The 110,982-nt window shown below is 70.3% G+C and carries 107 protein-coding genes and 3 tRNA genes (2 of these 110 running past the window's edge); 53 read left to right on the top strand and 57 right to left on the bottom strand.

Translation table 11 applies throughout. From position 1 onward, the window contains the following. The 4 genes from ACZ5L9_RS06165 to ACZ5L9_RS06180 all read right to left on the bottom strand — a co-directional run. Positions 1 to 2,823, bottom strand: partial view of a UvrD-helicase domain-containing protein gene (locus tag ACZ5L9_RS06165; RefSeq protein WP_464536814.1) — the 5' portion only. It extends 486 nt beyond the left edge of the window; 2,823 of the gene's 3,309 nt are visible here — the first part of the coding sequence; its start codon is at positions 2,821 to 2,823; its stop codon lies off the left edge, out of view. A 2-nt stretch (positions 2,824 to 2,825) separates the two neighbouring features. Further along, positions 2,826 to 6,158 (bottom strand): exodeoxyribonuclease V subunit gamma, encoded by a 3,333-nt coding sequence (gene recC, locus ACZ5L9_RS06170; protein ID WP_464535086.1) that lies wholly within the window; start codon positions 6,156 to 6,158, stop codon positions 2,826 to 2,828. Positions 6,159 to 6,229: 71 nt separating this feature from the next. After that, complete coding sequence (locus ACZ5L9_RS06175; RefSeq protein ID WP_464535089.1) at positions 6,230 to 6,715, bottom strand: PGPGW domain-containing protein; 486 nt, start codon at positions 6,713 to 6,715, stop codon at positions 6,230 to 6,232. Position 6,716: 1 nt separating this feature from the next. Next, on the bottom strand, positions 6,717 to 7,193 hold the full coding sequence (locus ACZ5L9_RS06180; protein ID WP_464535091.1) for a winged helix-turn-helix transcriptional regulator: 477 nt from the start codon (positions 7,191 to 7,193) through the stop codon (positions 6,717 to 6,719). Positions 7,194 to 7,245: 52 nt separating this feature from the next. On the opposite strand from ACZ5L9_RS06180, the gene ACZ5L9_RS06185 reads away from it, so the two are divergent. Continuing rightward, a complete protein-coding gene (locus ACZ5L9_RS06185) occupies positions 7,246 to 8,658 on the top strand; it encodes an MFS transporter (protein WP_464535094.1) in 1,413 nt (470 codons plus the stop codon). Beyond that, positions 8,655 to 9,707 (top strand): aldo/keto reductase, encoded by a 1,053-nt coding sequence (locus ACZ5L9_RS06190; RefSeq protein WP_464535096.1) that lies wholly within the window; start codon positions 8,655 to 8,657, stop codon positions 9,705 to 9,707. The genes ACZ5L9_RS06185 and ACZ5L9_RS06190 overlap by 4 nt, the downstream gene beginning before the upstream one ends. Before the next feature lie 56 nt (positions 9,708 to 9,763). On the opposite strand, the gene ACZ5L9_RS06195 is transcribed toward ACZ5L9_RS06190, so the two are convergent. Further along, positions 9,764 to 10,195 (bottom strand): DUF805 domain-containing protein, encoded by a 432-nt coding sequence (locus ACZ5L9_RS06195; RefSeq protein ID WP_464535098.1) that lies wholly within the window; start codon positions 10,193 to 10,195, stop codon positions 9,764 to 9,766. A 151-nt stretch (positions 10,196 to 10,346) separates the two neighbouring features. On the opposite strand from ACZ5L9_RS06195, the gene ACZ5L9_RS06200 reads away from it, so the two are divergent. Further along, a complete protein-coding gene (locus tag ACZ5L9_RS06200) occupies positions 10,347 to 11,012 on the top strand; it encodes a response regulator transcription factor (protein WP_464535101.1) in 666 nt (221 codons plus the stop codon). Positions 11,013 to 11,038: 26 nt separating this feature from the next. Continuing rightward, complete coding sequence (locus ACZ5L9_RS06205) at positions 11,039 to 12,370, top strand: sensor histidine kinase (protein WP_464535105.1); 1,332 nt, start codon at positions 11,039 to 11,041, stop codon at positions 12,368 to 12,370. A 13-nt stretch (positions 12,371 to 12,383) separates the two neighbouring features. Here ACZ5L9_RS06205 and ACZ5L9_RS06210 read toward each other — a convergent pair whose 3' ends face one another. Further along, on the bottom strand, positions 12,384 to 13,262 hold the full coding sequence (locus tag ACZ5L9_RS06210; protein ID WP_464535108.1) for a COG4705 family protein: 879 nt from the start codon (positions 13,260 to 13,262) through the stop codon (positions 12,384 to 12,386). Positions 13,263 to 13,357: 95 nt separating this feature from the next. On the opposite strand from ACZ5L9_RS06210, the gene ACZ5L9_RS06215 reads away from it, so the two are divergent. Then, complete coding sequence (locus ACZ5L9_RS06215) at positions 13,358 to 14,080, top strand: matrixin family metalloprotease (RefSeq protein WP_464535111.1); 723 nt, start codon at positions 13,358 to 13,360, stop codon at positions 14,078 to 14,080. Positions 14,081 to 14,160: 80 nt separating this feature from the next. Here the strand turns inward: ACZ5L9_RS06215 and ACZ5L9_RS06220 are convergent, their stop codons facing one another. Continuing rightward, on the bottom strand, positions 14,161 to 15,999 hold the full coding sequence (locus ACZ5L9_RS06220; RefSeq protein ID WP_464535114.1) for a phosphoenolpyruvate carboxykinase (GTP): 1,839 nt from the start codon (positions 15,997 to 15,999) through the stop codon (positions 14,161 to 14,163). 546 nt (positions 16,000 to 16,545) lie between these two features. Here ACZ5L9_RS06220 and ACZ5L9_RS06225 point away from each other — a divergent pair. After that, positions 16,546 to 17,034, top strand: a complete 489-nt coding sequence (locus ACZ5L9_RS06225; protein ID WP_464535117.1) for a nuclear transport factor 2 family protein — start codon at positions 16,546 to 16,548, stop codon at positions 17,032 to 17,034. 194 nt (positions 17,035 to 17,228) lie between these two features. Here the strand turns inward: ACZ5L9_RS06225 and ACZ5L9_RS06230 are convergent, their stop codons facing one another. From ACZ5L9_RS06230 to xylA, 3 genes are all read right to left on the bottom strand, one after another. Beyond that, positions 17,229 to 17,906 (bottom strand): class I SAM-dependent methyltransferase, encoded by a 678-nt coding sequence (locus ACZ5L9_RS06230; protein ID WP_464535119.1) that lies wholly within the window; start codon positions 17,904 to 17,906, stop codon positions 17,229 to 17,231. Between the two features lie 141 nt (positions 17,907 to 18,047). Further along, positions 18,048 to 19,439 (bottom strand): xylulokinase, encoded by a 1,392-nt coding sequence (gene xylB / locus ACZ5L9_RS06235; RefSeq protein WP_464535123.1) that lies wholly within the window; start codon positions 19,437 to 19,439, stop codon positions 18,048 to 18,050. Between the two features lie 44 nt (positions 19,440 to 19,483). Beyond that, complete coding sequence (gene xylA, locus ACZ5L9_RS06240) at positions 19,484 to 20,641, bottom strand: xylose isomerase (protein WP_464535127.1); 1,158 nt, start codon at positions 20,639 to 20,641, stop codon at positions 19,484 to 19,486. A gap of 133 nt (positions 20,642 to 20,774) precedes the next feature. Here xylA and ACZ5L9_RS06245 point away from each other — a divergent pair, with 133 nt between their 5' ends. Continuing rightward, positions 20,775 to 21,923, top strand: a complete 1,149-nt coding sequence (locus ACZ5L9_RS06245; protein ID WP_464535129.1) for an ROK family transcriptional regulator — start codon at positions 20,775 to 20,777, stop codon at positions 21,921 to 21,923. Positions 21,924 to 22,042: 119 nt separating this feature from the next. Here the strand turns inward: ACZ5L9_RS06245 and ACZ5L9_RS06250 are convergent, their stop codons facing one another. The 5 genes from ACZ5L9_RS06250 to ACZ5L9_RS06270 form a co-directional block, all read right to left on the bottom strand. Beyond that, positions 22,043 to 22,915 carry a carbohydrate kinase family protein gene (locus ACZ5L9_RS06250; RefSeq protein ID WP_464535133.1) on the bottom strand — a complete coding sequence of 291 codons (873 nt, stop codon included), beginning with the start codon at positions 22,913 to 22,915 and terminating at the stop codon, positions 22,043 to 22,045. A gap of 79 nt (positions 22,916 to 22,994) precedes the next feature. Continuing rightward, positions 22,995 to 23,068, bottom strand: a tRNA-Arg gene (locus tag ACZ5L9_RS06255). 92 nt (positions 23,069 to 23,160) lie between these two features. After that, a complete protein-coding gene (locus ACZ5L9_RS06260) occupies positions 23,161 to 24,564 on the bottom strand; it encodes a GntP family permease (protein ID WP_464535137.1) in 1,404 nt (467 codons plus the stop codon). A 101-nt stretch (positions 24,565 to 24,665) separates the two neighbouring features. Next, positions 24,666 to 24,758, bottom strand: a tRNA-Ser gene (locus tag ACZ5L9_RS06265). Positions 24,759 to 24,830: 72 nt separating this feature from the next. Further along, positions 24,831 to 25,277 (bottom strand): hypothetical protein, encoded by a 447-nt coding sequence (locus ACZ5L9_RS06270; protein WP_464535139.1) that lies wholly within the window; start codon positions 25,275 to 25,277, stop codon positions 24,831 to 24,833. 99 nt (positions 25,278 to 25,376) lie between these two features. Between ACZ5L9_RS06270 and ACZ5L9_RS06275 the strand changes: the two genes are divergently transcribed. The 3 genes from ACZ5L9_RS06275 to ACZ5L9_RS06285 all read left to right on the top strand — a co-directional run bounded on the left by ACZ5L9_RS06275 (position 25,377) and on the right by ACZ5L9_RS06285 (position 26,203). Continuing rightward, positions 25,377 to 25,757 carry a hypothetical protein gene (locus ACZ5L9_RS06275; protein ID WP_464535142.1) on the top strand — a complete coding sequence of 127 codons (381 nt, stop codon included), beginning with the start codon at positions 25,377 to 25,379 and terminating at the stop codon, positions 25,755 to 25,757. Between the two features lie 77 nt (positions 25,758 to 25,834). Then, positions 25,835 to 26,062 carry a biotin/lipoyl-binding carrier protein gene (locus tag ACZ5L9_RS06280; protein ID WP_464535145.1) on the top strand — a complete coding sequence of 76 codons (228 nt, stop codon included), beginning with the start codon at positions 25,835 to 25,837 and terminating at the stop codon, positions 26,060 to 26,062. Between the two features lie 53 nt (positions 26,063 to 26,115). Then, positions 26,116 to 26,203, top strand: a tRNA-Ser gene (locus tag ACZ5L9_RS06285). Positions 26,204 to 26,426: 223 nt separating this feature from the next. Here the strand turns inward: ACZ5L9_RS06285 and ACZ5L9_RS06290 are convergent. Further along, a complete protein-coding gene (locus ACZ5L9_RS06290; protein ID WP_464535148.1) occupies positions 26,427 to 28,430 on the bottom strand; it encodes a hypothetical protein in 2,004 nt (667 codons plus the stop codon). Positions 28,431 to 28,439: 9 nt separating this feature from the next. Continuing rightward, positions 28,440 to 29,441, bottom strand: a complete 1,002-nt coding sequence (locus ACZ5L9_RS06295; protein ID WP_464535153.1) for a hypothetical protein — start codon at positions 29,439 to 29,441, stop codon at positions 28,440 to 28,442. Between the two features lie 902 nt (positions 29,442 to 30,343). Here ACZ5L9_RS06295 and ACZ5L9_RS06300 point away from each other — a divergent pair. Next, on the top strand, positions 30,344 to 30,676 hold the full coding sequence (locus ACZ5L9_RS06300; RefSeq protein WP_464535157.1) for an antitoxin VbhA family protein: 333 nt from the start codon (positions 30,344 to 30,346) through the stop codon (positions 30,674 to 30,676). A gap of 144 nt (positions 30,677 to 30,820) precedes the next feature. On the opposite strand, the gene ACZ5L9_RS06305 is transcribed toward ACZ5L9_RS06300, so the two are convergent. After that, positions 30,821 to 32,380 (bottom strand): DNA cytosine methyltransferase, encoded by a 1,560-nt coding sequence (locus ACZ5L9_RS06305; protein WP_464535161.1) that lies wholly within the window; start codon positions 32,378 to 32,380, stop codon positions 30,821 to 30,823. On the opposite strand from ACZ5L9_RS06305, the gene ACZ5L9_RS06310 reads away from it, so the two are divergent. Together ACZ5L9_RS06310 and ACZ5L9_RS06315 are read left to right on the top strand one after the other, a co-directional pair. Then, positions 32,307 to 33,764, top strand: a complete 1,458-nt coding sequence (locus ACZ5L9_RS06310) for an ATP-binding protein (RefSeq protein ID WP_464535164.1) — start codon at positions 32,307 to 32,309, stop codon at positions 33,762 to 33,764. The two genes, ACZ5L9_RS06305 and ACZ5L9_RS06310, sit on opposite strands and share 74 nt — an antisense overlap. A gap of 1 nt (position 33,765) precedes the next feature. Next, positions 33,766 to 34,662: an O-methyltransferase gene (locus tag ACZ5L9_RS06315; protein ID WP_464535168.1), complete on the top strand. Its 897-nt coding sequence runs from the start codon at positions 33,766 to 33,768 to the stop codon at positions 34,660 to 34,662. Positions 34,663 to 34,718: 56 nt separating this feature from the next. Here the strand turns inward: ACZ5L9_RS06315 and ACZ5L9_RS06320 are convergent, their stop codons facing one another. The 7 genes from ACZ5L9_RS06320 to ACZ5L9_RS06350 form a co-directional block, all read right to left on the bottom strand. Continuing rightward, positions 34,719 to 35,348: a very short patch repair endonuclease gene (locus ACZ5L9_RS06320; protein ID WP_464535172.1), complete on the bottom strand. Its 630-nt coding sequence runs from the start codon at positions 35,346 to 35,348 to the stop codon at positions 34,719 to 34,721. Positions 35,349 to 35,544: 196 nt separating this feature from the next. Further along, positions 35,545 to 35,829: a hypothetical protein gene (locus tag ACZ5L9_RS06325; protein WP_464535176.1), complete on the bottom strand. Its 285-nt coding sequence runs from the start codon at positions 35,827 to 35,829 to the stop codon at positions 35,545 to 35,547. A gap of 341 nt (positions 35,830 to 36,170) precedes the next feature. Continuing rightward, on the bottom strand, positions 36,171 to 37,487 hold the full coding sequence (locus ACZ5L9_RS06330; RefSeq protein WP_464535179.1) for a hypothetical protein: 1,317 nt from the start codon (positions 37,485 to 37,487) through the stop codon (positions 36,171 to 36,173). Between the two features lie 29 nt (positions 37,488 to 37,516). After that, complete coding sequence (locus tag ACZ5L9_RS06335) at positions 37,517 to 38,281, bottom strand: ATP-binding cassette domain-containing protein (RefSeq protein WP_464535183.1); 765 nt, start codon at positions 38,279 to 38,281, stop codon at positions 37,517 to 37,519. 80 nt (positions 38,282 to 38,361) lie between these two features. Next, a complete protein-coding gene (locus ACZ5L9_RS06340; protein ID WP_464535185.1) occupies positions 38,362 to 38,757 on the bottom strand; it encodes a hypothetical protein in 396 nt (131 codons plus the stop codon). Between the two features lie 1,535 nt (positions 38,758 to 40,292). Further along, positions 40,293 to 41,435 carry a hypothetical protein gene (locus tag ACZ5L9_RS06345; RefSeq protein WP_464535187.1) on the bottom strand — a complete coding sequence of 381 codons (1,143 nt, stop codon included), beginning with the start codon at positions 41,433 to 41,435 and terminating at the stop codon, positions 40,293 to 40,295. A gap of 11 nt (positions 41,436 to 41,446) precedes the next feature. Further along, positions 41,447 to 42,244, bottom strand: a complete 798-nt coding sequence (locus ACZ5L9_RS06350) for a carbon-nitrogen hydrolase family protein (protein ID WP_464535189.1) — start codon at positions 42,242 to 42,244, stop codon at positions 41,447 to 41,449. A gap of 39 nt (positions 42,245 to 42,283) precedes the next feature. Between ACZ5L9_RS06350 and mobA the strand changes: the two genes are divergently transcribed. The 5 genes from mobA to ACZ5L9_RS06375 all read left to right on the top strand — a co-directional run bounded on the left by mobA (position 42,284) and on the right by ACZ5L9_RS06375 (position 46,576). Next, a complete protein-coding gene (mobA, locus tag ACZ5L9_RS06355) occupies positions 42,284 to 42,877 on the top strand; it encodes a molybdenum cofactor guanylyltransferase (protein ID WP_464535191.1) in 594 nt (197 codons plus the stop codon). A gap of 4 nt (positions 42,878 to 42,881) precedes the next feature. Then, entirely contained in the window at positions 42,882 to 43,229 is a 348-nt protein-coding gene (locus ACZ5L9_RS06360; protein ID WP_464535194.1) for a DUF6457 domain-containing protein, read from the top strand. Positions 43,230 to 43,272: 43 nt separating this feature from the next. After that, positions 43,273 to 44,250 (top strand): NAD(P)H-quinone oxidoreductase, encoded by a 978-nt coding sequence (locus ACZ5L9_RS06365; protein ID WP_464535196.1) that lies wholly within the window; start codon positions 43,273 to 43,275, stop codon positions 44,248 to 44,250. Between the two features lie 23 nt (positions 44,251 to 44,273). Then, the gene (locus ACZ5L9_RS06370) at positions 44,274 to 44,831 is read left to right on the top strand and encodes a bacterial proteasome activator family protein (RefSeq protein ID WP_464535199.1); all 558 of its coding nucleotides are present in this window, start codon (positions 44,274 to 44,276) and stop codon (positions 44,829 to 44,831) included. A 116-nt stretch (positions 44,832 to 44,947) separates the two neighbouring features. After that, entirely contained in the window at positions 44,948 to 46,576 is a 1,629-nt protein-coding gene (locus ACZ5L9_RS06375; RefSeq protein ID WP_464535201.1) for a long-chain fatty acid--CoA ligase, read from the top strand. 260 nt (positions 46,577 to 46,836) lie between these two features. Here the strand turns inward: ACZ5L9_RS06375 and ACZ5L9_RS06380 are convergent, their stop codons facing one another. Further along, complete coding sequence (locus ACZ5L9_RS06380) at positions 46,837 to 48,195, bottom strand: cytochrome P450 (protein WP_464535203.1); 1,359 nt, start codon at positions 48,193 to 48,195, stop codon at positions 46,837 to 46,839. A gap of 111 nt (positions 48,196 to 48,306) precedes the next feature. Between ACZ5L9_RS06380 and ACZ5L9_RS06385 the strand changes: the two genes are divergently transcribed. After that, positions 48,307 to 48,888 (top strand): TetR/AcrR family transcriptional regulator, encoded by a 582-nt coding sequence (locus ACZ5L9_RS06385; protein ID WP_464535205.1) that lies wholly within the window; start codon positions 48,307 to 48,309, stop codon positions 48,886 to 48,888. A gap of 75 nt (positions 48,889 to 48,963) precedes the next feature. On the opposite strand, the gene ACZ5L9_RS06390 is transcribed toward ACZ5L9_RS06385, so the two are convergent. Then, on the bottom strand, positions 48,964 to 49,602 hold the full coding sequence (locus ACZ5L9_RS06390) for an HAD family acid phosphatase (protein ID WP_464535208.1): 639 nt from the start codon (positions 49,600 to 49,602) through the stop codon (positions 48,964 to 48,966). Positions 49,603 to 49,846: 244 nt separating this feature from the next. On the opposite strand from ACZ5L9_RS06390, the gene ACZ5L9_RS06395 reads away from it, so the two are divergent. The 5 genes from ACZ5L9_RS06395 to ACZ5L9_RS06415 all read left to right on the top strand — a co-directional run bounded on the left by ACZ5L9_RS06395 (position 49,847) and on the right by ACZ5L9_RS06415 (position 54,455). Further along, positions 49,847 to 50,263 (top strand): nitroreductase/quinone reductase family protein, encoded by a 417-nt coding sequence (locus tag ACZ5L9_RS06395; protein WP_464535210.1) that lies wholly within the window; start codon positions 49,847 to 49,849, stop codon positions 50,261 to 50,263. Beyond that, on the top strand, positions 50,263 to 50,553 hold the full coding sequence (locus ACZ5L9_RS06400; RefSeq protein ID WP_464535212.1) for a hypothetical protein: 291 nt from the start codon (positions 50,263 to 50,265) through the stop codon (positions 50,551 to 50,553). Before ACZ5L9_RS06395 ends, ACZ5L9_RS06400 begins: the two co-directional genes overlap by 1 nt. Continuing rightward, the gene (locus ACZ5L9_RS06405; protein ID WP_464535214.1) at positions 50,550 to 51,134 is read left to right on the top strand and encodes an NUDIX hydrolase; all 585 of its coding nucleotides are present in this window, start codon (positions 50,550 to 50,552) and stop codon (positions 51,132 to 51,134) included. Before ACZ5L9_RS06400 ends, ACZ5L9_RS06405 begins: the two co-directional genes overlap by 4 nt. A 95-nt stretch (positions 51,135 to 51,229) precedes the next feature. Further along, entirely contained in the window at positions 51,230 to 52,501 is a 1,272-nt protein-coding gene (locus ACZ5L9_RS06410) for an arylsulfotransferase family protein (protein ID WP_464535216.1), read from the top strand. 349 nt (positions 52,502 to 52,850) lie between these two features. Beyond that, positions 52,851 to 54,455, top strand: coding sequence for an ABC-F family ATP-binding cassette domain-containing protein (locus ACZ5L9_RS06415; RefSeq protein WP_464535218.1), 1,605 nt, complete (start codon positions 52,851 to 52,853; stop codon positions 54,453 to 54,455). 50 nt (positions 54,456 to 54,505) lie between these two features. On the opposite strand, the gene ACZ5L9_RS06420 is transcribed toward ACZ5L9_RS06415, so the two are convergent. Further along, entirely contained in the window at positions 54,506 to 55,951 is a 1,446-nt protein-coding gene (locus tag ACZ5L9_RS06420) for an MFS transporter (protein ID WP_464535220.1), read from the bottom strand. Between the two features lie 99 nt (positions 55,952 to 56,050). Between ACZ5L9_RS06420 and ACZ5L9_RS06425 the strand changes: the two genes are divergently transcribed. Further along, on the top strand, positions 56,051 to 56,605 hold the full coding sequence (locus tag ACZ5L9_RS06425) for a TetR/AcrR family transcriptional regulator (RefSeq protein ID WP_464535222.1): 555 nt from the start codon (positions 56,051 to 56,053) through the stop codon (positions 56,603 to 56,605). 80 nt (positions 56,606 to 56,685) lie between these two features. Here ACZ5L9_RS06425 and ACZ5L9_RS06430 read toward each other — a convergent pair whose 3' ends face one another. After that, positions 56,686 to 57,129 (bottom strand): MarR family winged helix-turn-helix transcriptional regulator, encoded by a 444-nt coding sequence (locus tag ACZ5L9_RS06430; RefSeq protein ID WP_464535224.1) that lies wholly within the window; start codon positions 57,127 to 57,129, stop codon positions 56,686 to 56,688. 130 nt (positions 57,130 to 57,259) lie between these two features. Here ACZ5L9_RS06430 and ACZ5L9_RS06435 point away from each other — a divergent pair, with 130 nt between their 5' ends. Genes ACZ5L9_RS06435 through ACZ5L9_RS06455 form a run of 5 tightly spaced genes read left to right on the top strand, consistent with a single transcriptional unit; the run spans position 57,260 to position 63,173 of the window. After that, complete coding sequence (locus ACZ5L9_RS06435) at positions 57,260 to 58,453, top strand: MFS transporter (RefSeq protein WP_464535226.1); 1,194 nt, start codon at positions 57,260 to 57,262, stop codon at positions 58,451 to 58,453. Positions 58,454 to 58,467: 14 nt separating this feature from the next. Next, entirely contained in the window at positions 58,468 to 59,301 is an 834-nt protein-coding gene (locus ACZ5L9_RS06440; protein ID WP_464535228.1) for an aldo/keto reductase, read from the top strand. A gap of 33 nt (positions 59,302 to 59,334) precedes the next feature. Continuing rightward, entirely contained in the window at positions 59,335 to 60,216 is an 882-nt protein-coding gene (locus ACZ5L9_RS06445; RefSeq protein WP_464535231.1) for an arylamine N-acetyltransferase family protein, read from the top strand. A gap of 19 nt (positions 60,217 to 60,235) precedes the next feature. Next, positions 60,236 to 61,831 carry a DUF1800 domain-containing protein gene (locus tag ACZ5L9_RS06450; RefSeq protein ID WP_464535234.1) on the top strand — a complete coding sequence of 532 codons (1,596 nt, stop codon included), beginning with the start codon at positions 60,236 to 60,238 and terminating at the stop codon, positions 61,829 to 61,831. 34 nt (positions 61,832 to 61,865) lie between these two features. Next, the gene (locus tag ACZ5L9_RS06455; RefSeq protein WP_464535236.1) at positions 61,866 to 63,173 is read left to right on the top strand and encodes a DUF1501 domain-containing protein; all 1,308 of its coding nucleotides are present in this window, start codon (positions 61,866 to 61,868) and stop codon (positions 63,171 to 63,173) included. A 4-nt stretch (positions 63,174 to 63,177) separates the two neighbouring features. Here ACZ5L9_RS06455 and ACZ5L9_RS06460 read toward each other — a convergent pair whose 3' ends face one another. After that, positions 63,178 to 63,765, bottom strand: coding sequence for a DJ-1/PfpI family protein (locus tag ACZ5L9_RS06460; RefSeq protein WP_464535239.1), 588 nt, complete (start codon positions 63,763 to 63,765; stop codon positions 63,178 to 63,180). A 71-nt stretch (positions 63,766 to 63,836) separates the two neighbouring features. On the opposite strand from ACZ5L9_RS06460, the gene ACZ5L9_RS06465 reads away from it, so the two are divergent. The 4 genes from ACZ5L9_RS06465 (at position 63,837) to ACZ5L9_RS06480 (ending at position 67,606) form a co-directional block, all read left to right on the top strand. Further along, complete coding sequence (locus ACZ5L9_RS06465; RefSeq protein ID WP_464535242.1) at positions 63,837 to 64,808, top strand: GlxA family transcriptional regulator; 972 nt, start codon at positions 63,837 to 63,839, stop codon at positions 64,806 to 64,808. Positions 64,809 to 64,847: 39 nt separating this feature from the next. Continuing rightward, positions 64,848 to 65,756: a helix-turn-helix transcriptional regulator gene (locus tag ACZ5L9_RS06470; RefSeq protein ID WP_464535245.1), complete on the top strand. Its 909-nt coding sequence runs from the start codon at positions 64,848 to 64,850 to the stop codon at positions 65,754 to 65,756. A gap of 96 nt (positions 65,757 to 65,852) precedes the next feature. Continuing rightward, positions 65,853 to 66,560 carry an alpha/beta fold hydrolase gene (locus ACZ5L9_RS06475; protein ID WP_464535247.1) on the top strand — a complete coding sequence of 236 codons (708 nt, stop codon included), beginning with the start codon at positions 65,853 to 65,855 and terminating at the stop codon, positions 66,558 to 66,560. Positions 66,561 to 66,634: 74 nt separating this feature from the next. Next, positions 66,635 to 67,606, top strand: coding sequence for an alpha/beta hydrolase (locus ACZ5L9_RS06480; protein WP_464535249.1), 972 nt, complete (start codon positions 66,635 to 66,637; stop codon positions 67,604 to 67,606). 78 nt (positions 67,607 to 67,684) lie between these two features. On the opposite strand, the gene ACZ5L9_RS06485 is transcribed toward ACZ5L9_RS06480, so the two are convergent. Continuing rightward, positions 67,685 to 68,251 carry a TIGR03086 family metal-binding protein gene (locus tag ACZ5L9_RS06485; RefSeq protein WP_464535251.1) on the bottom strand — a complete coding sequence of 189 codons (567 nt, stop codon included), beginning with the start codon at positions 68,249 to 68,251 and terminating at the stop codon, positions 67,685 to 67,687. Positions 68,252 to 68,303: 52 nt separating this feature from the next. On the opposite strand from ACZ5L9_RS06485, the gene ACZ5L9_RS06490 reads away from it, so the two are divergent. Beyond that, on the top strand, positions 68,304 to 68,711 hold the full coding sequence (locus ACZ5L9_RS06490) for a MarR family winged helix-turn-helix transcriptional regulator (RefSeq protein ID WP_464535253.1): 408 nt from the start codon (positions 68,304 to 68,306) through the stop codon (positions 68,709 to 68,711). 6 nt (positions 68,712 to 68,717) lie between these two features. On the opposite strand, the gene ACZ5L9_RS06495 is transcribed toward ACZ5L9_RS06490, so the two are convergent. Then, entirely contained in the window at positions 68,718 to 68,915 is a 198-nt protein-coding gene (locus tag ACZ5L9_RS06495) for a GyrI-like domain-containing protein (protein ID WP_464536816.1), read from the bottom strand. Positions 68,916 to 68,926: 11 nt separating this feature from the next. Here ACZ5L9_RS06495 and ACZ5L9_RS06500 point away from each other — a divergent pair, with 11 nt between their 5' ends. Continuing rightward, a complete protein-coding gene (locus ACZ5L9_RS06500; RefSeq protein WP_464535255.1) occupies positions 68,927 to 69,169 on the top strand; it encodes a hypothetical protein in 243 nt (80 codons plus the stop codon). Between the two features lie 134 nt (positions 69,170 to 69,303). Here ACZ5L9_RS06500 and ACZ5L9_RS06505 read toward each other — a convergent pair whose 3' ends face one another. Continuing rightward, positions 69,304 to 70,767, bottom strand: coding sequence for an MFS transporter (locus tag ACZ5L9_RS06505; RefSeq protein ID WP_464535257.1), 1,464 nt, complete (start codon positions 70,765 to 70,767; stop codon positions 69,304 to 69,306). 107 nt (positions 70,768 to 70,874) lie between these two features. On the opposite strand from ACZ5L9_RS06505, the gene ACZ5L9_RS06510 reads away from it, so the two are divergent. Beyond that, the gene (locus tag ACZ5L9_RS06510; protein ID WP_464535259.1) at positions 70,875 to 71,711 is read left to right on the top strand and encodes an MOSC domain-containing protein; all 837 of its coding nucleotides are present in this window, start codon (positions 70,875 to 70,877) and stop codon (positions 71,709 to 71,711) included. A gap of 57 nt (positions 71,712 to 71,768) precedes the next feature. Here the strand turns inward: ACZ5L9_RS06510 and ACZ5L9_RS06515 are convergent, their stop codons facing one another. The 4 genes from ACZ5L9_RS06515 to ACZ5L9_RS06530 form a co-directional block, all read right to left on the bottom strand. Then, positions 71,769 to 73,025, bottom strand: a complete 1,257-nt coding sequence (locus ACZ5L9_RS06515; RefSeq protein WP_464535261.1) for a low temperature requirement protein A — start codon at positions 73,023 to 73,025, stop codon at positions 71,769 to 71,771. Between the two features lie 94 nt (positions 73,026 to 73,119). Then, entirely contained in the window at positions 73,120 to 74,085 is a 966-nt protein-coding gene (locus ACZ5L9_RS06520) for a hypothetical protein (RefSeq protein WP_464535263.1), read from the bottom strand. Then, positions 74,082 to 74,576, bottom strand: coding sequence for a SigE family RNA polymerase sigma factor (locus ACZ5L9_RS06525; protein WP_464535265.1), 495 nt, complete (start codon positions 74,574 to 74,576; stop codon positions 74,082 to 74,084). Before ACZ5L9_RS06525 ends, ACZ5L9_RS06520 begins: the two co-directional genes overlap by 4 nt. A 101-nt stretch (positions 74,577 to 74,677) precedes the next feature. After that, positions 74,678 to 75,250 (bottom strand): TetR/AcrR family transcriptional regulator, encoded by a 573-nt coding sequence (locus ACZ5L9_RS06530; protein WP_464535267.1) that lies wholly within the window; start codon positions 75,248 to 75,250, stop codon positions 74,678 to 74,680. Positions 75,251 to 75,333: 83 nt separating this feature from the next. Here ACZ5L9_RS06530 and ACZ5L9_RS06535 point away from each other — a divergent pair, with 83 nt between their 5' ends. Then, entirely contained in the window at positions 75,334 to 76,215 is an 882-nt protein-coding gene (locus ACZ5L9_RS06535) for an SDR family oxidoreductase (RefSeq protein ID WP_464535270.1), read from the top strand. Here ACZ5L9_RS06535 and ACZ5L9_RS06540 read toward each other — a convergent pair. The 4 genes from ACZ5L9_RS06540 to ACZ5L9_RS06555 all read right to left on the bottom strand — a co-directional run bounded on the left by ACZ5L9_RS06540 (position 76,202) and on the right by ACZ5L9_RS06555 (position 79,891). Beyond that, positions 76,202 to 77,005, bottom strand: coding sequence for a phosphatase PAP2 family protein (locus ACZ5L9_RS06540; protein ID WP_464535272.1), 804 nt, complete (start codon positions 77,003 to 77,005; stop codon positions 76,202 to 76,204). The two genes, ACZ5L9_RS06535 and ACZ5L9_RS06540, sit on opposite strands and share 14 nt — an antisense overlap. A 74-nt stretch (positions 77,006 to 77,079) precedes the next feature. Further along, positions 77,080 to 79,365 (bottom strand): heavy metal translocating P-type ATPase, encoded by a 2,286-nt coding sequence (locus tag ACZ5L9_RS06545; protein ID WP_464535274.1) that lies wholly within the window; start codon positions 79,363 to 79,365, stop codon positions 77,080 to 77,082. After that, positions 79,362 to 79,577, bottom strand: a complete 216-nt coding sequence (locus ACZ5L9_RS06550) for a heavy-metal-associated domain-containing protein (protein ID WP_464535277.1) — start codon at positions 79,575 to 79,577, stop codon at positions 79,362 to 79,364. The genes ACZ5L9_RS06545 and ACZ5L9_RS06550 overlap by 4 nt, the downstream gene beginning before the upstream one ends. Before the next feature lie 23 nt (positions 79,578 to 79,600). Continuing rightward, positions 79,601 to 79,891 carry a metal-sensitive transcriptional regulator gene (locus ACZ5L9_RS06555; protein ID WP_464535279.1) on the bottom strand — a complete coding sequence of 97 codons (291 nt, stop codon included), beginning with the start codon at positions 79,889 to 79,891 and terminating at the stop codon, positions 79,601 to 79,603. 87 nt (positions 79,892 to 79,978) lie between these two features. Between ACZ5L9_RS06555 and ACZ5L9_RS06560 the strand changes: the two genes are divergently transcribed. Beyond that, positions 79,979 to 80,950, top strand: a complete 972-nt coding sequence (locus ACZ5L9_RS06560) for an MsnO8 family LLM class oxidoreductase (RefSeq protein ID WP_464535281.1) — start codon at positions 79,979 to 79,981, stop codon at positions 80,948 to 80,950. Between the two features lie 13 nt (positions 80,951 to 80,963). Here ACZ5L9_RS06560 and ACZ5L9_RS06565 read toward each other — a convergent pair whose 3' ends face one another. The 3 genes from ACZ5L9_RS06565 to ACZ5L9_RS06575 form a co-directional block, all read right to left on the bottom strand. Next, positions 80,964 to 81,530, bottom strand: coding sequence for a dihydrofolate reductase family protein (locus ACZ5L9_RS06565; RefSeq protein ID WP_464535284.1), 567 nt, complete (start codon positions 81,528 to 81,530; stop codon positions 80,964 to 80,966). Positions 81,531 to 81,569: 39 nt separating this feature from the next. Then, positions 81,570 to 82,007, bottom strand: a complete 438-nt coding sequence (locus tag ACZ5L9_RS06570) for a VOC family protein (protein ID WP_464535287.1) — start codon at positions 82,005 to 82,007, stop codon at positions 81,570 to 81,572. A gap of 67 nt (positions 82,008 to 82,074) precedes the next feature. Beyond that, the gene (locus ACZ5L9_RS06575; RefSeq protein ID WP_464535289.1) at positions 82,075 to 83,124 is read right to left on the bottom strand and encodes an aldo/keto reductase; all 1,050 of its coding nucleotides are present in this window, start codon (positions 83,122 to 83,124) and stop codon (positions 82,075 to 82,077) included. Between the two features lie 86 nt (positions 83,125 to 83,210). On the opposite strand from ACZ5L9_RS06575, the gene ACZ5L9_RS06580 reads away from it, so the two are divergent. Further along, complete coding sequence (locus tag ACZ5L9_RS06580) at positions 83,211 to 83,747, top strand: TetR/AcrR family transcriptional regulator (RefSeq protein WP_464535292.1); 537 nt, start codon at positions 83,211 to 83,213, stop codon at positions 83,745 to 83,747. Between the two features lie 51 nt (positions 83,748 to 83,798). Then, positions 83,799 to 84,329: a GNAT family N-acetyltransferase gene (locus tag ACZ5L9_RS06585; protein ID WP_464535294.1), complete on the top strand. Its 531-nt coding sequence runs from the start codon at positions 83,799 to 83,801 to the stop codon at positions 84,327 to 84,329. Between the two features lie 78 nt (positions 84,330 to 84,407). Here the strand turns inward: ACZ5L9_RS06585 and ACZ5L9_RS06590 are convergent, their stop codons facing one another. From ACZ5L9_RS06590 to ACZ5L9_RS06600, 3 genes are all read right to left on the bottom strand, one after another. Further along, positions 84,408 to 84,665 (bottom strand): lipopolysaccharide assembly protein LapA domain-containing protein, encoded by a 258-nt coding sequence (locus ACZ5L9_RS06590; RefSeq protein ID WP_464535297.1) that lies wholly within the window; start codon positions 84,663 to 84,665, stop codon positions 84,408 to 84,410. A gap of 204 nt (positions 84,666 to 84,869) precedes the next feature. Further along, entirely contained in the window at positions 84,870 to 86,309 is a 1,440-nt protein-coding gene (locus ACZ5L9_RS06595) for a DHA2 family efflux MFS transporter permease subunit (protein WP_464535299.1), read from the bottom strand. Between the two features lies 1 nt (position 86,310). Beyond that, on the bottom strand, positions 86,311 to 86,889 hold the full coding sequence (locus tag ACZ5L9_RS06600) for an NADPH-dependent FMN reductase (protein WP_464535301.1): 579 nt from the start codon (positions 86,887 to 86,889) through the stop codon (positions 86,311 to 86,313). Between the two features lie 63 nt (positions 86,890 to 86,952). On the opposite strand from ACZ5L9_RS06600, the gene ACZ5L9_RS06605 reads away from it, so the two are divergent. The 4 genes from ACZ5L9_RS06605 to ACZ5L9_RS06620 all read left to right on the top strand — a co-directional run bounded on the left by ACZ5L9_RS06605 (position 86,953) and on the right by ACZ5L9_RS06620 (position 92,406). Next, complete coding sequence (locus tag ACZ5L9_RS06605; RefSeq protein WP_464535303.1) at positions 86,953 to 87,327, top strand: MerR family transcriptional regulator; 375 nt, start codon at positions 86,953 to 86,955, stop codon at positions 87,325 to 87,327. 786 nt (positions 87,328 to 88,113) lie between these two features. Beyond that, positions 88,114 to 89,145 (top strand): AraC family transcriptional regulator, encoded by a 1,032-nt coding sequence (locus ACZ5L9_RS06610; protein ID WP_464535305.1) that lies wholly within the window; start codon positions 88,114 to 88,116, stop codon positions 89,143 to 89,145. 5 nt (positions 89,146 to 89,150) lie between these two features. Next, on the top strand, positions 89,151 to 91,442 hold the full coding sequence (locus ACZ5L9_RS06615; RefSeq protein ID WP_464535307.1) for an alpha-L-rhamnosidase C-terminal domain-containing protein: 2,292 nt from the start codon (positions 89,151 to 89,153) through the stop codon (positions 91,440 to 91,442). A 106-nt stretch (positions 91,443 to 91,548) separates the two neighbouring features. Beyond that, entirely contained in the window at positions 91,549 to 92,406 is an 858-nt protein-coding gene (locus ACZ5L9_RS06620; RefSeq protein WP_464535309.1) for an Ig-like domain repeat protein, read from the top strand. 363 nt (positions 92,407 to 92,769) lie between these two features. Here ACZ5L9_RS06620 and ACZ5L9_RS06625 read toward each other — a convergent pair whose 3' ends face one another. Both ACZ5L9_RS06625 and ACZ5L9_RS06630 read right to left on the bottom strand, forming a co-directional pair. After that, positions 92,770 to 93,765, bottom strand: a complete 996-nt coding sequence (locus tag ACZ5L9_RS06625) for a hypothetical protein (protein WP_464535313.1) — start codon at positions 93,763 to 93,765, stop codon at positions 92,770 to 92,772. Between the two features lie 27 nt (positions 93,766 to 93,792). Beyond that, on the bottom strand, positions 93,793 to 94,272 hold the full coding sequence (locus ACZ5L9_RS06630) for a hypothetical protein (protein WP_464535316.1): 480 nt from the start codon (positions 94,270 to 94,272) through the stop codon (positions 93,793 to 93,795). A gap of 441 nt (positions 94,273 to 94,713) precedes the next feature. Here ACZ5L9_RS06630 and ACZ5L9_RS06635 point away from each other — a divergent pair, with 441 nt between their 5' ends. Further along, on the top strand, positions 94,714 to 95,628 hold the full coding sequence (locus ACZ5L9_RS06635) for a TIGR01777 family oxidoreductase (protein WP_464535319.1): 915 nt from the start codon (positions 94,714 to 94,716) through the stop codon (positions 95,626 to 95,628). A gap of 566 nt (positions 95,629 to 96,194) precedes the next feature. Here ACZ5L9_RS06635 and dnaB read toward each other — a convergent pair. Beyond that, positions 96,195 to 97,613 (bottom strand): replicative DNA helicase, encoded by a 1,419-nt coding sequence (gene dnaB, locus ACZ5L9_RS06640; RefSeq protein WP_464535323.1) that lies wholly within the window; start codon positions 97,611 to 97,613, stop codon positions 96,195 to 96,197. A gap of 447 nt (positions 97,614 to 98,060) precedes the next feature. Between dnaB and ACZ5L9_RS06645 the strand changes: the two genes are divergently transcribed. Next, positions 98,061 to 99,404, top strand: a complete 1,344-nt coding sequence (locus tag ACZ5L9_RS06645; protein WP_464535325.1) for an MATE family efflux transporter — start codon at positions 98,061 to 98,063, stop codon at positions 99,402 to 99,404. A 40-nt stretch (positions 99,405 to 99,444) separates the two neighbouring features. Next, positions 99,445 to 100,032, top strand: coding sequence for a DinB family protein (locus ACZ5L9_RS06650; RefSeq protein ID WP_464535328.1), 588 nt, complete (start codon positions 99,445 to 99,447; stop codon positions 100,030 to 100,032). An 84-nt stretch (positions 100,033 to 100,116) separates the two neighbouring features. Here the strand turns inward: ACZ5L9_RS06650 and rplI are convergent, their stop codons facing one another. From rplI to ACZ5L9_RS06675, 5 genes are all read right to left on the bottom strand, one after another. Next, positions 100,117 to 100,566, bottom strand: a complete 450-nt coding sequence (gene rplI / locus ACZ5L9_RS06655) for a 50S ribosomal protein L9 (RefSeq protein WP_464535331.1) — start codon at positions 100,564 to 100,566, stop codon at positions 100,117 to 100,119. 14 nt (positions 100,567 to 100,580) lie between these two features. After that, positions 100,581 to 100,817 carry a 30S ribosomal protein S18 gene (gene rpsR, locus ACZ5L9_RS06660; protein WP_008355445.1) on the bottom strand — a complete coding sequence of 79 codons (237 nt, stop codon included), beginning with the start codon at positions 100,815 to 100,817 and terminating at the stop codon, positions 100,581 to 100,583. A 176-nt stretch (positions 100,818 to 100,993) separates the two neighbouring features. Then, positions 100,994 to 101,635, bottom strand: coding sequence for a single-stranded DNA-binding protein (locus ACZ5L9_RS06665; RefSeq protein WP_464535333.1), 642 nt, complete (start codon positions 101,633 to 101,635; stop codon positions 100,994 to 100,996). A 79-nt stretch (positions 101,636 to 101,714) separates the two neighbouring features. Further along, positions 101,715 to 102,002 carry a 30S ribosomal protein S6 gene (rpsF, locus tag ACZ5L9_RS06670; RefSeq protein ID WP_225286739.1) on the bottom strand — a complete coding sequence of 96 codons (288 nt, stop codon included), beginning with the start codon at positions 102,000 to 102,002 and terminating at the stop codon, positions 101,715 to 101,717. Positions 102,003 to 102,123: 121 nt separating this feature from the next. Next, entirely contained in the window at positions 102,124 to 103,362 is a 1,239-nt protein-coding gene (locus tag ACZ5L9_RS06675) for a D-arabinono-1,4-lactone oxidase (protein ID WP_464535335.1), read from the bottom strand. A 28-nt stretch (positions 103,363 to 103,390) separates the two neighbouring features. Here ACZ5L9_RS06675 and ACZ5L9_RS06680 point away from each other — a divergent pair, with 28 nt between their 5' ends. The 5 genes from ACZ5L9_RS06680 to ACZ5L9_RS06700 all read left to right on the top strand — a co-directional run bounded on the left by ACZ5L9_RS06680 (position 103,391) and on the right by ACZ5L9_RS06700 (position 108,617). Next, a complete protein-coding gene (locus tag ACZ5L9_RS06680) occupies positions 103,391 to 104,347 on the top strand; it encodes a serine/threonine-protein kinase (protein ID WP_464535338.1) in 957 nt (318 codons plus the stop codon). A 108-nt stretch (positions 104,348 to 104,455) separates the two neighbouring features. After that, positions 104,456 to 105,244, top strand: coding sequence for a deoxyribonuclease IV (locus ACZ5L9_RS06685; RefSeq protein ID WP_464535342.1), 789 nt, complete (start codon positions 104,456 to 104,458; stop codon positions 105,242 to 105,244). A 155-nt stretch (positions 105,245 to 105,399) separates the two neighbouring features. Next, positions 105,400 to 106,320, top strand: a complete 921-nt coding sequence (locus ACZ5L9_RS06690; RefSeq protein WP_464535347.1) for a DUF559 domain-containing protein — start codon at positions 105,400 to 105,402, stop codon at positions 106,318 to 106,320. A 51-nt stretch (positions 106,321 to 106,371) separates the two neighbouring features. Then, positions 106,372 to 107,553 (top strand): lipid II:glycine glycyltransferase FemX, encoded by a 1,182-nt coding sequence (locus ACZ5L9_RS06695; RefSeq protein WP_464535349.1) that lies wholly within the window; start codon positions 106,372 to 106,374, stop codon positions 107,551 to 107,553. Further along, positions 107,550 to 108,617, top strand: a complete 1,068-nt coding sequence (locus ACZ5L9_RS06700) for an alanine racemase (RefSeq protein ID WP_464535352.1) — start codon at positions 107,550 to 107,552, stop codon at positions 108,615 to 108,617. The genes ACZ5L9_RS06695 and ACZ5L9_RS06700 overlap by 4 nt, the downstream gene beginning before the upstream one ends. On the opposite strand, the gene ACZ5L9_RS06705 is transcribed toward ACZ5L9_RS06700, so the two are convergent. Together ACZ5L9_RS06705 and ACZ5L9_RS06710 are read right to left on the bottom strand one after the other, a co-directional pair. Continuing rightward, positions 108,578 to 110,041 carry a glycosyltransferase family 87 protein gene (locus tag ACZ5L9_RS06705; RefSeq protein ID WP_464535355.1) on the bottom strand — a complete coding sequence of 488 codons (1,464 nt, stop codon included), beginning with the start codon at positions 110,039 to 110,041 and terminating at the stop codon, positions 108,578 to 108,580. The two genes, ACZ5L9_RS06700 and ACZ5L9_RS06705, sit on opposite strands and share 40 nt — an antisense overlap. 86 nt (positions 110,042 to 110,127) lie before the next feature. After that, on the bottom strand, positions 110,128 to 110,982 hold the end of the coding sequence (locus ACZ5L9_RS06710) for a transglycosylase domain-containing protein (protein ID WP_464535359.1). 1,410 nt of this gene lie beyond the right edge of the window; 855 of the gene's 2,265 nt are visible here — the last part of the coding sequence; its start codon lies off the right edge, out of view; the stop codon is at positions 110,128 to 110,130.

The following is a 110,982-nucleotide window of genomic DNA, read 5'->3' on the forward strand; positions in this document are numbered from 1 at the left end:
GTCGCGGAGCAGCACCTCGGGCCGGGCGCCGGCTCCCCCGTGCGCGTCCCTGCGGGTGTCGCCGCCGGCCAGCGGCAGCTCGAAGTCGAGCTCACGCAGCCGGTCGCGCAGCGCGATCCGACCGAGCGTGAGGCCGGGCGCGAGCGGGCCCAGCGGGGTGTGGTGCAGCGGGACGAGCGCGGCGGCGAGCTCGGCCGCCTCCACCCCCACGGGTGCGAACCGGAGCTGCTCGCCGACGTGGCGGCGCAGCTCCTCCTCGAGGTCGGCCGCCTCGGGGTCGGCGTGCTCGAGCACCGCGTGGACCAGCGTGCCGAAGTCCGCCCCTGCCGGGAGATCGGCCATCGGCGACATCACCGCGTCGGCGGCGGAGACGTCCGCGACGGTGCCGTCGTCCTCGGCAACGGTGGCGGGCTCGTCGTCGGTGCCGGTCTCCTCGGGCTCCGGCTCGGAGCCGACGTGGGCACCCTCCTCGACACGGATCAGCGCCGAGTAGGAGGTGCGTCGCCACTCGGCATCGACCTGCCGGTCGAAGGTGCGCACCGTCAGGACCTCGGGAGCGTGACCGTCCTGCGGTGGCAGCGTCGGGGAGACGTCGGCGACCTCCGGCGAGGGGCCGCCGAGCTGCGCGATCAGTCCCAGGATGCGCTCGGCGTACTCGTCGTCGCCGACCTCCTGGCTGGCGGGGACGTCGCGGGTGCCGGGCTGGCGGCCGAAGAGGATCCTGTGCAGGCCGCCGATGCCGGTGTTGGCGGTCGGCGCCCACCAGGCGACCAGCTGGGACTGGGCCCGGGTCGCGGCGACGTAGAGGCGGCGCAGATCCTCGCCCGACTCCTCGGCCAGGTGCTCGGCGGCGTGCCGGCCGGTGACGTCGAGGGTCCGTTGCGCCGGCTGCCCGTCGGGGCCGGCATCGTGGAAGAGCGCGACGTCGACCGGGAACTCGAAGCGCTGGTAGGTGAAGGGGAGGTACACGATGGGGTACTCGAGACCCTTGCTGGCGTGGATCGTCACGATCTGTACGGCGGCGGAGTCGGAGTCGAGGCGCCGCGGCCGGTCGCCGGACCCGGCACGGGTGCGCTCCTCGCGGAACCACGTGAGCAGGGCGGTCAGGCCGAGTCGCTCGCGCAGCGCCGTGTCGTGGAGCAGCTGGCCGAGGTGACGCAGGTCGGTGAGGAGCCGCTCACCGTCGAGACGACCCAGCACGCGCGCGGTCAGGCCGCGCTCCTCGGCCGCCTCGACCAGGGCGGCGACGCCTCGACTGCGCAGGAGCAGCGCCCAGCCGCGGAGGGTGTCGGCGACCGCCGCGGTCAGCGCCTCGCCCTCGGCGTCGAGCGTGGCGACGTCATAGCCGAGGAAGGCGGTGAGTGCGGCCGCCCGGACGAGCGCCGAGCGGTGCGGCGACTCGAGGGCGGTGAGCAGGGTGAGCCAGTCGTCCCCGGCCGGGGTGAGGAAGACGTCGCCCCCGCCCTGGACGACCGCGGGGATGCCGCGGTCGTGCAGCGCCTGCTGGACGAGCGTGCCCTGGTCGCGGGTGGCGACGAGCACGGCCACGTCGCCGGCACGCACAGCCCGCTCGCACCAGGTGGCATCGGAGGCGAGCAGCTCGGCGACGTCGCCGGCGAGGTCGAGGGCGATGCGCTCGCGCGCCTCGGCCGCGGCGATCAGGCCGCGCTTCAGCCGGAACCCGTGTCGCGGAACCCTCCGGATCCGGAACGGCTCGGGATGCGGCGCGCCGCTTAGCCGGGAGTCGCGGTGGCGCGCCTCGACCGGGTGGACGACGATCTCGGCATCGCCGAGGGCGGCCCCGCCGAGGATGGTCTGGAGCCGGTCGAGCAGGGCGGCGTCGCTGCGCCAGTTGGTGCCGAGGGTCGCTGTCGCCGTGGCCGTACGGGCGGCGGTGAGGTAGGTCGCGACGTCGCCGCCGCGGAAGGCGTAGATGGCCTGCTTGGGGTCGCCGATGAGCACCATCGCGCGACCGTCCCCGTCGGCGCCGAAGGCGCGCGAGAGCACCTGCCACTGCACCGGATCGGTGTCCTGGAACTCGTCGACCAGGACGATCCGCCACCGCTCCCGCATCCGGCTGCGGGCGGGCGAGTCGGCGTCCTCGAGCGCGTCGGCGAGCCGGCTGAGCAGGTCGTCGTAGGAGAGGATGCCGAGCCGACGCTTGCGGCGCTCGACCTCGGCGCGCACCGCGGTGGCGAAGTCGAGCCGGGCGGCGCCGGTCTCGGCGGTCGCGGGGGCGAGGGCGGCCTGAGGGTCGCCGACCACCTTGCGGGCCAGCGCGAGTGCCTCGTCGCGGCCGAACGGCGGCTGCTCGCGGAGCCGGCCGAAGCGCCCGAGGTAGAGGTCGTCGACCACCTCCACCACGAGCTCGTCGAGTGACTCGACCAGGGTCGCGCCGGCGTCACTGTCGCCGGCCACGCCCAGGGAGCGGAGCACGAGCTGGCAGAACTGGTGGGTGGTCGCGATCGTCGCGGCGTCGAAGTCGGCGAGCGCGTCGCGCAGCCGCACCCGGCGCCGCCCACGCTCGACGGGCTCGCAGTCGAGCAGGCAGGTCAGCAGGTCGCTGTCGCCCGCCTGGCCGGAGTCGAGGGCGAGATGCGCCTCGACCAGCTGGCCGCGCACCCGGTCGCGCAGCTCCTGGCTGGCGGCACGGCCGAAGGTGATCACCAGCAGCTGGTCGAGGGTGGCCCGGCCCTCGGCGACGTAGCGGGTCACCAGGGCGGCCACCGTGAAGGTCTTCCCGGTGCCGGCGCTCGCCTCGAGCAGGGTCGTACCGCTCGGCAACGGGCCGCAGACGTCGAACGGAGTCAACGCACTCACCATCGTCACCAGCTCCCCTGCTCCGCGATCAGGAGCGGGCTCCACACCCGCATCGCCAGCGCCCCGAAGCGGTGCGTCTCGCCGTCGAACCCCTCGCCGCTGAGCGGCGGCACGGCCAGACCGGGCAGGGGTGCCTTCGCGCCCCACGTACGGAGCTGCTCGGCGTCGCTGCACTCGCCGGGGAAGCGGCCGTCGCGCCAGTCCCACCCGGCCTTGTCGACCGCCTCGTCGATGGTGCCGTGGGTGCGGCGCTGGCGGGCGTAGGTCAGCGAGGACTTCAGCGGGAAGGGCAGCGGCTCGGTGAGACCCGCCTCGCGCAGCGCGATCAGGTCGCGCAGCAGGTCACGGGCGCGATGGTCGAGCGGGCCGAGCTGGGAGTGGCCGTAGGGGACCCGCGAACGGCTGTTGGTCGGGCGACCGATCGTGTGCGCGTTCCAGGCCCGGTCCTCATCCGAGGAGGCCAGGGCCAGCAGCTGGATCCACGACTGCAGCCGGTGGGTCGCGGCCAGACGGCTGAACGAGACCGGCACCAGCCGGTCGCCGTAGACCTGCGGGACGGTGCCACGCAGCCGCCGCCCGTCGCCGAGGTCGACGTCGATGTCGACGGCGGTGGCCGGCCGGGTGCGCAGGGTGAGCGCCTGCCGGGCCAGCGGCTCGGCCTTGGCGATGATGTCGCCGAGCAGACGCCAGCCGAGGAAGCCGGGCGGCAGCACTCCCCGGCGCCACTCGTGCTGGCGCGCGGTCTCGAGGTCGAGGCCGCCGAGGAGGTCGCGCAGGACACGCTCGCCGACGCCCCACTGGGTGAGGCTGTCGATCTCGACGGGCATGCCGTCGTCGAGGGGCTCCTCCTCGCGCGAGATGGCGAGGTCGAGCCGGTCGCGCAGGAAGGCACGCACCGGGCTCTTCCAGAAGGCGAGCAGCTCCTCCAGCACGACGTCTCCCTCGGCGGCGGGCGCCAGGGGGCCCGGCAGGAACGGCGGAACCGGCTGCTGGGACCGGGCCGCCGTCGCGCCGGCGAGCGCCGCGCGGTCGAAGGTGAACGCCCGATCGGGGACCAGCTCGCCGGGGACGAGGTTGCGGGCGTCGAACGGCTGGAGCGGGTGACGCAGCGTCACCTGCTGGGCCGCACGAGCGCCGTCGAAGCCGCGGGCGGTCGCGTCGAGGGCGTCGAGCAGCTCGCCGAGCGGGACCGCCGGCGGCTTCGGTTGTCCGGTGTACTCGCCCGCTCCGGAGTAGGTGACGACCAGCGTCTCGGTCGCGGCCAGGATCGCGTCGAGGAAGAGCTGGCGGTCCTCGCTGCGCGGGTCGCGCTCACCGGTGAGCGGCTCGCGCGCCAGGACGTCGTCGCCGTCGGTGATGCCCGAGCGGGGGAAGACCCCGTCGTCGAGGCCGAGCAGGCAGACGACCCGGTGTGGCACCGAGCGCATCGGCACCAGGGTCGCGACCGTCAGCGTGCCGGTACGGAAGTTGGCCCGGGTGGGCCGCCCCTCGAGCCGGTCTCCCAGCAGCGCACGCACGTCCGGGAGGCGCAGCGGCACCCCCGACCGCTCGGCGGCGGCCTCGCGGACCTGGCCGAGGAGCCGCTGCACCTGGCCGCTCTGCCATCCCTCGTCCGCGGGCACGTCGGTCAGCGCCGCGACGCCGGCCCCCAGCGCGGTCAGCCAGTGCTCGAGCGGATGGGTGCCGACCAGCTGGTCGGTCGTCTCGCGGACCCGGTCGACGAACTCCGCCAGCCGCCCGACCAGGTCGATGTCGCCGCTGCCGACGTCGTCGAGGGGCAGCGTGCGGTCGAGCCAGGTGCCGGCGTCCTCGGACATCGTCACGCCGGCGAGGAGGCGGTCGAGGCCGAACTCCCAGGTGTTCGCGACGTAGTCCTGGAGGCCGTAGTCCGTGCGGTGGGCGGCGTCGAAGCCCCATCGCACCCCGGCCTCGCGCGCCCAGTCGCCGAGCTGCTGCAGGTCGTCCTCCCGGAGCCGGAAGCGGCGCCGCACCGGCTCGAGATGGGCGAGGTCGAGCACATCGCCGACGCCCGCTCGGCCCCCGGCCAGGTCGAGCAGCCGGGTGGCCAGGTCGAGCAGCGGGTTGGTCCGGTCGAGGGCTCGATCGGCCAGCCGGACCCGCAGCCGGTGCGCGGGGTGACCCGCAGCACCGACCACCTCGGCGAGGCCGAAGCCCGCCTCGATCAGCGGCGCGTAGGTCTCGACGTCGGGGCACATCACCAACACGTCGCGGGGCTCGAGCGACGGGTCGTCGGCGAGGAGGCCGAGCAGCACCTCGCGGAGCACCTCGACCTGGCGGGCGGGGCCGTGGCAGGCGTGCACCTGCACCGACCGGTCGTGTCGGTCGACGACGCGGGACGTGGCGTCGCCGATGGCGTTGCGGCGCAGGTCGGTCTGGAGCCAGCCGAGCAGGGACTCCGGAGCCGCGACCTCGGCGCCCACCGGCTCGTCGACGACGGCGATGGCTCCCAGCGAGCGCTGCAGCTCGCGGGTGTCGCGTCCGAGGGTGGCGAGCAGCGGATGACCCACCTGCTCGACGGAGGGGTCGTCGCGGCGCGGGACGGCGCCGCCTGCGTGATCGGCCAGGGCGGACCACAGCGCCGGGGAGGGGTGTGGGAGCCACAGGTGCACCTCGCGGTGCTCGCCGAGCGCGGCCAGGAGCTCGATCTCGGTACGCGGGAACCGGGTGTGGCCGAAGAGGGAGAGCCGCTCGGGCAGGTCGAACGAGGCCGGCTCGGCATGCAGCGCGGCGAGGGTCGTGCGGTGTCGCTCGACCGGATCGGGCCCGCCGACCGCGATGACCAGGCGGCGCCAGAGCTCGGGCTGCCAGGCCAGGTCGTCGGGAAGCTCCGCGGCCCCAGCGGCCCACGTCGTCAACAGGTCCGGCCGCTGCACGGCGTAGGAGGAGAAGAGCCGCGCCAGCCGTCGTGCCGTGGCGAGCCGTCGCCCGACGCGCAGGTCCGCCTCCTCGGCGGGAAGCCCGCGGCCGAGGTGGCGGGCGAGGGTGGCCGCCCACGGCTCCTCGAGCGACGCGTCGATGACGGTGAGGAGCGGCCAGGTGAGGGCGTCGGGCGCCCACGGGTCCTCCTCGTCGGCGCGCAGGGCGGCGAAGAGCGACCGGGGTGAGCGGAACTCGACCCCGGCGCAGATCCCGTCCTCACGCCCGGGCGCGGCCCCCAGCAGATGGGAGAGGCGCTGGGAGAGCCATCGCTCGACGCCCTTGACGGGGACCACGACCAGCTCGGTGGCGAACGGGTCGGCCAACGGCGCGGCGAGCAGCTCGCCGAGTGCGTCGGCGAGCTGGTCGGTGCGCGTCGCGCGATGGAGCCGGACAGCCACAGCCGCAACCTACAAGTGCGCACCGACAGCGCGTCGAGGGCCTGTGGACGGAGCGTCCGGTCGGCCCTCGCTCAGTCCTGCTCCTCATCGATCCGGTCGGCCTCGGCCAGCTCGCGCTCGATCTTCTCGCGCAGCTCCGGGTCTCCGTGGAACCTCCGGTAGCTGATCACCAGCAGCGCCAGCGCGATCGCCGCCGAGAGCTCCAGCGTTGCTCCGGTCTGCCAGCCGCCCACCAACCACACGCGGTCCGGCAGCGGCCACCAGCCCGGGGCCGCCGGATGCACGATCCACAGCACGCCGAAGGCGGCGAGGCCGAGCGCCACCAGCACGGACATCACGAGCCGCGGCCAGCTCTCCACACCCTCCGCGGCAGCACGTACGGCGCGCAGTCGCAGCGGCGCCAGCCGACGCCGCGCCCACTCGTACTCCCGCGACAGGAGTGCCACGCCGATCACCAGCAGCAGCAGGCCCGGCCCCGGCAGCACCAGGGCGGCGATCCCGAGCACGACGAAGAGCCAGCCGAGGGCCTCGAGAGCCAGACGACGGATCGTGCGCACGCTACGAGCGTGCCAGACGCCGGCCCGTCACGAGCACTTCCTCCTCGGGCACGTCGTGTCCGGCGGCGCATCGGGCCACCACCGCGACCTCCTCGCCGCACCCCGCGTGGGTCAGCAGCGGCCCACCGCCCGGGATGTGCTCGGAGCCCCAGCGACCGAGGGCGAGCAGCAGAGGGAGCAGCTCGTGCCCTGCTGGCGTGAGCACGTAGCCGTACCGGGTGCGCTGGCCGGGCTCGCGGTACGGCTCCTTGGTCAGGACGCCCGCCTCGACCAGCTCGCGCAGCCGCTGCGAGGCGACGGCCTCGGTCACCCCGACCCGTCGGACCAGGTCGTCGAAGCGGGTGGCGCCGTAGAACGCCTCGCGCAGCAGCAGCACCGCGGTGCGGTTGCCGACAAGCTGCATGGTGCGGTCGATCGGGCAGTGGTCGCCGAGCGGTGCGGTCCGCTCGGCGAGGGAGCCGGCGCGCTGGATCGTCATGTGACCCCTTCTCACTTGTGTTTCCCCAAGCCAGGGTACTACCTTGCTGACTATGGAATCCAGAAGTCAGGACGAGCGCCGTCAGCGCGCCGCGGTCGCCATCCTCACCGGGGCGGCGTTCCTCGCCAGCCTCGACCTGTTCATCGTGAACGTCGCGTTCGACGAGATCGGCCGGGACTTCGGCACCGCCTCGCTCGGCCGGCTCAGCTGGATCCTCAACGCGTACGCCGTCGTCTACGCCGCCCTCCTCGTGCCCGCCGGCCGGCTCACGGACCGCTACGGCCGCAAGCAGGGCTTCGTCGCGGGCACCGCTCTCTTCACCGCCGCCAGCCTGCTCTGCGGCCTGGCGCCCGGCGTCTGGTGGCTGGTCGCGGCCCGGGTCCTGCAGGCGGTCGGCGCCGCACTCATGACGCCGGCCAGCCTCGGGCTGCTCCTGGCCATCCTCCCGCCGGAGCGCCGCGCTGCGGGCGCCCGCCTGTTCGCCATGACCGGTGCGGTCGCGGCGGCGTTCGGCCCGGCGGTCGGCGGCGGCCTCGTCCAGATCTCGTGGCAGACCGCCTTCTGGATCAACGTCCCGCTCGGCATCGGGCTGGTCGTCGCGGCGATCCGGGTCGTCCCGGACGTACGCCACAACCAGGACGCCCCGCGACCCGATCTCCTCGGCGGCGTCATCCTCGCGATCGCGATCGCGGCGCTGGTCCTCGGCATCGTGCAGGGCAACGACTGGGGCTGGGGCTCCACGGGCGTTCTGGCCTCCTGGGCCGTCGCCGCCCTCGGCACCGCGGCCTTCGGCTGGCGCCTCGCCCACCACCACGCGCCCGTGATCGACCCCGAGCTGCTCCGGATCCCGGCCTTCGCCTGGGCCAACGTCAGCCAGCTCGTCTTCAACGTCGCCTTCGGCGTCGGCCTGCTCAGCCGGATCCTGTGGATGCAGCAACACTGGGACTACTCGGCGCTGCGGACCGGCTTCGCGGTCGCGGTCGGCCCGGCGTTCGTGCCGATCACCTCGATCCTGGTCACCCGCTACCTCGGCCGGCTCGCCCCCGGCACCCTCATCGCCATCGGCACGACCCTCTTCGCCGGCTCCGGTCTATGGCAGGCGCTGGGCACCGGCGCGGATCCCGCCTACCTGACCGAGATGCTCGGCCCGTGGATCCTCGGTGGCATCGGCGTCGGCTTCGCGCTCCCGCAGCTGATGGCGGCCGCCACCAGCTCGCTGCCACCGCACCAGGCCGCCACCGGCTCGGGCGTGGTCAACATGGGTCGCCAGGTCGGCCTCGTGCTCGGCACCTCGGTGATGGTCGGCCTGCTCGGCACCGGCCTGCCCGACCTGGCGCACTTCCAGCGGGTGTGGGTCTTCATGGCGATCACCTCGCTCACGGCCGCCGTCGCGGCGCTCGTGATGGAGGCCGTACGACGCCCCGCACGGCTGCCTGAGAGCGCGGCCACTACCGTGGAGGCATGACCTACTCCCCCGATCCCGAGCGCTACGACGGCCGCATGCCCTACCACCGCACCGGTCGCAGTGGACTCCTTCTGCCGGCGCTGAGCCTGGGTCTGTGGCACAACTTCGGCGACGACGTGCCGTTCGGCCGGCAGGAGGAGATCCTGCAGGCGGCGTTCGACGCCGGGGTCACCCACTTCGACCTGGCCAACAACTACGGCCCGGCGCGCGGCTCGGCCGAGACCAACTTCGGCCGCCACCTGCAGTCCACGTTCCGGGGGCTGCGTGACGAGCTGGTCATCGCGACCAAGGCCGGGTGGGACATGTGGCCGGGCCCGTACGGCGTGCCGAGCGGCTCGCGCAAGTACCTCGTCTCGAGCCTCGACCAGTCGCTGCAGCGGATGGGCCTCGACTACGTCGACATCTACTACCACCACCGCCCCGACGCGGAGACCCCGCTCGAGGAGACGATGGGGGCCCTGGACGCGATCGTCCGCAGCGGCAAGGCGCTCTACGTCGGCATCTCGTCCTACACCCCCGAGCGCACCCGCGAGGCGGCCGCGATCCTGCGGGAGCTGGGCACGCCGCTGGCGATCCACCAGCCGTCGTACTCGATGCTCAACCGCTGGACCGAGACCGACGGCCTGCTCGACGCGCTCGAGGACGAGGGTGCCGGCTGCATCGCGTTCAGCCCGCTGCAGCAGGGCGTGCTGACCAACCGCTACCTCGGTGGCGTGCCGGCCGGCTCCCGCGCCACCCAGGGCGTCTTCCTCTCCACCGACCAGCTCACCGACGAGCTGATGGCGACGGTACGAGGCCTCAACGAGCTCGCCGAGGGCCGCGGCCAGACCCTGGCCCAGATGGCGCTGGCCTGGGCGCTGCGCGACCCGCGGATGACCTCGCTGGTCATCGGCGCCTCCTCGGCCAACCAGGTGCGCGACTCGATCGGGGCGCTGGCGCGACGCGACTTCAGCGCCGACGAGCTCGCCACGATCGACCGGCTCTGCGAGGCGAGCGGCCGAGACGTGCACAAGCGCGAGCGCGGCGACGTCAACGACCTGCGCAACTGATCGACCGATGACGAAGGGCCGGAGTCGACGACTCCGGCCCTTCGCATGTCTCGGGATCACGCGTCGAAGCGCGCGCCCTCCGGCTTCTCCCGGGAGGCCCACCACACGATCAGGATGATCCAGCCGACGATGGGGATCAGCGCGAGCAGCTGCCACCAGCCGGATCGGTTGGTGTCGTGCAGGCGGCGCGCGCCGATGGCGATCTGCGGCACGATCACCGCGAGCCCGAAGAGGGCGCCCAGCAGCGCGAACACCTCGCTCGCCGAGCCGAGAGTGCGCAGGACGGCCTCGATGAGCACGCTCGCGAGGTACCACCACCAGAACTCGGAGCGGCTGGCGCGGCCGCGGAACTGCGCGTACTTCTGGAAGAACCGCTGCACCGCCTGAGCGAACGTCGCTCCGCGCAGCGGCGCGATGCTCGGATCGGCAACCGGGGGCGGCGGCGGCTCCTCGCCGAAGGGCGAGGACGGATAGGGCTCGTACGACATTGGGTCCTCCTGAGGACCGAGGCTGTGCGGACATCGGCCACGCTAGTGCCGCCCGGCGCCACGTGCACCCGGATACGGGGTCGCGTCGCGTAGTCAGGTTTCCCACAATCCAGTCAGGTTTCACACAGGCGGCACCCACACAATGAATCACATGGCACGCGTGGGAATCTGCGAGGACGACCCGACGATCCGACGGATCGTCACCGAATCGCTGCGCCTCTCGGGACACGAGACCGTCGCAGCGCACACCGGCGCGGAGGCGATCCGTCTCTTCCGCGACGACGACGACCTCGACGTCGTCATCCTGGACATCGGCCTGCCCGATGCCGACGGCCGCGACGTCTGCCAGGCGCTGCGCAGCGGCGGTCAGGTCTCGCCGGTGCTCTTCCTGACCGCGCTCGGCCAGCTGCACGACAAGGTCGCCGGCTTCGCCGCGGGGGCCGACGACTACCTGGCCAAGCCGTTCGACGTGAAGGAGCTCGCGGCCCGCGTCGACGCGCTTGCCCGCCGCGGCCGCTTCGTACAGCCGCGCAACCCCACCGACCTGGTCCTGGACCCGGCCCGGCACGCGGTCGTGTGCCAGGACAAGGAGGTCATGCTGACCCCCACCGAGTTCCGGATGCTGGCCTCGATCACCAGCCGCCCCGGCGAGGTCGTCCGGCGCCGTACGGTCGTCGCGGCCGCCTGGCCCGACGGTGCGATCGTCAGCGAGAACACCATCGACTCCTACGCCGCCCGGCTGCGCCGCAAGCTGCACGAGGTCGGATCGCCGGTGGAGCTGAAGACCGTCCGAGGAGTCGGCTTCACGCTGCGCTGAGCCTCCCGCACCGACGAGGCGCTTGAATGAGCGGCATGGTCCGCCTACGCCCCCGCGGCTTCCGCACGCAGATCGTCGCCTCGACGATCCTGCTGATGGCCTTCGTGATGGTGGTCCTGACCGCGGGCACGCTCGCGGTGCTGGAGTGGAACGCCCACAACGACGTACGACGGGCCCTCGACGAGCGCACCCGCGCGGTGAAGGCCGTGGTGCGGGCGAGCGACGAGCCGCTGGCCGACCAGTCGTGGACGGAGCTCGACCCGCTCAGCAGGATCTTCGACTCCGACGGCATCGCTGTCGGCGGCAGCATCCAGCGCTCGGCCGCCACCGCGGGCGAGCGGCTCGCCGCGAAGGCGCTGCGCACCGACAGCCAGCAGGACGAGCGGGTCGGCGACAGCCTCAACCTGCGCGCGGTGCCGTTCCGTACCGCGCTGGGCGAGCGCGGCGCGGCGGTGGTGGTCGAGGACTCCCGGCCGTACGAGCGCGCCGAGCTCGAGACCCTGATCGCGATGATCGTGCTCGGCACCCTGGTGGTCGTGACCGCTGCCGGCATCGCGTTCCGGGTCACCCGCCAGGCGCTGGAACCGGTGCAGCAGATGGCCGAGCGCGCCGACGACTGGTCCGAGCACGACCTGTCCCACCGCTTCGACCTCGGTCCGCCGGAGAACGAGCTGAGCAAGCTCGGCGAGACCCTCGACCACCTCCTCGACCGCGTCGCGGCCGCGATCCGCGCCGAGCAGCGACTCACCGCCGAGCTCGCGCACGAGCTGCGCACCCCACTCACCGCCATCCAGGGCTCGGCCGACCTCGCCCTGATGCGCGGAGTCCGCGACGATGCCGCACGCGAGGATCTCGAGGAGATCGCCGCGGCCGCGCGGCGGATGGGTGCCGCCATCACGACGCTGCTCGAGCTGGCGCGCGAGCGCAGCGCCGGTGCGCAGGCGAGCACCGCTCTGGCCGCGGTCGTCGAGGCCGTACGCCCCCTCGTCCCTCAGGACGTCGCGCTGCGCGACGAGGCCTCGGCTGTCATCGTCCCGGTGGCCGCGCCCGCCGAGCTCGTGATCCGCGCGGTCTCGCCGCTCGTCGAGAACGCCGCCCGCCACGCCGACAGCGCCGTGACCCTGACCGCCCGTGTCACGCCCGACCGGGTCGAGCTGGTCGTCGCCGACGACGGCCCCGGCATCGACCCCGCGATCCGTGACACCGTGTTCGAGCCCGGCACCTCCGCGTCGGGGAGCACCGGGCTCGGGCTCGGGATCGCTCGTCGAGTGGCACGCTCGCTCGGCGGCGAGGTCCACCTCGACGACTCGGTCGAGACGGCCGGAGCCGTGTTCGTGGTGAGCCTGCCGCGTCGCTGAGACGCGGGAGCGATCAGTCCGCGGGGTCCGGCCGGGAGGCGAGCGCCGTCCAGCCGGGCACCGCGGCGTCGCGGGTGCCGGCGCCCTCGGGACGGTCGGGACGGGTCGCGGCGTGGTAGCCCTCCGCGTCGTGGTGCGTGACCGCCACGTAGGCGACCAGCAGGGCGAAGAGCACGAGCCCGAGTGCCGTCACCGTGCCGGTCGTCCAGCCGAGGCCGCCGTGCTCCCGGCTGACGGCCAGGCCGTCGGCGATCGAGGCTCCGAGCGGGCGGGTGAGGGAGTACGACGCCCAGAAGCAGACCACCGCGCTCGCACCGAGGCGCCAGGCGACGAGCGGCACCAGGATGAGGCCTCCGAAGAGGACCACCGACCACCAGTAGCCCATGTGCAGGTTCTCGGCGGTGGTGTCGCCGAGTGCGGTGCCGAGGCCGAAGGTCATCAGGACGGTGCCCCAGTAGAACCGCTCGCGACGAGGAGTAGTGATCGAGTGCACCGACAGCGTGCCCTCGCTGCGGCGCCACCACGTCAGCAGGGCGCAGAGCAGGACGAAGTAGATCGCCGAGTCGACGTAGTAGGGCGTGCCGAGCGCGACGTGGGGACCGTCGGCGATCATCGTGCCGAAGACCGCGACCATCAGGACGGTCACCCAGTAGCGCACCGGGTGGTAGGAGTCGGCCCTCAGCTGCCACCACAGCGCGGCGAAGAACCCGCCGACCCCGATGATGCCGGCCGCGACGATGCTGTGGGTGCCCATGAAGTCGGAGGCGGTCTCGCCGATGCCGGTGGTGAGCAGCTTGATCACCCAGAAGATCACGAAGACCTCGGGGACCTTCACCGCTGTACGGCGCTCGATCCCTGAGGCCCGGACCCGGGAGGAGGGTGTCGGTGTCATGCCGTCACGGTAGGCAGCGGCTGCTGGTCCTCACCTGACCAGGCCGGACCACCCCTAGGGCATGACTAGTCCTCACCCCAGGAGCCGGATCGCCGATGAGTACGGCGATCGCCATGAAGCACCGCGTACGACTCCTCGCCGCCCTCGCCAGCGCCCTCGTCCTGACCGCGCCGCTGGCTCCGGCCCATGCCGCGACGAAGCCGCCGACGACGAAGGCCGCCGCGTCGAGCCGCGCCTCCTCGTGGACGCTGGAGGACCCGAGCTTCCCGTTCCGCTGGGAGGCCTGCGCGCCGATCCCGTACCGGGTCAACCTCGCCGGCACTCCGCACCGCAACCTGGTCGTGCTGCGCGCGGCGATCGCCCAGATCGCCGACGCGACCGGCTTCACCTTCACCTACGCCGGCACCACCTCGGTCGTCCCCTTCCGGGCGGGCCGCAGCGCGACCGAGCAGGTTCCCGACGACGGGCTCTACGTCGCGTGGACCACCGCCCGGGTGGTTCCGCGCCTGGCCGGCAACGTGATCGGGCTGGGCGGCCCGGGGGTCTCGTACCGCCGCGTCGGCACCGAGTGGCGCGTCGAGAGCGGCGGCATCGCGATCGACAGGTCCGCCCATCTGAGCACCGCCCTGCGCCGCAACGGCGCGACCCTGCACAGCCTGTTGCTGCACGAGCTCGGCCACGCGATGGGTCTCGGTCACAGCGCGTCCAAGGCCAACGTCATGTACGAGGGCCTGGGCACCTGGTCGCGGCCCTATCTCGGACCCGGCGACCTGGCCGGCCTGCACGACCTCGGCGAGCACGGGGCCGACGACTGCTGAGTCGGACCGCCGACTACGCCCGACGCCCCGATCCCACCGTGGGATCGGGGCGTCCGGCGCTCAGCAGGCGGCGAGGCGACTCAGCCGGCGGCCTCGTCGAGGGCCTTGGCGACGCGGCGGTGCGCCTCCCAGATCTCCTCGGGCAGGCGGAACTGGCTCAGGTGCTCCTCGCGGAACTTCATCTCCTGGCGCCAGCGCTCGACGTCGATGGAGAGCAGCGTCTCGAGATCGCCGTCCTGGAAGGTCATGCCCTCGAGGTTGAGCTCCTCGGCCTTCGGCAGGATGCCGACCGGTGACGGCACGCCCTCGACCTCGCCGGCCTGGTACTGGAGCAGCCAGAGCAGCGCGCGGACGTTGTCGCGGAAGCCGTTCCACAGGAAGTGACCGTCCTGCGGGTCGCGCTGGAACCAGTTGACGTGGGCGAAGATCGGGGGCTGGCTCGCCGAACCGATGACGTTGAGCCAGTGCTGGGCGTAGTCGCCCTCCTCGTACGCCATGAAAGGACGCATCGACATGGGGTCGTAGCGCAGCTGGCCGTCCAGGCCATCGGCGGCGAAGGTCGCCTCGGCGCCGAGGGTCATGCCGTCGTAGACGCCCTCGGCGATGTCGGTGATCGCCCGGATCAGCGGCTCGCGGTCGCGGGTGCGGCCGCCGAAGATGATCGCGTCGACGACGACACCGGCCGGGTCGTCGAAGTCGGGAGCGGCGTTCGGGACGTGCGCGATCGGCGTGGTGAAGCGGCTGTTCGGATGCGCCCAGGCGTCACCCTGCTCGTCGGCGTTCCGGTTGGCGATCCGCTCGCCCTTCCAGTCCAGCCAGCCGTCCAGGTCGTCGGGGTGGTGCTTGGTCCGGCCCTCCCACCACACCTCCTGGGTCTTCTCGTTGTAGGCGACGTTGGTGAAGATCGCGCCCGAGCCGGGAAGGATCGAGGTGACGGCGCCCGGGTTGGTCTTCTCGTTGGTGTCGCGAGCGACGCCGAAGACACCGAACTCCGGGTTGAAGGCGCGGACCTTGCCCTCGTCGTCGACCCACATCCAGGCGATGTCGTCGCCGTAGAAGGTGACCTCGTAGCGGTCGCCGAGCTCGTCGGGCGCCAGCGTCATCGACAGGTTGGTCTTGCCCGACGCCGACGGGAAGCCGCCCACCACGTGGAACGTCTTGCCGGTCTGCTTGTCCTTGATGCCCAGCAGCAGGAACTGCTCGGCGAGGAACTGCTTGGAGGCCCAGCCGTCGTAGCAGGCCTGGCGCAGGCCGTGGGCGATCTTGCCCAGCAGCGCGTTGCCGCCATAGGAGGAGCCGAAGTGCAGGATCGTGCGCTGGTCCGCGACCGTCGCGAACAGGCGCTGGTCGTTCGGGGTGCCCTGGCCGAGGTTCGGCAGGTCGCCTTCGACGTGGACGGCGCGGACGAAGGAGCCCTGGTCCTTGAGCTCGTTGATGTAGTCGACGCCGACGCGCGCCATCCGGATCATCTGGTTGACGACCGGGCGGCTGTCGGTGAGCTGGACGCCCGCGGCGAACTTCTCCAGCGGGCTGCCCTGGGGGGCCATCAGGTAGGGCAGGACGTACATCGTCTTGCCCTTCGAGGCGCCGGTCATCCGCTCGGTGAGCGTCGCGACGGTCTCCTCGGCCGGCCTCCAGTTGTTGTACGCGCCCTTGTCGACCTCGTTGGAGGTCGCCACCACGGTGCGCTCCTCGGTGCGCGCGGTGTCCTTGAAGTAGGAGCGGCTGTAGAAGCGTCCGCCCTCCACCGGAAGGATCTGACCGGCCGCGAGGGACTCCTCGAGCAGACGGGCGTCGTCCTCAGCGCTGATCACCTCGATGGCGTCCGCGCCGGTGATGCCCGCCCAGTAGGCGACGTACTCCCGCACGTGCTGATTCGTCAGTCCTGCATCGTCGAGGACCTTCTCAACGTCAACCATTTCCGCAACCCTTCTTGCCGAGGATGCAGGCACGCTACCGGACGAAAAACGGGCCTCTGACCGCGGTTCCGCTACCCAGAATGAGTCGTACGTCACCCTGTCGGCGAATGGATCGATCCAAATCCCACTTCAACTTTTGGGGTGCCAAAGGGCTGTTTCTTGACACTCGAAAAGATGCCTTTTTAAAGCCCTTCTCGGCCCCAGAAATGGGGCTGCCGCGGTAGCTGCCCGGGCACGGGTCCGACGCCCGGCGCCGGGCTCGAGTTCGGGTTCGAGCTCGTGCGATCGGGATCCGACGGCGCTCGAAATGAGTCACGCCCGGTGCGCGGCCAATGTGGGGTACCGATGGGGACGGTGATGGTCGCGATCCGGGCGTGAGCGCTGGGGCGGAGGTCTCGGGTCCTCCGCCCCAGCACGATCATTCTGGCCCAACCGATCGCGGTGCCGCAGGCGATTGCGGGAGATTCCCCATCTAGGTTTCCGAGGCACTCGTTCGGATCCAAGCGATGGTAGAACCTGTTCTCATTTCACGGCTACGCTCGGACCATGGACGACCGCTATGCGTTGGAGCGCCTGAAGTACCGCTACTTCCGCACCCTCGACCTGAAGCAGTGGGACGACTTCACCGATTGCTTCACTCCGGACGCCACCGGCGACTACGCGGGTCTCGCGTTCGACTCGCGCGCCGAGCTCGTCGACTACATGCGGGCGAACCTCGGATCGGGGCTCATCACGATGCACACCGCGCACCACCCGGAGATCGACGTGGCTGGCGACGAGGCCTCCGGGATCTGGTACCTCGAGGACACCGTGCTCGCGCCGGAGCTCGACTTCGCCCTCGAGGGCGCGGCGTTCTACGAGGACCGCTACATCCGCACGCCGGACGGGTGGCGGATCCGACACACGGGCTATCGGCGCACGTACGAGATGACGTGGAGCACCAGCGACGTCGCGTCGCTGCGCATCACGAGGGGTGCGGCGTACCAGTCTCCACCGGGCGCTGGTGCGCGTGCGGGTGGTGCTGCTCCCACGTGACGCCGAGCAGGCGACCGAAGAGGGCGCCGACGAAGGCGATGCCTCCGACGCCGCACGGGGTGAGCTCGGGATGGTTGACGAGCGACTGAACCGACATCGGTGAGCACCTCCGGTCCGTCAGGACCTCGCGTCCTGCGTTGTGACCAGGCTCACACACGCATCCGGCGGGCGTAAAGAGTGAGCTGCAACGGGTTCTAGGCGCCCCGGTCGTCGCGACGCAGCAGCACGACGCTGTCCTCGAGCACGGCACGCTCGCCGTCGGGTCCGGTCGCATCGCGCTCGCGCATCTCGACCTTCACGGCCGTCCAGCCTCCGCCGAGGGCGAGCTCGGCGACCTCCTCGGACGCAGAGAGGAAGCGATGGGTGACGGCCGGGTCGTGGTCGCCGTGGTCATCCGCATGGCCGTGGCCGGTCCCGCGCTCCTGCTCCGCGTGGCGGCTCCACGGCGGAGGTGCGGCGTGCCCGACCAGCAGCAGGTGACCGCCCGGGTTGATCGCGCCGGCGAGCCGGCGCAGGACCTCCGTGCGGGGGAACTCGATCGGCGAGTGCAGGAAGCAGGCGGAGACCAGGTCGTACGACTCCTCGGGGTGCCAGGTCGACAGGTCGGCGAGGATCCAGCCGATCGCGAGGCCGCGTGAGGACGCCTCCTCCTGTGCGCGAGCGATCGCCGTCGCGGAGACGTCGAGGCCCGTGACCGACCAGCCCTGCTCGGCGAGCCAGATGCTGTCGCCGCCCTCGCCACAGCCGAGGTCGAGGACGCGACCCGGAGTGAGCGAGACGACCACGTCGACCATCGAGCCGTTCGGGCGGCCCGACCAGATCCGGTCACGCTCGCCGTATCGACTGTTCCAGAACTCCTGGGCCTCGCTCACACCCCCACGCTAGCTGTGCGCGACCGACGGCCGGAGCGCCGAGGGGCTAGATCGCCTGCGACGCGCCGGACGGAGTCCGCCGCGTGGCGCAGGGATGTCCCCTCGGCGTGTCGGCTGGCGGGCGCGCCCACCTACCGTGGATCAAACACCCTCGGTGAGGTCACGGACCTCCGCGTAGCGCGCCCGGACCGCCGGGTCGACCGGGGCCTCGTACGTCTCGACGTCGCCGGCGTTCCACACGGGCGCCTCGTCGGCGCCGGAGAGCGCCCAGGCGGCCTGGCGGGCGGCGCCGTCGGCGACGTACTCACCCGGCGCGGGGACGACGACCGGGCGACCGAGCACGATCGGGGCGATCTCGCGGACGGCAGCGGACTTGGCGCCGCCGCCGACCAGCAGGATGCGCTTGACGTCGACGCCCTGCGCGACGAGGGCGTCGATGCCGTCGGCGAGGCCGCAGAGCAGACCCTCGACGGCGGCGCGGGCGACGTGGGCGGGCGTCATGTTCGCCAGGGTCAGGCCGTGGAAGGCACCCTTGGCGTGCGGACGGTTGGGGGTGCGCTCGCCTTCGAGGAACGGCACCAGGACCAGGCCGTCGGCGCCGGAGGGGGCCGAGAGGGCCAGCTCGGCGAGCCGGTCGAGGTCGACGTCGAGCATGGTGGCGGTCGAGGCCAGCACGCGGGCGGCGTTGAGGGTGGCGACCAGCGGCAGCGAGCGGCCGGTGGCGTCCGCGAAGCCGGCCACCGTGCCGGTGACGTCGGCGGCCGGGACCTCGGAGACGGCACAGGCCACCCCGGAGGTGCCGATGGAGAGGACCACGTCACCGGGGATCGCGCCGAGACCGAGGGCCGAGCCCGCGTTGTCGCCGGCGCCGGCGCCGAGGATCGCACCGGCCGGGGTCTTCAGGCCGGACTCGGCCGGGCCGAGGACACGCGGCAGGACGACGTCGTCGCGGCCGAGGGCCAGCTTGAGAAGGTCGCGACGGTAGCCGTCGGTGGCAGACCAGTAGCCGGTGCCGCTCGCGTCGGAGCGATCGGTGACCAGGTCGTTGATGTCGGTGGAGCCGGACAGCTTCCAGGTCAGCCAGTCGTGCGGCAGGCAGACGGCGGCGACCCGGGCGGCGTTCTCCGGCTCGTGGTCGCGCAGCCAGCGCAGCTTGGTGATGGTGAAGCTGGCGACGAGGACCGAGCCCACGGCGTGGGCCCAGGCCTCGTCGCCGAGCTCGTTGTTGAGATCGGTGGCGGCCTGCGCGGAACGGGTGTCGTTCCACAGCAGGGCCGGCCGTACGACATCGCCTGCCTGGTCGAGGCAGACCATGCCGTGCTGCTGACCGCCGACCGAGATCGCAGCGACGTCGTCGAGCCCACCGGCCGCGGTAGCGGCCTCCTGGAGGGCCGACCACCAGTGGTCGGGGTGGACCTCGGTGCCATCGGGGTGCTGGGCCGAGCCGGAGCGTACGAGCGCTCCGGTCTCGGCGTCGCGCACCACGACCTTGCACGACTGGGTCGAGGAGTCGACTCCTGCGACGAGCGTCATCTGCGATCTCTTTCGGGTCAGCGGTCAGTCAGCGAAGCGGGTGCTCAGCGAGCGCCGAGCAGGTGCTCCATGGCGAGCTGGTCGAGCTGCTCGAAGGCGAAGCCGTGGCTGGCCATGGCGTCGATGTCGAACTCCTCGTCGCGCACGGTCGCCAGCGACTCGCCCTCGGCCAGGGTCGGGGCGGCCAGCTGGTCGAGGCCGGAGCGCAGCAGCGCGGCCTGGACCTCGGGGTCGGCGCGGAACGCGGCGGCGCGCTCCTTGAGGATGAGGTAGTTGCGGATGCCGCCCTCGGCGGAGGCCCACACACCCTCCTCGTCCTCGGTCCGCGGCGGCTTGAAGTCGAAGTGGCGCGGGCCGTCGTAGCCGCTGGACTCCAGCAGGTCGACCAGGTTGAACGCGCCGCGCAGGTTGCCGGCACCGAAGCGCAGGTCCTGGTCGAAGCGGGGGCCGTGCTGGCCGTTCAGGTCGATGTGGAAGAGCTTCTTGTGCCACAGCGCCTGGCCGATGCCGGCCGCGAAGTTGAGGCCCGCCATCTCCTCGTGACCGGTCTCCGGGTTGAGGCCGACCATCTCGGAGTCCTCGAGCGTGTCGATGAACGCGAGCGCGTGACCGATCGTCGGGAGGAGGATGTCGCCGCGGGGCTCGTTCGGCTTCGGCTCGATCGCGAAGCGGAGGTTGTAGCCCTGCTCCTTGACGTAGGCGGTCAGCGTGTTGAAGCCCTCGCGGAAGCGGTCCAGCGCGTCGCCGACGTTCTTGGCGAAGTTGCTCTCGGCACCCTCACGACCGCCCCAGAACACGTACGTCTCGGCGCCGAGCTCGGCGGCGAGGTCGATGTTCTTGGCGATCTTGGCGAGCGCGAAGCGACGCACGCGACGGTCGTTGCTGGTGAAGCCGCCGTCCTTGAAGACCGGGTGGCCGAAGGTGTTGGTGGTGACCATCGGGATCTTGAGCCCGTTGGCCTCGACCGCGTCGCGGAAGTGCTTGATCTGAGCCTCACGCTTGGCGTCGTCAGCGTCGAAGTCGAAGACGTCGTTGTCGTGGAACGTCACACCGTAGGCACCCAGCTCGGCGAGCTTGCCGACAGCGTGAGCGGTGTCCATCGGCGGGCGCACCGCGCCACCGAAGACGTCGACGCCCTGCCAGCCGACGGTCCAGAGACCGAAGGTGAACTTGTCAGCGGGGGTGGCCTTGTAGTCGCCCATCGCACGCATCCTTTCGGGGAAGTATTTCGTTCAAGATGTGAACTATTAACGTGATCCAACCCGCACGGCGCCGTCATGTCAAGCGGGCGCAGGAGAGTTGTCAACCTGTTCAGGTCTTGGTCTAATCACCGACATGGCCGGTCCGGTGCAGCATGCGCAGATGCGGGCGAGCAACCTCGCCCGGGTGCTGCGCGCCATCGCCGACGCCGGGACCATCACCCGCGTCCAGACTGCCACCGCCACCGGACTCACGAAATCCTCGATCTCCGGGCTGGTGGCGGATCTCGTCGCCGCCGGTCTCGTCGAGGAGACCGAGGCCGTCCCCGGCGGGGCCGGTGATCGCGGACGCCCCAGTGCGAGCCTCACCCTGCACCGCCACGGGGCCGCCGGTCTCGGACTGGAGCTCAACGTCGACTACCTGGCCGCGCTCGTGGTCGACCTCGGCGGCACCGTCCGCTACCGCCACGTCGCGACCCGCGACAATCGCGGCCGCCCGCCGGCCGAGGTGCTGGGCGAGCTGGCACAGCTCGCGGCCGAGGCGGTCACCGCCACCGCCGAGCAGGGCCTGGCCCTCGCGGGCGCCTGCGTCGCGGTCCCCGGCGCCGCCGACGGCACGTCGATCAGCCGCGCGCCCAACCTCGGCTGGGCCGACGTCCCGGTGGAGCTGCCGTTGCCCGAGACGCCGTACGGGCTGACCCTCGAGAACGAGGCCAACCTGGCCGCCCTCGGCGAGCTGTGGTTCGGCGCCCCGGTGCCGCACGACTTCGTGCACGTCTCCGGCGAGATCGGCATCGGCGCCGGCATCGTGGTCGCCGGTGAGCTCTTCCGTGGCGCGCACGCCCGCGCCGGCGAGCTCGGACACGTCGTCGTCGACCCGGCCGGACCGCCCTGCTCCTGCGGCGGCCGCGGCTGCCTCGAACGGCTCGCGGGCGTGGACGCGATCCTGGCCGCGGCCGGCGCCTCCTCCCGTGGCGAGCTGGAGCAGCGCTGCACCGACGGTGACCCCGACGCGCTGGCGGCGGTGGCCTCGGCCGGGCGACTGGTCGGTGCGGCACTCGCCTCGGCGACCAACCTGCTCGACCCCGACGCGGTCGTGCTCGGCGGGGTCTTCGCCGCGCTCGCCCCCTGGCTCGCGCCCGCCGTGGCCGACTCGCTCGCCTCCCACGCCGCCGAGCCCGAGCTGCTCGTCTCCAGCCTCGGCGCCGACGCTGCGGTCCGCGGCGCGGCCGGCTCGGTGATCCGCCGGGTCATCGACGACCCGGCGACGTTCCTCGGCCGCTGAGGCTGGTGCCGGTTCGTCGAGGTATGCCGACGAACCCGCGCTTCCCGTGCGGAACTCACCGTGGGAAGCGTCGGTTCGCCTGCATACCTTGATGGACCCGCACGGCCGAGCGGCGCACCTCAGATCGGCGAGACGAACTCCCAGCGGTGCGGTGGGTTGGCGCCCGCCCGCGACACCGTGACGGCGGCCGCCCGGGTCGCATGCTCCAGGACGACGTACGGGTCCCGGTCCCGGTCGTCCCACAACGCGTCGAGCAGTGCGGCGGAGAAGGTGTCGCCCGCGCCGATGGTGTCGGCGACCCGGATCTGTTCGGCGGCCACCTCGACGACCTCCTCGGGCGTCACCCACAGCGCGCCGCCTCCGCCCCGCGTGAGCGCCACGCGGTGGGCGCCGAGCGAGCCGAGCCGACGGGCCGCCTCCACCGGCTCCAGCGCCGGGTAGAGCGCGGCGAGGTCCTCGTCGCTCGCCTTCACCAGGTCCGCGAGCGCGGCCACCTCCTCGACGCGGGCCACCACGTCGACACCGGCGCCGGTGATCGCGGGGCGGAGGTTGACGTCGTACGAGACGAAGGTCCTGGCCGGGAGGCCGTGCAGGAGGCGCAGGACGTCGTCGACGCCGGGGGCGAGCAGCGCGCCGATGGATCCGACATGGACCGCCCAGGGCGCGCCGAGCTCCACCTCGCCGAGGCGCCAGTCCAGGTCGAAGGCGTAGTCGGCCGACCCGTCCGGGCCGATCGTCGCCACTGCTGTCGAGGTGTGCCCGAGGACCAGGGGATCGGACGCCGTGCGTACGCCTGCCGCGGTCAGGTGCTCGGCGATCCGGCGCCCGCGCTCGTCGTCCCCGAACGCCGTCGCGATCCGTACCGGCCGCTCGAGGCGGGCCAGCGCGACCGCGACGTTCGCCGGGCTGCCGCCGACATGCTCGACGCTCGCGCCTCGCTCGTCCTCCAGGACGTCGATCAGTGCCTCTCCGAGAACCAGCACGTCGCTCACGCACAGCAGCGTGCCAGATCCCGACGCGGCTGAGAATGCAGGAAGCCCCGGACTCAGAGTCCGGGGGCTTCCTGTTCTGCGCGGCTGTAGGGATTCGAACCCCAGACCTTCTGATCCGTAGTCAGATGCTCTATCCAGCTGAGCTACAGCCGCTTGTTCGTGACGAACGAGAGAAACAGTAACCGACGAGGAGGCCCCGGCCGAAATCCACGCGTCCGTACGCGGTGACGACCGGGGCCTCACGCTCAGGTGAGGACGTAGAGCACGGAGACGAAGGCGAAGCCGACGAGCGAGACGAGGGTCTCCATCACCGACCAGGTCTTGAAGGTCTGCCCGACCGTGAGGCCGAAGAGCTCCTTGACCAGCCAGAAGCCCGCGTCGTTGACGTGGGAGAGGAAGAGCGAGCCGGCGCCGATGGCCAGGGCGAGCAACGCGACGTGCGGCGAGCTGAGGTCGCCGGCCAGCGGCGCGACGATGCCCGAGGCCGTGACGGTGGCGACGGTGGCCGAGCCGGTCGCCAGCCGCAGAGCGACGGCGATGAGATAGCCCAGGACCAGCACCGAGATGTGCGAGCCGTTCGCCCACTTGGCGACCGAGTCGCCGACCCCGGCACCGATGAGGGTCTGCTTGAAGCCGCCGCCGGCACCGACGATCAGGATGACCGCGGCCACCGGGCCGACGCTGGCACCGACCTTCTCGGAGAGCTGGGCGGGCGAGAAGCCGACGGCGTAGCCGAAGGTGACCATGGCCAGCAGCACGCCCAGGGTGAGGGCCACCAGGGGCTCGCCGAAGAAGTCGAAGATGCGGCGGGCCTGGGTGGGGTTGTCGGCGTCGCTCCAGGCGATGTCCGCGCCGGCCTTGCCGAGCATCAGGACGACCGGGAACAGGATGGTGGCCAGCGTCCAGCCGAAGCCGGGGCGGCGACGCGGTCCGCCCTCCTCGCCCACGCCGGCGGCACCGGAAGTGACCGGCGAGGTCGGCGCGTCGACCGGGACCCAGCGGGCGGCCACGATGCCGAACAGCGGACCGCACAGGATGATGGTCGGGATCGCGACGATGAGACCGAACGCGAGCGTCGTACCGAGGTTGGCGCCGACGGCGGAGATGGCCAGCAGCGGGCCGGGGTGCGGCGGCACGAGGCCGTGCAGCGCCGAGAGGGCGGCGAGGGCCGGGATCGCGATCCGCATCAGCTTGAGACCGGAGCGCTGGCTGACCAGGACGATCACCGGCAGCAGTAGGACGAGCCCGATCTCGAAGAACATCGGCAGGCCGATGATGACAGCGACCAGCGCCATCGCCCACGGGACGGCGTTCGGCTTGGCCCGCGCGAGCACGGCGTCGATGACGTCGTTGGCCCCGCCGGAGTCGGCGAGCAGCTTGCCCAGGATCGCGCCGAGCGCGATCAGGAGGCCGACCTCCTGCAGGGTGGCCCCGACCCCTGTCTCGAAGTTCTTGATCACGTCGGCACTGGAGACGCCGGCGGCGAGCCCGACGAACGCCGAGCCGAGGATCAGCGACAGGAACGGGTGCAGCTTGGCCCAGGCGATCAGCACGATGATGAGCGCGATGCCCAGCACGGTGACGGCGATGAGCCGGGTGTCGTGCGCACCCCAGGCGGTGCTTGCGGCGGCGGTGGCAGCTTCTTGCATGGAGCGAGCATCTCCCGACCGGGCACCGAGAAGCGAACGCGGCCGAGGGGTCCGGCGGCCGAGAACGAAGGAACCCCCATCGCGGGCGATGGGGGTTCCGCTGGCGGAGACGGAGGGATTTGAACCCTCGATGGGCTATTAACCCAAACCTCATTAGCAGTGAGGCGCCATAGACCGGACTAGGCGACGTCTCCAAGACAGCGCGCACAGGCTACTAGGCGATGTGGCCCGTGTCCCAATCGGGTCTCACCCGCGGCGCGTCTCGATCACAGCGGGGTGATCCGCTGGCCCTCGCCGAGGTGGTGCTGCATCTCTCGTACGAACTGCTCGCGGTCGATCGCCAGCAGGCCGACCGGGATGGAGGTGCTGGTGCCGTCGCCGAGGCGGATGACGAGGCAGGCGATGCCGCGGGTGGTGGTCGTCACGGCGTCGCGGACCTCGGTCCACGGCGCCTGACGCACGCCGGCGCCGCGGACGAGACGCACGGCGTACCCCTCCGGCGAGCACCGCACCACCCACGCCGTGGTGCGCAGCCACCACGCGCCGACCGCGATCACGATGACGCCGGCGAGGACGAGGCCGATCACGATGTCGGCCGAGCCGTCGGCGACAGCGACGACGATCGTGGCGGCGAAGGCGATCACGGCCAGCAGCACCAGGGCCAGGCCGAGGATGCGCGCGACGACGGCCGGGGCGAGGCGGTAGTACGTCATGGCACCGATTCTCGCCGAGCCCGGGCGCAGGGCCGCATTCCGTGAGCGGTCGCCCTGTCCCACCTTGTCTCCTCCGGTGAGCCAGGTCACACTCGACGCATGGCGACCCTCAGTCCCGGGATGGCGGAAGCGCTGCACGGCCTCGAGCAGGCGATCGTGCCGCCGCGCCCGGGGGTGCCGCTCGGCAACTGGCGGTGGTCGGTGCGACAGCGGCTCGCCGGCGTCCGCGACGCCCTGGTCGAGGAGAACACCACCGCGAACGACGGCTGGCTCGCGGCCCGGGGCGGGCAGGCCTTCCGCGAGCGCGGCGCGCTCATCGCCCGGCTCAGCCTGCTCGCCGACTCCGCCCTCACCGCCCCCGATCCGGAGGAGCTCCGGCACGACCTGCGTCGGCTGATCGGCGACATCGGCCGCCACATCCAGCACCTACACGACCTCGCGTACGACGACGTGGAGATGGAGGTCGGCGGCGAGTCCTGAGGCTCAGCCCCGCGCCTGCGGGAGGTCGAACGACCGCCTGTTAGGCATACGCAGCGGTAACGCTTAGCGTCAGCGCCATGCCCCGCGAGACCGTGACCCCCGTCGTCGCCGAGATGGTTGCCAACGTGATGAGCATCGAGGTCGCGGTCGGTGACGTCGTGGCCGTCGGTGACACCGTCGTGCTGCTGGAGTCGATGAAGATGGAGATCCCGGTCCTCGCCGAGGTCGCCGGCGCCGTACGGACCGTCAAGGTCGCCGCGGGCGACGTGGTCCAGGAGGGCGACGTCCTCCTCGAGCTCGCCTGATCCCTGATCTGATCGCAGGCCGGACCGGCCGCTCGGATAGCCTTCCCCCACCGGGGTGGTTGGCAGAGCGGCCGATTGCACTCGCCTTGAAAGCGAGCGTGGGGAGACCCACCGGGGGTTCAAATCCCTCACCACCCGCCACGGGCTCACGACGAAAGCCGGAGCCCAATGACGACGAAAGTCGCGAAGGGCGCCCCAACGAGGGTCGCTACATCCCCGTGGTGCTCCGACCCCGGCGTGCGGCCGCCCGATACGGACATCAGGGCCGCTCGGCTGTTCGCTGCGACCGCAAATGCAGGATTCCCGCTGACATCCGGGCGAGCCGGAGCCTTCGCGGGAACCGAGCTACATCGACAGTGGCATGTCAGGCATCGTCAAGCGAGGCGTCGTACTCCGGATCACCGCGGGCGCCGGGGCTCCCTGGCGGCATCAGCGTCGAGGCGTGCTCACCCTTGCGCTTGCGGCGTCGCACGTAGTGATCTCCGTCTTCATCGACCGACTCCGACAGTAGGAACGAGCGGACCTTCCTGATTCCGGAGGCGGCGACCATCACCGCGACCATCACGAAGTGCGCGGCGAGCCCTGGAACCCGGCGAAGGCCGGGAGCGTCGAGATTCTCGTAGCCCTGGTCTTTGGCGAAGCCGTGGAATCCCTCCTGCGACTGGCGCAGCGCGTTGTAGATGTTCGTGTGCTGGTGAGTTCCGAACGTGACGTCTTGTAGGTACTTCGCCGCGGGCTGTGCGGCTAGGTCGATAGTCATCGTCTGCTTGAGACAGGCGTCGGGCAGTTGGCCCGCGATGTTCTGCTCCGGGTCGGGGTAGATCCGTGGCCGCATCTTGATCTGCGGTCCCGAGATCAGCTGATGACGTTCGGGAGCCTCAGATCGCGGCTTGTTCTCGCACATCACCTTCGCCTTGGTCCCGTAGGCGGGGCATCCGAGACTGAGCTTGAAGTCGCCGAGATCGTTGTGGAGGCGAACGGCGAAGACCTGACGGTCTTTGATTCTTCTCTCGTACTCGTCTGCGTCGATCGTGCCATCGCGCATGTCTCGGGTCGCGTTGATGAGGTCTGTCGGGATGCTCGGGCAATACAGCCAACCCTCGATGACCTTGTAGCTGTTGATGACTGCCTGGACGCCGACGTGATCGTTGAGGACTGGCAAGACGAGCTTCCAGCCGAGCTTGCGCGCAGCGACGTGGAATCCGTTCGCGTTCGCGTCTGCGTAGGCACCGTCGCCGGCGAGATATCCCGGTTGCCACCCCCAGCTCGTGAGGTTGGTCGCCATCCGGCGAAAAGAGCCGGCAGGGTTCTCTCCGGGCCTGGTCATGAACATGCCCACCGGGAGTGCGGGCAGGTACTGGCGTTCGCTCGGTTGGCCAGTGCGGGGGTCGAGCGTGGCGTCTGCGGCGATCATGAGGTGTAGGTCGTAGGCGAAGCGCTTCTTGGACACCGCGTTGGTTGATTTTCGATCCCCGGTCGGCTCGCGGTGATCGCCTGTGCGGACGTAGTAAGCGGCATCGACTTCGGCTGACGCCTCGATGTCATCGGCTCGACGCCCGGTCGACCACACCCCAACGGGCGTCGCATCGATCCCGACCGAGCCGTCGTGCCTGCGCCGAGCGCTCTCGGGCAGCGTGCGCCAAGCGATCCTTACGATGTCGTTGCAGACCACCGTTAGCGCGTTCATGCGAGTCTCGACCTGGTCGTCGCGCAGGTCTCGTCGTAGCGCCTGGAGCTCCTCCCAGGTGCGGTTGCGCCCGCTGGGGTAGATCGACGGGTCGATGTCCATGCGGAAGCCCTCGAACCTGCGCTGAACACGACGTGCGATGCGTTGCTGTTGCTTGCGATAGGAGTCATGAAATGGGCTGTCGTTACTGCCGGCGACAGGGAGCTCTGGCAGGGGCTTGATGTCGAGGAGGTTCATCATCGCTGGGCTCAGGCGTCGATAGAGGGTGTTCGCGACCTCGGACATGAGGCACCCGCTGCCATCCACCGCAGTGAGCAGCATGCCGACAATCAGAGCCGTGAAGCTGATCGCCGCGGGGCGTCCTGGCTTCTTCTTCCGCTTGATGCACAGGTCCGTGACGAGCCGCACGGCATCGCCGCTGCGGACCAGGTCGTAGATCTCCAAGACTTCCTTGTCACTGAAGACGGTCCGAGTCGGGCGGGCCGGCGTCGCGGCAGCTCGGCCCTGCGGAACAGCCGGTCCGTTGAGAGCACGGGCCGAAGCGGCCTGCTGAGCAAACAGCGTCTCGACATCAGGCGTCGTGAACTGCTGTCGCAGCGCGCGCCCGGTCTTGCCAGGGTCGCTCTGGCGGTGCGGACCGCTCTTGCGGCGCCGTCGGTGTCCAGGTGACTTCTCGGCCATCGCGGCCGCTCACGCTCCGTGATGTGGCTCGTCGGGGGTGTTGTTCTCGTGTGCGTAAAAGCCGCGCAATAGCCGCTGCTCGGTGAGTGGGTCCACGTCGGGAACCCATGCCAAGAGATGCTCGAAGTTCGCGATCGTCTTGATCCCGAGTGCGTGACGCAGGACGCCGATCGGTGTTCCCGCCGCGAGGTGAGCGACCGTCCAGGTGTTACGCAGACTTCGGCCGTTGAAGTGCACCGGACAGCTGCGTCGGCGGGCTCGCTCGACCGCGTTGAGCGCGCTGTGCGCGGGAGTCGGTTCGGCCAGCCACGGGGCGAGGACGGAACGGCCCGGCGGGGTGGCCCGAACCAGCGCGGCGAGCTCGTGCTCCCAGTCCACGAGGCAGGTGACTGTTCGAAGCTCACCGGTCGTGATGTCGACTCGCGTGACATGCACCGAGCCATCGGCATCGATCACGACATCGTCGCGCGTAAGCCGGGCCTTGTCCTCAAGCTTGAAACCGCATCCAAGGCCGAGTGCCAGGTAGGCGCGTACCCGGTGCCGTGTAGTCGGTTCCAGGCCTGCGCTCCAGTGCCACATCTGCGCTACCTCGCGTGGCGTGTGCGGTTCGTCGACGTTGCCGCGTCTGGCGATCGTCCAGTCCCGCATTCGCGGCGCTGATGCGGCGAACAGGGTCGTGAGCTGACTCAGCTGGGACCGATAGCTGGCTGCGCCCCCAGAAGTCCTGTCCGTCCCTTCCAGCCAACGACGGACGTTCTCCTCCGAAAACACCAACCGACGCTCCAGCGGGACACCTCGCTCTTCGCTCCAGCGCGTCAGCCCGCTGGTCGCGGCGAGCGTGTACTTGACCCACGAGGGCGTCATCGGACTCGGCCCGATAACCAGAGCATCGGACACTGCCTGGCGGGTGAACTGCAGTACCGGCGGCTTCAACCGCGGGTATCCGCGGTACCTGTTGATCTGGATGATCGCCAACGCGAGAGCCTGCTCCGGATCACGGTCGTAGACCACACCACGACTCATTGCTTCTCATCACCGAGCGGGTGAACAAATCTCGTCGACACCCTGACCGCAGCCGCACAGACATGCTCCGTAGCTGCGTTGACGAGCAGAGTTCCGGAAGAGCACGATGACATGACAAGACCTCCTCGTGGGGGATCAGCAGAAAATGGGGCAGCAGCGCGAACTGCTGTGTCAGCGTGAAGGTCGGGCGGGCCCGGCCTTCACGCATTTCGGCGGCGTATACGCCGCGAGGTCACTACGACGTCGGCTCATCACCCCCGGTCCGGTCGAGGGCGAGGCCGATCAATTCGGCGGCCGTGTGGCTGACTGAGCAGCCACGCTCGCGAGCTTGGGAGTAAAGCTGCGCAGCCAACGATGCGGGGATCCGTACCTCCACGCGCACCGGCTCGTCCGGACCGACGCGGCGCCAATCCTTTCGCGGCCGTCCTGTCTGGGCGGGCGGCAAGAGGACGCCACCGCTCTCGGGCGTCATCGCAAAGACCTCGGCAAAACCGGCCGCCCGACCCCGAGCGCCTGCCGCCGACGGGTCCCGGATGATCGCGTTCTGCGCAATTTCACTCCTGCGTTTCGGGCAGCGGTGACGACTTACTGCTTTCCCCTTGGCACGAAGGGTCAGCGGGTGTCGTCTGTGGCTTGCCAGCACAGGGTGAGTAGTGACGTGCAGAGAGGTGACGCTCTGAGCGCGTTCCGGTTCGTCAACACTGTACGACTCCACCGCGCAAGTCGCGCAGACCGGCATGGGGGCGTTCGTCGCGTGTCGCGGTGCGAGCGCCAGGCGATTTCAGGGACGCCGGGTTCCTGCCGCGGCAAACTCTGAGAGTGCATCGAGATCATCTGCCGGTGACCTTGTAGCGATCGAACCTGAAAGATCCGACACCGGAAGAGAACATATGCCCGCATACGACCGCCTGCCCCGAGCCCAGCAGCGCAACCTCCGCAGCATCGCGGCATCAATGGCCATGGAGGACATGGCACCGAGCGCCGAGCAGCTCGAGATACTCGCCCTGCACATGCTCGGCGAGATCGACGCCGCCGAGCGCACCCGCCGCCTCGACGCGCTGCTGCGGCGCTCGCTCAAGACGAATCGGGTCGAGCACCTGCCAGGAGAGCTCGACCTCGCGACGAAACGCGCCGCTCCTGCCACCGACTCGCCGTCGCAGGACGAGCCCACGCCTGAGACATCGGGCTCTCGTCCCAGCCTCCGCAGCGCGGCGATCAGTTAGGGCTGGCTCAAGGCCCATAGTCACATCCGTGTAGCAGATTCGGATAAGCGGGATGAGCCTTCGACCACGCCCCGCCGGAGGTTCTGTTCTCGTCAACGGTCTACAACTACCAACCTCATGACCGGCCACACTAAGCCCGGCTAGCTAGACGGCACTGACCCTTTCTCGGGAGCGTGTGCGTCCGCGAGGCAGCTCGGCCTCGACTACAGCGAAGCGCGCGGTAGCGGCTGTGCGCGAAAGACTGAGAAGGCCATCATCGGGAGCGACGAAGCAGCGGTCGGGCGAAGCTGGCTCGAGGCCGAGGGCGACCACCAAAGCCTCTGCCGCTGCTCGGGCCACCGGTGGCGGGACGCTGTTCCCAACCTGGCGATGACCGTGCCAGTTGGTGGTGTGGAAGCGGAACCAATCCGGGTAGCCATGCAAACGGGCAGCTTCGCGGACAGTGATCACCCGGGCTTCGGTCGGATGGATAGGCCGTGGCGAGGTGTGAGATCCACGCTCGGCCCCCGTCCCGGCCCTCAGGGTCCTGGACGGGCCGCTGAGCGGAAGCCGGTACAGACGGCTCTTGGGCTCGACGGATCCCTGGGCGGTCTCGGCAAACCGCTTAACTGTTGTCTCGGTGTGGACGGTGAAGCGCGCCCCTGTGATGGTCGCGTGGTCCACTCGCCGGTCGAACCCACAGTCACCAGGAATCGAATCGAGTCCCGCGAGGCGCCTCGCATATGTGCTCGTCGTTCGCACGCGCCCATCGGCATCCTCTGGCGTAAGCATCGCTACGTCGCTAGACCGAAGCGCGGGGTAGGACGATGGACTAGGAAGCCCGTCAAGCGCATCTCGCACCGAGAGTCGAGTCGGCACGGGCTGTGGCCGACCAGGTGCCGGGCCGCCAAGACGGCCGAGGACGACCACGCGCCGTCGCCGCTGAGGCACCCCGAAGCTAACGCAGTCGACAGGCTCGGTGGTGCCGGAGAGCTCATAGCCGGCGCGCGTAAGCCGACGAAATGCCTCTTCCCGGACATCGTCAAATCGCGTCTCGAGAAGACCTACGACGTTCTCCAGACACAGCACCTTCGGCTTCAAGCTCTCCACGAGGCTGACGAACGCCAGCAGCAGACGGTTTCTGTCGTCGCCGTCCTCGCGCTTGCCGCCGGTAGAGAAACCTTGACACGGGGGTCCGCCGATGATCGCGTCGATGTGTCCGGGCCACTCAACGCCCGGATACATGCGCTCATGGCCGCGGCGGGCAGCTGCGAGAGCCGTTGCAGCATCAAGTGAGGCCACGTCTCGGCACAGCACCTCGCTAGCAGGAAAGTTGTATGCGTGCGTCGCCGCATGTACTGGGTCATACTCCACCGCAGCGACTACATCAAACCCAGCCTGCTCGAACCCGAGGCTCATACCACCAGCACCGGCGAAGAGGTCAATCGCAATGGGTCGCGCCGGCGACGGTGCACAGCAGTCTTCAACCTCCACGTGAGGACGATCGCACACAGCCAACCAACCTGCAAAGGCCACGCCCACTGAGCGCGGGCGTGGGCCGTTGCCGCGCCCGCTGGCGTGCAGCCGGGGCCTCCCGAACTTCTTTACCAATCTGCCGCGGAACGGGCGGATGTCGGGCAGGATGCGGCCTATGACCGTCGACTCTTCACTGGTCTCTGCAGGGGCTGAGAAGCGCTTCTTCATCGAGATGCTCACGAAGGACATCGAGCTCCTCCCGGCGATCGTCGACCTAGTTGACAACAGTGTGGACGGCGCTCGGCGTCTGCATTCCGATGGAAACCTCAGCGACCAGTGGGTCAGAATTCAAGTCGGCGCGGACGAATTCCGGATAGAGGACAACTCGGGCGGAATCGACATCGAAATAGCGCGCCACTACGCCTTCAGATTCGGTCGGCCGCGCGCCTTCCATGGCGTGCCGAAGTCGGTCGGCCAGTTCGGTGTTGGAATGAAGCGGGCCATATTCAAGATTGGCGACGAATTTGAGGTGACATCCGCGTACCGACACATCAAGGACAAGGGCGACGATAAGTCCGCCGCGCCAGGTGACAGTACCTTCAAACTCAAGGTCGACGTCGACGAGTGGGAGCAGCAAGTCGATTGGACGTTCCAGTTCAGCGAGCACCAGGAGAACATCGTGCTGCCCAACGAGTGCGAGCCTGGAACGACTATTGCCGTCACAACGCTTCACCCGAGCGTTGCTGAGGACTTCAGCGACGGCTCCGTCGTCGACGACCTTAAGCGAGAACTCAGACTCCGCCACCAGGAGTCGCTCGACCGCGGACTCATTCTCACCGTCAACGGTGCGCCGTTGAAGGCCTCGAGGCCATCCCTTCAGCGATCTGAGCTGCTCACGCCGATCTACCGCACCTTTGCCGTTCCTACCGAGCACGGCTCGGTCGACGTCGAACTGTTCGCAGGTACCGTGCAGGCCGAGACGCGCCGCGGCGACGGTGAAGAGATCGACTTGGGCGACGCGGAGAACTTCGAAGACCCGAGCGAGGCCGGTTGGTACCTGTTCTGCAACGACCGGCTGCTGATGGTCGCCGAGAGGTCGTACGTGACGGGATGGGGCAGCTCGGCTGCCGCATACCACCCTCAATACCGTCTGTTTCGAGGCTACGTCTATCTCTCCGCTGACGATGCGTCGTTGCTGCCCTGGAACACGACCAAGACGGCAGTCGACCGCGACTCGCTGGTCTTCAGGGCCGTGGCGAGCCAGATGAAGAGCGCGCTCTTCGAGGTCCAGGCGCAGATCAACAGCGAGAAGAAGGTCCGCAAGGCCTTCGTTCGAGACGTGCGCGAAGCCGAGACAAGCGGCTCTCCGGCTCCCTCCAAGCCGGACCTGCTTGCCGTCTTCGACGACACTCGGGACGTTCCGCTTCGAACTCTTCCGCAGTCCGAAAGGATGATTGTTCCGCCGGAGCCGCCGACTCGTAGGCGGGCGCCTGCTCCGAGCACCATCAAGCGGATCCAATACGAGGTCGACATCGAGGACTTCGAGCGCGTGGCAGCGGTCCTCGGAACGGCGAACGGATCCGAGGTGGGCCGTCAGACCTTCACGTACTTCGCCGATGCCGAGGTGCACTAACGTGCCTGTGCGGCAATACGAGTTCCGGCCAGCCAAGGCCGCGCAGCGACGCATGATCGTCGATGTGTGTAGACGCTTGACCGCGCTCGACCGTCTCGACAGCTACCAGTACGTCGGCTTTGGCGGCTTGGAATTCATCGACTTCACTGAATTCCATCTCGGATTGGGTGTGCATGCTATGACCAGCATCGAGCACAGTCTGTCCGAGGAGCCACGCCTGCTCTTCAACAAGCCGTACGAGTCCATCGAGCTCTTAATGGGTGACTCGCGCGCGCGACTCGCCGACGTCGACTGGGCCGCTAAGCGCGCGATCGTCTGGCTCGACTACTGCAGTCAACTGACAACCAGTGTCCTTCGCGACATCGACTACGTGGCTCGCACCGCAAGGCCCGGAAGCGTGTTGATCGTGAGCGTGAACGCCGGCGTCAGTACGAAGTTGAGCGATCGTCTCCCCAACCTGCAGAAGAACCTGGGACGCTTTGTCGACGCCAACCTGGTACAGCGAGACATGAAGGCTTGGGGCGCGGCCCGCGAACAGAAGCGAATCATGGAGCAGCACGCATCTAGTGCGTGCCGCGAGGCTTATGGCGAGCCGATCCGGCAACTGTTTGACTTCCAGTATGCGGATGCTTCACCCATGCAAACCTGGGGTGGATTGATCGTCGACCGAGTGACCGCCTCAGCGGCCGAGCTCTGCAGGTTCGATGACCTCGACTTCGTACGCGATCGGTTTGCCGACCCGATCGAGATCCACGTCCCGTTCCTCACCGATAAGGAGATGAGCTACGCACTGCGCGGGCTTGTCGGGGATGCCACCGCGCCTGCGATGTCTGGAGTGAGCAAGCAGGACATCGAGAATTTTCGTGCCGTCTACCGATATCGCGCTGGAGCCCGGTAACCCTGATTGCAGGAAAGCAGGATTAGGAGGGCGGCTGCACTGGCATGTGATTCTGTTCAGGATGGGAAGGCCCCTGCGACTAGGAGCGCTTGCCTTATCACCTCGACAACTTCCTTGGGGTCCTCGTGCTCCCAGAACCGCAAGACGACCCAACCCGCCTCGGTGAGCTTCACTGTGGTGTCGGCGTCACGAGCGACGTTGCGCTCCAACTTCTTGGTCCAATACTCTGTATTTGACTTCGAAACGGTTCCATGACGCGGGCATGCATGCCAATAGCAGCCATCGATGAATACGGCAACCCGCCAACGTGTGAAAACCACGTCCGCCGTCCGCCTCACCGACGGCACTGGACGATAGGCGACGCGATAACGAAGCCCCATCGCGTGGAGCTGACGGCGCACCGCCAACTCGGGCTTCGTGTCACGTGAGCGATTACCCAACATGACTCTACGGGCCCTCGCGCTGCTGGCCCATGAGTAGCCATCTGCTGCCACAGTTCCAGGGTGCCATCTGCCCACGAGCGATTCCAGCGACTGGCTCGGTCCAGGATGGACGAAGAACGGTAGGCTTGCGTAGATCACATGGGGACGTGAGCCTGAATATTTCTCGCATTGAGGTGGGTTGCGGTGTGCCGCGTCTCCTGGCACCTCGTCAGGAACTCGGGTGGCTCGCCGACTGAGCGTCACGGCCGCCTCTCGTGAACCGTGCGTTCTAGGTGAGAGTCACGAGCGGCGCTTGCGGTGCGCGGCGTGGCGACATCGACGATCCCAATGAGTCGGTGGCACGTACCGCGGACCCGGTTCCGAAACGGACCGTCCTCCGGAATCCCCTTGCGGCTGCGACTTTGGCGGTCCTGCCCAGCCGTCGCCAGCGAAACGCGAACTACTCATCATGCTCGGCAGGCGCTCGCACAAACGAGTAATCGTCAAACGAGCTGAACATCAAAGCGAGCGCCAAGTACACCAGAATATCCACCAGCAGAATCGGTCCAACATTATCCGCATTCACAAGGTAATTGAAGCGCATAGGCAAAACGCCCGGCGAAGAAGATACGATCGCTATGACTACTGGCGCAATCCAGGCTAAGCGACCCCCAGAAAAGATCGCCGTCAGCCAGCCGGCGAGGCACAGAAATACGAAGTCCGCGAAGACCAAGTGCGGGTCCACTTGGCGAGGGAGGGCTAACGCGATAGCAGCGCCGATTACCACGCTTACGCATGCCAAGATAGAGACCCATGCAAAACGCCACGACACGATGGGGCGTGATCGGCCAATTAGAAGCCAGTTGCTACGGTCCGAGATTAATGATGTCAGTACGACTGCCGGAGCACTGAGGCCGGCGAGAACTCCGCTGTCAAGAATTCTCCCTCGCATCTGAAAGTCGGCGTGCGATCGCAGCGATAGTCCCACACCCGAGGCCACGAAAGCAATAGCTATTGAGATCCCAAGAAAGAGGATCGTCGAGCTCCTGACTCCGCGCGATATCGCAACAAGACGAATCAATGCGCTCAGCTCAGACTTTGAGGAGAGACAGTGCAATTGACGACATCGGCGCGATGCTCAGCGTACCAACGCGACCGTGAGTTCGAGTCCAATGCGTCCCAGCTTCGTTGAAACGCGGATACTGGCGAATAGTCGAGGATGGTGGGATCGAGAGCCGGCGCCCCGAACATGTCCGAACCGTCGGTTTTGATTCCGAGCTTTCGCATCAGCCAATATTGCATGACGTCCACCGTTCGAGCCACCGGTCGTCCGCTTGCGTCATTTGCACCAGCGCCCGTGCAGTTTTCTCGCAAAAGTGTCATGGAAATGTTGGCCATCAGCTGGTCGCCATTCACTACGTGCGCTTCTCCATGGACGCCATTCGCCACCTCAAAAGGTATGGTGACGTGGTCATCCTTCGAGATGACGACGGTCCCCGACTTCGAAACGTTGACCTCGTCTAATGTAACTCCGTTTGGGCTCATTCCCTTCAGCCAGGCGAGCTCTCGGGCGGCATATGTGTGAACTGCGTCTGCAGTGTGCATCCTCGCGGCGGTCATACATATTTTGATTCCGTCATCGTAGGCTCGACACGTCGCCTGCATGGACGACGGCACAACGCTCATTCCATCCGCGCCAACAAACAGCAAAGGTGACGCGATCAGACAAGCGACTGCTGCGGCCGTGCTGGCCAACTGCGAGCTGCGAGATGCGATCGCCACAAGAAGAGCGGCCAATACGAATATCAAGGCTCCCCGCATCGAAAGCATCCACAATGCAGTCTGACGATACGTACGCTCGCGCGAATCAGCAACTTCTACGCCAGCAAGAAATGAGAGTGATGGGTTTCCCGAATCCGCGAAGATTTGCAGCACATAGAGAAGCACTACGCTAGCCGCTACTGCAAAGTATGAGGGCGCGACCTTGGATGCCAGCGACCCAAAGGCCGCGCAAGCGACGTACCCGAGCGAGGTAATGAGGACCGACATCAGAGGCGGATAGCCGTACGAAGCAGTCAAAGCTGTGATTGCCAAGGCGATCAGCGCCGAAAAGAGGGCGCCCGCGGCGGCACATGCTCCAAGGGAGAAGACCGCGCGCGCTTCAATCTCCACGCGCTCCCGGCTCGACGTGAGAATCAGTTGGCGAAAGTTCCTTCGGGCCGGTGCGGAACAGATCCACGCGGTGAGACCGGCAACGAGTGGGTACGCGATGATCGTCGCATCCTCAATGGCTGCACCTGTCTCTCCCCACGAGCCCATCCATTGTGCCGAACTCGCCACTAGGGACGCTGCGCTCGTCGCGGCGGCGACTAGGGCCACGACGGCATAACTGAGCAAACTCATGGGAAGACTGTTTACCCGTGGGATTTTCATCACTCCGCGACCTCTTCAATAACTCCGAAAAGACCATCGCGAAGAGCATCCAGCCCGTTTGAGTGGCTATCGTGTTTCGCGCGGGTCGCAAGGTCCTCCGGCGAGCCTCGCCAGACGATTGCGCCGGACGAAACCACGGCTACCTTGTCGGCGACGGCAGCGACGTCCTCAAGCAGATGGGTGGCAAAAACGACGATGGTATCTTGCGCCAGGTTCCGCACGAGCATGTGGAAGTTCGCACGCTGCACCGGATCTAGCCCGGCAGTAGGCTCGTCAAGCAGAAGTACCTCTGGGCTGTGAACGGTTGCAGCAGCCAAGCCAACGCGACGCAAGGTGCCCCCGGACAATTCCCCCATCCGGCGCGCGGTCGCGGCGGATATATCCGTTGCGTCGACCGCCCTCTCGATTGAGGCCGCTAGATCCTTCGTTGGCACTTCCTTTAGCCATGCTGCATACCTGAGGAAATCGACGACGCGCATTCGCGAGGGATAACCGAACGCCTGCGGTAGCCAACCGACCTGACGTGCGCGCTGCCGTGCCTTGATATTATCGCCGTCGACGCAGAGTTCGGTAGTGCCTGAGGTCGGCTTGATGACGCCAGCCAGGATACCGATCAATGTTGTCTTGCCGGCGCCGTTCGGACCCAGTAGCGCCGTCACGCCTGTCGGGAATTCGGCGCTAATGTTCGTCAATACTTCCTTACGCCCGCGCTTGTGCGTAATCTCGTTAGCGCACAATGAGCTAGAACTTGATGCTTGGGTCACGAATGCACGTCCTTAACGTTCACACTGCAGAAGCCTTTGCGGAGCGCCGAGTCGCTCCGCAAAGGCAATGTGCGGCGGACTTACGGCCGAAGAGCCGCCGTAAAGCTTCCACAGGAGTCGGGGAGGTTGTTCTTGTTCCGACAGATCTTCACCTTGACGCCGTCCGCGCCACAGTAGGTGGCGGTTGTGCCGACCGTGCCGTAGCGACCCACGAGGGTGCTCGACGTGGTGTCCGACGTGTGGCGCCCAAAGTCTTCATCGAGGTCGTTGTCATATACGACCGTACCGCTGTAGTAGACCGGGTTTCCGGAGGTCGACTGCAGCTGTCCGCGGGTGAGTGATCCGCACCCGTACTCGGTGGTGATGAATTGGGTACCCTTTCCATCGTTTGAGGACACGTTTGCCGCGATCGCCGAGGCGGGTGCTGCTGCGAACATCGTCGCAGCGATGGCGACGGCGAGGTGCTTCATCTTCATAGACAGCCATCCTTTAGAGTGGAATGTATTTTGTTAAACCATTTGCGTGCACGTGCGTTCAGCACCACGGCACACGGCCCAACTTTTTGACTATTCAGACGTGCGGGATTCGAACATCGCTGCGCAGCTTCAGATCGCCCGTACACTGGCCTAGTTTCCGGTCATGACCCAGTCGTTACCAACGAAACTGGAGTGTCTAGACCATCGGCTTCTTTCAGGTCGCCTGATCCACGGTCATACGTCATACGCCGTCTCGACCCGGCTTCTGTGCTGCGACTCAAAATGCGCAGAGGTGGACGCGGAACTTGACCGTCACGTCGGCGACTCCTGGGCGGTCAACCAGTGCCCGCCCGAGCGGCGGCTGCGCACTGCACATCAACGTGACCTATCCTCTTTTGGCGGCGTGTGTGGCTCCGCCATCGCGTTGCAACATCGATGGCCAGAGCGGCAGTGCCTCGCCACGGGCAGCGCTCACCGCGGCGGTCGTCAGCTCTCTCGCGTCGAGGCCGGCGCACGCCAATCGCTGCCGGGTTCAGCGATTAGAGCCACGAGTACCGACGCACGCGGGAGAGTGCGCTCGGCCGAATCCACAGATGACCTGGCGCCACGCCCGGACGATCTGCCGGACGCCGAGGGGACTCCTTCGCCTCCTGCTGGGCCCGTGCCAGGCACTCAAGCCGTCCGTGAAGACCGCATCTCCGCTTCAATCGATCCACCGGCCACCCGGAACACGAAGGCCCCGACGAACCCAGGGCCAATGGTCGCGCGGGCCAGCAAGGCTAGAAACCTCTGATCTGTTCTGGCACGGGATCACATCGGGTACCAAACTCATGAGACTGCCCTCAAGGGGTTCTTACATCTCGGAGACTTCCTACACTCACCACTTCCGAGAGCTACTGCCCTCGACGACCACCACGGTAGCCGCCAGTCGCACGGATGGCGACAGCCGACCCAGATTGTGCGACCACGGATGGCTAGCGGGTGCACCCGGAGATGACGCTTCGACTTCTTCGTGCATGGCACTTTCGGAGCCGGCCGATGCATCGAATCGGGGAAAACGGTCGGATGTGTCGGGGAAGCACCCGGTTTGTCGCTCCGTTCACGCAGGTCAACGGCTTGTGTCGTGAGCCCGCCACACGACGTTGGACACTCGAGGCCCAGGCGGACATGGAGGGAGTGAACCCACTCCCGAGGAAGGCCGCCGATGGGTCTCGACTCGATGCTCGACGCATCAGCGCACGGCGTCGCACGCCGCGATGCGCACCGAGCTGACCGCCCTCGTGGGAGCAGCCGAGGCCGCGTCCGTACGCCCGCACGTCGTTGCGCGGCGGCGCGCGACGAGCTGCGGGCGGCGCCGGTGGAGCGGCTCGAGCCGGTCCGACGGCACGGGGCCGGCAGACGGTCCGCCGAAAGTGTCACCGTGACACTTTCGAACTGTCACGGTGACAGTTCGAGGCTCACGTGACACTTTGAACTGTCACTCACGCCCCGAAGTGTCACGGTGACAGTTCGGCGCTCTCGCCGTGACAGCTCGCTCAGAGCAGCGCCTGGGTGCGGCGCGGCTCGGGGCGTACGGCGGCGGCCTCCTCGGCCTGGCGCGCGGCCCGGCGGCCCCCTCCGGCGACCGGGGTCGGCTCCGGCTCGACCGGCTCCGCCCGCCGACGACCTCCGCCACCCCGGCCAGCCCGGCCGCGACCACCACGAGCGCCGCGCGCCGCGCGTCCGCCGGTGAGGTACAGGTCGGCGCCGATCACGACGTAGCCGATCAGCAGGCCGACGACGAGGCTGTAGGCGATCGAGAGCAGGCCCTCGATGATCGAGACCTCGGGGTTGATGAACGTCGTCGCCATCGGCGCGGTGGCCGCCACGCCGAACGCGCACACCCACCAGCCCTGCCGTCGACGAGCGCGCATGTGGGTTCCCCAGGCCAGAGCGGGCACCCCGAGGAGCGCCTCGATCGGGCGCGGGTAGCCGCCCAGGTGGTCGCGCAGCCAGACCACGCCGTCGCGCAGCGAGCCGATCAGGCCGGGGGTGCCGTAGCGGCGGATCGCCTCGGCGTAGAGCAGGGTCGCGAGCAGCAGGAAGCCGCCGCCGGCCACGGTCGCGAGGCCGCGCCTGCCGAGGCCGTGCAGGCCCGCGCCGAGCCGGAAGACGAGCAGGAAGGTGCAGACCAGCGCCAGAGCGAGGGTGGCGTACTGGAAGCGGTTGACGGTCACCACCGGCGCGTAGCCGATGGCCGCGAGCGAGCCGATCGTCGCGGTGAAGGTGGCGATCGCGCACTCGCGCGCCGCCCTCGGGAACGTGACAGCCGGCGTCGTGCCCATCACGGCGAAGACGGCCGCGATCACGGCCATCAGTACTGCGGCGCCGGTCCGCATCGGATCGGAGTCGACCACGAAGACCGCCACGCCGAGAGCGAGGGCGAGCAGGCCGGCGACGAAGGGGCGTCCGCCCGTACGGGCGGCGAGGCCATAGCTGTACGCGACCGACATCGCCACCGCCCCGATGCCGCCGAAGACCGCCTCGTGGAACCCGAGCACCGCGACCAGGATGCCGGCGATGCCGACCACGCAGACGCCGGACCACAGGGTGGTCTGCGATCGCCGTCCGAGGCGCCCGCCGACCCGTCCAGCGGTCCTCGGTTCCCGGGTGGAACGACGGGACCGGGCGCTGCTCATGGGGTTGGAGGCTACATGCGCCGGTTGACCAGCGAGGGATTGACGCGACGGGCCTCGACCAGCTCCACGCGGGAGAGTGAGGCAGTGATCACGGCCCGGTCAGGTCCGGCCTCGGCGATCACGTCGCCCATCGGGTCGACCACCATCGAGTGCCCGCAGTAGCGCGGCGCGGGCTGGCCGCAGGCGACCACGTACACGGTGTTCTCGATCGCCCGGGCGCGCAGCAGCGTGCGCCAGTGGTCGACCTTGCGCTCCCCCGCGACCCACGCCGCCGGTACGACGAGCACCTCGGCGCCGGCCTCGACGAGCGCCCGGGCGAGCTCGGGGAAGCGCAGGTCGTAACAGGTCATCAGGCCGACGGGGACCGCGTTGCCCTCCTCGTCGAGCACCTCGACCACGGTGGGGCCCAGGTCACCGGGCGCCAGGACGTCGGACTCCCGGTAGCCGAACGAGTCGTAGAGGTGGATCTTGCGATAGTCCCCGCGGGTTCCGCCTCGCATGATCAGGGTGTTGAAGGGCCGCTCCGGCGTTTCCGGCGAGCGCTCCAGCATCCCGGCGATCACGGTCGTGCGATGCGCGGCGGCGGCCTGTCCGACCTGCTCGGCGAAGTCGGCTCCCGCGCCATCGGTGGACTCGGCGTACGGCTCCAGCGGCTCGCCCGGCTTCCCGAAGTCGCGCTGGAAGACCTCGGGGAAGACGACCAGGTTCGCGCCGTCGGGCGTCAGCTCGCCGAGCCGTGCCCGGTTGGCGGCCGGGTCGAGGCCGGCCGGCTCCTGCACGAGGGCGACGTTGAGCGTGGTCCAGGTCATGGCGCCCATCATCGCGCGGCGGTGGTGAGGTGTCGCAGGATGGGAGGCGTGTGGGAACCCTGGGCAGCGATCATCCTCGCGGGCGGCCGGGCCAGCCGGCTGGACGGCGTCGACAAGGCCGGCATCGAGGTCGGCGGGCGCACCCTGCTGCAGTGGGCGCTGGACGGGGTGATCGACGCGCGCGAGGTCGTCGTGGTCGGCGATCCGGTGCCGAGCGAGCGCCCGGCCACGTTCGTCCGGGAGAGCCCGCGGTTCGGCGGCCCGGTGGCGGGCCTGCTCACCGGCCTCGACTCGCTCGTCACGGTGCCGCGCCACGTCGGGGTGCTCGCGGTCGACATGCCGTACGTGCACCACGGCACCTGGCGCCGACTGCTGTCCGCGGCCGCACCGGAGGACGGCGACCCGAGGAGCCGCAACGCGGTCGACGGCTCGTGGCTGGTCGGTCCGGACGGCCGCTGGCAGCTCGCGATGGTGCTGGACACAGCGCGCCTGGCGGACGTGCGACCGGGCTACGAGGAGCAGCACGACTTTCCACTGCGCAGGCTGCTCGACGGACTGACGCTGGCATCGGTGCCCTCGCAGGGTCGCGAGCACGAGGACATCGACACGTGGACCGACCTGAGTAAGGCTTGAGCCCGTGAACCTGCACGACTGGATCGATGAGCTGTGCGACGCCCTCGACATCGACACCGACGTCGACGAGGGGCTCGTCCTCGACCTGACCAAGGTGGTTGCCGACAACGTGGTGCGGGTGGCCGCCCCGATCTCGGCCTACCTCCTCGGCGTCGCCGTCGGCCGGGCCGACGCGGATCCCACCGAGACCGAGCGACTCGCCGGGGTCGCCCAGGCGCTCGCCGAGCGCTGGGACAGGCCCGCCGGCGGCGTCCCGGACGACGAGGGCGCCGCCGGAGACGAGGAGGACGCGACCGACCTCGACTTCGGCGAGGACACCGCCCTGGACAACCCCGGCGAGCTCGAGGCCTGAGCCACCGCGTACGCGGTGCGGGTGGTCTGCCTAGGGTGGAGGCATGCGTGCCGTCGTCGCCAGCGAGCCCGGAGGACCGGAGGTCCTCACCGTCACCGAGCTGCCCGACCTGGCGCCCGGACCGGGGGAGGTGCTGATCGAGGTGGCGGCCGCGGGTCTCAACCGCGCCGACCTGCTGCAGCGGATGGGCTTCTACCCGCCGCCGCCCGGCACCTCCGACGTGATCGGGATGGAGGTCAGCGGCACGATCGCCGCCCTCGGCGGAGGCGTCACCACGTGGCAGGTGGGCGACCGGGTCTGCGCGCTCCTGGCGGGTGGCGGGTACGCCTCCCAGGTCGTCGCACCGGCCGGCCAGGTGATGCCGATCCCCGACGGCGTCGGCCTGGTCGAGGCCGCCGCGCTGCCCGAGGTCGCGTGCACGGTCTGGTCCAACGTCTTCATGGTCGGCGCGCTGCGCCCGCACGAGTCGCTCCTGGTGCACGGCGGTGCCGGCGGCATCGGCACCATGGCGATCCAGCTCGCCCACCACCTCGGGGCGCGGGTCTTCACCACCGCCGGCACGCCCGAGAAGCGCGCCCTGTGCTCCGCGCTCGGCGCCGACGTGGTGATCGACTACCGCGAGGAGACCTTCGAGCAGGTGATCAAGGACCACACCGACGGCCGAGGCGTCGACGTCGTCCTGGACAACATGGGCGCCAAGTACCTCGCCCGCAACATCGACGCGCTCGCCGACTCCGGCCGGCTGGTGATCATCGGGATGCAGGGCGGCACGACGGCCGAGCTCGACATCAACGCCCTCATGCGCAAGCGCGCCGCGGTCATCGGCACGACGCTGCGCTCGCGCCCCGTCGAGGGCAAGTCGGCGATCTGCGCCTCGGTGGTCGAGCACGTCTGGCCGCTGATCGCGGGCGGCGAGGTGCAGCCGGTCATCGACGCCGTACTCCCTCTCGAGCAGGTCGCCGAGGCTCACCGGCGGATGGACGGCGGCGAGCACGCCGGAAAGATCCTGCTCTCGCTCTAGACCCTCTGACTACTGTGGGGAGCATGAGTGAGGAGCAGCAGGTGATGGTGATCGGGCCCGACGGTCAGCCGGTGACGATGACATCCGCTGAGGGCGATGACGCCGACCGCGACATCACCGAGCTGGTGGAGCAGCCGGCGAAGGTCATGCGGATCGGCGCGATGATCCGACAGCTCCTCGAGGAGGTGAAGTCGGCTCCGCTCGACGAGGCCTCCCGCAACCGGCTGGCCGAGATCCACCGCTCCTCGATCAAGGAGCTGGAGTCGGGCCTCGCGCCGGAGCTGGTCGAGGAGCTGGAGCGGCTGAGCCTGCCGTTCTCCGACGAGCGCACCCCGTCGGAGGCCGAGCTGCGGATCGCGCAGGCCCAGCTGGTCGGCTGGCTCGAGGGGCTCTTCCACGGCATCCAGACCGCGATCTACGCCCAGCAGATGGCGGCGCGGGCGCAGTTCGAGCAGATCCGCCGCGGTCTGCCGGCCGGGATGGGCATCTCGCCGATGGGCCAGCCCGGCGAGGCGCCGCAGCAGCACGGCCAGCAGCAGACGCCGGGCGAGCCCGGCACCAGCAGCGGCCTCTACCTCTGACCGGCCTCGACGCGCGAGCGGGGCGAGCCTCGGGATCACACGGGCGGGATCACGATTCTGCGCACGAGTGACCCGATCTCCTTGTGACCCAGCACACAGCACGTCACGATGTGCCCATGCTGGGACTGATGCAGGACGCGCCCCTGACCACGACGGCCATCCTCGAGCGCGGCGAGAAGGTGTATGCCACCCGGGAGATCGTCACGAGGACAGCGACCGGGATCCACCGTGCGACCTTCGCCGATCTGGGGGTGGAGGTACGCAGGCAGGCGACCGTGCTGGACAGGCTCGGCCTCACCGAGGACGCCCGGGTCGCCAGCTTCGCGTGGAACACCTTCCGCCACTTGGCGCTCTATTACTCCGTGCCGGGCACCGGCCGGGTGCTGCACACCGGCAACATCCGCTACTTCCCCGAGCAGCTGATCTACACGTTCAACCACGCCGAGGACGAGGCCGTCTTCGTCGACCGCTCGCTGCTCGGCCTGCTCACCCCGGTGCTGCCGCAGCTCACCACGCTCAAGCACGTCGTGGTGATGGACGACGGCGTGCCGACGCCGATCCCCGACGATCCGAGGATCAAGCACTACGACGACCTGATGGCGGATGCCACCCCCGCCGACCTGCGCGGACGCGTCACGGACGAGCTCACCGCCGCGGGCATCTGCTACACCTCCGGCACCACCGGCCACCCCAAGGGCGTCGTCTACACCCACCGCTCGCAGTGGCTGCACGCGATCGCCTCGCTCACCACCAGCGTCTTCGGGATGACCGACGGTGACCGACTCCTGCCGGTCGTGCCGCTCTTCCACGCCAACGGCTGGGGCTTCGCGCACTCGCCGCTGATGGGCGGCGCCTCGCTCGTCATGCCCGGCCCGGACCTCTCCCCCAGCGGCATCGTCAGCCTGATCGCCGCGGAGAAGGTCACCGTCGCGGCCGGCGTGCCGACGATCTGGATGGGTGCGGTGCCGCTGCTCAAGGAGCACGACCTGTCGGCGCTGCGCGCAGTGATCTGCGGCGGCTCCGCCGTACCGGTGTCGCTCTCGGAGGCGTGGCGCGACGCGATCGGCGTACCGATCACGCAGGCGTGGGGCATGACCGAGATGTCGCCGCTCGGCAGCGTCACCCAGATGCGCAGCGAGATCACGTCGGAGGAGGAGGAGATCGAGATCCGCTCCACCGCCGGCCTGATCGCACCGGGCGTGCAGGCGAGGATCGTGGACGCGATCAGCCGCGAGGAGCTGCCCTGGGACGGCGAGGCCTCCGGTGACCTCGAGGTCACCGGGCCGTGGGTCGTGAAGCAGTACTACAAGACGGACGAGCCGGGTGACTCCTTCTCCCCCGACGGCTGGCTGCGGACCGGCGACGTCGCCGCCATCACGCCGCTGGGCTACATCAAGATCGTCGACCGTACGAAGGACCTGGTGAAGTCCGGCGGCGAGTGGATCAGCTCGGTGGACCTCGAGAACCAGATCATGGGGCACCCCGCGGTGAAGGAGGCGGCCGTGATCGCGTTGCCGCACCCGAAGTGGGGCGAGCGTCCGCTGGCCTGCGTCGTGGTCCGCGACGGCGCGACGCTGGAGCGCGAGGAGCTGCTGGGCTGGCTCGCCGAGCGGATCGGCAAGTGGCAGGTCCCGGACGACGTGGCCTTCATCGACGAGGTGCCGAAGACGTCGGTCGGCAAGTTCTCCAAGAAGACCCTGCGCGAGCAGTACGCGACCTACGTGCTGCCTACTGCCGAGGCGTAGAGAGAACTACCGTCGAGACCAGGGGATCGCTCCTCAATCCGCACCTCTCCTTCACGACCGAGGCCCGGGGCGGCCATGGAGTTCTGCCAGTCGGTCCTCGGCGGTGAGCTCAACGTCGTCACGTTCGCGCCGTCGGGCTTCGCGATCGGTGGCGTCGTAGCTGCTGGTCGGGCGAGGTATGCAGCCGAACCGACACTTCCCACGGTGAGTTCCGCACGGGAAGTGTCGGTTGACCTGCATACCTCGATGAACCGACCCGACTAGCGCAGCCGCACGGGCAGCGTCTCGTACCCACGCAGGATGCGGGTGGGGCGTCGGGTGGCACCGGGGGCGATCGCGAGCTCGGGAAAGCGCTCGAAGAGCATCCGCAGGCCGACCTCGCCCTCCATCCGGGCAAGCGCCGCGCCGAGGCAGTAGTGTCGCCCGGCGCTGAACGAGACGTGGTCCTTGGCGTTCTCGCGGGTGACGTCGAAGCGGGCCGGATCGGCGAAGACCTTCGGGTCGCGGTTGGCCGCCGCGAGCACGGTCGTGACCAGGCCGCCGCGCGGGATCTGCTTGCCGCCGACCTCGGTGTCGGCGGCCGCGATCCGGCCGGTCAGCAGCACCGGAGGGTCGTAGCGCAGGATCTCGTCGGTCGCGTTGGACCACAGGCTCGGGTCCTCGCGCAGCAGGGCGAGCTGGTCGGGGTGGTCGTGCAGCAGCGCGATGCCGTTGCCGAGCAGGTTGACGGTGGTCTCGAAGCCGGCCGCGAGCACCAGCCCGGCGGTCGACTTCAGCTCGTGCGCGGTGAGTCCGACGCCGTCCTCCTGGGCGGCGACGAGCTCGCTGAGCAGGTCGTCGCCGGGGGTACGGCGCAGCTGCTCGAGGTGGTCGGTGAGCCACGCGTCGAACTCGCGCAGCCCGCTCTCGACCTGCTGGAACGTCCGCCAGTCGAGGCCGAGGTCGAGGCTGGGCGCGGCAGCGGTGCCGAACTCGAGCACCTTGGCGCGATCCTCCATCGGGACGCCGAGGATCTCGGCGATCACGGTCACCGGCAGGAGGGCGCAGTAGGTCTCGACCAGGTCGATCGGCTCGGTGTCGGTCCCTGAGACCGGCGCGTCGGCGAGCCGCTTCTCGATGTCGTCGAGGAGTCCCGCGGCGATCTCCTCGGTGCGGCTGGTCAGCCGCTGCACCGCCTTGACCGAGAAGACCCGGGTGACGAGCTTGCGGTAGCGGGTGTGGTCCGGCGGATCGGTGACGAGCAGCGACGGCGGCTCGACCGGGCTGATCACGTCGAGCGCCGCCCAGCGGGCGACCTTCGCGAGCGTCCCGGCGGCCGCGCTCGGCATGCCGGTGTGGAAGTCGTTGCTGGTCAGCACGTCCTTCACCGCGGCGTGGTCGACCGCCATGTTGGTGAGCCGGCCGCTGTAGACGGGCCCCTGCGCCCGCGCCTCCTCGAAGAGATCGAGCAGCTCGAAGGTGTGCGCACCGGGCGCCTTGGCGATGAGCACGCCCTGCAGGTCGCCCCGCTTGGCGGCGGCGCGGAAGTACGTGCGCGGCAGGACGTGGCCCGCGCCCCAGCGCACCGGCCTCTTCACCTGGTCGACGAGCGGCTTCACGACGGGTTCCAGCAGCGTCATCGCGGGCTCCTCCTGATCGGTGGTACGCAGCCGTACCACGGGCTCTGTCGAAGTTACCCCGCCGACGGGGATCTGACCAGAGCCTCCGGCCGCCGCCCCTAAGGTGGGCGAGTGACCGTCACCGTGCTCGACCACCGCACCCGGCTCCTGGCCGGGCTGTCGGACGCGCTGCGCGAGCGGTCGTACGCCGACGTCACCGTCGCCGACGTCGTCCGCCACGCCCGGACCTCGAAGCGGACGTTCTACGAGGAGTTCGCCGACAAGCACGACTGCTTCGTCGCGCTGCTGAGGCTCTCGAACGCCGAGCTGAGCAGCCGCATCGCCGGCGCCGTCGACCCGAGCGCGCCCTGGCAGCACCAGATCCGTCAGGGTGTCGGCGCGCTGCTGAGCCTGGTGCAGGCCGAGCCGCACCTGTTCCTGAACTGGTTCCGGGCCGTGCCCGCGCTCGGCGACGAGGGCCGCGAGCTGGTCCGGGCCGGGATGGCCGTCTTCGTCGACCTCATGCAGGCGCTCGCGGACACTCCGGACCTGCAGCGCGCGGGCGTACGTCCGCCGACCCGCGAGCTGGGCATCGTCGTCTTCGGCGGTCTGCGCGAGCTGATCGCCACCGCACTCGAGGAGGGCCGCGACCCCGAGTCGCTGCTCGACGCTGCGACCGATGCGGTCAGCGCGCTGCTCGCCCCGCGCGCCTGAGCCGGCGGGGTCTCGACAAGCTCGACCTCCGGGCTCGACCCCGGGCTCGACCTCCGGGACCGGACCTCCAGGCGGTCAGGAGAGGGCGCCGCCGTAGTCGGGCAGCTTGTAGGTACGGCCGGTGTAGGGGCCGGTGAGGTCAGTGGTGTGGTTGCCGATGTCGGCGACGATCGTGAAGCCGAGCTTGCGGGTGATCGTGGTGCGGTGGCGCGACTTCTCGTGGACGAGGTCCTCACCGGGCTTGCGCCCGAAGACCCGGTCGTACGTGTAGCCGGCGGCGGTGAGCTCCGGCGTCACCGAGCCGAGTCCGCGCTGCAGCCGGCCGGTCACGAAGAAGACGTGGATGCCCAGGGCGTTGGCGTGGCGGGCGACCCGGCGGGTGGCCGGGACGGCCTGCGGCCAGGCGTACTGCGACTGGAGCGACGTGTTGTCGATGTCGAGGACGATCGCCAGCGCGCCGGGGTCCACGGCCCGTGCGGCCCGGACCGTGAGGTAGTGGTTGGCGCCCTTCAACGCGCGCCGGGTGTCAGCGAGCCAGGCCGCCTGCGTCGGCAGGCTCCTCCGAGCGTGGGCCGCCGAAGCGGATGGGGTCACGGTCGGGGTCACGGTCGGGGCGTGCGGCCCGTCCACCGTCCGTGCGAGAGCACACCCGGGCGCGAGCAGCGTTGCTCCCAGCGTCAGTCCGAGTACAGCGGCAGGCAGGCGTCGGCTCATGCGTCGAGGGTAACGAGCGGATGGAGTCCTCAGGCCTTCGCGGGCGGTGACATAGGCGATCAGGCCGGGCTCCACCGACACCAGCCGGTCGACCTCCTCGCCGCTGTCGCAACGGCGGAGTGACACCGTGACCCGTGACCCGGCCGGCCCGGTCGGCAGCCAGGTGCCACCCGGCGCCCTCCCACCGGCGAGGCACCGGTCCAGATCGCTGGTGCCTACTTGTCCAGGGTGCCAGGATGATCGGGTGAGCGACTGGAACGCGGGGATCATCGAAGAGTTCCGAGCCAACGAGGGCCGCGTCGGCGGGCCCTTCGAGGGAGCATCGATGGTGCTGCTGCACCACACCGGCCGCACCAGCGGCACCGAGCGGGTGACACCCCTGGTCTACCTGCCGGGATCCTCGGCGGACGAGATCTTCGTCTTCGCCTCCAAGGGCGGCGCACCGGACGACCCGGACTGGTACCGCAACCTCGTCGCTGCGCCGACGACGACCGTGGAGGTCGGCACCGAGACCTATCCGGTGACGGTCTCCGAGGTCAGCGGCGAGGAGCGCGACCGGATCTACGCCGCGCAGGTCGAGCGGATGCCCGGCTTCGGGGAGTACGCCGAGAAGACCGCCGGCATCCGGGTGATCCCGGTCGTCCGCCTCACCCGCGCCTGATGGCGCTCACCGTCTGCTGCTTCCTCTGGGCCCTGCCCGGGCAGGAGGACGGGCTCGCGGCGTACGAGGACCAGGTGCTCGCCCTCGTGCCGGAGCATCGCGGCACGGTGCTCCAGCGGGTGCGCGGTGAGGACGGCGCGACCGGCCCCCGCGAGGTGCAGCTCTTCCAGTTCGAGGACCAGGACGCCCTCGACTCCTACCTCGAGGACCCCAGACGACTCGCCCTCTCCGACCTGCGCGACCGGGTGGTCGCCCGCACCGAGCTCTTCCCGGCGACGGTGCTCTCGTGAGCACGCCCGAGCCGGCCCGGACCCTCAAGGCGGTCCCGCCCACGCAGCGCCCGCGCCGCGTCCGACGTACGGCCCGGGTCCTGCTCGTCGACGACCGCGACCGGCTGCTGCTCTTCCGCGACACCGACCCGGGTCTGGACGACGCGCACTGGTGGATCACGCCCGGCGGCGGGATCGACCCGGGCGAGTCCGACCGGGCGGCCGCGGTGCGCGAGCTGTTCGAGGAGTCCGGCGCCGTGATCACCGAGGACGACCTGGTCGGACCGGTGATGACCCGTCGCGTGGTGCACGGCTACACCGACGTGGTGATCGAGCAGGAGGACGTCTTCTTCGCGTGCTGGGTGCCGGCGTTCGACGTCTCCGACGCCGGACACACGCCGGAGGAGCAGGTGCTCATGACGGCGCACCACTGGTGGACGCGCGACGAGCTGGCCGCGCCCGCCGAGATCGTCTGGCCGGCCGAGCTCCTGGAGCTGTGGGCGGACGCCGACGCACGGCGCACCGCGAGCGAGGAGCGGGCTCCGCTCGACGGCGGCGACGTCGAGGAGTCGACCGTTCCGGACCACTTGCGGGCACGCTGACCGGATCCCGGACGGCATGGACGCGCTCTTCAGCATCTCCCTATAGTCCTGTTAGTCACTAGACATAGTCACACTGACAACAGGAGATGCAGAACATGCGCAAGAACCAGCAGATCGGGCTGCTGGCGGCGTCGGCGACCACCGCCCTCACGCTCGCCATCGCCGTCCCGGCGACCGCAGCCACTCCTCACCATCGCACCACCGGCGAGACCACCGCGCCACCGGTCACCGTCACGACCAACACCCTGGGCAAGCACGCCGGCGGCGACATCTTCGTCGCCCCGTACGGCACCTCGAGCAGCTACGCGAGCGGCGCCGAGATCCTGAGCCCGGACGGCAAGAGGGTGGTCTGGTACCACCCCGCCGACGCCGGCACGACGATCGCCGACTTCCGCGCCCAGACCTATCGCGGCAAGCCCGTGCTGACGTTCTGGCAGGGCACCGGCCTGGGCGGTCTCGCCACCGGCACCGACTACATCTACAACGCGCACTACAAGAAGATCGCCGCGGTGCATGCCGGCAACGGCCAGAGCGCCGACGGCCACGAGTTCCTCATCACCAAGCGCGGCACGGCACTCGTGCTGGCGTACGAGAGGTCGACCGCCGACCTCACCTCGATCGGCGGCCCGGCCGACCAGGCGGTGATCAACGGCGTCGTGCAGGAGATCGACATCAGGACCGGCAAGGTCCTCTTCGAGTGGAACAGCGCCGACCACGTGCCGTACTCGGAGAGCCACCAGCCGCTGCCGGCCAGCGCCTCCACCCCGTGGGACTGGTTCCACGTCAACGCGGTCAAGCCCGACAGCCACGGCGGCCTGCTGGTCGACGCCCGAAACACGTGGACCGCCTATGACCTCGATCGCCGGACCGGTGCCATCAACTGGAAGCTCGGTGGCAAGGACAGCTCCTTCACGCTCAAGGCCGCCGACGGCACCGTGCTCAACGACGACGAGCGGATCTTCGCCTGGCAGCACGACGCCGAGGATCACGGCCACGGCCTCATCACGGTCTTCGACAACGAGTCGGCGGGCACCGCGAACACCGGCTCGGACGCCCTCTCCTCCCTCGACCGCAGCCGCTCGCTGGCGATCCGGCTCGACACCCGCCGCCACACGGCGACCCTCGTGCGGGAGTACGACGAGCCCTCCACCACACTGGCCCCCTCGCAGGGCAACACCCAGCTGCTGCGCAACGGCGACGTCTTCACCGGCTGGGGCGCGCTCTCGCACCTGAGCGAGTTCGACCGGGCCGGCGACGTCGTCTTCGACGCGAGCTACCCGGCGGGATTCGTGAGCTACCGCGCCTACCGGCTCCCCTGGCAGAGCACCCGGGCAGGCCACGCGACGAAGGGCCACCAGCACCGCTGATCTCTCCTCCACGAGTGCCTGTCCGCGTTCGCGGGCAGGCACTCGTGTCATCTCGCCACCTCCGCAACGACGGCCTGCTGCCACCAGCTCGCGATCCCGGCCCGGGCAGCTCCTCGCCGCGGCCTGGTCGGCGAGCGTGGGGATCGTGCGCCGGGCGTGGGCGCGGAAAATGCGTGGCCGCTGGCGGGGGCGGTTCCGTATCGTGGGGACGTCCCACCCCCGAGCACGAGGTGTCGTCTTGACGGGCATCACCGGTTTCGCCGCGCAGTCCCTGCGCTGACACCGTTCCGAGACCCCTCGTGGGCTCCGGTGTCGGCGCTTCCGCCGAAGCCAGCCGTGGAGTCCTCTCGTGTTCCCCAGCATCACCCTGTCCTCGCTCACCCTCGAGTGGGCCGACGGCACCGTCGCGCTCAGCGACCTGTCCGCCACGTTCTCGTCCGGCCGTACGGGCCTCGTCGGCGACAACGGCGCCGGCAAGTCGACCCTGCTGACGGTCATCGCCGGACTCGTCGCCCCGACCTCCGGCTCGGTCTCGACGACCGGCGAGGTCGGCTACCTGCCGCAGACCCTCACCCTGGCGGCCGAGTCCACCCTCGCCGACCTGCTCGGCATCGCGCCCCGCCTCGAGGCGCTCCGCGCGATCGTCCGGGGCGAGACCGATCCGGAGCTGTACGACGTCATCGGCGACGACTGGGACATCGAGGCACGCGCCGCCGAGACGCTCGCCGCGCTCGGCCTGGGCGGATCGTCCCTGGATCGTCGCGTCGGGGAGATCTCCGGCGGCGAAGCGATGCTCGTCGCCATCGCCGGTCTTCAGCTGAGGGCCTGTCCGGTCACGTTGCTGGACGAGCCGACCAACAACCTCGACCGTACCGCTCGCACCCGGCTGCGCGAGCTGGTGCGCGGCTGGAGGGGCACGCTCGTCGTGGTCTCGCACGACCTCACCCTGCTGGAGGAGATGGACGCGACCGCCGAGCTCCGCGCAGGATCGCTGAGCGTCTTCGGCGGCCCGTACTCGCAGTGGCGGGCCTATCTCGACGGACAGCAGGCCGCCGCGATACAGGCGATGCGCTCGGCCGACCAGGCGGTCAAGGTCGAGCGACAGCAGCGGGTCGAGGCGGAGTCGAAGCTGGCTGCTCGCGCCCGCAACGCCGCCACCGCCCGCGCCAACAGGGTCGCCTCGAAGATCGTGATGAACGGCCGCGCCTCAGCGGCCGAGAACTCCGCGGCGAAGCTGCGCGCCGGCCTGGATGCTCGCCTCGAGGCGGCCCGCGAGCGCGCGGCTGCAGCCGCGGACCGGGTCCGGTCGGAGGAGCACGTCAGCCTGCTGCTGCCCGATCCGGACGTGCCGAACAGCCGCCGCCTGGCCGTCCTCGTCGGCAGCGACGAGCGCGAGCACGTGCTCCAGGGACCGGAGCGGCTCGTCCTCGTCGGCCCCAACGGCGTGGGCAAGTCGACCCTGCTGGCGCGGCTCATGACGCAACAAGTGACCTCTCGGCCCGCGGAAGGCGCCCCCTCGGCGGTCGGCTGGCTGGAGACGCCACGGTTCGGCTACCTCCCGCAGCGGCTCGACGGCCTCGACGAGGACGCCAGCGCCCTGGAGTGCATCCGGGCGGCCGCACCCGACATGGAGACCGGCGCGATCCGCAACCAGCTCGGCCGGCTGCTGTTGCGGGGCGACAGCGTGTTCCGGCCGGTCTCGACGCTGTCGGGCGGCGAGCGCTTCCGGGTCTCGCTCGCCCGGCTGCTGCTTGCGACGCCGCCGGCCCAGCTCCTCATCCTCGACGAGCCGACCAACAACCTGGACGTCGCGACGGTGACGCATCTGGTCGAGGCCCTCGGGTCCTACCGCGGCGGCCTCCTGGTCGTCAGCCACGACGACGACTTCATCCGGCGGCTCGAGCCGGCGCGGGTGCTGGAGCTCGACTCCGAAGGGGTGCTGACCGAGTCGTGAGGGCCGGCGAGGCGCCCGCGCCCCACCGACCCTCACAACTCGCGGGCCCGTCAGGCCGCGGTCGCCACCGACAGCCGGGCGGCCCGGGCGGCCCGGCGCTGGGCGACGTGGATGACGAGGGCGACCACGACCGCCGCCGCGTAGAAGAACGTCGCGACGGTGAAGACCTGCGCGTACCCATGGGCCTGCGAGACCGGCGCCGGGGCGGGCTCGTGATGGACGGCGACACCGAAGACGACGGTGAGGAGCGCGAGACCGATCGAGCCGCCGAGCTGGTGGGCGGTGTTGACCAGGCCCGAGGCCGCGCCGGCGTCGCTCGCCGCCACCTCGGCCATGCCGAAGTCGGTGAGCAGGATGATCGCGATGCCCTGACCGACCCCGAGGACGAGGAGCGGCAGCAGGATCTGCGGGAAGAAGGTGGTGTCGGCCGAGAGCCGGCTCAGCCACGCCATCCCGATCATCGCGGTGAGCAGCGCGGCGATGAGCAGGGCGGACTTCGAGATCCTCGGCGCGAGCCAGCGCACCACGTAGACCATCGCGAAGAACATCGCCGTGATCGGGATGTAGGCGAACCCGGTCGCGAGCGGGCTGAGGCCGCGGACGTTCTGCAGGTACTGCGACAGGAAGTAGAAGGTCGAGAACATCGCCCCGACGATCAGGATGCGGCCGAGGTAGGCGCCTGAGCGCTGGGCGCTGGCGAAGAGGCGCAGCGGGGTGATGGGCTGCACGGCGGTGCGCTGGATCAGGACGAAGGCGACGATCCCGACAGCGGCGACGGCGAGCGGCACGACAGTACGCGCGCTCGTCCAGCCCGCGGTGGCCGCCTCGACGAGTCCGTAGACCAGGGCCGACATGCCGACCGTGATGGCGAGCGCGCCCGGGAGGTCGACGCGGCCCGGCTGGCGCGGGGTCTCGGGCAGCACGCGAGGCGCCAGGGCGAGCACCGCGAGGCCGATCGGGACGTTGATCAGCAGGCCCCAGCGCCAGGACGCGTACTGGGTGAAGACGCCGCCGACGATGATGCCGACGCTCGCGCCGGCTCCGATCACGGCGCTGTAGATCGCGATCGCACGGGAGCGCTCCTCGGGCTCGGGGAAGCTGCCGACGAGCAGCGCGAGGGTCGCCGGGATGGCGAACGCCGAGGCGAGGCCCTGCAGCGCGCGGGCCGCGACCAGGATCCCGGCGCTCGGCGCGATGCCGGCCAGCAGCGAGGCGAGGGTGAAGACGGCGATGCCGGCGGTGAAGACGCGGCGACGGCCGAGCAGGTCGCCCGCCCGGGCGCCGAGCAGGAGCAGGCCGCCGAAGACGAGGACGTAGCTGTTCTGGATCCAGGAGAGCGAGGCGTCGCTGAAGCCGAGCTCGTGCTGGATGTGGGGGAGCGCTGTCGTCACGATCGACGCGTCCAGGGTCATCATCAGCTGGCAGCCGAGGATGACGGCCAGGACGATGCCGCGGCCTGTGGTGGGGGCCGCTTCTGCTGCCGGCTGGGTGGGCACGGGCTCGTTCCTCTCATCGAAACTAACTGGTTGGTTATCTCAGTGAAGCACCGAGGGAGCCATTTAGCAACTAACTAGTTATCTACTACGATGTGAGCCATGGCACGTGACCCCGATGCGACCCGGACGCGGATCCTCGACGCCGCCGAGGCGGAGTTCGCGGCGTACGGCATCGCCGGCGCCCGGGTGGACCGGATCGCCGAGAGCGCAGCGGCCAACAAGGCGCTGATCTACAAGTACTTCGGCAACAAGGAGGCGCTCTTCGACATCGTCTTCGCTCAGCGGGCGCTGTCGTTCGTCGACGAGGTGGAGTTCGACGCCACCGACCTGCCGGGCTACGCCGGTCGGGCGTTCGACCTGTACGAGCGCTACCCGACGGTGCTGCGCCTGACCAGCTGGTACGGCCTCGAGCGCGCCGACGGAGCCCTGCCGGCGATCGTCGAGTCCAACGCGAAGAAGCTCGACGCCATCGCCGCCGCACAGCGGGCGGGCGACCTCACCGATGCCTTCTCACCGCTCGAGCTGCTCACCCAGGTCCGCGCCCTCGCGATGGGCTGGCACCTGCACACCCCCGAGCTGGCCGTGGTGCGCCGGCCGAGCCGGGCGCGCTGTCGCGAGATCGTGGTGGAGAGCGTGCGCCGCCTCGTCGCCTGAGCGGGGGTCGGACGTCATGCGTCCGCAGCGGCGGATGGCCTCGAGACGTACGACGTACGACGCCTGATCAGATCGCCGGATCAGACCGCTGGGGCGTGCATCGCGCGCACGAGCGGCGCGAGCTCCGGGGTGGCCTCCGCCTCGGCCAAGGCGTCCTCGAGGGCCCGGTCGTGCGTGGGCCGGGCCGACGTCAGCGCCTTCTCCCCCGCCGCGGTGAGCTCGGTGTAGATGCCGCGGCGATCGTCCGCGCAGAGCACCCGGGTGAGCAGTCCGCGATCCTCCAGGCGGGTCACCAGGCGGGTCGTCGCACTGGCCGAGAGCGCGGTGGCGCGGGCGAGCTGCTGCATCCGCATGTGCCAGCCGTCCTGACGATCCAGCGCGTCGAGCACGGTGAACTCGACCACCGAGAGGGCGTGCTCGGCCTGGAGCGCCTTCTCCAGACGGGTCTCGATCAGGCCGTGGACAGCAGCGAGGGTGCGCCATCCCTGCGCGCGGATCTCGACGGCGTCGTCAGCGACCCCCATGGTCCCTCCCCGTGTCCGGCAGCCCCTCCAGCATACCCGACTTGCGACGGTAAGCCGCGCGTGCAACTATTTCGTTGCGTTCGCAATTACTGCAAGCGCGCACTATCTCCTCTCACACAAAGGATTCCTCGTGCCCGTCGCACTCCTCGCTCTGGCTCTCGGTGGCTTCGGCATCGGGCTGACCGAGTTCGTCATCATGGGCCTGCTGCCGGAGGTCGCCGACGACTTCGCCGTCAGCGACACGGTCGCCGGCTACCTCATCTCGGGCTACGCCCTCAGCGTCGCCGTCGGCGCCATCCTGCTCACGCTCGCCCTGATCCGCGTGCCCCGCAAGCCCGCACTGCTCGGGCTGATGGTGCTGTTCGTCCTCGGCAACCTGATCAGCGCACTCGCGCCCTCGTACGCGGTGATGATGACCGGGCGGGTCGTCGCCGCCCTGTGCCACGGCGCGTTCTTCGGCATCGGCTCCGTGGTCGCCGCCGGCCTGGTCGCCCGTGAGCGCCGCGCCCAGGCGATCGCGCTGATGTTCGGCGGGCTGACGGTCGCGAACGTGCTCGGGGTCCCGCTCGGCACGATGCTCGGCCAGGCCGCCGGCTGGCGGGCGACGTTCTGGGCGATCACGGCGATCGGCGTGATCGCCTTCACCGGCATCGCGCTGCTCGTCCCCGCCGGCACCGCCCGCGACGAGGCACCGACCGGCGTGCGCCGTGAGCTGACCGCCTTCCGCAGCCCGCAGGTGTGGCTCTCCATCGCCGTCACCGTGCTCGGGTACGGCGGCATGTTCGGCGCCTTCACCTACATCGCCTATACCCTCACCGACGTCACCGGCTTCTCCGATCACGCGGTGCCGTGGCTGCTCGTCCTCTTCGGAGTGGGCCTGTTCGTCGGCAACCTCCTCGGCGGCCGCGCCGCCGACCGCAACCTGCTCACCACGCTGGTGGTCACCCTCGCCGCGCTCACCGTGGTGCTCGCGCTCTTCGCCCTCAATGCCGGCAGCAGGCCGCTGACGATCGGCGCGCTGCTGCTGATGGGCGGCTTCGGCTTCGCCACCGTCCCCGCGCTCCAGATGCGCGTGATGGCGTACGCCGAGCACGCTCCGACCCTGGCCTCGGGGGCCAACATCGCCGCGTTCAACGTCGGCAACGCCTTCGGCGCCTGGCTGGGCGGCCTCACCCTCGCCGCCGGCCTCGGCTACACCTCGCCGCTCTGGGCCGGCGCCGTCGTCACGGCCGCCGGACTCGTCGTCCTGCTCGTCGCAGCCCGCACCCGCGGCGGCGAGCTCGCCGCCGCCCCGACCACTCGTCACCTCGTCCCGACCCACTGAGAACAGGAACCACCATGACCGTCCCCACCCTCACCCTGAACAACGGCGTCGCGATCCCGCAGCTCGGCTTCGGCGTCTTCCAGGTGCCCGACACCGAGACGGAGGCAGCCGTCACCGAGGCACTGGCCGCCGGCTACCGCAGCATCGACACCGCGGCGATCTACGGCAACGAGAAGGGCGTCGGCGCCGCCCTCGGCGCCTCGGGCATCGCCCGCGAGGAGCTGTTCGTCACCACCAAGCTCTGGATCGACGACCTGGGCCGGGACACCACCCGCGCGGCCTACGAGGCGAGCCTGCAGCGGCTCGGCCTCGACCGGGTCGACCTCTACCTGATCCACTGGCCGGCGCCCGACTCCGACCGCTACCTCGAGACCTGGGAGGCGCTGGAGGAGCTCTACGCCGACGGCACGGTGCGCGCGATCGGCGTCTCGAACTTCCAGCCCGAGCACCTGAGCCGGATCCTCGACCTCGGCGGCACCGTCCCGGCGGTGAACCAGATCGAGCTGCACCCCGCGCTCCAGCAGAGCGAGGCACGGGCGTTCGGCGCCGCGCACGGCATCGCCACCGAGGCCTGGAGCCCGCTCGCCCAGGGCGCGATGCTCGAGAACCCGATCATCACCGCCATCGCCGAGCGACTCGGTCGTACGCCTGCCCAGATCATCCTGCGCTGGCACCTCCAGCAGGGCCGGATCGCCATCCCCAAGTCGGTCACGCCGGCGCGCATCCGGGCCAACCTCGAGGTCCTCGGCTTCGACCTCGCGGTCGAGGACCTCGCCGCGATCGACGCCCTCGACGTGCCCGGCGGCGCCGGCCGGATCGGACCGCACCCGGTGACGTTCCACGGCTGACAGCCGGGTGCTCCGGGCGATAGGAATGGATCCGTGTTCGAGTCCCTGCCGCCGCTCGACGTCCACGTGCGCGAGGCGTACCTGGCGCGGCTGGGCCTCGACGCGGAGCCGCCCTCGGTGGCGGCGCTGCAGCGCCTGGCGCACCACCAGGTGGAACGGGTCCCGTACGAGACGCTCTGGATCCAGGCGGGCGAGAGCTGGGACATCGACCCGCACGCGGCGGCCCGCCGCGTCGCCCTGGAGAGCCGTGGCGGCTACTGCTACCACCTCAACGGCGCCTTCGGCCTCCTGCTCGGCTCGCTCGGCTACACCGTCCGCGCGCACGTCGGCGGCGTGGAGGTCGGCGCCGGGCCCGATCCCGAGGCTCGCGGCAACCACCTCGCGCTGACCGTCGAGCTGCCGCCGAGCGAGGAGAGTCCCAGCGGGATCTGGTACGTCGACGTCGGGCTCGGCGACACCCTGTACGACGCGCTCCCGCTCGTCGCCGGTGCGGTGCGGCAGGCCCCGTGGGCGCTCTCCCTCGCGCAGGGCGACGGCGACACCTGGCACCTCACCCACGACCCGGCGGGCGGCTTCGCCGCGATGACCTGGTCGACCGGGATCGCCCGGCCGGCCGACTTCGCGGCGAAGCACCACTGGCTCTCCACCTCCCCCGAGTCCGGCTTCGTCCAGGTCCCGATGGCCGAGACTCGCGACGCCTCCGGGATCGACGTGATCCGGGGCCTGGTGCTCAGCCGGATCGGCTCCGACGCCCGTACGGACGAAGCGGTCACCCGGCGCGAGGACTGGTTCGCGCTGCTGGCCGACGTCTTCGGCCTGCACCTCGGGGCGAGCGCCCCCGAGACCCGGGACCGGCTGTGGAGCGCCGTCCGCGAAATCCATCGGCGCCGCGAGGCCGCCTCAGCCGAGCGCTGATCGGGCCGAAGGTACCTGCATGATCTCGGCGCCCCTGCTCCCGCTCGCCCGGGCACGCGCGCACGGGAAGAAGAAGCACCACCAGCACCCGAAGCGCACCCACCACCCGAAGAAACACCGCCACAAGAAGCGGCACCACCGGCCGAAGAAGGCGCGTCCGGCCAACCCGGGCATCGTCCACCTGGCCGACCGCTTCACCGGCGGCTACACGCCCGCGCAGGGCGCCTCGATCACCCGGGCCGGCGGTGCGCTGGCGTGGTTCGAGAAGCAGCTCACCCCGACCTCGGTCGCCGAGAGCGCCCGCGCCAACGCGCTGTGGTCGTGGTTCCCGCTGCTCGCGAACACCCCGCAGCAGCGCTGGAACTCCGAGCGCGCCCTGACCGGCGGATCCTGGGAGCACGGCATCGACCTGGCCGCCTGGTCGGTGCTGCGCCGGGCGCACAGCGAGCGCGGCGTGCTGGAGTCGATGGTCGAGTTCTGGTCCGACCACCTGCACGTCCCGACCGGGTCCGACGCCTGGTACTGGCGCCAGCAGTACGACACCCTCATCCGCAACCGCGCCCTGGGGAAGTTCTCCACCCTGCTGGTCGAGGCCTCCCTCCACCCGGCGATGCTGGTCTTCCTCAACAACGCCGAGTCGACCGCCGCGCACCCGGACGAGAACCAGGGCCGCGAGCTGCTCGAGCTGCACACCGTCGGCCGGGGGCTCTACAGCGAGGACGAGGTCAAGGCCTCGGCCCGGATCCTGTCGGGCTGGACGGTGAAGTGGCCGTGGGACAGCTCCCACCCGACGATCGCGACCTGGGCCGGCTACTACGACCCCGCCCGGCACGCGACCGGCGCGGCGAAGGTGCTCGGCTTCAGCAGCTCCGGCGACGGCCGCGGCGGACAGACCGCCAAGGATTACCTGACCTACCTGGCGCGCCACCCGGCCACCGCCAAGCGGATCGCGACCAAGCTCGCCACCCGCTTCGTCAGCGACACGCCCTCGGTGGGTCTGGTCAGCGCCCTGACGAAGGTCTATCTCGCCAACGACACCGACATCCGGCCGGTCCTGCGGGCGCTGGTCCGTCATCCCGAGTTCGCGGCGTCGGCGAAGAAGAAGGTCCGTACGCCCGTCGCCGACCTGGTCGCCACCATCAGGGTGCTCGGCATCGACGTGCAGGCACCGGTCGACCGCGAGAGCGCGGCACACACGATCATCTACACGCACGGCGGCCTGCAGCCGTACTCCTGGCCGCGGCCCGACGGCCCGCCCGACAACGCCGCGGCGTACGCCTCCGCCAGCCGGATGCTGGGGAGCTTCTCCATGCACTGGAACCTCTGCGGCGGCTACTGGCCCACCCGTGGCGTGTCCTACCGCTCCGCCGCCGCGTTCCTGCCGGCCGGGACCTTCACCATCGCGCAGTACGCCGACCACCTGTGCCGGCTGCTGCACAACGCCGGCGCCGACGCGACCACCACCAAGGCCGTCGCCCAGGCCATCGGCTACCCCACCACCCGGGTCGTCGACGGGACGCCCGAGGGTCGCGACCTGCGCCAGATGCTCTCCGGCTGGCTCGGCGTCCGCGCGATGAGCACCGTCCTCGACCACCCGTACCACCTCACCCGCTGACCCCTCCGACCTGGAACGCCGAAAGAGCACCGAGATGACCGACCCCTGCTGCGCCGAGCACCGCTCCGTGACGCTGTCGCGCCGCGGCTTCCTGGCCGGGCTGGGCGCCGCCTCGCTGGGCGGGGTCGCGATCAGCGTCTTCGGCGACGCGGTCCGCCAGGTCGCATACGCCGAGAGCGTCGACCCGCTGGCCGCCACGCCCGGCAACGTGCTGGTCGTGCTCTCGCTGCGCGGCGCGATCGACGGGATGGGCGTGGTGGTCCCGCACGGCGATCCGGCGTACGCCCCGGCCCGTCCGGGGATCGGCGTCCCGGCCGCGAAGCTGCTCGCGGGCGACTCGATGTTCGGCCTGCACCCGGCGATGGCGCCGCTGCTGCCGTGGTGGAAGAGCGGCCAGTTCGCGGCCGTCCAGGCCGTCGGGCTGCCGATGCCCAACCGCTCGCATTTCTCTGCGATGGAGGAGATCGAGGAGGCCGACCCGACCAGCTCGGCCCGGCGCGGCTGGGTCAACCGGATGATCGGGCTCAACAGCACCGTCAGCCCGACCGAGGCCGTCCACCTGACCTCGACGATGCCTCCGACCCTGGTCAGCGGCCCGGCTCCGATCCTGGCCGCGAGCGGGCTCGGCGACGTCGCGCTCTCCGGGGCCGACCCTCGCTATGACGACGCCACCTGGCAGGGCCGCCGCCGCCAGAGCGTCGCGACGGTGTGGAGCGGCACGTCAGGCGTGCTCGGCGCCGCGACCCGCAGTGCGCTGGTGGTCACCGACCGGCTCGCGAAGTCCTCGGCCTCGACCGACAAGCCACGCAATGGGGCGGCGTACCCGACCTCCTGGCCGGCCGTCGACCTCGCCGACGCCCTGCAGGACACCGCCCGGCTGATCCGTGCCGACATCGGCACCGAGGTGGTCTCGATCGACTTCGGGTCGTGGGACCTCCACGCCAACTACGGCTCCGCCGACGGAGGCACGATGACGAACCTGGTCGACGCGCTGGCCTCCAGCATCGCCGCGTTCCTGACCGACCTCGGCTCGGACCTCGGCCGCGTCACCGTGCTCACCATCAGCGAGTTCGGGCGCCGGCTGACCGAGAACGGCGCCGGCGGGCTGGACCACGGCTGGGGCAACATGATGCTGCTCTTCGGCGCGGGCGTCCGCGGCGGCCGCTACCACGGCTCCTGGCCGGGGCTGACCACCGCCAACCCGTACGTGGACGACGACCTGGCCGTCACCACCGACTACCGCGACGTGATCGGCGAGGTGGTCGCCAAGCGCTTCCCCGGGCGCAGCATGAGCGCGCTCTTCCCGGGGCACACGGTGGCCCCGATCGGCGTCCTGGCCTGAGGGCTCACCACAGCCACTCCATCTCCTCGATCACGGTCGCCTTCGCCTCCTCGCCCGCGAGGAGGCCGACGATGTGTTGGGCGAGATCGATGCCGGCCGAGATCCCGCCGGAGGTCCAGACCCGCTCGCTGTTCTGCACGAACCGCTCGCCCGCCACGACCTCCAGCGCGGGCGAGAGCGCGGCGAGCTCGCCGAGAGCCTGGTGGTGGGTGGTAGCGCGGGTGTCGGCGAGGACGCCGGCCGCCGCCAGGACGAGCGCGCCGGTGCAGACCGAGAGAGTGAGCTCGACCTGCGGCGCGACCGCGCGCACCCACGCCAGGACGGCCTCGTCGTGCAGCAGAGGGCGGGTGCCGCCACCGCCGGGCACGATCAGGATGTCGGGCACGGCCGGATCGGCGATGGTGACGGGCGGCAGCACGGTGAAGCCGCCGCGTGCCACGATCGGTCCGGGCTTGGTGCCGATCGCGTGGACGGCGAACCCGGCGCCGCTCTCGCCTGCGACGTTGAAGACCTCGTACGGGCCGGCGTAGTCGAGGACCTCCATCGCGTCGAAGGCGAGGATCCCGACGGTGCGCTGCTGCTGGGTGCTCATGGCCCCAGCGTCGCGGCTTCCGCCGCGTGCGGGCGAGTGGCACGGATGCCGATATATGTGAGGATCTGGCCATGGTGACCCGGGTGGTGGTGCTGCTCGCCGAGCCCGTCGTCGGGTACGACGCGGTGATCCCGGCACAGGTCTTCGGCCAGGCTGCCGCCGAGTCCGGGCACCGTCTCTACGAGGTCCTCCTCGCCAGCCCGTCGGGCGCCGCTGTCGCCACGACCGAGGGGTTCGCGATCATCCCCCAGGGCGATGCCTCCCTGGTCGACACCGCCGACCTGATCGTGGTGCCGGGCAACCACTGCGACGGACCGCGGCGCCGGGGCACCCTGCCCGCCGATCTGGGTGCCGCTCTCGCCCGGCGCCGGCCCGGGGTCCGTGTCGCCTCGATCTGCAGCGGCGCCTTCGTCCTCGCCGCGGCCGGGCTGCTCGAGGGCCGCATCGCGACCACCCATTGGGCGGCGGCCGAGGAGTTCCGGCGGCTCTATCCCGGCGTCGAGCTCGACCCGCGGGTCCTCTACGTCGATGACGGCCACGTGCTCACATCGGCCGGACTGAGTGCCGGGGTCGACCTGTGTCTCCACATCGTGCGGGTCGACCACGGCGCCGAGGTCGCCAACGCGGTCGCGCGCCACCTCGTGGTGCCGCCGTGGCGAGACGGCGGGCAGGCACAGTTCATCGACGCGCCGCTGCCCGGGCCCGGCGACGGGTCGACGGGCGCCGCCCGCTCCTGGGCCCTGGCCCACCTCGACCGACCGATCTCCCTGGCCGACCTGGCGCACCAGGCACGGATGAGCGTACGGACCTTCAACCGCCGCTTCCGCGCCGAGACCGGCCTGACTCCCGGCGGCTGGCTGATCCAGCAGCGCCTGCGGCACGCGCAGCGGCTGCTGGAGACCACCGACGCGCCGGTCGACGAGGTCGCGGCCTGCGCCGGATTCGGCACCGCCGCCTCGCTCCGGGCGCACCTGCGCCGGGTGTACGACGTCTCTCCGAGCGGCTATCGGAGCACCTTCCGGACCGCCGGACCCGCGGTCTAGGCTTACGCCGTACAAGGACCGAAGGAGGGTGCGCTCGGCATGTTTCTTCCGTTGGTTGAGCGCCGCGACGGGCAATTCCTCACGTCGGCGGCCACCGCCGCCCAGTTCGTCGACCTGGGTGCCGTCCAGGTCACCCAGACCGTCGCGCACACGGCGGCGGACCGCCCGAGCCAGGGCTACCGCGACCCCGGGAACATGATGGCCTGGGCGTTCGTCACCCGCGGATCGATCGTGGTGCGGCAGTCGCACGCGACCCTCGAGACGATCCCCGGCACGATGAGCGCCAAGTACATGCAGCGTGAGACCGACTTCCGCTATACCCCCGACTTCCGGTCCCTCTCGATCCGCCTGCAGGCCGATGCGATCGGGCTCAGCCCCCGTCAGAAGGACGCCGTCACCGGGGAGGTGTTCGGGCTCGACAACGGCGCGTCCCGGCTGATGTGGTCGGTGGTCGCCCACGCCCTGCGCCACTCCGCGACGCTCACCGCCGGCACCTCGGCCGCGATGGCCCGCTCGGTCATCGACTTCACCTCCGCGTTCGTCGACGAGTACGTCGGCCGCTTCACCGCCCCCGAGATCGAGCACCGCAACCTGGTGGTGGAGGCGCTGCGGCACATCGACATCCACGCCGCCCAACCCCGACTCACCCCGGCCGACGTCGCCGACGGCGTCCGTGTCTCGCTGCGCCGGCTGCAGAAGGCGTTCCAGGCCGAGTCCCGGTCGGTCGCGGGCAGCATCCTGACCGCCCGGCTCGACCGTGCGGCCGCCCTGCTCATCGACTCCCCACCCGGCACCACGATCGAGCAGGTCGCCGAGCGATCGGGCTTCAAGTCGCCGGCCCACTTCAGCCGGGCGTTCCGGGCGCGGTACGACCACTCCCCCCGCGAGTGGCGCCTCCTGCAGCGGGCCTCCTCGACGGCGCTTGACCTCGCGCGCACGAGTCCTTGACCGAGCGCGCACCAGCGCGACATCCCTGATCGGCGCCGCCTAGCGTCGAGCACTGTCCGCTCGGGCTGGCCGGCGGCATCCCCCAAGGAGCAGGTCATGACGTCTCCCACCGTCGTCCTCGTCCACGGCGCGTTCGCCGATGCCGCGTCCTGGGCACCGGTCACCCGCGAGCTGCTGGATCGTGGCCACACCGTCATCGCACCCCCGGTCTACCTGCGCAGCCTCGCCGAGGACGCCGCCTCGGTCCGCGCACTCGTCGAGCAGATCGAGGGCCCGGTCGTCCTCGCCGGGCACAGCTACGGCGGCGCCGTCATCGGTGTCGCCGGCGCGGCCGAGAACGTCGTCGGGCTCGTCTTCGTGGCCGGCTACGTCCTGGAGGCCGGCGAGAGCCTGGGCGAACTGCAGGGCGGCTTTCCCGACTCCGACCTCGCCGCGCACCTCGTCACCCGGCCCTACCCCGTCGCAGGCGCCGAGCCGGGCACGGACGTCTCGGTCGAGATCGCCGCGTTCCCGTCCGTCTTCGCCGGCGGACTCGACGCCCGTATCGCCGAGGTGCTCGCGGTCTCGCAGCGTCCGCTGTCGTACGCCGCCTTCGGCGAGCCCGCCTCCACCGCGGCCTGGCGGACCAAGCCCGGCTGGGGCGTCGTAGCGGCGGCCGACCGGACCATCAACCCCGACGTCGAGCGGTTCGGGTACACCCGGGCCGCACTCAAGGAGGTCGTCGAGCTCGACGGCCCGCACCTGCTGATGCAGACCCATCCGCGCGAGGTCGCCGACGTCATCGAGCGCGCGCTCCGCGGCTGAGCGCGACCGATCCCGACCCGCGCCTTCCCGAATCCACCACCGCATCACCCCACCCAGTCGAAGGAGCAATCGACATGACCGCCAACCCCCGCAACATCGCTCTCGAGCCGGCCGCCCAGGCCTTCGTCGAGGCCACCGCCGAGCCCCCGTACCTCTTCCAGCTCCCCGTCGCCGAGGGCCGCGCCGCCGTCGACGGCGTGCAGGACGACCCGATCTTCAAGCCGGAGATCGACGAGGAGTGGATCGAGATCCCCGGTGGTCCGGTCGGACCGAGTGGAGACTCCGTCAAGGTCCGCCTGGTGAAGCCGGCCGGCGCCAGCGGCCAGCTCCCGGTGATCGTCTACGTGCACGGCGCCGGCTGGGTGTTCGGCGACGCGCACACCCACGACCGCCTGGTCCGCGACCTCGCGGTCGGCGCCCAAGCCGCCGTCGTCTTCCCGGAGTACGACCGCTCCCCCGACGTCCGCTACCCGCACGCCATCGAGCAGGCGTACGCCGCGGCGCGGTGGGTCACGAAGGAGGGCTCCTCGAAGGGCCTGGACTCCTCGCGGATCGCGGTGGCCGGCGACTCGGTGGGCGGCAACATGTCGGCCGCGCTGACGCTGCTCGCCAAGGAGCGCGGCGACGTCACCTTCGCCGGCCAGGTGCTCTTCTACCCGGTCACCGACGCGTCCTTCGACACCGCCAGCTACCACGAGTTCGCCGAGGGCTACTTCCTGCGTCGCGACGGCATGCAGTGGTTCTGGGACCAGTACACGACCTCGGAGGAGGAGCGCGCCCACATCACCGCCTCGCCGCTGCGCGCCTCGCTCGAGCAGCTCGCCGGCCTGCCCCAGGCGTTGATCATCACCGCCGAGGCCGACGTGCTGCGCGACGAGGGCGAGGCGTACGCCGCCAAGCTGCGCCAGGCCGGCGTCCCGGTCACCGCGGTCCGCTACCAGGGCATCGTGCACGACTTCGTGATGGTGAACTCCCTGCACGACACGCACGCCGCCCGGGCCGCCGTGGCCCAGGCCGTCGCGTTCCTGAAGGCCGCGCTCGCCTGACGCATCGCCGGATAGTCCGGGACGTTCTGGTTGGTCCGAGGACCGCAGACCCAGCCAGAACGTCCCGGACTATCCCCGTCAGCGGCCGAGCAGCGCGAGCGCCTCGGTCCACGGATCGGCGTCGGCGGCCTCGCGTGGCGGCGCGAAGACGCCGGGCGTGCCGCCCGGGCGGGCCGCGATCGCCCGGGCGCTCCCCAGCACGACCTCGACGATCTCCGCGTCGGGCCGGTACTCCTCGCTCAGCGCGGTCGCGACGTCCCAGGCGTGGACGGCGCAGTCGACGACCTGCATCCCGAGCGCGAGCTCGGCGGTGACCCGGACGTCGAGCTCCGCGAGCCGGACCGGCCGATCCGGCGGCGCGGACCGGAACGCCTCGCGCAGCCGCTGCGCCGAGGCGGTCCAGCGTGGCAGCACGTCGCCGGCCTCCAGCACCGGCGCCGCGTACGCCGATGTGGGTGCGTCTCCGTCGCGGACCGCAGCCGCGAAGCCGTCGTTCTGACCGATCATGTGGCCCAGCAGCGCACCGAGGTCCCAGCCCGCGCACGGCGTCGCCAGCCCGAGCGGCGCCTGCGCGGCGCGATGCACCAGCGCATCCGCGTCGTCCAGCGCCCTCTCGAAGCATCCGCTCAACGGTTCCGTCATCATAGGTAGATCGTACGCACTTGTAGATGATTCGCAAGGCCTAGGATCGCGTGCCATGGAGCGCCCCGACCTCGGCAAGCTGACCGCCGACCTCCTGCGCGAGATCATCCGCCGGGAGACGCCGATCCTGGAGCGCGCGGGCCTCGAGATGTGGGACTACGTCATCCTCGGCAGCCTCAGCGACGGCGCCGCCGCGACGCAGCGCGATCTGGCCACCGCCTCCGGGAGGGACAAGACCCGCCTCATCGGCAACCTCGACGGCCTCGAGGGCCGCGGGTTGGTGACCCGCTCCCCCGATCCCGCCGACCGGCGCAACCGGGTCGTCGCCCTCACCCCGGCCGGCCGACGCCTGCTGACCCGCTGCCGCACGGAGATCCGGTCGATGGAGGACGAGCTCCTCGCCGAGATCGCGCCGGCGGAGCGGGAGACGTTCGAGCGGGTCCTCGCCGCACTCGGGGTCTGACCGGCCTCAGCCGACCGGCCAGCACACCTCGGTCACGTGGGCGAGCAGGTCGTCCGGATCACCGGTCGGCAGGTAGCGCTCGCGCACCGGTCCCTCGGCCGATCGGGCCTGCACCCAGACCCAGGTCCCGACGGCGCTGTAGGCCTGGTCGAGGTCGATCAGCGGCCCGTCGTACGTGGTGACGGCGACCCGCGCCGCGGGCAGTCGGCTCCGCGATGGCCCGGGTCGAGCCCCAGCACGCGGCGACCGTCAGCGGCGCGCTGTCGATGGTCCAGCAGCTCGGGAACTCGCTCGGCGTGGCCCTGATCGGGCCGGTGTTCTACGGCGCGGGCGGTCGCGGCATCGACGTCGCCTTCGAGCGCAGCCTGGTGTGCCTCGCCGGCGGTACCGTCGTGCTCGCCCTCGTCACAGCTCTTCCCGGGGTGCGCCGGGGCCCGTACGGATGGGTGCGGTCGTAGGCGGCTCAGCCTCGCGGGCCTCGACCGGGTCCAGCGCGGCCAGCGCGGCGCGCTCCACCTTTCGGGAACGCAAAGAAGCGGTGGAGCCACCGAGGTGACTCCACCGCTCCCGCGTCAGCCGACGACGGCCGCTGTCAGTGCGCCTCCTCCACATCGTGGGAGTTGCTGAGGTTCAGCGCACCCCAGCTCGCGATGACGCCGACCACGACCGCGAGGACGCCGTACGCGACGCTCTCGCCGTGGAAGAACGACTCGATCAGCGAGCTGCTCCACGCGCCGGCCGGCAGGTTCACCGTCACCAGGGCCGCGATCATGGTGCCGATCACCGCGGTGCCGACGCTGGTGCCGACCTCCTGGGCGGTGTCGTTGAGTGCGGCGCCCAGGGAGGTGCGGTTCTCCGGCATCGCGGCGACCAGGGCGACCGCGCAGATGGTCATCACGGTGCGCAGGCCGATCGTCATCAGGACCATGGAGACGGCGATCGCGACGTAGCCGTGGTGCACGCCCCAGGCCATGCCGGCGAGCGAGACGGTGAGGAACCCGGCGCCGATCAGGCAGGCGATCCGGTGACCGAAGCGCTTGCCGAGGCCCTCGGAGAGCGGCGTCGCGAGCAGCATGGTCACGATCAACGGGAGGTTGGCCAGGCCCGCGCGGACCGGGCTCCAGCCGTAGGCGTACTGGAAGTGCAGGATCAGCCCGAACATCACGCCGGCCATCGCGATCGCGGTGCCGAGCTGGGCGATGGTGGCGCCGCGGACGGTGCCGTTGGAGAAGACCTTCATGTCGAGCATCGGCTCGGCGGTGGTGCGCTCGTGCCAGATGAAGCCGACCAGGGCGGCGACGGCGCCGAGGCCCGAGGCGATGGTGATCAGCGAGCCCCAGCCGTTCTCGACGCCGCTGGTGAGGGTGTAGCAGGCCAGGCCGATGGTGGCGATGCTGAACGCGGCGCCGAGCAGGTCGAGCTTGTCCTTGGTGAGACCGTCCGCGGCGTCGGGGGCGACACCGATCCGCACGCCGATGAAGGCGATCAGCGCGATCGGGGCGTTGACCACGAGCAGCCACTCCCAGCTGACGTGCGCCAGCGCGGTGCCGCCGAGCAGCGGGCCGAGGATGAAGCCGCTCATCCCGACCGTGATCATGACGGTCATCGCTCGCATCCGGAGCTTCTCGTCGTCGAAGAGGCGGAAGACGAGGCTGTTGGTGATCGGGGCCATCATGGCCGCGGCGACGCCGAGGGCGGCACGCAGCGCGATCAGCTGGCTGGTGCTGTCCACGAAGACGACCAGCAGGCTGAGCGAGCCGAAGATCGCCAGCCCGATCTGCAACACGCGACGGCGACCGAACCGGTCGGCCAGCGAGCCGGCGGTGAGCAGGAGGCCGCCGAAGGTCAGTGAGTAGGCGCCGGTGATCCACTGCAGCGACGTGGTGGTGCCGTGCAGGTCGCGCCCGATCGTCGGGATCGCGATCGACAGCAGGGTGTTGTCCACCATCTCGACGAAGAACGCCATGCAGAGGGCGAGCATCGGGATCCACGCCGCGCCGAGCGAGGCGTAGGTGCGGGAGGCGGTGGGTGTCGGTTCGACGGTTGCGGTGCTCATATCGGCTCCTCGGGGGACGGTGGTCGGCTTCGGATCCAACGATGGACCCCGCCGCCTTCACCGGGGTTTCACTGCGGTTTCACCGCTGAACCAGCAAGGTTGTCCCCATGACCGGTCGCCTCGCCCACCTCTGGATCCACCCGCTCAAGTCCGCGGCCGGGGTGGCCGTCGACGACGTCGAGGTCGAGCGCTGGGGCCTGGTGGGCGACCGGCGCTGGGCGATCGTGGACGCCGCCGGCTCGCACTCCTGGCTCGGCGAGCACCCGGGCAGCCTCGCGATCCGGGCCGAGGCCCTGCCCGGCGGAGGGCTGCTGCTGGAGCACGACGGCGCCGGCTCGATCGCCATCGGGCCCGAGGACTGCGGTGCATCCATGGAGGTCGACTTCCCGGGCCTGACGCACGCCCTGCGCGGGCCGGCCGCCGCGAACGCGTGGCTGACCGCCGCGCTCGGCCGCGACCTGCAGCTCATCCACCTTCCGGCCGGGGCGACCCGTGCCATCGCCCCGGAGCACGGCGGCCTGCCCGGCGAGGTCACCTCGCTCGCCTGGGACGCGCCCCTGCACCTCATCTCCCGCACGTCCCTCGACCAGCTCGACACGTGGATCGCCGAGACCGCCGAGGTCGACGGCCGCGAGGCCGGCACGGTGCGTCCGATGGCGCCCGAGCGGTTCCGCTCGAACGTCATCGTCGACGGGCACGAGCCCTTCGCCGAGGACCGCTGGTCGCGGGTGCGGATCGGCGAGATCGAGTTCCGCGTCTCCGAGCTCTGCGACCGCTGCGCGGTCACCCTCTACGACCCCGCGACGCTGGCGAAGGCCAAGGAGCCGATCCGTACGCTCGCCCGCAAGCGCTCGTGGGACGGCAAGACCTGGTTCGGGATCCGGCTCGTGCCGCTCGGCGCCGGCCGCCTCCGGGTCGGCGACCCCGTCGTGCCCCTGGCCTGACCGGTGGTCTGACCGGTGGTCTGACGGAGGGTGTGACCGGAGTTTTGACTGGGGCGCTCAACGCCGCGGAAGCGACCGGGACGCGACGACCAGGAGGATGACGAGCAGGAGCGCCACCAGCCGGGTCGCACGGAGGTCGTCGCCGAGCAGCCCGACGACGACCGGCGCGAGGGTCGCCACGGCGAGCGGCCACGTCGGCGTACGTGTGCCGACGCCCGTTCCGTCGCCTGTTCCGTCGCCCGGGCCGGCGACGAGACGCGCCAGGAGGGCGATCGCGAGGTAGAGGGCGACCGAGCCGCACAGCAGCCACCGGATCGCATCGGGGGCGGGCTCGTGCCGCAGCTCCATCGCGTGTGCGAGGCCGACCGCCAGCGCCGTGATGACGCCGGTGGTCAGGGCGTGCAGCGCGAGGGTCGCGCGTGCGGGCAGAGCGTCGACGTCGGCCAGGGGCAGCCCCGCGCTCCCGGCGAGCAGGGAGAGGGCGAAGAGGGCCGCGAGCAGGCCGAAGCAGAGCGCCGCGGCGAAGCCGGTCGACCAGGCGATCGGTAGCTCCGCGCTGGCATCGACCACCTGCACGACGCCCTCGCCCAGGACGATGATCACCAGCAGGCCCAGCCGCTCGGCGAAGTGCTCCCCGGAGAGGGAGACAGCGGTGACGCGGAAGCGCTCCATCCGCTGTTGCATCCGGGGATGATCGGCGACACCCGCGGCGTTCACCCGGATCGCCTGCTGCTCGTAGCGCCGGTCGATCTCCTCCCTCATCCGCTCGCCCGAGATGAACAGCATGCCGAGCAGGTCGATGGCGATGCCGAGCGTCCACAGCACGACGACGGCGCGGACGTCGTGGACGAAGACCGAGACCAGCCACGGCACCGCCCCGAAGGTCCGCTGCACGATCGGGAAGTCGATGACGAGCTTGTTGCCGATCGCGCCCGAGGCGGACGTCCGGGTGAAGAAGTACGCGACCGCGAAGAGCTGAGCCCCGCCGCGGGCAGCGGACTCGTGGGGCGAGGCCAGCACCCAGTGGGACGCCTGCGGGATCGCCGCCGACATCGCGCCGATGCCGAACATGCCCACCAGGACCTGGATGAGCCGGACGGTGTCGCCGCCGACGTCGCCGAAGACCATGAACGCAGCCCACGTCTGCCAGAACGCGATGAAGAGCAGGACGTAGAGACCGAGCGCGTCCCACGAGAGCTCACCGATCAGCAGGTGCGAGAGCGACGCGACACCGGCCACGGCGACGAGGTCGAAGAAGAGCTCGATCCAGCTCGCGTGCCGCTCCGCTGCCTCGGTCGATGCGGTCTCGCCCATGCTGGCGATCGTAGAGCGCTCGGACCCGGCCCGGGAGGAGCGCGGACGGGCGCGGAGCTCGCGCTCCGCGCCCGACGCGCCGTCCGGCGGGCGGCTACTGCCAGTGCAAGGCGCTCGCGACCTGCGTCATGTCGTCGAGGGTCGTGCCGGCGAACGGGTAGTACGCCACCCAGACGTAGGTGCCGTCGGCGAGCTGCGGCCCGACGATGCTGGTGCCGCCCAGGCCGTGGTCGGTGCCGCCGGTGCTCTCGGTGACCGGCTCGGCGCTCGGGTCGTGCAGCACCAGGCCGGTGCCGCCGAGCATCGGGACGGTGCCCTGGTTGGCGAGACCCGCGGTCTGCGCCGCACGGTCGGCGCCGGTGCCGTACTGCACCATCACGGCCGGCGTGCCGCCCGGGCCGGTGCACTCGTTGGCCTTGGTGCCGAAGTGGCACGTCCAGCCGGGCAGGTCGAGCGCCACGGGGTGCTCGGCCGTCGCGTTCGCGAGCGCCTGCTCCTCGGCCGCTGCGGCCCGATTCGCGGCGCGCTTCTCCTGGGCGGTGCGCTGCCGCAGGATCAGGGCGTTCGGGTAGGTGGCGTGCAGGAGCGCCCCGTCGGAGGCCGCCTGCGACGCCGACGCGGTGCCGCCGACCGTGAGGATCCACTGCGGATGACCGTCGGCGGCGTCGGCGAGCAGCGTCGAGCCGCCCCCGCCGACACCGGCCGTGCGAGGCAGGCGGCTCACCGCCACGGTTGCGCCGCTCGGCATCGTGAACGTCTGCCCGTTGGCGAGCGCGGTGCCGACGAACGTCGCCGAGGAGGCGGTCGACGAGGGCTCCGAAGCGAACGGTGTGGTGCTGCTGGTCGCCGCGGCCCCCTCGCCGCCGAGGGTGTTGACGGCGATCCCGCCGACCACGGCGAGAGCGGCGAGCGTGCCGGCGCCGAGGGCGGAGCGTCGTACGAGCCGGCGCCGACGACCCCGGGCGATGGACCCGGCGATGACGCCGGCGATCGGGTCGGCGACGGGCGGAACGGTGTCGGCGGCACGCTGGAACAGCCGCGCGATCTGGTCTTCGGTCATGCGAGGACCTCCTGGTCCTGGTTCGGGTTGTCGAGGAAGTGGCGCAGTCGCTCCAGTGCGCGGTGGGCGCGGACGCGGACATTGCCGGCGGAGAGGTGGACGGCGTCGGCGACCGCCTCGACGGGCAGGTCCTCCAGGTAACGGAGGACGACGATCGCGCGATCGAGCGGGGTGAGCTCGGCGAGCGTCGCCTGCAGGTCCAGGCGGGTCGCCACGTCGGGGTCGGCGTACCCGCTCTCCCGGAGCAGCTCGCTGGGCTGCTCGGTCGAGCTGCGTCGCCTCCTCGTGGTGAGGAAGACGCGGGTGAGAGTGGTGTGGGCGTAGGCGACGTGGTTGTCGATCCGGCGGCCCCAGGCGAGGTAGACGCGGGTGAGCGTCTCCTGCACGAGGTCCTCGGCCGTGTGCGCGTCGCCGCACAGGAAGTAGGCGGAGCGGTAGAGGGCCTGCAGTCGCTCCTCGGCGAACTGCTGGAACTCGTCGTCCCTGGTCATGATCTCGCCACCGGGTCTCCTGTCGTCGGGTTGTTGACAGTGCCTAGACGCGGTGGGCACCCGCCCGCGTTACACGCCGGCCGGATGGTCGTGCCAGATCGTCATCCGAGCGCGGCGCTCGCCTCGCGCAGCGCGTCCAGCGCGGCGACGGCGTGCGGCCCGAAGTCGGAGTCGTCCGGCGCGTCGACCCAGGCGGCGTACCCCTGATGGAACGCCAGCACCCCCATCTCGGCGGCGAGACGGGCGACCGGCTCCGCGACGCCACGGGCGACGAGTGCCTCGGTCATCGCCACGGAGAGCCCGATCCGCTTGAGCGCGTCGCGCTCCTGGAGCTCGGCGCTGGAGGCGATCGCCGCCTTCCGACGCGTCCCGATCTCCCGGTTCATCGGCCCGAACGCCTCGCCGGCACGCTCGAGTCCGGACGCCACCGCGGCCAGGGGCTTCGCCTCGGCCGGTGCCGCGGCGATCCCCTCGACCAGCAACCGGCTCATCGCCTCCTGGCCCGCCGAGAGCGTCTCGCGCTTGTCGTGGAAGTGCCGGAAGAACGTGCTCTTGGTGACGCCGGCGCGCTCGGCGATCTCGGCGACAGTGGTCGCGTCGTACCCCTGCTCGGCGAAGAGGTCGACCGCCGCGAGGACGAGCCGCTCACGCGCCCCGGGTTCCCAACGTGCCATGCGCTCATCGTAGTTGACGGGACTTTGTCGCATCGCTTTGCTATGGTGATGGGACAAAGTCGCATCACTCGCAGGAGGCATCCATGAAGGTCTTCGTCACCGGCGCCACCGGTAACATCGGCTCGGCCGTCGTCGCCGAGCTCCTCGCCCACGGCCACACCGTCGCCGGACTCGCCCGCGCGGAGGCGTCCGCAGCCAAGCTCGCGGCGGTCGGCGCCGAGGCCGTGTCGGGCGCGCTCACCGACCTCGACGCCATCCGAGCGGCGGCTGCAGAGGCCGACGGGGTCATCCACCTGGCGTTCAGCAACGACTTCTCGAGTCCCGAGGCGCTGGCGCAGGGCGTCGCCGAGGAGACCGCGGCGATCACCGCGATCGGAGAGACGCTGATCGGCAGCGACAAGCCGTTCGTGGTCTGCTCGGGCACTCCGTGGATCCCGGGCCGCACGTCCGTCGAATCCGACCCGCTGCCCGTCGAGGGCCCGGTCGCAGGTCGTTCCATCACCGTCACCCGCACGCTCGCGCTGAGCGAGCAGGGCGTCCGGACCTCGGCCGTACGCCTCCCTCGGACCGTCCACCAGAACGGCGAGGGCGGCTTCGCCGGCCTGCTCACCCAGATCGCCCGCGGCAGCGGCGTCTCGGGCTACCCCGGCGACGGCACCCAGCGCTGGCCCGCGGTCCACTCCGCCGACGCGGCCGCGCTCTTCCGGCTGGCGCTGGAGAAGGCGCCGGCCGGCACGTCATGGCACGCGGTCGCCGACGAGGGCGATCAGGTGAAGGAGATCGCGGAGGTCATCGGCCGCCGCCTCGGTGTTCCGGTGCAGTCGGTGCCGGTGGAGACGTACGGGCCGGTCGGGGCGATCTTCGCGCTCGACCAGCCCTCCTCGAGTGCGCACACCCGTGAGGCGCTGGGCTGGGAGCCGACCCACCCGTCGCTGCTGGTGGACCTGGAGCTCATCCAGCCCTGACCCACGTGCTCGCGGGCGCTCGCCGGCGCGCGACCATCGAGCTGGCGGCGAAGGCCACCGCGACGATGGCGGCGCCGGCGACCGCGTCGAGCAGCCAGTGGTTGGCGGTCGCGATGACGACCACGGTGGTGATGATCGGATAGAGCCAGGCGAGGTGGCGCCAGCGTCCGCTGGTCGCCGAGACGACGCCGATGGCGGCCCACAGCGCCCAGCCGACGTGCATCGAGGGCATCGCGGCCAGCTGGTTGGCTGCCGATCCGAGCCCGCGCGGGACCGAGCCGTCGCCCGACCACCACCCGGCCCAGGCCGTACGGGCGAGGATGTCGGTATAGCCGGGCAGCAGGCGTGGCGGCGCCGTGGGTGCCAGCACGTAGAGGGCCAGGGCGACGAAGGTGGCGCCGATGAGGGTGGTGCGCAGGACGCGGTAGTGGGCCGGGCGACGACGCCACAGCCAGATCAGCACGAGCGGCGTGACGACGTAGTGGGCCACGGAGTACCAGTAGGACGCCGCGACCTCGCACACGGTGTGCCCGGAGATCCAGGCGTTGACGCGCGCCTCGATGTCGACGCCAAGGCCCCGCTCGACGCCGCGCAGGGAGAGGGCGCGGTCGCGGGCGGGCGCGACGCTGGTGTCGGCGACGAGCCGTCCGAGCTCGTAGGCGGCGTAGACGAACCCGATCAGGGCGGCCTCGCGCAGCCAGAGCGCCGGCCGCGCCGTCGTGCGTGTTCCGGGCATCCGCGCGAGCGCGCTCCGGCGATCGATCGCCCGGATCGCCTGACACAGCGACATCGCTCCTCCTTCGCGCCGCACCCAAGAGCAGCCCCGGGAATAAGTGGACAGAACATCCGCTTATTCCCGGCCGCTCAGCGGAAGCGTCGGAGCCGCAGGCTGTTGGTCACGACCGAGACGGATGAGAACGCCATCGCCGCGCCAGCCAGCATCGGGTCGAGCAGGCCCGCCGCCGCGATGGGGATCGCCACGACGTTGTAGCCGAAGGCCCAGATCAGGTTGCTCCGGATGACGCCGAGGGTGCGCCGCGAGAGCCGGATGGCGTCGGCGGCGACCCGCAGGTCGCCCCGGACCAGGGTGATGTCGCTGGCCTCGATCGCGACGTCGGCGCCGGTGCCCATCGCCAGGCCGAGATCGGCCCGGGCGAGCGCGGCGGCGTCGTTGACGCCGTCGCCGACCATCGCCACCACCCGGCCCTCGGCCTGGAGCCGCTCGACGACCTCGACCTTGTCGGCCGGGAGGACCTCGGCCACGACGTCGGCCTCGTCGATCCCGACCTGGGTGGCGACCGTACGGGCGACGCGCTCGTTGTCGCCGGTGAGCAGGATCGGCGTGAGCCCGAGCGCGCGCAGCTCCGCGATGGCCTGCGCCGAGGTCTCCTTGACCCGGTCCTCGACCACCAGGACGCCGCGCGCCCGTCCGTCCCAGCCGACCGCGACGGCGGTCTGACCACGGTCCTGGGCGGCGTCGAGGGCGGCACCGAGCTCCGAGGGGAGGTGCTGCGCCCATTCCGCGAGAAGGGCAGGCCGGCCGACGAGGACGGCGTGGCCCTCGACCACGCCCTGCACGCCGAGCCCGGCGATGCTCGCGAAGTCCTCGACCACGGCCGGTGGGCCGGCCTCGCTCGCCGCGTCGGCGATCGCGCGCGCGATCGGGTGCTCGGAGGCGCCCTCCAGAGCGCCGGCGAGGCGGAGCACCTCCCCGGCGTCCTCGCCATCCGCCGCCACCGCCTCGCTCAGCGTCATCTCGCCGGTGGTGACGGTGCCGGTCTTGTCGAGCACGACCGTGTCGGCCCGGCGGGTCTGCTCGAGCACCTCGGGCCCCTTGATCAGGATCCCCAGCTGGGCGCCGCGACCGGTGCCGACCATCAGCGCGGTCGGCGTGGCCAGGCCGAGGGCGCACGGGCAGGCGATGATCAGCACCGCCACCATCGCCGTCAGCGCGGCGGCCGCGCCCGCGCCGGACGCGAGCCACGCGACGAACGTGGCGAGCGCGATCGCGATCACGACCGGGACGAAGACCCCCGAGATCCGGTCGGCCAACCGCTGCGCGGCGGCCTTGCCGGTCTGGGCGTCCTCGACCAGCCTCGCCATCTGGGCGAGCTGGGTGTCGGCGCCGACCCGGGTGGCCCGTACGACCAGACGACCGGCGGTGTTGACGGTGGCCCCGACGACGGCATCCCCGGAGTCGACGTCGACCGGGACGGACTCGCCGGTGAGCATCGAGGCGTCGACGGCCGAGCGGCCCTCCTCGACCATGCCGTCGGTGGCGATCTTCTCGCCGGGACGCACGACGAAGCGGTCCCCCACCGCCAGCTCGGCGATCGGGATGCGGTGCTCCTGGCCGTCACGCAGGATCGCGACGTCGTGGGCTCCGAGGTCGAGCAGGGCGCGCAGCGCGGCACCGGCGCTCCGCTTGGAGCGGTGCTCGAGGTAGCGGCCGAGCAGGATGAAGGTGGTGACGCCGGCGGCGGCCTCGAGGTAGATGTCGGAGGCGCCGTGGGTGCGCTCGAGGGTGAGCGAGAAGCCGTGCCGCATGCCGGGCATGCCCGCATCACCCCAGAAGAGGGCGTAGACCGACCAGGCGAACGCCGCCCCGGTGCCGAGCGAGACGAGCGTGTCCATCGTCGCGGCCCCGTGCCTGAGGTTGGTCCAGGTCGCGCGGTGGAACGGCAGCGCGCCCCACACCACGACCGGCGCGGCCAGGGTCAGCGAGAGCCACTGCCAGTTGGTGAACTGCCAGGCCGGCACCATCGCGAGCACGATGACGGGAGCCGACAGCACGGCGGAGACGACGAGGCGGGTACGGAGCGCGGCGAGCTCCGGGTCCGCGGGCGCGGCCGGCGCGTCGGGCGTGGTCCCCGCATCGACAGCCGCCTCGACGGCGGCGGGCAGCGTGGCGCCGTACCCCGCCTGCTCGACCGTCGCGATGAGGTCGTCGGACGTGACCGATCCGGCGTACGTCACTCGCGCCTTCTCGGTGGCGTAGTTGACGGTCGCGGTGACGCCCTCGACCTTGTTGAGCTTGCGCTCGATCCGGTTCGCGCACGACGCGCAGGTCATCCCGGTCAGCAGCAGCTCGACCTCGACCGCGCCCGTGTCGGCGCCCGTGTCGGTGGTGGTGTCGGTGGGGGCGCTCATGCGAGCCGGTAGCCGGCCTCCTCGACGGCGGCCTTCACGGCGGTCTCGTCGAGGAGCGCGGCGCTGGTGACGGTGACGTCACCGGTGGCCAGGTCGACCGCGACGCCCTGGACGCCGTCGATCTCCTGTACCTCCTCGGTGACGGAGGCGACGCAGTGATCGCAGGTCATGCCGGTGACGGTGAAGGTCTGGCTGAACGCGGGAGTGCTCATCGTCGGAGTCCTTTCGGCGGCTGTCAGGAGCGGACCAGGCGGGCGATCGCCTCGGAGGCCTCCTTGAGCTTGAGCTCGGCCTCCTCACCGCCCTCGTGGACGGCGTTCACGACGCAGTGCGCGATGTGCTCGTCGAGCAGGCCGAGGGCGACCGATTCCAGGGCCTTCGTCATCGCGGAGACCTGGGTGAGGATGTCGATGCAGTACTGCTCCTCCTCGACCATCCGCTGCAGCCCGCGCGCCTGCCCCTCGATGCGGCGCAGCCGCTTGAGGTAGTCGTCCTTGGTCCTGTTCGCGATGTAGCTGTGCGCCATGACCGCTCCTTCCTGTTCACCGTCCTAACAAGGTACCCCCTAGGGGTATTCCGGGAACACATCGATCCTGCGGACGTTGATCTGTGCGTGGCCCGACTCTCCCTGCTCGACCGCTCGCGCACCCGCGCAGGTGCTCCCGAGGGCGATGCGCTGCGGCACTCGGTGGAGCGGGCACGGGACGCGGAGCGCTTCGGCTATCACCGCTTCTGGGCGGCGGAGCACCACGCGGTGCCGGGCATCGCGTCGGGTGCCCCGGCCGTCCTGCTCGCCGCGGCCGGCGCCGCCACCTCCACGATCCGGCTGGGATCGGGCGGCGTGATGCTGCCCAACCACCAGCCGCTGATCATCGCCGAGCAGTTCCTCATGCTCGAGGCGCTGTACCCCGGACGCGTCGACCTGGGCCTCGGGCGCTCGCTGGGCTTCACCGCTCCCGTACGCGAGGCGCTCCGCTCGGACGCCGCGCGACCGGACACGTTCGCCGCCGACCTCCGGGAGCTGGCGGGCTACCTGGACCGTACGGCGCCCGTCACCGCCCATCCGGTGGTCCCCGCGACGATCCCGATGTACGTCCTCGCCACCGGCCGCGGCGTCGAGGTGGCCGCGTCGCTGGCCCTGCCGGTGGTGATCGGCGGCCCGGTCCTCGACGGGCCGGAGCTCGACGACCTGCTGCGCGCCTATCGCGCGGGCTTCCGCGGCGACGGCGCTCCGAGCGTCATCGTGTCGGCCGACGTACTCATCGCCGACACCGACGCCGACGCGCGCGAGCTGGCGCTGCCGGAGGCGTGGGCGATGGCCAGGTCGCGCCAGACCGGGTCGTTCGGCGCGCTGGAGTCGATCGCCGCGATCAGGTCGCAGCTGACGACGCCGCGCCTCGCGGAGCGGGTCGCGGCGAGTCAGGAGCGCACCATCACCGGCACGCCGGCGAGCGTGGCGGCACGGATCGAGGAGCTGCTGGAGCGCACCGGCGCCGACGAGCTGCTGGCGTCGGGATCGACGTACGACCGCGATGCCCTGCGCGCCTCCGACGCCGCCCTCGCCGACCTCTTCGCCGGGCGCTGAACCGCCCGGCCGATCAGCGACGGATGCGGTGGCGCAGGAGGACGACACCGGAGGCGAAGGCACGGGTCTCGACCAGCTCGAGGTCGACCTTCGGCCCGCCCGGCGCGAAGAAGGGCGTGCCGCCGCCGATCAGGACCGGGTGGACGCGTGGTGCGTACTCGTCGATGAGCCCCTGCTCCGCGGCCTGGTGGGCCAGCGCCGGACCGCCGATGGCGATGTCGCCGACCCCGCCCCCCGCCCGCAGCGCGGCGATCTCCTCGGCGAGGGTGCCCGTCGCCAGCCGGGTGTTGCTCCCCTCGACCGTGGCGAGGGTGCGTGAGAGGACGACCTTCGGCAGGGCGCGCCACAGACGTGCGAACTCGACCTCCGCCTCGCTGATCCCCGGATGCTCCTCGGCGGTCTCCCAGAAGAGCATCGTCTCGTAGAGCCGCCGCCCGAGCAGGTGCGCACCGGCCTCACGGATCTGGTCGGTCGCGAACCGGAAGACCTCCTCGTCGGGCGCGGACCAGTCGAAGCGCCCGTCGCGATCCATCGTGAAGCCGTCCAGCGAGGCCCCCATCGAGTACGTCACCCGTCGCATGGCTCGATCATCACCCCACGTATGGGTGCCGCACCAGGGTCAACCGCGGGCGAGCTCCTCGGCGAGCATCACGACGATGCCACTGGGCCCGCGCAGGTAGGTGAGCTTGTAGACGTCCTCGTACGTCGCGACACCGCGCAAGGGGTGACAGCCGTGCCGCGCGGCGATCGCGAGGGCTTCGTCGATATCGTCGACCTGGAAGGCGACCCGGTGCATCCCGATCTCGTTCGGGAGCGTCGGCTCGGTCTCGATCGCGTCGGGGTGGAGGTACTCGAAGAGCTCGAGGCGGCCTCGCCCGTCTGGCGTCTGGAGCATCGCGATCCTGGCGTGGTTGCCGTCCAGACCGACCGCCGTCTCCGCCCACTCCCCACTCACCTCGGCGCGCCCGACCACGCTCAGCCCCAGATCGGTGAAGAACGCGATCGTCTCCTCCAGGTCGCGGACCGCGATGCCGACGTTCTCGAGTCTGATGGCCATGGCCCCACCGTAGGCGGGGCGTGACGAGGTGGCGAGGGCGAGGCGGGACGGCGCGCGCTTCGACGCCTCAGCGCAGGGTGTCGTACCCGGGGATGCGGTCCATGATGGCCCGCAGCTCGTCGTCGTCGGACACGCCCTGGAGGTCGTGGCGCGGCGTGTACGGCAGCTCGAGGGCACGGATCTCCTCCTCGCTAAGCGTGAGGCCGAGGGAGGCGACGGCATCGTCGATCTGCGTGGTCGTGCTGGCGCCGACCAGCGGTGCCGAGACGACGGGCTTGCTGCGCAGCCAGGCCAGCGCGACCTGGGCGCGGGTGACGCCGTGAGCCTCGGCGATGGTGCCGACGGCGTCCACGATCGCCCGATCACTCTGCGCCGTCAGGCCGTAGAGCAGGTCGGCGTACCAGCCATCGGTCTCCGCCCGCGCGGTCGCCTTGGCCTGGTCGAACGCGCGCGCGAGGCGGCCCCGTGCCAGCGGCGACCAGACCACGGTGCCGACGCCCTCGTCGAGGCACAGCGGGATCATCTCCCGCTCCTCCTCCCGCGCGAGGAGGTTGTAGTGATCCTGCATGGACACGAAGCGCGCCCAGCCGTTGGCCCTCTGGAGGTGGAGGGCCTTGGCGAACTCCCAGGCATGCATCGAGGAGGCGCCGAGGTAGCGGACCTTGCCCGACTTGACCAGGTCGTGGAGCGCCTCGAGGGTCTCCTCGATCGGAGTGGCCGGGTCGTTGCGATGGATCTGGTAGAGGTCGATGTAATCGGTGTCGAGGCGGCGCAGGCTGTGCTCGACCTCGGTCATGATCGCCTTGCGGGACAGGCCCTTGCCGTTGGGGCCGCTGCGCATCGGGTGGCGCAGCTTGGTCGCGATCACGAGGTCGTCGCGATCGGCGTACCGCTTCAGGGCCTTGCCGAGGATCTCCTCGCTGGAGCCGTACGAGTACATGTTCGCGGTGTCGAAGAAGTTGATGCCGACGTCGAGCGCGTGCTTGATCAACGGGAGGGCCTGCGCCTCACCCAGCGACCAGACCGGGTGACCGCGGTCGGGCTCGCCGTAGGTCATCGCGCCGATCGCGATCGGGGAGATGTCGAGGCCGGTGGTGCCGAGCTTGATGTAGTCCATGGACGTTCCCTATTCTTCTGGAGAGTTCTCCATTTACCGTAGTGGAGAGTTCTCCGGATGCCAAGTGGATGACAGGACATGTGGTGGTGCGCTCAGACGCTCGGGAGAACCGAGCACGGATCCTGAAGACTGCCGAGCTGGCCTTCGCCGAGAACGGCGAGGTGTCGATGAACCAGATCGCCCAGCGATCAGGCGTCGGGGCCGGCACGCTGTACCGCAACTTCCCCACCCGCGAGTCGCTCGTGCTGGCGGTCTACCGCGACGAGATCGACCGGTTGGTCGACTCGGTCTCCGGGCTCCTCGCCGAGCTCGCGCCCCTCGACGCGCTGCGGCGCTGGACCACCGACCTGGTAGCCGCCATGGGGCGCAAGCACGAGCTCGGAGATGCCCTCAGCACCGCTGCCCACCAGGAGGTCGCCGCCCAGACGTACGGCCCGGTGATCGGAGCCATCACCGCGCTTCTCGACGCCGGCAAGGACGACGGCAGCATCCGCCCCGACGCGGACCCCCGGGACTTCCTCCAGTTCACCGGAGCGCTGTGGCGCTCGGCGGCCGGACCCGAGGACAGGTCTCAGCCCATGCTCGACCTCATCCTCGACGCGCTCCGCCCCGGCCGAGCCTGATCATCGCGGCAACGATGGGCGGTGCACGAAGCCGCGACTTAGGGTTCGAACGTGCTGACCTTCCCCATCACCACCGAGCGACTGGAGCTGTCCCCGCTCGAGCACGCGGACCGCGATGCTTTCGCGGCGTATCGAGGCATCCCCGAGGTGGCGCGGTGGCAGGGCTGGGACCCGGACTACTCCACCATCGACGCCGACCGTCTCATCGCGGCGCAGCCGACCTCGATCGAGTCGCGGTCGGGGCGGTGGCTGCAGATCGCCGTGCGCCGCGACGGGACGCTCGTCGGCGACGTCGCCATCCACGCGCTCGCCGCGCAACCCGACAGCTATGAGCTCGGCGTCACGATGGCGCCGGCCACCCAGGGCACGGGGTACGCCACCGAGGCGTTGGGTGCGGTGGTCGACGGGCTCTTCAGCGCACAGGCCGCCCACCGGGTGCTCGCCGTGACCGACGCTCGCAACGAGCCGGCCGCCCGGCTCTTCCGCCGGCTCGGCTTCCGGCACGAGGGGCGCAACGTCGAGGCCGATTGGTTCAAGGGCGAGTGGACGAGCATCGACACCTGGGCGATCGTGCGCCCGTAGGCGATCGCGGCCCGGGCCGCGGCGCCGATCCTGGCTGCTTCCTGTCCGGCGGCGACGCCGACGGCTGGGAGCGAGGAGCTAGGAGGCGGATGTGCGCCGGTCTCGATGCTCGCGGCGTACGCGACGGCGTAGCTGCCAGATCCGCAGCGACCCGGCGAGCACGGCGAGGAACAGTCCGGCCGCGGCAGCGATGAGGAGCGCGACAGCGAGCGGCGTGGTGCCGTTCCAGCCGAGGAAGGAGACGGTCACGCGCCGCGTGTTCTGGGCGATGAACACGATCAGCAGGACGAGCAGCACGCCGAAGGCGATCACCGAGACCCAGGCGCGCGCCGTCATCGAGGAGCGCAACGGATCAGGGCGGGACTCTCGCGGCGTCGGGTCCGGACGAGCCTGGTCCTCCGGATCCGGAGGCGGTGGCGGATGTTGCGTCATGTTCCTCGATACCCGCTCCGCGGGACGTCAATCGTGGCGAGGGTCGACTCCCTCGTACGAACCCCCGTCGTATGGGCGCAGCGCCCTACGGCCGCTCGGGTGGGCCTGCTACGCGGGCGGAGCGCGACGCGTCGTGCGGAGGAAGAGGGCGGCGGCGACGGTGGCGAGTGCTGCGAAGACGATGGGGATGGCGTAGGCGAGGCCGATCGTCGATGCGAGCTCGGAGCCTTGGCTGATGCGGCTCTCCGGGCTGAGGCGCAACACGTCGTCGAGGCCTCCGGACCCAGGGATCCGGTGGGCCAGGAGGAGCGCGATCGTGGCGGTGACGACAGCGGTGCCGAGCGCGCTCGATGCCTGGGCGACCAGGTTCAGGATCGAGCTTGCGGAGGCGGTGTCGGCTCCCTCGAGATCTCTGAGAGCGGTCGTGATGGTGGGCTGCAGGGTGGCTCCTGCGCCGAGGCCGAGTACGACGCCCGCAACGGCGAGGAGCCCGTAGGGCGCGTCGTGGGAGGTCGTGACCAGAAGCAGGCCGAGGCCCAGGGTGCCGAGTGAGGTCCCGCACAGGACGATCCGGTGAGGAGGCATGCGGTCGGTGAGCCGTGTCGCCACCTGGAGCGTGAGACCGACGGCCGCCGCGGTGGGTATCGCCAGTGTTCCGGCCAGGAGCGCGGAGTCCCCGCGGACACCTTGGACGAAGACCGGGAGAATGGACATCGATCCGAAGTACGCGGCGGCGAACGGGGCCACGACCAGGATCCCGCCGAGCATCCTCGGGCGCCGCAACAGCGCCACATCCACGATCGGATCTCGTACTCGGCGCGCGTGCACGCTGAAGAGAGTGAGCAGGAGGCCACCCCCGGCGACGGCACCCAGGGCAGCCTGCGAGAGGCCGCCGGCGTTCCCGACCAGGGTGCATCCGAGGACGACCAAAGCGGCGCCCGACGGAAGGAGGACCGCGCCCGCCCAGTCCAACCGTGTGCGAGCGCCGGTCGCGGGAGGTGGCAGCACGGCCATGGCGAGGACGATGGCGACGAGCCCGACGGGCACGTTGATCCAGAAGATCCAGCGCCACGACGCGAGGGCCAGGACGGCGCCGGACAAGGGCGGCCCCAGGACGGCGCCGAAGAGCACGGGTATTCCCAGGACGCTCATCATGGCGCCCCGCGCCTCGGTGGGGACCACGCGCAGGCCGATGGCGGTTCCGATCGGGTTGAGCAGGCCGCCCCCGAGGCCCTGGGCGATGCGAGCCACCAGGAGCATCGAGGAGCTCGGGGCTGCCCCCGCCACGAGCGAGGCGAAGGTGAAGGTCGCGAGGGCCGCGAGGTAGACCCGGCGGTCACCGAAGCGCGCGCTCGTCCAGGCTGCGAACGGGATGACCGTGACCACCGCGAGCAGGTAACCGGCCGTGGCCCATCCGAGGGTCGGGAGCGAGGCGTGGAGCGCGGTGGTCATCTGCGGCAGGGCGACCGGGATGACCGTGGTGTCCACCACCGTCATCAGGCCGCCCACAGCCAGGACGAGCCCGACCCGTCGGGCGCGTGCGTCCATGTCAGCCGGCAAAGGGACGCTCGAGTCGAGCGCTACGCAGGGTGTCGGCCCACCAGGCCAGCTCGCGCAGCCCAGCGTCCAGCGCGCGGTCGAGGTCCGGCCCGGGCGCGAAGCCCTCCGGAGTCGCCGATTCCCACGGTGCTCGGATGCCGAGCGATCGGCGTGTGGCGATCACCGACAGCTCGGCGAGCACGGTGCGCAACTGCGCCTCCGCCCGCCAGCCGCCGTGCACCCCGTAGGACACGATCAAGGCGGCCTTGAACTGCCAGGACGCGTAGTGCCAGTCGACGGCCCGCTTGAGCGGAGCGGGGAAGCTCGCGTTGTACTCCGGGGTCACTGCGATGAACGCGTCGGCGGCCGCCAGTCGGTCGGTGAGCGCCGTGGACGGTCCCCCGCCGGGCTCGAGGAGCGAGTCGTCGGGCAGCTCGATCTCCGACAGGTCGATCAGATCCACCTGATGCTTCACCGCGGCACGGGCCGCGACCCAGTCTGCGATCTGGTGACCCAACCGCTGTTTGCGGACGCTGCCGATCAGGACGGCGTACGTCAGGGGCCGAGAGGTGTCGTCGCTTGTCGTCATACCTGCGACGGTGAAGGTTCAACATATGTTGAAGTCAAGGGGTCGTCGTGCCAGGCTCGAGCTATGAGCATGGCGCTGGACACCGACGCCGACTGCTGGCGGACCGTACGTGACGTGGCCGACGAGAGCGGCGTCGCTCCGTCAGCGGTGCGCTTCTACGAGCGCCACGGCGTCATCGTCGGGATCCGGACCGCTGGGAACCAGCGCCGCTTCGACGACGCCGCCGCCTGCCGGATCAAGGTGGCGAAACTGGCACAGCGGGTCGGCTTCACCGTCCGCGAGATCGCGGACCTCTTCACCGACCTGCCCAGCGACCCCCAACCCGAGGATTGGCATCGCGTCGCCGAACAGCTCGTCACCGAGGCCGAACGGCGACTCACCGCCTTGAAGGGCAGCATCGAGGCGATGAAGACCGGCGACAAGCTCTGCGCTCTGTGACCGGTCTCTGAAGTGGCGATCGCCCCGGCGCGAGTCAGACCAGTAAGGCTCAGGCGTTGCGCACGACGCCGGCCGACGCGAACCGCTCCGACCGCCGCCCTGGCGACGGGAGGACAGCTTCACCGCCACAGCGTCGGGGTCGATCCTCTCCGCTCCCACGACTCGTCAGGCGCGCCGACAGCTGGGGCCGCGACAAGATCATCCTCTGCGCTCGTCGCCACGTCTGCCAGCTGAGCGTGCTCCGCTTCCTGATGGGCCTCGCCTTGGGTGGACTCCTGCCGAGCGTCACGCGGCGATCCGCCGCGTCGCACCGCAGCAGATCGTCGGCCGGAACCTGGGCCTACGGCGTCTCTAGCCGGTACGCCGAGCAGGTACTCGGGCCCATCGGCGTCGGCATCGTCCACCCACGCGCCCTGGCAGCGGTCTTCGTGATGACCGCCTGCGTCCCGGCGGCCGTCGCCGCTCTGCTCACGACGTCGACGCTGACACGAGGGCATGCAGCCGGCTGAGTGACGTCGGAGGGCAGCGAGGGGAACATCCTCGCGCTCGAAGCTGTCGTGTCGAGAGCATCGAAGACGTCAGACCTCGCGAAGCTGCTCTTGCTCGCAGACCCGATGCGCCAGAATCCAGATCATCGAGGCGACCCTCGCTCGGCGTCAGAGAACCGATCTCCAACGCGCCTCAGGGCAGGTCCGGGAAACCGGCTACAGATCAGTAGCGGGTCTCTTGCTCGAGGGCGACGGACGCCGACCGATGCCGCGACTTCGAGCGTGGCACGATCATCCGGTGCCTTTGACACGTGCCGCGTCGATCAGCGGTTTCGCGGACCTGGTGTCGTCGCTCGGGGGCGACCCCGTCGGACTTCTCGGCGCGTCCTCGGTTCCGCTGACAGCGCTGGAGGCCCCCGACTCACTCGTGCCGTTGGAGGCGTGCGCGGATCTGCTCGAGCGGAGTGCTGCGGAGCTTCACTGTCCCGATCTCGGCCTGCGGCTGGCACAGTCTCAAGGGCTTCACGGCTTGGGCTCGATGGCGTTGGCTATCCGCCACTCAGAGACGATGGGCAAGGCGTTCACCGTTGCGCGACGGTTCCTTGCCCTGCACAACCAGGGCAGCACCCTGTCCATGGAGCCCGACCCGTACGCTCGCCGCGGTGTCGTGGCCCTGCGCCACGTGTGGCACCTCGACGCGGTCGCCTACCCTCAGGCCGCGGACAAGGCGCTGGCGAACCTGCACACCGTCGTGGCCGCCCTGGCTGATGGAGACTATGGGCTTCGCTCGATCGAGATCTCGTACCGGTCCCCGGCACCGGAGGCCAGCTATCGGCGAGTGTTCGGCAGCGTCGACGTACGCACCGGTCGTCCGGTCACTGCACTGCGGGTACCGACCGAGCTGCTCCGGCGTCCGATCACGGGTGCTGAGCCCACGCTGCGCGCCGCCGCGTTGGCCTACCTGGACAGCACCCCTGAACCGCAGCGGCTCGTCGTGAGTGACCGCACTCGTTCCGCGATCGAAGCGTTGATGGGGACCGGCACGCTGAGCGTCGGCACCGTTGTCGCGGCACTCGAGACGCCGCGCCGCACCCTGCAGCGACGACTGGCCGAGGAGGGGACGACGATCGCCGAGATCATCGACCAAGCGCGACAGGATCGAGCTCGAACTCTTCTCGCCGACCTCAGCCTGAGCCTCGCCGATGTCGCGGCGATGCTGGACTTCGACAACCAGGCGACCCTGAGCCGCGCCGGTCAACGGTGGTGGGCCATGACCCCGACGGCGTGGCGCAATCAGTCAAAACGAGACGGCCGTCACACAGCACCATAGGCGGCATGCTCCGCCCCCACTCGACCTCTGACTCACGTACCTGGCTGACAGCTCGGCGCCGCACCGACCGCAACGCCAGCAGGATCCGCAACATCACCCGCACGCTGGCCACGGCTGCCGTCGTGACCAGCGTGGTCAGCCTGGCTGTCGTGTCGCTCAGCGGCCCTGTCGCCGCATCTGCGCCCGCCCCGCACAGCAGCACCGCCACCGACACGAGCAAGCGTCTGTGGCCCGCCGACTCGAGCTGGCAGCGTTACGTCCTCGCACCGAAGTCGAACATCTCCCGTCCCGTCCGGGTCATGAAGGCCACCGGCGCCGTCGACAACCCCGACGGACTCCTCGAGCCCGGTGGGCGTCCGACCACCCTCACCTACAAGCGCGGCACCGCCGCCCCCACCATCGTGGTCGACTACGGCCGCGAGACCGGCGGCCTGCCATTCTTCGACCTCATCTCTTCCTCAGGCGCGCCGACGCTGCGCTCGGCCTACGCCGAGGCCCTGCGCCTCCTGACCAAGAACGGCGATGGGAATGTCTCCTCCGCCGGCCTGTTCCAAGGCGGCAACGGCAACCGATACGACACCTTCGGCACCTCCGCCTCCGGTGTGGTGCGGAGCCAGTACATCGCCGGCGGAGAGCGCTACGAGCTGATCACCCTCGACACCCCGGGCACTGTGAAGATCGCCTCCGCCGGCATCAAGACCACGTTCGAGCGCGGCACGGCCAAGACCCTGCGAGGTCACTTCGTCTCCAGCGACCCGCTGTTGAACCGGATCTGGTATCAGAGCGTCTACACCCTCAATCTCGACCAGGTCCCGCCCGGCGTCACCGGCGGCTTTCCCGGTGAGTCGAACCCCGACCATCTGATTCTCGACGGAGCCAAGCGTGACCGAGCGGTGTGGTCGGGCGACCTGGGCATCGCCGGCCTGGCCAACCTCTACTCCGGCAACCCGGCCTACCTCAAGGATTCGCTGGCGCTGATCGCCACCCACCCGGCAAGCAGCGCCAGCCAGCTGATGCCAGCAGTGGGCACCATGACGCAGCCCGGCCCCTTCCCCGGGGTGTGCTCCCCGAGCAAGACACCCGACCTGTGCCTGAGCTGGTCCGCGTCCTACTCCCTGGTCCTGGTCTCGAACGTCTACCAGTACTACCTCTACACCGGCGACAAGACCTTCCTTGCCCGGACCTGGCCGGCGCTCGTCCGCGATCTCGCGTGGGCCGCCCAGCAGGTCGACGCCAAGGGCCTCTTCAACGTCTCACCCTCTGCACTGGGCGCCAACGACGCCACCGACTGGAACGTGGAGCAGATCGGTGGCGCGCTGACCTACGACAACGCGCTGTACTACATGGCACTGACCGACGCGGCGAAGATCCAGGCTGTCCTCGGCAGCAACGCACCGGCCAACGCCGGCTGTCCCAGCATCGCCGCCTTGGTCGCCTGCACCCAGGACTACACCGCCCAGGCCGCCAAGGTTCGCTCCGCGGTCAACGCCGCCCTGTGGAACCCCAAGACCGGCGTCTATGACGCCAGCACCACGCAGCGCAACAACTACGTCCAAGACGCCAACGTCTTCGCAGTCCTCAGCGGCATCGCCAGCCCGGCCCGAGCAGGCAAGGTGATGAAGCGTCTCGACGCCAAGCTGGTCAGCCCCTACGGCGCCTATAACGTGGCCAGCCCCGTCCCCACCGGGTATGACCAGGTCACCAGCCCCTTCATGAGCGGCTTCAACCTCCTCGCCGACCTCCACGCCGGCCACACCAAGGCAGCCTTGAGCCTCATGCGCAAGGAATGGGGCTGGATGCTGAGCCAAGATCCCCACACCACCGCCTGGGAACGCATCGAGATGGGCGGCCAGCTCACGGCCACCGGTGAAGGTGGCACCTACTCCACCTCCGGCGCCCACGCCTGGAGCAGTGGACCCGCGCCCGCACTCTCCTCGGCCGTCCTCGGCGTCACCCCCCAGACGCCCGGATTCACCAGGTTCACCGTCCGGCCCCAGACCGGCGGCCTGCGCTGGGCTCAAGGACGCGTCCCCACACCCGCCGGGGCCATCAGCGTCAAGTGGGGCACCGCCGGACGCCCGGCCCATCCCACCGCCTTCACCATGCGCGCCGCCGTACCGGCGCACACGACGGCCACCATCGCCGTGCCCCTGTTCGGCACGACCCGTGTCATCCGCCGCAGCGGCACCGCGGTCTGGAACGGCCACCACGCCGTGCACGGTGCCCACGCCACCCGCCACGGCGGCTACGTCTACATCACCGGCGTCCACGGCACCCACCTGTGGTCGTGGAGCTGACCCCGTCCCGCGCCGCCCGAGCTCACCGGCATCACCGGCATCACCGGCACCATCGACTCACCAGACCCGACGACCGTCCAACCGAACCCAACACCAAAGGAATCTGATGCGACTCACCTCCACCGCTACCCGGGTAGTCGGCAGCGGCCTCGCGGCCCTCCTCACCGCCGGCGGCATCACCGCGCTGGTGACTCAGCCCGCGAACGCGGCCGCGGTCACCTCCACCTACACCTGCGCCATCCCGGGTCTCTTCAGCGACACCTTCACTCTGGGGGTCAAGGTCGCCCTCCTGCCCACGAGCGCCCCCGCCGGCTTCCCCGTCCCTGCGGGCCTGCTCACCTCCACCGAGACACTGACCGTGCCCACCGCCGAAGCCACCCTGCTCAGCAGCATGAGCGTCAACGGGGGCCACGCGAACGACTTCACCGTCGCCATGGGCCCGACCACGTTCACCGACCCGCTCACATTCACGCAGCCGACCCTCCAGGGCGACGGCTCCGCGGTGTTCAACGGCACTGGCAAGAACAGCGCCTTCGCCACCGGCCCCGCGGGAACCTACTCGGTCTCTCTGCCTGGCACCTTCCATCTGGTGCCCACCAGCGGCGGCAAAGACCTGCCCGCAGCGATCACCTGCACCACCAGCACCCCGGCCTCCCTGGGCACCATCACCACGACCAAGCAGGCCAGCACCACCACCGCGAAGGCGCCGAAGAAGATCAAGAAGACTAAGACCAAGGTGAAGGTCACGATCACCAACAGCTTCACTGCCGGCCCGCGACCAACGGGCACCGTCACCGCCAAGGACGGCAAGAAGACACTCGCGCACGCCACCGTCACCAACGGCACGGCCACCCTCGTCCTACCCAAGCTCAAGGCGGGACACCACAAGATCGTCGTGTCCTACAGCGGTAACGGCTACGCCACCGGCTCCAGCACCACCCTCACGCTCACCGTCAAGAAGTAGACCCCCTAGCGGACAGATCTCCGCCTGGGCCGTGGTCGGTCGGCCCAGGCGCGATGTCGTTCGCGACCTCACCGTCGACGGGTGTCGAGACGCGCCGAAGATTGACGGACCTACCGCTGGGAACGTTGACGAAAGGAGCGCAGCAGCCCGAGTTCGTCGATCTTCGGTGCTGAGCCAGTTCCTGCTGTCGCATCACCGCTCCGCTCGATGACGTGGCCGTTCCGGCCAGTATCCGCGACGCTCTCGTCGCCCTCCCATGCCTCGGCGGATGCCATCACGTCGTCGGCACCCGTGAACTCAACGATGTGGTGACCGCGCCAAGCCCGAACTTCAAGGGCCGATGGATGGAGAAGGACGAGCCGCTCAGAGACCCCTCACGTTGAAGAGCCGGAACTGCCAGTTCCAGTACAGCTCCAGGCCCGCGGCGAACTCGACCGGGACACCGCTGTGGGTGATCCGCAGTCGGGTCACCGGCCCGGCATCCGTCGCGGTCTCCTCGAGGATCTCGATGCTGACCACGGAGTCGGCGGCGAGCAGGGAATCCTCAGGTTGCGAAGGGCGGGAGACCCAGTTCCAGCTCTTGCGTGCCGCCTTCCTCCGATTCAGCTCGAGGATGACCTGCCGGATCGCGGACTTCCGTCCCCCGAGGCCATCCCCTGTCCCATCTGGATGTCCGCTCCAGGATGCCTGGTTCACGTTCCCTACGGTGTACTGCGCCGCACCCCGGGCCATGTATCCGCCGTCCCAGCCGCCCCCGCTCTGCACGAAGGTGCGGAGTGCGTGCGGGCCCTTCGCGTGGACCTCGCCGACGACGGTGATGCTGGTGAGCTCTCCGGTGAGTGCCTCGCGGCCGCGGTCGACCGTCTCGCCGATTGCCCGGGTTGTAGCCCAGACCTGCTGTGCCTCGTCGGTCTCCAGGAGGAGCTCGAGGGGATCGCGCTCGGGGACGTGGCTTCGGTGCACCACCGCCGGCGCGACCGGCGCCGGCCACGCCTCGAACAGCAGTTCGTCACCCTTGGGGACGGTCCGCCGGGAGATGCGCAACCGATGCGCGCCTTCGTCCGGGATGACGGTCAGCAGCGCCTCGAACTCCGTGAGTCCGGTCAGCATGACCGGGCCTTCGTCGACGGAGATCTCGACGACGTCGATCCACGTCTCGTCCGACAGCTCAGGCGCCGCGCTCGTCAGGCGCGAGTCGACCCGGCTGCGGGTTCGACCGGTCGTCATCACGGCCAGCGATGAGGTGTCGCTGTCACCGATCAGCAGCGACGTCTCCGGCAGATCGGCTGGCATCACCCCGTCGCCCATGCCGAGGAGGGTGAACCCGCCCTCTCCACCGTCGAGGATTCGATTCACCATCAACATATCCACATGCCGGCCAGCATACTAGCTGTTATTCCAGTGATGGAGCCATAATACGTTTGTGTACCCGCGTTGGGCGTATCCGCGGGATTCAAAAACAACAGCGTGCCCCGAAGCTCGGTTCACTCCGTCCAAACTCGCTCGGCCGCTGGCGAAACGTTCGGCGCGATCGACGCCAATCACGAAATATTGAGGCTCGAAGAAATACAAGTCAGGGTCGACGCGCGCGCTGCGCAACTCGTCCTCTTCCGGCATCGTCGTGCGGAGCGAGTCAGAGTCCTCCATGCCCATGGCCAGCGAGAATCTGCCGGGCCACCGGCCTCCGATGTGCTCACTAAGTGACAGGAACAGCTCCACGCACTCGGTAACCGGCCAGCCCTCCCGCCCATGTGGATCGGCAGAGGCAAACCAGTTGCTCACGAACAAGTCAGGGAGAAGATCATGGCGATCTTTCCCGCGGAGAATTTCGTCGATCCAGGCCTGGATCTGATTGGTCGCGGTCAATGGGTGTCTTCCATCCGTGCGAGTTGAGGTACTTCTGCTGGGCTCGGGACTGTCAGATCTCCGGTGTCATCGCTGGCCGTCTTTGCTTCCCGACGGGGGTTGATGCGCCCTCGAAGGTGAGGGCGAAGGTGTTGAGCGCCGCGTTCTATCGGATGACCCATCGTGCCCGACCGGCGCCGGGGGGGGGTCGAGCGTTCGGGTCACCGGCGAGCGGCACTCAACGCGGCCTGGTCGTTGGGAAGGTGCCCTCCTGCGCCGACCGCGAGAGTGTCGGGCGTCCACGGTCGGGCGCAGGCGCTCCACACCTGGGATGGCGTCCGCGAGTGCGCCGATTCATGCCGAATCATGACGACGGTGGCCGGCCCCGAGGGCAGGTCCGCCCACTGCCCTCTCAGCATTCGCGGCGGGTGCGGCACCGCCGCGTCCGGGTAGGTTCTGCCCATGAAGGTCGTGGTGGCAGGGGGTTCTGGAGCGCTCGGGCGTCGGTTGTGCACCGAGCTCGCCTCTGCCGGTTTCGAGGTGGTCGTCCTGACCCGTCGCCCACGATCCGGCCCGCACCGTCAGGTCGAGTGGGACGGACGCACGGTCGGACCGTGGTGCAAGGAACTCGAAGGCAGCGCGGTCATCAACCTGGCCGGCGAGCTGGTGGACCGCCGCCCGACAGCAGACAACGTCTCACTGCTCACGACCTCCCGGGTCGACCCCACACGGGCGCTCGTCGAGGCGAGCCGCACCCTCGATGCTCGCGTCCCGGTGTGGGTGCAGGCCAGCACGCTGGCGATCTACGGTGACGCGGGCGAGATGGTCCTCGATGAATCGGCGTCGCCCGCCGACGGCCCGCCCCAGATGGCGCGAGTGGCCCGGGCCTGGGAGTCCGCGGTCGAGGGCGCCAACGCCGAACGTCTGGTCGTCCTGCGCACAGGGATCGTGCTCGACAACGACACCCCGGCACTCGATCGCCTGTGGGGACTGGCGCGGTGGGGCCTCGGTGGCCGCGTCGGTCCGGGCACGCAGTGGATCAGCTGGGTGCACATAGACGACTGGCTGGCCATCGTCCGCACCGTCCTGGAGCCGGACTCGGAGCTCCACGGAGTCCTGCACGCGACCGGTCCCGAACCCGCCCGCAACGCCGACCTGATGGCGGCGCTGCGCCGCAGCATCGGCCGACCCGCCGCTCTACCGACGCCGGCGGCGCTGGTGCGCCTCGGGGCACTTGTACTGCGCACCGACCCGGCCCTCGCCCTCACCGGGCGCCGCGCCGTCCCCGCCCGACTCCTCCAGAGCGGGTTCCGTTTCGCCCATCCCGACATCAACGAGGCGCTGGCCGACCTCCGCTCTCGTCAGTACGACCGGTGAACGGCTCACGCCGACGTCGGCGCCATCGGCGGCATGTGGATCAATGGAGATCTCCGGGATTCCCACGGGTCAACGGAGCAGCAGCGTTGGTACGCGAGACGGACCGACCTGAGCGCCACGCGATGAGTTGTCTGATCACCAGCGCCACGATCTGCCAGACGATGTAGGGGATCCCCACCAACGCAGCCAGCAGCGGAGAAACTGCTATCGCATACACCCAGTCACCGAAGTCGAAGTCCCCCAGGCCGCCGTCGGCCAGCGCCCCAGGAACACCAGCATGCAGACCGCCATCCATGGGCCGAGCCAGGTGAGCAGCTCCTGCCGCCGGCTCAGCGTCTCACGCGCGTAGACGGCTGCGAACAAGATGCTGCACGCCACGACGTACGCCACCCGATGTAGTCCTGCCTCAAGACACCGAGGGCGCCGCTCCACAGGACTTTTGTCAGCAGGAGCCACACGACGCCTGCCGCCAGGTTGCTGACCAGAACAGACCCATCGAGCCGGCGAGTCGGACTTGTCGCGGGCAAGGTCAAGATTCGCTGCATCTCGATGGAACGACGAACGCGTCAGTGCGCCATGTCGACGAAACGTGAGTAATGCCCCTGGAAGGCGACGACCAGATCCCGGGTGGGGCCGTTGCGGTGCTTGGCGATGATGATGTCGGCCTCGCCGGGGCGGGTCGACTCCTTCTCGTAGACGTCCTCGCGGTGGAGCAGGACGACCATGTCGGCGTCCTGCTCGAGGGAGCCGGACTCACGCAGGTCGGAGACCATCGGGCGTTTGTCGGCGCGCTGCTCGGAGCCACGGTTGAGCTGCGACAGGGTGATGATCGGGACCTCGAGCTCCTTGGCGAGGAGCTTGATCTGACGGGAGAACTCCGAGACCTCGAGCTGGCGGGACTCGACCTTCTTGCCCGAGCTCATCAGCTGGAGGTAGTCGAGCACGATCAGCTTGAGGTCGTGGCGCTGCTTGAGCCGGCGGGCCTTCGACCGGATCTCCATCATCGTCATGTTGGGGCTGTCGTCGATGAACATCGGCGCCGCGGAGACGGCCGGCATGTGACGAGCCAGCTTGTTCCAGTCGTCGTCGGTCATGTTGCCGTTGCGGATGTGGTTGAGCGGGACCTTCGCCTCGGCCGAGAGCAGACGCATGGTGATCTCGGCGCGGCTCATCTCGAGGCTGAAGAAGACGCTGGTCATGTTGTTGTGGATCGAGGCGGCGCGACAGAAGTCGAGGGCCAGCGTCGACTTACCCATGGCGGGTCGCGCGGCGACGATGATCATCTGGCCGGCCTGGAAGCCGTTGGTCAGGTCGTCGAAGTCGGCGAACCCGGTCGGCACGCCGTAGAGACCGGCGTCGCGGTTGGAGATCGTCTCGATCTCGTCGAGCACCGAGTCCATGATGTCGGAGAGCGGCGCGTAGTCCTCGGTGGAGCGCTTCTCGGTGAGCTTGAAGACCTCGGCCTGGGCGGTGTCGACGATGTCGTTGACCTCGCCCTCGCCGGCGTAGCCCATCTGCACGATCTTGGTGCCGGCGTCGACCAGGCGGCGCAGCGTCGCCTTCTCCGAGACGATCTCGGCGTAGTAGCCGGCGTTGGAGGCGATCGGGACATTGGCGGCGAGGGTGTGGAGGTAGGGGGCCCCGCCGATCCGCTCGAGCTGGCCGCGGCGCTGCAGCTCGCCGGCGACGGTGATCATGTCGGCGGGCTCGCCGCGACCGTAGAGGTCGATGATGGCGTCGAAGATCGTCTCGTGGCTGGGCCGGTAGAAGTCGGTGCCGCGCACCGACTCCGAGACGTCCGCGATGGCGTCCTTGGAGATGAGCATCGCGCCGAGCACGGACTGCTCGGCGGCCATGTCCTGGGGCGGCGTGCGGTCGTTGGGCGAGCGTCGCTGCTCGCCGGGCTCGAACGCGGCCGGGCCGTCGCCCCACTCGTCGAACGGCGGCTCGGGAGCGTTCTGCGCCCGATCCTCAGCGATGCTCATCCGACCCTCCCCAACCTGCCGAAACCCTCGTGACGCGTGACGTTAACCGTGACCCCTGACAGTCCTGTTCGCCGGCGACTGCGCGCGACCTTACGTGTCCGGGACCGCTGCGCATAACCCGGTTATCCACAGGCCCTGGGGATAACCGACGGACATCGGTGGACAAGTCGGGGATACACGTGCACAGCCTGGGGAGACGCCTGTGCACGACACGCCGCTGCAACCCCCAAAGAGGCCATTGACCTGCGGAAATGCACCTGTGAACATGTGGATCCGAAAATTTGCGAGGTGTGACGCCGTTCACTCTCTGGTCGATCGCCGTTTCCGGGACCATCGCCCCAGGCGGCATAGCCCGGATGCATATGCACAGGTTTTCCACGGATCGTCAAACCGACGTCCACGTGCGTTGGCGCAGGCAACTGCGGGCCCAGCCACTACGGTGTCCGGGTGCGTGCGCGGGGCCATCAGGCGGACCGGGAGATCTGGCGCCTGGCGGTACCGGCCTTCCTCGCGCTGGTCGCCGAGCCGCTCTTCCTGATCGCCGACTCGGCGGTCGTCGGCCACCTCGGCACCGCGCAGCTCGCGGGCCTGGGCGTAGCCGGGGTCGTCCTCCAGACGATCACCGGTATCTGCGTGTTCCTGGCCTACGGCACCACCGCCGCCGTCGCCCGCCGGATCGGTGCGGGCGACCTCCGCGGCGCATTGGCTCAGGGCGTCGACGGGCTGTGGCTGGCGGTGATCATCGGCGCGCTCGCCACCGTGCCCTGCATCGCACTCGCTCATCCGCTGGTCCGCCTCGCCGGTGCCGACGACGACGTCGCCGCCCAGGGCGCCACCTACCTGCGGATCGCCGCGCTCGGCATCACGCCCCTGCTGCTGATGATGGCCGCCACCGGCGTCCTGCGCGGCCTCCAGGACACCCGTACGCCGATGGTCGTCGCGATCACCGGCAACGTTCTCAACATCGGCCTCAACGTCCTGCTGGTCTACGGCATCGGCCTCGGCCTGCGCGGCTCCGCCCTCGGGTCGGTGCTGGCCCAGCTCCTCGCCGCCGCGGCCCTCATCGCCGTCGTCACCCGCAAGGCCCAGCGCGAGCACGGGATCTCGCTGCGGCCCGACCTGGCCGGCATCAAGCAGGCCGCCCGCGCCGGCGTCGCCCTGGTCGTGCGCACCCTCACCCTGCGCTGCGCGCTGCTCATCACGACGTACGCGGTCAGCCGCACCGGTGCCGGGTCCGATCATGGCGGCCAGGCCACGGCGCTGGCGGCCCACCAGATCGCCTTCACGCTCTGGACCTTCCTCGCCTTCGTGCTGGACGCGATCGCGATCGCCGCCCAGGCCATCACCGGCCGGGCGCTCGGCGCGGGCGACCCGCGCGCGGTGCGCGAGGCCACCCGGCGGATGGTCCGCTGGGGTGTCGTCGTCGGCATCGCGGGGGGCGTGCTCCTGGCGGCGGCCAGCCCGGTCCTCGGCGCGCTGTTCACCGATGACCCCGACGTACGCCATCGCCTGGTCGCGGTGCTGCTGGTGGCCGCCCTCGCCGAGCCGATCTGCGGGGTGGTCTTCGTCCTCGACGGCGTCCTGATCGGTGCGGGGGACGGCCGCTACCTCGCGTACGGCGGACTGCTGACCCTGGCCGCCTACGTCCCGGTCCTCGCTGTGACCGTCACCCTCGGCGGCGGCCTGGTGTGGGTGTGGGCGGTGTTCTCGTTCGTCTTCATGGCCGCTCGCTTGGTCGTGGTCGCGACCCGCGCCCACGGCGACCGCTGGCTGGTCACCGGCGCCCCATGACGCGATGACGCCTCACCCGCCGATGAGGCATGGTGGAGCCATGGAACTCGACGGCGGCGACCTCAAGCGACACCTCTGGCGCGACCTCCAGGCCCAGCGCGACGCGCTGCTCTCCAAGGTCGACGGCCTCTCCGAGCGGGAGCTGCGCCGGCCGCGCACGACCAGCGGCACCAGCCTGCTGGGGATCATCAAGCACGCCGCCAACATCGAGTACGGCTACTTCGGCCCCACCTTCGGCCGGACGTTCGAGCACCGCGCGCTGATCGCCGAGGAGGCGTACGACGACGACCCGCAGGCGGATTGGTACGCCACCGCGGAGGAGACGGCGGCCGAGGTCGTCGATCTCTACCGCAGCGTGCAGCAGTTCGCCGACGAGACCATCGATGAGCGCCCGATCAACGCCGCCGGCACCGTGTCGTGGTGGCCGGAGAGCCGCCGGCAGGCGACCCTGGGCCGGCTGATGTCGTACGTGACCCTCGATCTGGCCCGGCACGCCGGCCAGGCCGACATCCTGCGCGAGGGCGTGGACGGCGCCGTCGGCTGGCGACGCCCCGGCGACAACGTCCCCGAGGGCTACGACTGGGTCGCCTACGTGGCCCGGCTCGACGCCATCGCAGAACGCTTCTGAGGATCGGCCGGAGACGACAGGCCGAAATGACGACTGCGGCCGATCCCCGGAGGGACCGGCCGCAGCCGTGCTGATCGAGAAGACTCAGGCGGGGACGACGTTGAGCGCCACCGCAGCGGTGAGCTCGTCGTGCACGCGCACGGTGACCGCATGGGCACCGAGGCTCTTGATCGGGTTCTTCACCGCGACGGAGCGCTTGTCGATCGACTCGCCGGTCGTCGCCTCGAGGGCGCCGGCGATGTCGGCGACGGTGACGGCGCCGAAGAGGCGGCCGTCCTTGCCCGCGCGAACCTTCAGGTTCACCGTCGAGGACTCGAGCTTGGTCTTGATCTCAGCGGCGTGGTCGAGGTCGCGAGCGGCACGCTTCGCGCGCGCAGCCTTGATGTTCTCGACCTCCTTCTCGCCACCGCGGGTCCAACGGATCGCGACGCCCTGCGGAAGCAGGAAGTTGCGCGCGTAGCCGTCCTTGACCTCGACGACATCGCCCGCCGAGCCGAGACCGGAGACTTCCTGGGTCAGGATGATCTTCGCCATGGTTCTGTCTCCTCTCAGCGACCGGTGGACGTGTAGGGCAGCAGGGCGACCTCGCGCGCGTTCTTGACGGCGATGGCCACGTCACGCTGGTGCTGGACGCAGTTGCCGGTCACTCGGCGAGCACGGATCTTGCCGCGGTCCGAGATGAACTTGCGGAGCAGGGTGGCGTCCTTGTAGTCGACGCCGGTCGCCTTCTCCTTGCAGAACTGGCAAACCTTCTTCTTCGGCTTGCGAATCACTGCCTTGGCCATTGTGGTGCTTCCTTTCTAGAAGCCCGGCTGACGCCGGAATGGTTGAGGGATTCGGTCTGTGGAACTGTGATCAGAACGGGGTCTCGATACGCACGTCACGGCTTCGCTTCGCTCAGCCGTGGCGCTACTCGACCTTCCCGCCTGGGCCTGCCCCGAGCAAGCTCGGAGCAGGGGCGTTAAAACGGGGGCTCGTCGGAGCCGACGCCCGGGGCGCCCCACGGGTCGTTGGCCGGAGCCCCACCCGTGTTGCCGCCCTGGCCGCCGCCGTAGCTGCCACCCTGGCCACCGCTGTAGCCGCCGCCCTGCTGGGCGGGAGCCTGCGGAGCCGGGGTCGCCCACGGGTCGTTGGCGGGAGCGGACTGCTGCTGCGGGGCGTTGCCGCCACCGAAGCCGCCGCCCTGGCCGCCGGCAGCGTTGCCGCCGCCGAAGCCTCCACCACCCTGGCCGCCCTGGCGGCTGACCCGGTTGACCTTCGCGGTCGCCCAGGTCAGCGACGGGCCGATCTCGTCGACCTCGAGCTCGTTGACGGTGCGCTTCTCACCCTCACGCGTCTCGTAGGAGCGCGCCTTGAGACGGCCCTGGACGATGACACGGGTGCCCCGCGTCAGCGACTCAGCGACGTTCTCCGCAGCCTGGCGCCAGATCGAGCAGCGCAGGAACAGCGTCTCGCCGTCCTCCCACTGCTGGGTCTGGCGGTTGAGCGTGCGCGGCGTCGAGGCCACCGTGAAGTTGGCGACCGCGGCGCCCGACGGCGTGAAGCGCAGCTCCGGGTCGTCGGTCAGGTTGCCGATCACGGTGATGATGGTCTCGCCAGCCATGGCGTCTCCCTAGGTCTCGTTCTGATCTACGTCCTTGTCCGGCCCATCAAACAGCACGGGACCGACAAGGACGAGGGGGTCACTTGCCGGGGCGAATGACCTTGGTGCGGAGGATCGACTCGTTCAGCGTGAGCTGGCGGTCGAGCTCCTTGACGGTGGCCGGCTCGGCGGTCAGGTTGACGATGGCGTAGATGCCCTCGGCGTTCTTCTTGACCTCGTAAGCCAGACGACGACGGCCCCACACGTCGACGGACTCGACGGTGCCACCGTCGTTCCGAACCACGTTGAGGAACTTGTCGAGCGACGGGGCGACGGTGCGCTCGTCGGTGGACGGGTCCAGGATGACCACGACCTCGTATGCACGCATAGCTTCTCCACCTCCTACGGACTCAGCGGCCATGGTCTCTCCATGGCAGGAGGGCTGTGCGGTGTCTCCGCCTACAGGACAGACGGAGACGCGTCAGGCTATCAAGCCCCGGCGACGCTGCCTAAATCCCCAGATGCCGCTCGGTCCAGGCGTTCCGGAAGCGGCCCTCGGGGTCCATCCGGTCGGCGAGCGCACGGAAGTCGTCCCACCGCGGATAGGCCGGTGCGAGGGCGGCGGCGCCCGCCTGGAACACCTTGCCCCAGTGTGGGCGGGCCTGCAGCGGGAGCAGTGCCTCCTCGAGCCGTGCCACCAGCGGGCCCACCCGGTCGGGATCACGCTGCCAGGTGAAGTGGATCGCCAGCACGTCGGTGCCGTACGCGCCCGACAGCCACAGGTCGTCGCCGCGCACCGTGCGCAGCTCGGTGACGAGCAGCGTGTCGCCGAAGTGCTCCCCGAGCGCCCGTACGGCCTCCAGCGCCTCGCCCGCCCGGGCCATCGGCACGAAGTACTCGGTCTGCAGCTCCTCCCCCGCGCTCGGCAGGAACCCCATCCGGAAGTGCGGCAGCCGCTCGTGCCACGGGCCGGCGACGCCGAGCTGGGCGGTGGTGTTCTCCACTCCCATCCCGGCGATCATGTGCCGCTGCTCGGGCGCGGGCCGCGCACCCGCCGCGGCCAGCGCCGCCGGTCCGTCCTCGTCGCTCGCGTCCCGGGACTTCACCCAGACCTGGCCCACCTCCTCGCCGGTCCAGTGGGTGAAGACGGAGACGGAGTAGGCGCAGCTGAGCACCGGGTCCAGGTCGGCGAGCAGCGCGTCCCAGCGCAGCCCCTCGTAGACCACCTGCGTCACGTCGAAGGCCGGCTCGACGGCGAGCTCGACGGCGGTGACGATGCCGAGCAGGCCGAGGCCGACCACGGCGCCGTCCAGGTCGGCGCCGGTCAGCCGGACCAGCTCGCCACGGCCGTCGACCAGCTCGAGGCCGCGTACGGAGGTCGCCAGCGAGCCGTTGCGGCGGCCCGACCCGTGGGTGCCGGTGGCCACCGCGCCGGCGACGGAGATGTGGGGCAGAGAGGCGAGGTTGGCGAGCGCCAGGCCGCGGGGCGCCAGCAGCGTCGCCAGGTCGCCGTAGCGCACCCCGGCGGAGACTCGGACATGGTCCTTGGCGGTCCCGACCTCGATGGGCAGGGCGTCGAGCGCCACCTGGACCCCGGTCGTGTCGGCGAGGTCGGTGAAGGAGTGCCTGCTGCCGAGCGCGCGGACCTTCGGGGTCCGGGCAACCAGATCGCGGATCTCGTCGACGCTCCTCGGCGTGACGACCTCGGTGGCCTGATAGATGTGGCTTCCCGCCCAGTTCGTCCGCACGCGGCAACGCTAGTCCTACTCTCAAGCCATGGAGAGCGGGCCCGGGAGCCGGCAGCATCCCATCGCCGGGCGGTACGTGCTCGTCGACCAGATCGGCGTGGGCGCGATGGGGTCGGTGTGGCGGGCCTACGACCAGCGCACGCAGGGCTGGCTCGCGGTCAAGGTGCTCACCGCCCGCAGCGGCTCGATGCTGCTCCGCTTCGTCCGGGAGCAGGGCCTGCGGATCCCGCACCGACACGTCGTCGCGCCCACCGGCTGGGCCGCCGAGGACGACCTGGTCGTGCTCACCATGGACCTGGTCCGCGGCGGGTCCGTCCAGGACCTGCTCGCCGAGCATGGCACCCTGCCCGAACCGCTCGTCGGGCTCCTGCTCGATCAGCTGCTCCAGGCATTGGCCGCCGTCCACGCCGCCGGGGTGGTGCACCGCGACGTCAAGCCGGCCAACCTGCTGCTCGAGGCGACCGGAGACGCCCGACCCCATCTGCGGCTGGCGGACTTCGGGGTCGCGGCGACGCGGGAGGAGCCGCGGCTCACCCGTACGCCCGGAGGGATCGGCACCGACGGCTACATGCCCCCCGAGCAGGAGGCCGGGGGCCCGCCGGATCCCCGCTCCGACCTCTACGCCGTCGGCAGGGTCGCGATCCAGCTCCTCACCGGCGACCCGGCCGCCCCGGTGCCCGCCGAGGCCACCCTCGCGCCGCTGCTCATCGCACTGACCCGGTCCGATCCCGAGCAGCGACCCGCCTCGGCCGCGGCCGCGCTGGTCGAGCTGCGCACCCTCGCGCTGCCGGCATGGGACGGCTCGATCCCGATCCCGGACCGGCTCCCCCAGCGGGCGCTGCCGTTGCAGGACGGGCTGGCGCTACCGCAGCCGCGTACCGCCTCCGTCGCCGGCGCCGGCCCGCGGCTCTGGGGCGCGGCGCTCTGCTTCAGCGCCGCCATCGCGCTCTCGGGCGTGGCGATCGCGCGCATCCTCACCCGCTGACCGGGCGGAGCGCAGCAACACCAGCCCGGCCACGGTGAGCAGGGCGGCCACCACGATCAGCGCCCCGGTCATCGCTGCACCGTCATACCGGCACTTTAGGCTGGTCGCATGCTCATCGGTGCCCATGTCGACCAGTCCGACCCGATCGCGGAGGCCAAGGCCCGCGGCGCCTCGCTGGTGCAGTTCTTCCTGGGCGACCCGCAGGGCTACAAGGGTCCCGAGTTCGCGTACGCGGGTGGTGCCGCCGGTCTCAAGGACGACGCGGAGGCCGCCGGGATCGACCTCTACGTGCACGCCCCGTACATCGTGAACGTCGCGACCACGAACAACAGGATCCGGATCCCCAGCCGCAAGCTGCTCCAGCAGCACGTCGACGCGGCCGCCGAGATCGGCGCCAAGGGCCTGATCGTGCACGGCGGGCACGTCAACAAGGACGACGATCCCGAGAAGGGGTTCGACAACTGGCGCAAGGCGATCGAGGCGACCGACCTCAAGCTGCCCCTGCTGATCGAGAACACCGCCGGTGGCGACAACGCGATGACCCGCTACCTCGACCGGATCGGCCGGGTCTGGGACGCGATCGCGGGCCAGGAGCAGGCGGACATGGTCGGGTTCTGCCTCGACACCTGCCACGCGCACGCGGGCGGCAACGCGCTCGACACTGTCGTCGCCGACGTGCGCCGGATCACCGGTCGGATCGACCTGGTGCACTGCAACGACAGCCGTGACGACTTCGACTCCGGCGCCGACCGCCACGCCAGCCTCGGCGCCGGCCGGATCGACCCCGACCTCCTCGCCGCCGTGATCCGCGAGGCCGACGCGCCGGTCGTCTGCGAGACCCCGGGCGGAGCCGAGGAGCACCGGGCCGACTTCGCCTGGCTCCGCGACCGACTCTGAGGGCAGCGTCATACGTCGGGCCCCGCAGGTGGGCACGGCTCGTATGACGTCCCGGGCGAGCCAGTTCCGACTCACAGGCGAGCCGTCACGCAGCGCTATCCACAGCCGCGCGAGGAGGTCTTCCGTCCTACGTCGCCCACGCCGACCCTCGAGGGATGCAGATCCCGGACGCTGTCCTCATCCACGCCGAGCGCCAGGCCTCGATCGTCAGCCGAAGGCAGTTGTACGCCGCCGGCATGACCCGCTGGGCCGTCCGCCACCACATCGCGATCGGGCGCTGGCAGCGGATCGGCGATCAGTCGGTCTGCCTGCACACCGGGCCACTCGCGACGGAGAGCCATCACTGGGCGGCCGTCTTCCAGGGTGGCCCGCGCGCCTGCCTCGACGGCGCCACGGCACTGATCGCGTCCGGGCTCGAGCGGTTCGACGACGACGCCGTACGGGTGTCGGTTCCCCGGGGCGCCCGGATCAGGAGGACGCGGGCGTACGACATCCGGCAGACCCGCCGATGGAAGAGCGAGGACATCGTCGACCTCGGGGTCCCGAGGACACAGCCCGCGGTGGCGGCGATCCGTGCCGCGCTTTGGGCGCGCACCGACCGCGCCGCGACCTACGTCCTGGCCCTGGTCGCGCAGCAGGGCATCGCCTCGCCGGAGCAGCTCGGCGAGAAGGCGCTTCAGATCCGCCGTGATCGGCGGCGCCGCCTCATCCACTCGGTCCTCAACGAGCTGCTCGACGGCGCACGGGCGCTCGGTGAGATCGACGTCGCACGCGAGTGCCGGCGCCGCGGTCTCCCCGAGCCCGCACGACAGGTCCTGCGCCGAGATGGTCAGCGCCGTTACTACCTCGACCTCTACTGGCCCGACTACCACCTGGTGGTGGAGGTCGACGGCATCCATCACGCGTGGGCGGAGAACGTCGTCGGCGATGCCCTCCGGCAGAACGCTCTCGCCCTCGACGGCGACACCGTCCTGCGCCTGCCGCTGCTCGGGCTCCGGCTGCGACCGGACGAGTTCTTCGACCAGATCGCGGCCGGCCTGGGACTCACGCCTGGCAAGACGTCATACGGAGCGTGACCACTCACGGAGGGGGACGTATGACGTCCGGCCCCAGGTAACCTTCCGCAGGTGAGTGTCAGCGTCCGGGTCCTGTCCAGCGAGGAGCACCTCGCCTTCATCCGGAGCCGCTCCTCAGCGAGCTTCCTGCAGACCCCCGCGTGGGCGCGGGTGAAGACCGAGTGGCGCTCGGAGTCGCTCGGCCTCTTCGAGGACGCCGACGGCGAGCAGCGTCTGATCGGCGCCACCCTGGTGCTGCACCGGCCGGTGCCGAAGCTGAAGCGCTACACGCTCGCGTACCTCCCCGAGGGCCCCACCGCCGACTGGTCCCGCCCGCTGCACGAGTGGCTCGACCCCCTCACCACACACCTGAAGAAGAACGGCGCGTTCGGCGTCCGGATGGGCCCGCCGGTCCCGACCGCGACGTGGTCGTCCGACCAGGTGAAGCAGGGCATCGCCGACGAGGCCGTCCAGCGCCTCGGCCAGATCCCGCCGACGCACCGCAACGACATCGGCGCCCGCGTGGTCTCCCAGCTCCGCAGCGCCGGCTGGCGGCTGCAGTCACCGGAGGACGGCTTCGGCGCGGGCCAGCCGCAGTACACCTTCGAGATCCCGCTGGTGGATCACGACGGCAACCCCCGTACGGAGGACGACGTCCTCAAGGGGATGAACCAGCTGTGGCGGCGCAACATCAAGAAGGCCGACAAGGAGGGCGTCGAGGTCACGGTGGTCACGCCCGCCGGCGCCGGCGAGGCCGCCTTCGAGGACGCGCTGAAGGCGTTCCACGACCTCTACGTCCATACCGCCGAGCGCGACCACTTCACCCCGCGCCCGCTCTCCTACTTCCGCACGATGTTCGCCGCGATGAGCGGCGAGGAGGACGACCGGATCAGCCTCTTCCTGGCCCGCCACGAGGGCGACCTGGTGGCCTCGACGATCCTCGTCCGGGTCGGCGGTCACGCCTGGTACTCCTACGGCGCCTCCTCCACCGAGAAGCGCGAGGTCCGCGGCTCCAACGCGCTGCAGTGGGCCATGATCCGCTCCGCCCTCGCTCACGGCTGCCACGTGTACGACCTGCGCGGCATCACCCCCACGCTCGACGCGGGCGACTCCCACGTCGGGCTCATCCAGTTCAAGGTCGGCACCGGCGGCCAGGCCGTCGAGTACGTCGGCGAGTGGGACCTCCCGCTGCGCCCCGCGATCTACAAGGCGTTCGACCTCTACATGACCCGCCGCGCAGGAGGCTCCAAGTGACGCTCCGCCTGACCGTCGACGGCGACCGTTGGCGCGCCCACCTCCGCTCCGTCGTCGAGCAGACCCCCGGCCTGGTGCCGGTGGCCAAGGGCAACGGGTACGGCCTCACCGTCGCCCGGTTGGCCCGGCGCGCGGACTGGCTCGGCAGCGACGTCCTCGCGGTCGGGACCTACGCCGAGCTGCCCGAGGTCGCCAGCCGCTTCGCGGGCGACATGGTGGTGCTCACCCCGTGGCGGCCCTACGAGCCCGACCTCGACGCCGCGCTCGCCAAGCGGGTCATCCACACCGTCTCGCGACCCGGCGACCTGGGTGAGCTGCTGGCCCGCCAGCCCGGCGCCCGCGTCGTCCTCGAGCGGATGACGTCGATGCGCCGCCACGGCCTGTCCGCCGAGGAGCTGTGGGCGCTGGCCGGTCTGGCCCGCAACCGCGCCCGCCTCGAGGGCTTCTCGTTCCACCTGCCGATGGTCTCGACAGGCTCGACCTCCGGGCACAGCGGCAACCTCTCCGAGGCGCGTCGCCTGATGACCGACGTCATCGGCGCCGGCGCCGGCGAGGGCGACGTGGTGTGGGTCAGCCACCTCACCGCCGCCGAGCTGGCCACCCTCCGCAGCGAGTACGCCGACCTCACGATCCGCCCACGGATCGGCACGGCGCTGTGGCTCGGCGATCGGGGCGCCCTCACCGTCACCGCCACGGTCCAGGACGTGCACCCGATCGATCGCGGCGACACGTACGGCTACCGCGGCCGGCACGCGCTGCGGCCGGGCCACCTGGTCGTCGCCAGCGGCGGCACCGCGCACGGCCTCGGCCTCAGCGCTCCGACCGGCGAGTCGAGCCTGCGGGCCCGGGCGTCGGCGGCGGCCCGCGGCGGCCTCGACGCGGTCGGCGTGGTCCGCTCCCCGTACCTGCTCGACGGCATGCAGCTCTTCTTCGCCGAGCCGCCGCACATGCAGGCCTCGATGCTGCTGCTTCCCCACGGCGCTCGCGCACCGCAGGTCGGCGACCAGCTGGACGTACGGGTGCGCTACACCACCACCACGTTCGACGAGATCTCGCTCGACTGATCGCCAACCCGGTCGCTGGCGGCGCCCAGACGGAACTCTTCCTCGTCCTCGGCACGGGCGACCGGGTCGTCCTGCGGGGCGTACATGTCGCCCAGGATCATCGCGGCCAGGTACAGCTCGCCGATCACGCGCAGCACGATGAAGAGCCAGTAGAACGGGGTGCTGGAGCCGTCGCCCGCGGTGAGCTGGCCGCCGAGGTACCACCACACGCTGGCGTAGTAGAGGACCTCGGTGCCCTGCCAGATGATCTGGTCGCGCCAGCGCGGGCGGGCCAGCACGGCGAGCGGCAGCAGCCACAGGACGTACTGCGGCGAGTAGACCTTGTTGACGATGAGGAAGCCGGCCACGATCAGGAAGCCGAGCTGGGCGAAGCGCGGCGTACGCGGCGCCATCATCCCGACGACGAGCACGCCCACGCACCAGGCGCCGAAGAGCGCCCAGGACCACACGTTGATCTGGTGCGGGGTGAACGTGTGGCCGGTCACCGACTGGGCCGCCAGCCACAACGAGCCGAGGTCGGCGCCGCGGCTGCTGTTGAACGTCCAGAAGACCTTCCACTGCGCCACGCCGCCGTTGAGCATCGCGGGCAGGTTGAACAGCACCCAGGCGATCACGCCGGATCCGGTCGCCATCACGAACTCGTACCACATGCGCTTGCGCCAGCAGATCACCAGCAGGGCGCCGAGCAGGAAGAGCGGGTAGAGCTTGGTCGCGGTGCCCAGGCCGATCATCACGCCGGTCAGCACCGGCCGCCCGCGCGACCAGGCCCACAAAGCGCCCGCGACGAAGCCGACGGCGAGCAGGTCCCAGTTGATGAAGCCGGTCAGCAGGAGCGCCGGGGAGAGCGCGAACGCGGCCGCGTCCCACGGTCGCTTGCGGTTGACCCCGGCGATCAGCCAGCAGGCCAGCAGCGCGATCGCGGTGAAGCCGAGGACGTTGACGACGACGAAGAGCCGGATCTCCTTGAGCACCCCTGCCTCACCCCAGAGGTTGTCCGGGGACTGGCTCGCCCGGTCGGCGAGGTCGGGCGAGCCCGACAGCCAGTGCGTCACCCAGGCGGTCCCCCAGGCCCAGTACGAGATCCCGACGGGGTACTCCATCACCTGGTAGCGCGACCGGGTGTCGGCGTCGTCGCTGTAGGGCCACTTGAGCTCGGCGAGGCCGCGCCCGGTGTAGAGGTACGGCAGGTCCGAGTAGCACATGTGGGTGTAGCGGGTGTCGTTGTTGGTCCACGTGTGCCGGTAGCAGTCCGTCTTCTGCACCATGCCGAGCGCCATGATCAGCGAGGTGAGCAGGAGCAGCCAGCCCACCGGGGCGAGCCAGCGGCGCCGACCGGCGTGATCGCCGATCGGGCCGCCGATGCTCTCGCTGAGCGTCGTGACGACGCGGTCCTCGTGCGCGGGTGCGTCGACGTGGCCAGGCATGCGTCGGATCTTAGGCGACCAAGCGAGCGACTGCGCGAGCGAGGGATGAGCTCTGGCGCAGCGCCGCACCGTGCGAGTCGACCCGCCTACGGGTTGGCGGTCACCGTCTGCCCGGGCGTCGTCGAGGGTTCACCGCCACAGCCCAGCAGGCCACAGTCGCCGCTGCCCCCTCCGGCGGTCTCGCTCGGCTGCGGCGCGGCCGGCGACGAGCTGGCCACCGGCGGCGGAGCCTGGTGGCTCGGCGTCGACGAGGGCTTGGGCGTCTTGGACGGCTTGGGCGTCTTGGACGGCTTCGGGTTGGGCGTGAAGCTCGGCAGCGGCGCGTGGCCGTCCGACGGCGGCGTCCCGGTGACGTTGGCGGCCGGCGGGAAGTCCTCGACGGGCAGGCCGTCCATGTCGGCCTTCATCACCGCGAGCCAGGTGCGCGCCGGGTAGTCGGCGCCGAAGTACGACGGCATCCACCCGTCCAGCGCCTCGCTGCCCTTGCCACGGATGTACATGACGGCGGTCGCGGCCTGCGGCGTGTAGCCGACGAACCAGGCGGACGAGACGTGCGTGCCGACACCGTCGGAGTTGGGCGCGGTCGCGGTGCCGGTCTTGCCGGCGGCCGGGCGGTCCAGCGCGAGCGCGGCGCGGCCGGTACCGTCCTTGACAACCTGCTGCAGCGCGTACGAGACGTCGTCGGAGACGTCCTCGGGGATCGCCTGCTCGGTGTCGTTCTGATACTTGTACAGGATGGTGCCGTTCTGGTCGGTCACCTTCGAGATCACGTGCACGTTGGCGCGCTTGCCGCCCGCGGCGATCGTCGCGTACGCGTTCGCCATGTTGATCGGGCTGACCCGGGCCTTGCCGAGGGTGATCAGCGAGTCGTCCGGCAGCAGGTCGACGGTGGTCGACGGGATGCCCGGGTGGTCCGGGTTCGCGTCGTTCGGGGTCAGACC

It is taken from the genome of Nocardioides sp. JCM 18998 (assembly GCF_055391535.1).

What these genes read in the sequence shown, in the direction of transcription:
- ACZ5L9_RS06180 (WP_464535091.1), bottom strand. Translation starts at nt 7,193, where the DNA reads ATGACGATCCAGCGCGCCGGCTCCCTCGCCGAGCGGACCGCACCGCTC.
- ACZ5L9_RS06185 (WP_464535094.1), top strand. Translation starts at nt 7,246, where the DNA reads ATGGAATCCAGAAGTCAGGACGAGCGCCGTCAGCGCGCCGCGGTCGCC.
- ACZ5L9_RS06190 (WP_464535096.1), top strand. Translation starts at nt 8,655, where the DNA reads ATGACCTACTCCCCCGATCCCGAGCGCTACGACGGCCGCATGCCCTAC.
- ACZ5L9_RS06195 (WP_464535098.1), bottom strand. Translation starts at nt 10,195, where the DNA reads ATGTCGTACGAGCCCTATCCGTCCTCGCCCTTCGGCGAGGAGCCGCCG.
- ACZ5L9_RS06200 (WP_464535101.1), top strand. Translation starts at nt 10,347, where the DNA reads ATGGCACGCGTGGGAATCTGCGAGGACGACCCGACGATCCGACGGATC.
- ACZ5L9_RS06205 (WP_464535105.1), top strand. Translation starts at nt 11,039, where the DNA reads ATGAGCGGCATGGTCCGCCTACGCCCCCGCGGCTTCCGCACGCAGATC.
- ACZ5L9_RS06210 (WP_464535108.1), bottom strand. Translation starts at nt 13,262, where the DNA reads ATGACACCGACACCCTCCTCCCGGGTCCGGGCCTCAGGGATCGAGCGC.
- ACZ5L9_RS06215 (WP_464535111.1), top strand. Translation starts at nt 13,358, where the DNA reads ATGAGTACGGCGATCGCCATGAAGCACCGCGTACGACTCCTCGCCGCC.
- ACZ5L9_RS06220 (WP_464535114.1), bottom strand. Translation starts at nt 15,999, where the DNA reads ATGGTTGACGTTGAGAAGGTCCTCGACGATGCAGGACTGACGAATCAG.
- ACZ5L9_RS06225 (WP_464535117.1), top strand. Translation starts at nt 16,546, where the DNA reads ATGGACGACCGCTATGCGTTGGAGCGCCTGAAGTACCGCTACTTCCGC.
- xylB (WP_464535123.1), bottom strand. Translation starts at nt 19,439, where the DNA reads ATGACGCTCGTCGCAGGAGTCGACTCCTCGACCCAGTCGTGCAAGGTC.
- xylA (WP_464535127.1), bottom strand. Translation starts at nt 20,641, where the DNA reads ATGGGCGACTACAAGGCCACCCCCGCTGACAAGTTCACCTTCGGTCTC.
- ACZ5L9_RS06245 (WP_464535129.1), top strand. Translation starts at nt 20,775, where the DNA reads ATGGCCGGTCCGGTGCAGCATGCGCAGATGCGGGCGAGCAACCTCGCC.
- ACZ5L9_RS06260 (WP_464535137.1), bottom strand. Translation starts at nt 24,564, where the DNA reads ATGCAAGAAGCTGCCACCGCCGCCGCAAGCACCGCCTGGGGTGCGCAC.
- ACZ5L9_RS06270 (WP_464535139.1), bottom strand. Translation starts at nt 25,277, where the DNA reads ATGACGTACTACCGCCTCGCCCCGGCCGTCGTCGCGCGCATCCTCGGC.
- ACZ5L9_RS06275 (WP_464535142.1), top strand. Translation starts at nt 25,377, where the DNA reads ATGGCGACCCTCAGTCCCGGGATGGCGGAAGCGCTGCACGGCCTCGAG.
- ACZ5L9_RS06280 (WP_464535145.1), top strand. Translation starts at nt 25,835, where the DNA reads ATGCCCCGCGAGACCGTGACCCCCGTCGTCGCCGAGATGGTTGCCAAC.
- ACZ5L9_RS06290 (WP_464535148.1), bottom strand. Translation starts at nt 28,430, where the DNA reads ATGGCCGAGAAGTCACCTGGACACCGACGGCGCCGCAAGAGCGGTCCG.
- ACZ5L9_RS06300 (WP_464535157.1), top strand. Translation starts at nt 30,344, where the DNA reads ATGCCCGCATACGACCGCCTGCCCCGAGCCCAGCAGCGCAACCTCCGC.
- ACZ5L9_RS06310 (WP_464535164.1), top strand. Translation starts at nt 32,307, where the DNA reads ATGACCGTCGACTCTTCACTGGTCTCTGCAGGGGCTGAGAAGCGCTTC.
- ACZ5L9_RS06305 (WP_464535161.1), bottom strand. Translation starts at nt 32,380, where the DNA reads ATGTCCTTCGTGAGCATCTCGATGAAGAAGCGCTTCTCAGCCCCTGCA.
- ACZ5L9_RS06330 (WP_464535179.1), bottom strand. Translation starts at nt 37,487, where the DNA reads ATGAGTTTGCTCAGTTATGCCGTCGTGGCCCTAGTCGCCGCCGCGACG.
- ACZ5L9_RS06340 (WP_464535185.1), bottom strand. Translation starts at nt 38,757, where the DNA reads ATGAAGATGAAGCACCTCGCCGTCGCCATCGCTGCGACGATGTTCGCA.
- ACZ5L9_RS06345 (WP_464535187.1), bottom strand. Translation starts at nt 41,435, where the DNA reads ATGAGCAGCGCCCGGTCCCGTCGTTCCACCCGGGAACCGAGGACCGCT.
- ACZ5L9_RS06350 (WP_464535189.1), bottom strand. Translation starts at nt 42,244, where the DNA reads ATGACCTGGACCACGCTCAACGTCGCCCTCGTGCAGGAGCCGGCCGGC.
- mobA (WP_464535191.1), top strand. Translation starts at nt 42,284, where the DNA reads ATGGGAGGCGTGTGGGAACCCTGGGCAGCGATCATCCTCGCGGGCGGC.
- ACZ5L9_RS06365 (WP_464535196.1), top strand. Translation starts at nt 43,273, where the DNA reads ATGCGTGCCGTCGTCGCCAGCGAGCCCGGAGGACCGGAGGTCCTCACC.
- ACZ5L9_RS06370 (WP_464535199.1), top strand. Translation starts at nt 44,274, where the DNA reads ATGAGTGAGGAGCAGCAGGTGATGGTGATCGGGCCCGACGGTCAGCCG.
- ACZ5L9_RS06375 (WP_464535201.1), top strand. Translation starts at nt 44,948, where the DNA reads ATGCTGGGACTGATGCAGGACGCGCCCCTGACCACGACGGCCATCCTC.
- ACZ5L9_RS06380 (WP_464535203.1), bottom strand. Translation starts at nt 48,195, where the DNA reads ATGACGCTGCTGGAACCCGTCGTGAAGCCGCTCGTCGACCAGGTGAAG.
- ACZ5L9_RS06390 (WP_464535208.1), bottom strand. Translation starts at nt 49,602, where the DNA reads ATGAGCCGACGCCTGCCTGCCGCTGTACTCGGACTGACGCTGGGAGCA.
- ACZ5L9_RS06400 (WP_464535212.1), top strand. Translation starts at nt 50,263, where the DNA reads ATGGCGCTCACCGTCTGCTGCTTCCTCTGGGCCCTGCCCGGGCAGGAG.
- ACZ5L9_RS06410 (WP_464535216.1), top strand. Translation starts at nt 51,230, where the DNA reads ATGCGCAAGAACCAGCAGATCGGGCTGCTGGCGGCGTCGGCGACCACC.
- ACZ5L9_RS06425 (WP_464535222.1), top strand. Translation starts at nt 56,051, where the DNA reads ATGGCACGTGACCCCGATGCGACCCGGACGCGGATCCTCGACGCCGCC.
- ACZ5L9_RS06430 (WP_464535224.1), bottom strand. Translation starts at nt 57,129, where the DNA reads ATGGGGGTCGCTGACGACGCCGTCGAGATCCGCGCGCAGGGATGGCGC.
- ACZ5L9_RS06440 (WP_464535228.1), top strand. Translation starts at nt 58,468, where the DNA reads ATGACCGTCCCCACCCTCACCCTGAACAACGGCGTCGCGATCCCGCAG.
- ACZ5L9_RS06450 (WP_464535234.1), top strand. Translation starts at nt 60,236, where the DNA reads ATGATCTCGGCGCCCCTGCTCCCGCTCGCCCGGGCACGCGCGCACGGG.
- ACZ5L9_RS06455 (WP_464535236.1), top strand. Translation starts at nt 61,866, where the DNA reads ATGACCGACCCCTGCTGCGCCGAGCACCGCTCCGTGACGCTGTCGCGC.
- ACZ5L9_RS06460 (WP_464535239.1), bottom strand. Translation starts at nt 63,765, where the DNA reads ATGAGCACCCAGCAGCAGCGCACCGTCGGGATCCTCGCCTTCGACGCG.
- ACZ5L9_RS06465 (WP_464535242.1), top strand. Translation starts at nt 63,837, where the DNA reads ATGGTGACCCGGGTGGTGGTGCTGCTCGCCGAGCCCGTCGTCGGGTAC.
- ACZ5L9_RS06470 (WP_464535245.1), top strand. Translation starts at nt 64,848, where the DNA reads ATGTTTCTTCCGTTGGTTGAGCGCCGCGACGGGCAATTCCTCACGTCG.
- ACZ5L9_RS06475 (WP_464535247.1), top strand. Translation starts at nt 65,853, where the DNA reads ATGACGTCTCCCACCGTCGTCCTCGTCCACGGCGCGTTCGCCGATGCC.
- ACZ5L9_RS06480 (WP_464535249.1), top strand. Translation starts at nt 66,635, where the DNA reads ATGACCGCCAACCCCCGCAACATCGCTCTCGAGCCGGCCGCCCAGGCC.
- ACZ5L9_RS06485 (WP_464535251.1), bottom strand. Translation starts at nt 68,251, where the DNA reads ATGATGACGGAACCGTTGAGCGGATGCTTCGAGAGGGCGCTGGACGAC.
- ACZ5L9_RS06490 (WP_464535253.1), top strand. Translation starts at nt 68,304, where the DNA reads ATGGAGCGCCCCGACCTCGGCAAGCTGACCGCCGACCTCCTGCGCGAG.
- ACZ5L9_RS06500 (WP_464535255.1), top strand. Translation starts at nt 68,927, where the DNA reads ATGGCCCGGGTCGAGCCCCAGCACGCGGCGACCGTCAGCGGCGCGCTG.
- ACZ5L9_RS06505 (WP_464535257.1), bottom strand. Translation starts at nt 70,767, where the DNA reads ATGAGCACCGCAACCGTCGAACCGACACCCACCGCCTCCCGCACCTAC.
- ACZ5L9_RS06510 (WP_464535259.1), top strand. Translation starts at nt 70,875, where the DNA reads ATGACCGGTCGCCTCGCCCACCTCTGGATCCACCCGCTCAAGTCCGCG.
- ACZ5L9_RS06515 (WP_464535261.1), bottom strand. Translation starts at nt 73,025, where the DNA reads ATGGGCGAGACCGCATCGACCGAGGCAGCGGAGCGGCACGCGAGCTGG.
- ACZ5L9_RS06520 (WP_464535263.1), bottom strand. Translation starts at nt 74,085, where the DNA reads ATGACCGAAGACCAGATCGCGCGGCTGTTCCAGCGTGCCGCCGACACC.
- ACZ5L9_RS06525 (WP_464535265.1), bottom strand. Translation starts at nt 74,576, where the DNA reads ATGACCAGGGACGACGAGTTCCAGCAGTTCGCCGAGGAGCGACTGCAG.
- ACZ5L9_RS06530 (WP_464535267.1), bottom strand. Translation starts at nt 75,250, where the DNA reads ATGGCACGTTGGGAACCCGGGGCGCGTGAGCGGCTCGTCCTCGCGGCG.
- ACZ5L9_RS06535 (WP_464535270.1), top strand. Translation starts at nt 75,334, where the DNA reads ATGAAGGTCTTCGTCACCGGCGCCACCGGTAACATCGGCTCGGCCGTC.
- ACZ5L9_RS06540 (WP_464535272.1), bottom strand. Translation starts at nt 77,005, where the DNA reads ATGTCGCTGTGTCAGGCGATCCGGGCGATCGATCGCCGGAGCGCGCTC.
- ACZ5L9_RS06545 (WP_464535274.1), bottom strand. Translation starts at nt 79,365, where the DNA reads ATGAGCGCCCCCACCGACACCACCACCGACACGGGCGCCGACACGGGC.
- ACZ5L9_RS06550 (WP_464535277.1), bottom strand. Translation starts at nt 79,577, where the DNA reads ATGAGCACTCCCGCGTTCAGCCAGACCTTCACCGTCACCGGCATGACC.
- ACZ5L9_RS06555 (WP_464535279.1), bottom strand. Translation starts at nt 79,891, where the DNA reads ATGGCGCACAGCTACATCGCGAACAGGACCAAGGACGACTACCTCAAG.
- ACZ5L9_RS06565 (WP_464535284.1), bottom strand. Translation starts at nt 81,530, where the DNA reads ATGCGACGGGTGACGTACTCGATGGGGGCCTCGCTGGACGGCTTCACG.
- ACZ5L9_RS06570 (WP_464535287.1), bottom strand. Translation starts at nt 82,007, where the DNA reads ATGGCCATCAGACTCGAGAACGTCGGCATCGCGGTCCGCGACCTGGAG.
- ACZ5L9_RS06575 (WP_464535289.1), bottom strand. Translation starts at nt 83,124, where the DNA reads ATGGACTACATCAAGCTCGGCACCACCGGCCTCGACATCTCCCCGATC.
- ACZ5L9_RS06590 (WP_464535297.1), bottom strand. Translation starts at nt 84,665, where the DNA reads ATGACGGCGCGCGCCTGGGTCTCGGTGATCGCCTTCGGCGTGCTGCTC.
- ACZ5L9_RS06595 (WP_464535299.1), bottom strand. Translation starts at nt 86,309, where the DNA reads ATGGACGCACGCGCCCGACGGGTCGGGCTCGTCCTGGCTGTGGGCGGC.
- ACZ5L9_RS06600 (WP_464535301.1), bottom strand. Translation starts at nt 86,889, where the DNA reads ATGACGACAAGCGACGACACCTCTCGGCCCCTGACGTACGCCGTCCTG.
- ACZ5L9_RS06605 (WP_464535303.1), top strand. Translation starts at nt 86,953, where the DNA reads ATGAGCATGGCGCTGGACACCGACGCCGACTGCTGGCGGACCGTACGT.
- ACZ5L9_RS06615 (WP_464535307.1), top strand. Translation starts at nt 89,151, where the DNA reads ATGCTCCGCCCCCACTCGACCTCTGACTCACGTACCTGGCTGACAGCT.
- ACZ5L9_RS06620 (WP_464535309.1), top strand. Translation starts at nt 91,549, where the DNA reads ATGCGACTCACCTCCACCGCTACCCGGGTAGTCGGCAGCGGCCTCGCG.
- ACZ5L9_RS06625 (WP_464535313.1), bottom strand. Translation starts at nt 93,765, where the DNA reads ATGGTGAATCGAATCCTCGACGGTGGAGAGGGCGGGTTCACCCTCCTC.
- ACZ5L9_RS06635 (WP_464535319.1), top strand. Translation starts at nt 94,714, where the DNA reads ATGAAGGTCGTGGTGGCAGGGGGTTCTGGAGCGCTCGGGCGTCGGTTG.
- dnaB (WP_464535323.1), bottom strand. Translation starts at nt 97,613, where the DNA reads ATGAGCATCGCTGAGGATCGGGCGCAGAACGCTCCCGAGCCGCCGTTC.
- ACZ5L9_RS06650 (WP_464535328.1), top strand. Translation starts at nt 99,445, where the DNA reads ATGGAACTCGACGGCGGCGACCTCAAGCGACACCTCTGGCGCGACCTC.
- rplI (WP_464535331.1), bottom strand. Translation starts at nt 100,566, where the DNA reads ATGGCGAAGATCATCCTGACCCAGGAAGTCTCCGGTCTCGGCTCGGCG.
- rpsR (WP_008355445.1), bottom strand. Translation starts at nt 100,817, where the DNA reads ATGGCCAAGGCAGTGATTCGCAAGCCGAAGAAGAAGGTTTGCCAGTTC.
- ACZ5L9_RS06665 (WP_464535333.1), bottom strand. Translation starts at nt 101,635, where the DNA reads ATGGCTGGCGAGACCATCATCACCGTGATCGGCAACCTGACCGACGAC.
- rpsF (WP_225286739.1), bottom strand. Translation starts at nt 102,002, where the DNA reads ATGCGTGCATACGAGGTCGTGGTCATCCTGGACCCGTCCACCGACGAG.
- ACZ5L9_RS06680 (WP_464535338.1), top strand. Translation starts at nt 103,391, where the DNA reads ATGGAGAGCGGGCCCGGGAGCCGGCAGCATCCCATCGCCGGGCGGTAC.
- ACZ5L9_RS06685 (WP_464535342.1), top strand. Translation starts at nt 104,456, where the DNA reads ATGCTCATCGGTGCCCATGTCGACCAGTCCGACCCGATCGCGGAGGCC.
- ACZ5L9_RS06690 (WP_464535347.1), top strand. Translation starts at nt 105,400, where the DNA reads ATGCAGATCCCGGACGCTGTCCTCATCCACGCCGAGCGCCAGGCCTCG.
- ACZ5L9_RS06705 (WP_464535355.1), bottom strand. Translation starts at nt 110,041, where the DNA reads ATGCCTGGCCACGTCGACGCACCCGCGCACGAGGACCGCGTCGTCACG.